The organism is Polynucleobacter sp. P1-05-14, assembly GCF_018881675.1.
Lineage (GTDB): Bacteria > Pseudomonadota > Gammaproteobacteria > Burkholderiales > Burkholderiaceae > Polynucleobacter.
The window spans coordinates 1-97,259 of sequence record NZ_JACVPV010000002.1 but is presented as its reverse complement, the minus strand read 5'-3'; the positions used below and the strand labels follow the sequence as shown (position 1 = coordinate 97,259).

The 97,259-nt window shown below is 45.5% G+C and carries 108 protein-coding genes, 1 other RNA gene and 1 pseudogene; 32 read left to right on the top strand and 78 right to left on the bottom strand.

Annotated features, from left to right (window positions below):
• Positions 1 to 183 precede the first annotated feature (183 nt).
• On the top strand, positions 184 to 1,434 hold the full coding sequence (locus tag ICN37_RS02460; RefSeq protein ID WP_216122654.1) for a lytic transglycosylase domain-containing protein: 1,251 nt from the start codon (positions 184 to 186) through the stop codon (positions 1,432 to 1,434).
• On the opposite strand, the gene cysM is transcribed toward ICN37_RS02460, so the two are convergent.
• The 15 genes and pseudogenes from cysM to gyrA all read right to left on the bottom strand — a co-directional run bounded on the left by cysM (position 1,431) and on the right by gyrA (position 18,682).
• Entirely contained in the window at positions 1,431 to 2,342 is a 912-nt protein-coding gene (gene cysM, locus ICN37_RS02455; protein WP_215320555.1) for a cysteine synthase CysM, read from the bottom strand. The genes ICN37_RS02460 and cysM overlap by 4 nt on opposite strands.
• Positions 2,343 to 2,383: 41 nt before the next feature.
• Complete coding sequence (locus tag ICN37_RS02450; protein WP_251368451.1) at positions 2,384 to 2,812, bottom strand: helix-hairpin-helix domain-containing protein; 429 nt, start codon at positions 2,810 to 2,812, stop codon at positions 2,384 to 2,386.
• Positions 2,813 to 2,901: 89 nt separating this feature from the next.
• Complete coding sequence (gene rfaD, locus ICN37_RS02445; protein ID WP_216154560.1) at positions 2,902 to 3,921, bottom strand: ADP-glyceromanno-heptose 6-epimerase; 1,020 nt, start codon at positions 3,919 to 3,921, stop codon at positions 2,902 to 2,904.
• Positions 3,918 to 4,847, bottom strand: coding sequence for a D-glycero-beta-D-manno-heptose-7-phosphate kinase (rfaE1, locus tag ICN37_RS02440; RefSeq protein ID WP_215320559.1), 930 nt, complete (start codon positions 4,845 to 4,847; stop codon positions 3,918 to 3,920). Before rfaE1 ends, rfaD begins: the two co-directional genes overlap by 4 nt.
• An 11-nt stretch (positions 4,848 to 4,858) precedes the next feature.
• Positions 4,859 to 6,223, bottom strand: a complete 1,365-nt coding sequence (locus tag ICN37_RS02435; RefSeq protein WP_216154559.1) for a UDP-glucose/GDP-mannose dehydrogenase family protein — start codon at positions 6,221 to 6,223, stop codon at positions 4,859 to 4,861.
• Between the two features lie 15 nt (positions 6,224 to 6,238).
• Positions 6,239 to 7,450 carry a lipopolysaccharide assembly protein LapB gene (gene lapB / locus ICN37_RS02430; protein ID WP_216154558.1) on the bottom strand — a complete coding sequence of 404 codons (1,212 nt, stop codon included), beginning with the start codon at positions 7,448 to 7,450 and terminating at the stop codon, positions 6,239 to 6,241.
• Between the two features lie 66 nt (positions 7,451 to 7,516).
• A pseudogene (locus ICN37_RS02425) lies at positions 7,517 to 7,855 on the bottom strand (integration host factor subunit beta); the annotation flags it as partial.
• 52 nt (positions 7,856 to 7,907) lie between these two features.
• Positions 7,908 to 9,581 carry a 30S ribosomal protein S1 gene (gene rpsA / locus ICN37_RS02420; RefSeq protein ID WP_068324328.1) on the bottom strand — a complete coding sequence of 558 codons (1,674 nt, stop codon included), beginning with the start codon at positions 9,579 to 9,581 and terminating at the stop codon, positions 7,908 to 7,910.
• A gap of 135 nt (positions 9,582 to 9,716) precedes the next feature.
• Entirely contained in the window at positions 9,717 to 10,379 is a 663-nt protein-coding gene (gene cmk, locus ICN37_RS02415; protein WP_216154557.1) for a (d)CMP kinase, read from the bottom strand.
• Between the two features lie 4 nt (positions 10,380 to 10,383).
• Positions 10,384 to 11,712, bottom strand: coding sequence for a 3-phosphoshikimate 1-carboxyvinyltransferase (gene aroA / locus ICN37_RS02410; protein WP_216154556.1), 1,329 nt, complete (start codon positions 11,710 to 11,712; stop codon positions 10,384 to 10,386).
• Positions 11,712 to 12,593, bottom strand: a complete 882-nt coding sequence (locus ICN37_RS02405) for a prephenate dehydrogenase/arogenate dehydrogenase family protein (protein ID WP_216154555.1) — start codon at positions 12,591 to 12,593, stop codon at positions 11,712 to 11,714. The genes aroA and ICN37_RS02405 overlap by 1 nt, the downstream gene beginning before the upstream one ends.
• The gene (hisC, locus tag ICN37_RS02400) at positions 12,593 to 13,711 is read right to left on the bottom strand and encodes a histidinol-phosphate transaminase (RefSeq protein WP_216154554.1); all 1,119 of its coding nucleotides are present in this window, start codon (positions 13,709 to 13,711) and stop codon (positions 12,593 to 12,595) included. Before hisC ends, ICN37_RS02405 begins: the two co-directional genes overlap by 1 nt.
• A 54-nt stretch (positions 13,712 to 13,765) precedes the next feature.
• Positions 13,766 to 14,845 (bottom strand): prephenate dehydratase, encoded by a 1,080-nt coding sequence (pheA, locus tag ICN37_RS02395; protein ID WP_216154553.1) that lies wholly within the window; start codon positions 14,843 to 14,845, stop codon positions 13,766 to 13,768.
• Positions 14,845 to 15,942: a 3-phosphoserine/phosphohydroxythreonine transaminase gene (gene serC, locus ICN37_RS02390; RefSeq protein ID WP_216154552.1), complete on the bottom strand. Its 1,098-nt coding sequence runs from the start codon at positions 15,940 to 15,942 to the stop codon at positions 14,845 to 14,847. The genes pheA and serC overlap by 1 nt, the downstream gene beginning before the upstream one ends.
• A gap of 25 nt (positions 15,943 to 15,967) precedes the next feature.
• The gene (gyrA, locus tag ICN37_RS02385; RefSeq protein ID WP_216154551.1) at positions 15,968 to 18,682 is read right to left on the bottom strand and encodes a DNA gyrase subunit A; all 2,715 of its coding nucleotides are present in this window, start codon (positions 18,680 to 18,682) and stop codon (positions 15,968 to 15,970) included.
• Between the two features lie 159 nt (positions 18,683 to 18,841).
• Between gyrA and ompA the strand changes: the two genes are divergently transcribed.
• The 4 genes from ompA to ssrA all read left to right on the top strand — a co-directional run bounded on the left by ompA (position 18,842) and on the right by ssrA (position 21,308).
• Positions 18,842 to 19,414, top strand: coding sequence for an outer membrane protein OmpA (gene ompA / locus ICN37_RS02380; protein ID WP_216154550.1), 573 nt, complete (start codon positions 18,842 to 18,844; stop codon positions 19,412 to 19,414).
• A 96-nt stretch (positions 19,415 to 19,510) separates the two neighbouring features.
• Complete coding sequence (ubiG, locus tag ICN37_RS02375; protein ID WP_215320579.1) at positions 19,511 to 20,200, top strand: bifunctional 2-polyprenyl-6-hydroxyphenol methylase/3-demethylubiquinol 3-O-methyltransferase UbiG; 690 nt, start codon at positions 19,511 to 19,513, stop codon at positions 20,198 to 20,200.
• Positions 20,201 to 20,208: 8 nt separating this feature from the next.
• On the top strand, positions 20,209 to 20,889 hold the full coding sequence (locus ICN37_RS02370; protein WP_216154549.1) for an HAD family hydrolase: 681 nt from the start codon (positions 20,209 to 20,211) through the stop codon (positions 20,887 to 20,889).
• 60 nt (positions 20,890 to 20,949) lie between these two features.
• Positions 20,950 to 21,308: a transfer-messenger RNA gene (ssrA, locus tag ICN37_RS02365) on the top strand.
• Between the two features lie 71 nt (positions 21,309 to 21,379).
• On the opposite strand, the gene ICN37_RS02360 is transcribed toward ssrA, so the two are convergent.
• The 7 genes from ICN37_RS02360 to ICN37_RS02330 form a co-directional block, all read right to left on the bottom strand.
• Entirely contained in the window at positions 21,380 to 23,458 is a 2,079-nt protein-coding gene (locus ICN37_RS02360) for a TonB-dependent receptor domain-containing protein (RefSeq protein ID WP_216154548.1), read from the bottom strand.
• A gap of 84 nt (positions 23,459 to 23,542) precedes the next feature.
• Positions 23,543 to 23,665 (bottom strand): hemin uptake protein HemP, encoded by a 123-nt coding sequence (gene hemP / locus ICN37_RS11655; RefSeq protein ID WP_370623809.1) that lies wholly within the window; start codon positions 23,663 to 23,665, stop codon positions 23,543 to 23,545.
• Between the two features lie 60 nt (positions 23,666 to 23,725).
• Entirely contained in the window at positions 23,726 to 24,163 is a 438-nt protein-coding gene (locus tag ICN37_RS02350) for an energy transducer TonB (RefSeq protein ID WP_216154547.1), read from the bottom strand.
• Between the two features lie 287 nt (positions 24,164 to 24,450).
• Positions 24,451 to 25,623 (bottom strand): methyltransferase, encoded by a 1,173-nt coding sequence (locus ICN37_RS02345; RefSeq protein ID WP_216154546.1) that lies wholly within the window; start codon positions 25,621 to 25,623, stop codon positions 24,451 to 24,453.
• Positions 25,624 to 26,478: a pirin family protein gene (locus ICN37_RS02340; protein WP_216154545.1), complete on the bottom strand. Its 855-nt coding sequence runs from the start codon at positions 26,476 to 26,478 to the stop codon at positions 25,624 to 25,626.
• Between the two features lie 41 nt (positions 26,479 to 26,519).
• A complete protein-coding gene (locus tag ICN37_RS02335; protein ID WP_215320593.1) occupies positions 26,520 to 27,071 on the bottom strand; it encodes a carboxymuconolactone decarboxylase family protein in 552 nt (183 codons plus the stop codon).
• A gap of 35 nt (positions 27,072 to 27,106) precedes the next feature.
• Positions 27,107 to 28,120 (bottom strand): tripartite tricarboxylate transporter substrate binding protein, encoded by a 1,014-nt coding sequence (locus ICN37_RS02330; protein ID WP_216154544.1) that lies wholly within the window; start codon positions 28,118 to 28,120, stop codon positions 27,107 to 27,109.
• An 89-nt stretch (positions 28,121 to 28,209) separates the two neighbouring features.
• On the opposite strand from ICN37_RS02330, the gene ICN37_RS02325 reads away from it, so the two are divergent.
• From ICN37_RS02325 to ICN37_RS02295, 7 genes are all read left to right on the top strand, one after another.
• Positions 28,210 to 28,986: a sulfurtransferase gene (locus ICN37_RS02325; protein ID WP_215320597.1), complete on the top strand. Its 777-nt coding sequence runs from the start codon at positions 28,210 to 28,212 to the stop codon at positions 28,984 to 28,986.
• A 76-nt stretch (positions 28,987 to 29,062) separates the two neighbouring features.
• Positions 29,063 to 30,067 (top strand): tripartite tricarboxylate transporter substrate binding protein, encoded by a 1,005-nt coding sequence (locus ICN37_RS02320; protein WP_255538449.1) that lies wholly within the window; start codon positions 29,063 to 29,065, stop codon positions 30,065 to 30,067.
• Between the two features lie 55 nt (positions 30,068 to 30,122).
• Entirely contained in the window at positions 30,123 to 31,496 is a 1,374-nt protein-coding gene (locus ICN37_RS02315) for an MmgE/PrpD family protein (protein ID WP_216154543.1), read from the top strand.
• Between the two features lie 23 nt (positions 31,497 to 31,519).
• Complete coding sequence (locus ICN37_RS02310; protein ID WP_215320601.1) at positions 31,520 to 32,497, top strand: D-2-hydroxyacid dehydrogenase family protein; 978 nt, start codon at positions 31,520 to 31,522, stop codon at positions 32,495 to 32,497.
• A 23-nt stretch (positions 32,498 to 32,520) separates the two neighbouring features.
• Complete coding sequence (locus tag ICN37_RS02305) at positions 32,521 to 33,060, top strand: chromate transporter (RefSeq protein ID WP_215320603.1); 540 nt, start codon at positions 32,521 to 32,523, stop codon at positions 33,058 to 33,060.
• Positions 33,057 to 33,578 carry a chromate transporter gene (locus ICN37_RS02300; RefSeq protein ID WP_215320605.1) on the top strand — a complete coding sequence of 174 codons (522 nt, stop codon included), beginning with the start codon at positions 33,057 to 33,059 and terminating at the stop codon, positions 33,576 to 33,578. Before ICN37_RS02305 ends, ICN37_RS02300 begins: the two co-directional genes overlap by 4 nt.
• A 21-nt stretch (positions 33,579 to 33,599) precedes the next feature.
• Positions 33,600 to 34,577: a tripartite tricarboxylate transporter substrate binding protein gene (locus ICN37_RS02295; RefSeq protein ID WP_216154542.1), complete on the top strand. Its 978-nt coding sequence runs from the start codon at positions 33,600 to 33,602 to the stop codon at positions 34,575 to 34,577.
• A 44-nt stretch (positions 34,578 to 34,621) separates the two neighbouring features.
• Here the strand turns inward: ICN37_RS02295 and crcB are convergent, their stop codons facing one another.
• From crcB to ICN37_RS02275, 4 genes are read right to left on the bottom strand one after another with little or no spacing between them, the layout of a single operon-like run.
• Entirely contained in the window at positions 34,622 to 34,999 is a 378-nt protein-coding gene (gene crcB / locus ICN37_RS02290; RefSeq protein WP_216154541.1) for a fluoride efflux transporter CrcB, read from the bottom strand.
• Positions 35,000 to 35,011: 12 nt separating this feature from the next.
• The gene (ygiD, locus tag ICN37_RS02285; RefSeq protein ID WP_216154540.1) at positions 35,012 to 35,791 is read right to left on the bottom strand and encodes a 4,5-DOPA dioxygenase extradiol; all 780 of its coding nucleotides are present in this window, start codon (positions 35,789 to 35,791) and stop codon (positions 35,012 to 35,014) included.
• 9 nt (positions 35,792 to 35,800) lie between these two features.
• Entirely contained in the window at positions 35,801 to 35,938 is a 138-nt protein-coding gene (locus ICN37_RS02280; RefSeq protein ID WP_169709848.1) for a hypothetical protein, read from the bottom strand.
• A 44-nt stretch (positions 35,939 to 35,982) separates the two neighbouring features.
• Entirely contained in the window at positions 35,983 to 36,150 is a 168-nt protein-coding gene (locus tag ICN37_RS02275) for a hypothetical protein (protein ID WP_216154539.1), read from the bottom strand.
• A gap of 28 nt (positions 36,151 to 36,178) precedes the next feature.
• Between ICN37_RS02275 and ICN37_RS02270 the strand changes: the two genes are divergently transcribed.
• Entirely contained in the window at positions 36,179 to 36,841 is a 663-nt protein-coding gene (locus tag ICN37_RS02270) for a site-2 protease family protein (RefSeq protein ID WP_216154538.1), read from the top strand.
• A gap of 68 nt (positions 36,842 to 36,909) precedes the next feature.
• Positions 36,910 to 37,362, top strand: coding sequence for a cytochrome c (locus ICN37_RS02265; RefSeq protein ID WP_216154537.1), 453 nt, complete (start codon positions 36,910 to 36,912; stop codon positions 37,360 to 37,362).
• Positions 37,363 to 37,379: 17 nt separating this feature from the next.
• Here ICN37_RS02265 and ICN37_RS02260 read toward each other — a convergent pair whose 3' ends face one another.
• Positions 37,380 to 38,060 (bottom strand): cytochrome b/b6 domain-containing protein, encoded by a 681-nt coding sequence (locus tag ICN37_RS02260; protein ID WP_216154536.1) that lies wholly within the window; start codon positions 38,058 to 38,060, stop codon positions 37,380 to 37,382.
• Positions 38,061 to 38,103: 43 nt separating this feature from the next.
• Here ICN37_RS02260 and ICN37_RS02255 point away from each other — a divergent pair, with 43 nt between their 5' ends.
• Positions 38,104 to 39,309, top strand: coding sequence for an MFS transporter (locus tag ICN37_RS02255; protein WP_216154535.1), 1,206 nt, complete (start codon positions 38,104 to 38,106; stop codon positions 39,307 to 39,309).
• A 22-nt stretch (positions 39,310 to 39,331) separates the two neighbouring features.
• Here ICN37_RS02255 and ICN37_RS02250 read toward each other — a convergent pair whose 3' ends face one another.
• A complete protein-coding gene (locus ICN37_RS02250; RefSeq protein ID WP_216154534.1) occupies positions 39,332 to 40,273 on the bottom strand; it encodes a 3-hydroxyacyl-CoA dehydrogenase family protein in 942 nt (313 codons plus the stop codon).
• Between the two features lie 85 nt (positions 40,274 to 40,358).
• Here ICN37_RS02250 and ICN37_RS02245 point away from each other — a divergent pair, with 85 nt between their 5' ends.
• The 4 genes from ICN37_RS02245 (at position 40,359) to ICN37_RS02230 (ending at position 45,324) form a co-directional block, all read left to right on the top strand.
• The gene (locus tag ICN37_RS02245; protein ID WP_216154533.1) at positions 40,359 to 41,288 is read left to right on the top strand and encodes a 2-hydroxyacid dehydrogenase; all 930 of its coding nucleotides are present in this window, start codon (positions 40,359 to 40,361) and stop codon (positions 41,286 to 41,288) included.
• A 13-nt stretch (positions 41,289 to 41,301) separates the two neighbouring features.
• On the top strand, positions 41,302 to 42,228 hold the full coding sequence (locus ICN37_RS02240) for a dihydrodipicolinate synthase family protein (protein WP_216154532.1): 927 nt from the start codon (positions 41,302 to 41,304) through the stop codon (positions 42,226 to 42,228).
• Between the two features lie 34 nt (positions 42,229 to 42,262).
• Positions 42,263 to 43,213, top strand: coding sequence for a TAXI family TRAP transporter solute-binding subunit (locus ICN37_RS02235; RefSeq protein WP_216154531.1), 951 nt, complete (start codon positions 42,263 to 42,265; stop codon positions 43,211 to 43,213).
• 98 nt (positions 43,214 to 43,311) lie between these two features.
• Positions 43,312 to 45,324, top strand: a complete 2,013-nt coding sequence (locus ICN37_RS02230; protein WP_216154530.1) for a TRAP transporter fused permease subunit — start codon at positions 43,312 to 43,314, stop codon at positions 45,322 to 45,324.
• A gap of 86 nt (positions 45,325 to 45,410) precedes the next feature.
• Here the strand turns inward: ICN37_RS02230 and ICN37_RS02225 are convergent, their stop codons facing one another.
• Positions 45,411 to 46,544: a mandelate racemase/muconate lactonizing enzyme family protein gene (locus ICN37_RS02225; RefSeq protein WP_215320631.1), complete on the bottom strand. Its 1,134-nt coding sequence runs from the start codon at positions 46,542 to 46,544 to the stop codon at positions 45,411 to 45,413.
• Between the two features lie 161 nt (positions 46,545 to 46,705).
• Between ICN37_RS02225 and ICN37_RS02220 the strand changes: the two genes are divergently transcribed.
• The gene (locus tag ICN37_RS02220; RefSeq protein ID WP_216154529.1) at positions 46,706 to 46,903 is read left to right on the top strand and encodes a hypothetical protein; all 198 of its coding nucleotides are present in this window, start codon (positions 46,706 to 46,708) and stop codon (positions 46,901 to 46,903) included.
• A gap of 65 nt (positions 46,904 to 46,968) precedes the next feature.
• Positions 46,969 to 48,420: a M23 family metallopeptidase gene (locus ICN37_RS02215; RefSeq protein WP_370623807.1), complete on the top strand. Its 1,452-nt coding sequence runs from the start codon at positions 46,969 to 46,971 to the stop codon at positions 48,418 to 48,420.
• A 69-nt stretch (positions 48,421 to 48,489) separates the two neighbouring features.
• Here the strand turns inward: ICN37_RS02215 and ICN37_RS02210 are convergent, their stop codons facing one another.
• Entirely contained in the window at positions 48,490 to 48,930 is a 441-nt protein-coding gene (locus tag ICN37_RS02210) for a universal stress protein (protein ID WP_215320635.1), read from the bottom strand.
• 86 nt (positions 48,931 to 49,016) lie between these two features.
• On the opposite strand from ICN37_RS02210, the gene ICN37_RS02205 reads away from it, so the two are divergent.
• Complete coding sequence (locus ICN37_RS02205; RefSeq protein ID WP_215320637.1) at positions 49,017 to 49,418, top strand: DUF2177 family protein; 402 nt, start codon at positions 49,017 to 49,019, stop codon at positions 49,416 to 49,418.
• Positions 49,419 to 49,438: 20 nt separating this feature from the next.
• The gene (locus ICN37_RS02200; RefSeq protein ID WP_216154528.1) at positions 49,439 to 51,064 is read left to right on the top strand and encodes a SulP family inorganic anion transporter; all 1,626 of its coding nucleotides are present in this window, start codon (positions 49,439 to 49,441) and stop codon (positions 51,062 to 51,064) included.
• Between the two features lie 7 nt (positions 51,065 to 51,071).
• Here ICN37_RS02200 and ICN37_RS02195 read toward each other — a convergent pair whose 3' ends face one another.
• Positions 51,072 to 51,791 (bottom strand): sulfite exporter TauE/SafE family protein, encoded by a 720-nt coding sequence (locus ICN37_RS02195; RefSeq protein WP_216154527.1) that lies wholly within the window; start codon positions 51,789 to 51,791, stop codon positions 51,072 to 51,074.
• A 76-nt stretch (positions 51,792 to 51,867) separates the two neighbouring features.
• On the opposite strand from ICN37_RS02195, the gene fnr reads away from it, so the two are divergent.
• Positions 51,868 to 52,638 carry a fumarate/nitrate reduction transcriptional regulator Fnr gene (gene fnr, locus ICN37_RS02190; RefSeq protein ID WP_215320643.1) on the top strand — a complete coding sequence of 257 codons (771 nt, stop codon included), beginning with the start codon at positions 51,868 to 51,870 and terminating at the stop codon, positions 52,636 to 52,638.
• On the opposite strand, the gene ICN37_RS02185 is transcribed toward fnr, so the two are convergent.
• The 10 genes from ICN37_RS02185 to ICN37_RS02140 all read right to left on the bottom strand — a co-directional run bounded on the left by ICN37_RS02185 (position 52,635) and on the right by ICN37_RS02140 (position 61,864).
• Positions 52,635 to 52,895, bottom strand: coding sequence for a hypothetical protein (locus tag ICN37_RS02185; protein ID WP_215320646.1), 261 nt, complete (start codon positions 52,893 to 52,895; stop codon positions 52,635 to 52,637). The two genes, fnr and ICN37_RS02185, sit on opposite strands and share 4 nt — an antisense overlap.
• A complete protein-coding gene (locus ICN37_RS02180) occupies positions 52,892 to 53,095 on the bottom strand; it encodes a FixH family protein (protein ID WP_215320648.1) in 204 nt (67 codons plus the stop codon). The genes ICN37_RS02185 and ICN37_RS02180 overlap by 4 nt, the downstream gene beginning before the upstream one ends.
• Before the next feature lie 26 nt (positions 53,096 to 53,121).
• A complete protein-coding gene (gene ccoG / locus ICN37_RS02175; protein WP_370623806.1) occupies positions 53,122 to 54,579 on the bottom strand; it encodes a cytochrome c oxidase accessory protein CcoG in 1,458 nt (485 codons plus the stop codon).
• Positions 54,580 to 54,591: 12 nt separating this feature from the next.
• Complete coding sequence (ccoP, locus tag ICN37_RS02170; protein ID WP_216154526.1) at positions 54,592 to 55,518, bottom strand: cytochrome-c oxidase, cbb3-type subunit III; 927 nt, start codon at positions 55,516 to 55,518, stop codon at positions 54,592 to 54,594.
• Entirely contained in the window at positions 55,515 to 55,682 is a 168-nt protein-coding gene (locus tag ICN37_RS02165; protein WP_216860878.1) for a cbb3-type cytochrome c oxidase subunit 3, read from the bottom strand. The genes ccoP and ICN37_RS02165 overlap by 4 nt, the downstream gene beginning before the upstream one ends.
• Before the next feature lie 35 nt (positions 55,683 to 55,717).
• On the bottom strand, positions 55,718 to 56,368 hold the full coding sequence (ccoO, locus tag ICN37_RS02160) for a cytochrome-c oxidase, cbb3-type subunit II (protein WP_216154525.1): 651 nt from the start codon (positions 56,366 to 56,368) through the stop codon (positions 55,718 to 55,720).
• 12 nt (positions 56,369 to 56,380) lie between these two features.
• Positions 56,381 to 57,820, bottom strand: coding sequence for a cytochrome-c oxidase, cbb3-type subunit I (gene ccoN, locus ICN37_RS02155; RefSeq protein ID WP_215320654.1), 1,440 nt, complete (start codon positions 57,818 to 57,820; stop codon positions 56,381 to 56,383).
• 190 nt (positions 57,821 to 58,010) lie between these two features.
• A complete protein-coding gene (ccoS, locus tag ICN37_RS02150; protein ID WP_215320656.1) occupies positions 58,011 to 58,166 on the bottom strand; it encodes a cbb3-type cytochrome oxidase assembly protein CcoS in 156 nt (51 codons plus the stop codon).
• Positions 58,167 to 58,175: 9 nt separating this feature from the next.
• The gene (locus ICN37_RS02145; RefSeq protein WP_255538448.1) at positions 58,176 to 60,632 is read right to left on the bottom strand and encodes a heavy metal translocating P-type ATPase; all 2,457 of its coding nucleotides are present in this window, start codon (positions 60,630 to 60,632) and stop codon (positions 58,176 to 58,178) included.
• The gene (locus ICN37_RS02140; protein ID WP_216154524.1) at positions 60,629 to 61,864 is read right to left on the bottom strand and encodes an MFS transporter; all 1,236 of its coding nucleotides are present in this window, start codon (positions 61,862 to 61,864) and stop codon (positions 60,629 to 60,631) included. Before ICN37_RS02140 ends, ICN37_RS02145 begins: the two co-directional genes overlap by 4 nt.
• A gap of 83 nt (positions 61,865 to 61,947) precedes the next feature.
• Here ICN37_RS02140 and ICN37_RS02135 point away from each other — a divergent pair, with 83 nt between their 5' ends.
• Complete coding sequence (locus ICN37_RS02135; RefSeq protein WP_216154523.1) at positions 61,948 to 62,931, top strand: tripartite tricarboxylate transporter substrate binding protein; 984 nt, start codon at positions 61,948 to 61,950, stop codon at positions 62,929 to 62,931.
• Between the two features lie 16 nt (positions 62,932 to 62,947).
• Here the strand turns inward: ICN37_RS02135 and ICN37_RS02130 are convergent, their stop codons facing one another.
• Genes ICN37_RS02130 through ICN37_RS02110 form a run of 5 tightly spaced genes read right to left on the bottom strand, consistent with a single transcriptional unit; the run spans position 62,948 to position 67,720 of the window.
• Positions 62,948 to 63,271: a hypothetical protein gene (locus ICN37_RS02130; RefSeq protein ID WP_216154522.1), complete on the bottom strand. Its 324-nt coding sequence runs from the start codon at positions 63,269 to 63,271 to the stop codon at positions 62,948 to 62,950.
• Entirely contained in the window at positions 63,271 to 64,638 is a 1,368-nt protein-coding gene (locus ICN37_RS02125) for an acyclic terpene utilization AtuA family protein (RefSeq protein WP_216154521.1), read from the bottom strand. The genes ICN37_RS02130 and ICN37_RS02125 overlap by 1 nt, the downstream gene beginning before the upstream one ends.
• 13 nt (positions 64,639 to 64,651) lie before the next feature.
• Entirely contained in the window at positions 64,652 to 65,407 is a 756-nt protein-coding gene (locus ICN37_RS02120; RefSeq protein ID WP_216154520.1) for a 2OG-Fe dioxygenase family protein, read from the bottom strand.
• Positions 65,408 to 65,439: 32 nt separating this feature from the next.
• Positions 65,440 to 66,405: a tripartite tricarboxylate transporter substrate binding protein gene (locus ICN37_RS02115; RefSeq protein ID WP_216154519.1), complete on the bottom strand. Its 966-nt coding sequence runs from the start codon at positions 66,403 to 66,405 to the stop codon at positions 65,440 to 65,442.
• Between the two features lie 13 nt (positions 66,406 to 66,418).
• Positions 66,419 to 67,720 (bottom strand): TAXI family TRAP transporter solute-binding subunit, encoded by a 1,302-nt coding sequence (locus ICN37_RS02110; RefSeq protein WP_216154518.1) that lies wholly within the window; start codon positions 67,718 to 67,720, stop codon positions 66,419 to 66,421.
• 114 nt (positions 67,721 to 67,834) lie between these two features.
• Here ICN37_RS02110 and ICN37_RS02105 point away from each other — a divergent pair, with 114 nt between their 5' ends.
• A complete protein-coding gene (locus ICN37_RS02105; RefSeq protein ID WP_370623808.1) occupies positions 67,835 to 68,596 on the top strand; it encodes an SDR family oxidoreductase in 762 nt (253 codons plus the stop codon).
• Positions 68,597 to 68,600: 4 nt separating this feature from the next.
• On the opposite strand, the gene ccmI is transcribed toward ICN37_RS02105, so the two are convergent.
• From ccmI to ICN37_RS01995, 22 genes are all read right to left on the bottom strand, one after another.
• Positions 68,601 to 69,791: a c-type cytochrome biogenesis protein CcmI gene (gene ccmI, locus ICN37_RS02100; protein WP_216154517.1), complete on the bottom strand. Its 1,191-nt coding sequence runs from the start codon at positions 69,789 to 69,791 to the stop codon at positions 68,601 to 68,603.
• Positions 69,792 to 69,796: 5 nt separating this feature from the next.
• The gene (locus ICN37_RS02095) at positions 69,797 to 70,267 is read right to left on the bottom strand and encodes a cytochrome c-type biogenesis protein (protein WP_216154516.1); all 471 of its coding nucleotides are present in this window, start codon (positions 70,265 to 70,267) and stop codon (positions 69,797 to 69,799) included.
• A complete protein-coding gene (locus ICN37_RS02090) occupies positions 70,264 to 70,794 on the bottom strand; it encodes a DsbE family thiol:disulfide interchange protein (RefSeq protein WP_215320673.1) in 531 nt (176 codons plus the stop codon). The genes ICN37_RS02095 and ICN37_RS02090 overlap by 4 nt, the downstream gene beginning before the upstream one ends.
• Positions 70,791 to 72,710: a heme lyase CcmF/NrfE family subunit gene (locus ICN37_RS02085; protein ID WP_216154515.1), complete on the bottom strand. Its 1,920-nt coding sequence runs from the start codon at positions 72,708 to 72,710 to the stop codon at positions 70,791 to 70,793. The genes ICN37_RS02090 and ICN37_RS02085 overlap by 4 nt, the downstream gene beginning before the upstream one ends.
• A complete protein-coding gene (ccmE, locus tag ICN37_RS02080) occupies positions 72,707 to 73,141 on the bottom strand; it encodes a cytochrome c maturation protein CcmE (protein WP_215320677.1) in 435 nt (144 codons plus the stop codon). Before ccmE ends, ICN37_RS02085 begins: the two co-directional genes overlap by 4 nt.
• Positions 73,138 to 73,326 carry a heme exporter protein CcmD gene (ccmD, locus tag ICN37_RS02075; protein WP_215320680.1) on the bottom strand — a complete coding sequence of 63 codons (189 nt, stop codon included), beginning with the start codon at positions 73,324 to 73,326 and terminating at the stop codon, positions 73,138 to 73,140. The genes ccmE and ccmD overlap by 4 nt, the downstream gene beginning before the upstream one ends.
• The gene (gene ccmC, locus ICN37_RS02070; RefSeq protein ID WP_216154514.1) at positions 73,326 to 74,096 is read right to left on the bottom strand and encodes a heme ABC transporter permease CcmC; all 771 of its coding nucleotides are present in this window, start codon (positions 74,094 to 74,096) and stop codon (positions 73,326 to 73,328) included. The genes ccmD and ccmC overlap by 1 nt, the downstream gene beginning before the upstream one ends.
• Positions 74,093 to 74,758 (bottom strand): heme exporter protein CcmB, encoded by a 666-nt coding sequence (ccmB, locus tag ICN37_RS02065; RefSeq protein ID WP_216154513.1) that lies wholly within the window; start codon positions 74,756 to 74,758, stop codon positions 74,093 to 74,095. The genes ccmC and ccmB overlap by 4 nt, the downstream gene beginning before the upstream one ends.
• Entirely contained in the window at positions 74,755 to 75,402 is a 648-nt protein-coding gene (gene ccmA, locus ICN37_RS02060; RefSeq protein ID WP_237767783.1) for a cytochrome c biogenesis heme-transporting ATPase CcmA, read from the bottom strand. The genes ccmB and ccmA overlap by 4 nt, the downstream gene beginning before the upstream one ends.
• A gap of 193 nt (positions 75,403 to 75,595) precedes the next feature.
• Entirely contained in the window at positions 75,596 to 76,168 is a 573-nt protein-coding gene (locus tag ICN37_RS02055) for a YceI family protein (protein ID WP_216120546.1), read from the bottom strand.
• Positions 76,169 to 76,238: 70 nt separating this feature from the next.
• The gene (locus ICN37_RS02050; RefSeq protein WP_216154512.1) at positions 76,239 to 76,826 is read right to left on the bottom strand and encodes a YceI family protein; all 588 of its coding nucleotides are present in this window, start codon (positions 76,824 to 76,826) and stop codon (positions 76,239 to 76,241) included.
• Positions 76,816 to 77,364: a cytochrome b gene (locus ICN37_RS02045; protein ID WP_216154511.1), complete on the bottom strand. Its 549-nt coding sequence runs from the start codon at positions 77,362 to 77,364 to the stop codon at positions 76,816 to 76,818. Before ICN37_RS02045 ends, ICN37_RS02050 begins: the two co-directional genes overlap by 11 nt.
• Complete coding sequence (locus ICN37_RS02040) at positions 77,364 to 77,918, bottom strand: flavodoxin family protein (RefSeq protein WP_216154510.1); 555 nt, start codon at positions 77,916 to 77,918, stop codon at positions 77,364 to 77,366. Before ICN37_RS02040 ends, ICN37_RS02045 begins: the two co-directional genes overlap by 1 nt.
• A 28-nt stretch (positions 77,919 to 77,946) precedes the next feature.
• Positions 77,947 to 78,360, bottom strand: coding sequence for a MarR family winged helix-turn-helix transcriptional regulator (locus tag ICN37_RS02035; protein WP_215320693.1), 414 nt, complete (start codon positions 78,358 to 78,360; stop codon positions 77,947 to 77,949).
• A gap of 118 nt (positions 78,361 to 78,478) precedes the next feature.
• The gene (locus ICN37_RS02030; RefSeq protein WP_216154509.1) at positions 78,479 to 79,333 is read right to left on the bottom strand and encodes a metal-dependent hydrolase; all 855 of its coding nucleotides are present in this window, start codon (positions 79,331 to 79,333) and stop codon (positions 78,479 to 78,481) included.
• Between the two features lie 91 nt (positions 79,334 to 79,424).
• Positions 79,425 to 79,835 carry a carboxypeptidase regulatory-like domain-containing protein gene (locus ICN37_RS02025; RefSeq protein WP_216154508.1) on the bottom strand — a complete coding sequence of 137 codons (411 nt, stop codon included), beginning with the start codon at positions 79,833 to 79,835 and terminating at the stop codon, positions 79,425 to 79,427.
• Between the two features lie 77 nt (positions 79,836 to 79,912).
• Positions 79,913 to 80,893 (bottom strand): zinc-binding dehydrogenase, encoded by a 981-nt coding sequence (locus tag ICN37_RS02020; RefSeq protein ID WP_216154507.1) that lies wholly within the window; start codon positions 80,891 to 80,893, stop codon positions 79,913 to 79,915.
• 34 nt (positions 80,894 to 80,927) lie between these two features.
• Positions 80,928 to 81,371: a DUF2452 domain-containing protein gene (locus tag ICN37_RS02015; protein WP_072583733.1), complete on the bottom strand. Its 444-nt coding sequence runs from the start codon at positions 81,369 to 81,371 to the stop codon at positions 80,928 to 80,930.
• Positions 81,372 to 81,410: 39 nt separating this feature from the next.
• Complete coding sequence (locus ICN37_RS02010; protein ID WP_255538447.1) at positions 81,411 to 81,944, bottom strand: superoxide dismutase family protein; 534 nt, start codon at positions 81,942 to 81,944, stop codon at positions 81,411 to 81,413.
• Between the two features lie 70 nt (positions 81,945 to 82,014).
• Positions 82,015 to 82,539 (bottom strand): DUF3833 domain-containing protein, encoded by a 525-nt coding sequence (locus ICN37_RS02005; protein ID WP_255538446.1) that lies wholly within the window; start codon positions 82,537 to 82,539, stop codon positions 82,015 to 82,017.
• Between the two features lie 27 nt (positions 82,540 to 82,566).
• Positions 82,567 to 83,115: a chalcone isomerase family protein gene (locus ICN37_RS02000; RefSeq protein ID WP_216154506.1), complete on the bottom strand. Its 549-nt coding sequence runs from the start codon at positions 83,113 to 83,115 to the stop codon at positions 82,567 to 82,569.
• Positions 83,112 to 83,522 (bottom strand): thiol-disulfide oxidoreductase DCC family protein, encoded by a 411-nt coding sequence (locus ICN37_RS01995; RefSeq protein WP_216154505.1) that lies wholly within the window; start codon positions 83,520 to 83,522, stop codon positions 83,112 to 83,114. Before ICN37_RS01995 ends, ICN37_RS02000 begins: the two co-directional genes overlap by 4 nt.
• Before the next feature lie 61 nt (positions 83,523 to 83,583).
• Here ICN37_RS01995 and ICN37_RS01990 point away from each other — a divergent pair, with 61 nt between their 5' ends.
• Entirely contained in the window at positions 83,584 to 83,958 is a 375-nt protein-coding gene (locus ICN37_RS01990) for a DUF2237 family protein (RefSeq protein WP_215322345.1), read from the top strand.
• A 4-nt stretch (positions 83,959 to 83,962) separates the two neighbouring features.
• The gene (locus ICN37_RS01985) at positions 83,963 to 84,862 is read left to right on the top strand and encodes a histone deacetylase (protein WP_216154504.1); all 900 of its coding nucleotides are present in this window, start codon (positions 83,963 to 83,965) and stop codon (positions 84,860 to 84,862) included.
• A gap of 4 nt (positions 84,863 to 84,866) precedes the next feature.
• Here ICN37_RS01985 and ICN37_RS01980 read toward each other — a convergent pair whose 3' ends face one another.
• The 9 genes from ICN37_RS01980 to ICN37_RS01940 all read right to left on the bottom strand — a co-directional run bounded on the left by ICN37_RS01980 (position 84,867) and on the right by ICN37_RS01940 (position 92,999).
• On the bottom strand, positions 84,867 to 85,418 hold the full coding sequence (locus ICN37_RS01980) for a phasin family protein (protein WP_216154503.1): 552 nt from the start codon (positions 85,416 to 85,418) through the stop codon (positions 84,867 to 84,869).
• Positions 85,419 to 85,580: 162 nt separating this feature from the next.
• Positions 85,581 to 86,231, bottom strand: coding sequence for a hypothetical protein (locus ICN37_RS01975; RefSeq protein ID WP_215320711.1), 651 nt, complete (start codon positions 86,229 to 86,231; stop codon positions 85,581 to 85,583).
• A 47-nt stretch (positions 86,232 to 86,278) separates the two neighbouring features.
• Positions 86,279 to 88,072: an amidohydrolase gene (locus ICN37_RS01970; RefSeq protein ID WP_216154502.1), complete on the bottom strand. Its 1,794-nt coding sequence runs from the start codon at positions 88,070 to 88,072 to the stop codon at positions 86,279 to 86,281.
• Positions 88,073 to 88,200: 128 nt separating this feature from the next.
• A complete protein-coding gene (locus tag ICN37_RS01965) occupies positions 88,201 to 89,310 on the bottom strand; it encodes a linear amide C-N hydrolase (RefSeq protein ID WP_216154501.1) in 1,110 nt (369 codons plus the stop codon).
• Between the two features lie 43 nt (positions 89,311 to 89,353).
• Complete coding sequence (locus ICN37_RS01960) at positions 89,354 to 90,235, bottom strand: hypothetical protein (protein WP_216154500.1); 882 nt, start codon at positions 90,233 to 90,235, stop codon at positions 89,354 to 89,356.
• 24 nt (positions 90,236 to 90,259) lie between these two features.
• Complete coding sequence (locus tag ICN37_RS01955) at positions 90,260 to 91,078, bottom strand: hypothetical protein (RefSeq protein ID WP_216154499.1); 819 nt, start codon at positions 91,076 to 91,078, stop codon at positions 90,260 to 90,262.
• A gap of 97 nt (positions 91,079 to 91,175) precedes the next feature.
• Positions 91,176 to 91,979 carry a hypothetical protein gene (locus ICN37_RS01950; protein ID WP_216154498.1) on the bottom strand — a complete coding sequence of 268 codons (804 nt, stop codon included), beginning with the start codon at positions 91,977 to 91,979 and terminating at the stop codon, positions 91,176 to 91,178.
• 59 nt (positions 91,980 to 92,038) lie between these two features.
• The gene (locus ICN37_RS01945) at positions 92,039 to 92,434 is read right to left on the bottom strand and encodes a hypothetical protein (protein ID WP_216154497.1); all 396 of its coding nucleotides are present in this window, start codon (positions 92,432 to 92,434) and stop codon (positions 92,039 to 92,041) included.
• 25 nt (positions 92,435 to 92,459) lie between these two features.
• Entirely contained in the window at positions 92,460 to 92,999 is a 540-nt protein-coding gene (locus ICN37_RS01940) for an OmpA family protein (protein WP_072584056.1), read from the bottom strand.
• A 285-nt stretch (positions 93,000 to 93,284) separates the two neighbouring features.
• Between ICN37_RS01940 and ahpC the strand changes: the two genes are divergently transcribed.
• Positions 93,285 to 93,848, top strand: a complete 564-nt coding sequence (ahpC, locus tag ICN37_RS01935) for an alkyl hydroperoxide reductase subunit C (protein WP_072584055.1) — start codon at positions 93,285 to 93,287, stop codon at positions 93,846 to 93,848.
• Positions 93,849 to 93,948: 100 nt separating this feature from the next.
• The gene (gene ahpF / locus ICN37_RS01930; protein ID WP_216154496.1) at positions 93,949 to 95,526 is read left to right on the top strand and encodes an alkyl hydroperoxide reductase subunit F; all 1,578 of its coding nucleotides are present in this window, start codon (positions 93,949 to 93,951) and stop codon (positions 95,524 to 95,526) included.
• A gap of 70 nt (positions 95,527 to 95,596) precedes the next feature.
• On the opposite strand, the gene ICN37_RS01925 is transcribed toward ahpF, so the two are convergent.
• The gene (locus ICN37_RS01925) at positions 95,597 to 95,953 is read right to left on the bottom strand and encodes a DUF1622 domain-containing protein (RefSeq protein ID WP_215320723.1); all 357 of its coding nucleotides are present in this window, start codon (positions 95,951 to 95,953) and stop codon (positions 95,597 to 95,599) included.
• A gap of 108 nt (positions 95,954 to 96,061) precedes the next feature.
• Here ICN37_RS01925 and ICN37_RS01920 point away from each other — a divergent pair, with 108 nt between their 5' ends.
• Both ICN37_RS01920 and ICN37_RS01915 read left to right on the top strand, forming a co-directional pair.
• Positions 96,062 to 96,697 (top strand): NAD(P)H-dependent oxidoreductase, encoded by a 636-nt coding sequence (locus tag ICN37_RS01920; RefSeq protein WP_216154495.1) that lies wholly within the window; start codon positions 96,062 to 96,064, stop codon positions 96,695 to 96,697.
• 89 nt (positions 96,698 to 96,786) lie between these two features.
• Positions 96,787 to 97,155 (top strand): helix-turn-helix domain-containing protein, encoded by a 369-nt coding sequence (locus ICN37_RS01915; RefSeq protein WP_216154494.1) that lies wholly within the window; start codon positions 96,787 to 96,789, stop codon positions 97,153 to 97,155.
• Positions 97,156 to 97,259 lie beyond the last annotated feature (104 nt).

The following is a 97,259-nucleotide window of genomic DNA, read 5'->3' as shown; positions in this document are numbered from 1 at the left end:
TCAGTTTGGCTAAGGTGTTGATAGGTCATGGCTACTTTGACTTGCAGGTCTAGAAGCTTTGGATACTAAAACATCCTTAGCCTCCTTAACTAGTTGTTCAAAGTTGCACTTCGTAGTTGAATCCACCTCTAATTAAACGTGCTCAACATTCGAAAATCCAATACCAATAAAAATACCTTAAGCATGAACTTTCGCGTCTCCTACCTACTGCTTGCTCTTGCGTTAGCAGGGTGCTCTAGCACCCCCACACAGCCAACCCAATCACAACAGCCCATCGTAAACCAGACTGACGATGCCGCTACCGAGGCGCGTTTTAGCCAGAACCTCAACGAACTCCTTACCCAGGTCTCCCAAAACCAAGAAATCCCACTCCCAGCCCTAGAAATGGGCTTCCTAGATGCTAAAACGGTTCCCTCAATTCGGAAATTGGTATTACCCCCATCGGGTACATTTAAGAAGAACTGGCTGGCTTATCGCAAACGCTTTATTGAGCCCGTACGCCTTAAGGCTGGCAGGGTCTTTTGGGACCAAAATCAAGCCTTTTTGAGCCAAGTTGAGCAAGAATCAGGGGTGCCAGCTGAGATTATTGTGGCCATTATTGGCATCGAAACCATCTATGGACGCCAAACCGGCAATTTCAGGGTGAAAGACGTTCTATCTACCCTCGCCTTTAGTTACCCAGATACCCCTAATAAACCAGCACGTGAGCAACTCTTCAAGGACCAACTCAAAGAACTCATTCTGATGTGCTGGACTGGGGCGGGTGGCAAGCTGCCCTCCAAAAATAGTAGTCAAGGTATCAATAGCGCACGTTTTAGTGCCTGCCTAAATCAGAATAGCTCCTATGCTGGCGCCATTGGTCTGCCACAGTTCATGCCTAGCAGTATTCGCAGCTTTGCGGTCGATGGTGACGGCGATGGTCAAATTGATTTAAAGCAAAGCCCTAAGGACGCTATTGCGAGTGTTGCCAACTTCATGAAAAAACATGGCTGGCAACCCGGTATGCCGATTTCATTTCCAGTTCAAGAAAATGGCATCAGTGCTGCCAAAGCATTGGCTGATGGTGAACCGCAGTTGAAATTTACTGTACAAGAGCTCATTGAAAAGGGAATCTTGACTCAACAACAAGGCGATCTACAAAGTGGTGGTGTAGAGCCGCAAAGCAAAGCTTTCATCGTTGACCTACCGTATCCAGATAAAGATGGCGTAGACCAAGTGCAATATTTTGTTGGCTTAAATAATTTTCTGACGATAGTGCAATACAACCGCAGTTATTTCTATGCGCAAAGTGTTGCTGAGTTTGCCCAAGCCCTAGGATATAAAAACCAAAGTGTTGTGCCAGTAGAAAACCCAAGCAAAGCTGGTGGCTCAAAGGCGACTACTGAAAAGTCTAAACCTAAGAAGTCCAGCGCTAAGAAAAAAGCAAAGTCTTAAGCTGGAAAAACGCCAGTAGATAGGTAGCGGTCACCACGGTCGCAGACAATAAAGACGATCGTGGCATTTTCAACTTGACGGGCAATGCGCAAAGCCACTACCAAGGCACCTCCAGCAGAAATGCCGCAGAAAATACCCTCTTGTGCTGCCAAGCGACGCGCCATCTCCTCTGCATCTGCTTGCGAAACATACTCAATTAAATCAACGCGATCACCTTGATAAATCTTAGGCAGATATGCCGGCGCCCACTTCCGAATGCCGGGAATTTGAGAGCCCTCTTCTGGTTGTGCGCCAATAATCTGAATCGCAGGATTCATGGACTTCAGATAAGTGGAGACTCCCGTGATGGTTCCAGTTGTTCCCATGGCGGATATAAAATGGGTAATCTGCCCATCAGTGTCTCGCCAAATTTCTGGCCCAGTAGTCTCTATATGTGCTCTAGGATTGTCAGGATTGGCAAATTGATCGAGCAATCTACCGCGTCCTTCTCTTTGTAGCTGCAAGGCGTAATCTCTGGCAAATTCCATGCCGCCAGAGGCTGCGGTCAATATTAATTCAGCGCCATAAGCCGCCATACTTTGACGACGTTCAATGCTTTGATTTTCTGGCATGACTAAAATCATTTTGTAACCGAGCATGGCTGCGGTCATTGCTAAAGCAATACCTGTATTACCGCTAGTTGCCTCAATTAATGTATCGCCAGGTTTAATCTCACCGCGTTCTTGTGCGCGTGAAATCATCGACAGCGCAGGTCGGTCCTTCACCGACCCGGCTGGATTATTTCCTTCCAACTTACCCAAGATCACATTATTGCGGTTGTCGTTTTCTAAACCAGGAATACGCTGCAAACGAACTAAGGGAGTATTGCCCACAGTCTGTGAAATAGTAAGGTAGGAAGGTTTGCTCATGAAGCCATTTTAGCCATAAGCCGCCTTACACACGGAAGGGTTTAATTTCTGCGACTTGCTCCCATACGCTCCTGCTGATTACGAGGACTAGCTTGATTACGCGAATGGCGTCGGCTAGAGGCCCCACCCTCTTTCTTGGTTCGACCATTCGGCTCCCGAAAAGAGCTGGGGGCTTCAATCGTTAAGCCGTTATCCACCATTTTTTCTACCGATTTCATGCCAATGCCACGAACCCGCTTCTGTAGGTCATTGGCATCTTGAAAATGGCCGCCATCCAAACGCTCAGCAATAATTGTTTTTGCTTTAGCTGGACCAATTCCCTTGATGCTCTCAAGCTCCGTTTGAGTGGCAGTATTGACATTAATGGGCGAGGCATATACCAACCCAGTATTTGAAGCCAATAAGGTGAAAGTTGCAGCCGCAGCTCGAACTAAGTTCCAAAATTTATCTACATTTAAATTTCTTGTCATCTTCTCTCCGGTAGTGAATAAAAAAATCCACGAACACAAAGTGTGCGTGGATCGTTTACAACGAAGAGAAACTACTTCTGTTGACTGACTTACAAAGGGTTAGCCAAGAAACCAGAATTGACTTCCAACCACTCAATATATCTTCCTACGCCCTGCTCAACATTTAAGAAGGGCTCCGTATAGCCAGCTGCTCTGAGTTTGGTGAGATCAGCTTGAGTAAAGCACTGGTATTTGCCCTTGAGCGCATCCGGGAATGGAATGTACTCAATCGCTTTTTCTTTAACCAATTCTTGTAGGCTTGCAGGGGCTGCTTTATCCAACTTACGCATAGAGTTAGCCACAGCATAAGCTACATCATTAAAGGGTTGCGCACGACCGCTACCTAAATTGAAGATGCCACTGATTTCTGGGTGGTCCAGAAAGAAGAGGTTTACCTTGACTACATCTTCAACTGATACAAAGTCGCGACTTTGCTCACCAGGCGCATAACCACCGTACTCACCAAACAATTTCACATGACCCTTGGCTTTGTATTGGTGGTACTGATGAAAAGCAACCGAAGCCATACGGCCCTTATGTGACTCACGCGGACCATAGACATTGAAGTAACGAAAGCCAACAACCTGTGCTGTATTTGCCTTTTCTGCAAAACGCTTTCGCATCACTTGATCGAATAAAAACTTGGAGTAGCCATAAATATTAAGCGGCTTCTCGTGCTCACGGCTCTCTACAAATACATCTGAGCCACCATAGGTAGCCGCAGAAGAGGCATAAAGCAATTGAACCTTTTGCTCAGTACAAATATCTAACAGGTCCATGGTGTAGCGATAGTTGTTCGCCATCATGAAAATACCATCTGTTTCCATGGTGTCGGAGCAAGCTCCTTCATGAAACACGGCCCTCACCTTACCAAAACGACCACTTCTGAATGCCTCTAGAAACTCGTCTTTATCAAGGTAATCAATAATGTCTAAATCAGCAAGATTGCGATACTTGTCTGCAGGACGAAGGTCATCTACTGCAATGATATTTTTCTCGCCACGCGCATTGAGCGCTTGAACAATATTGGCACCAATAAATCCAGCTGCTCCGGTTACGATAATAGTCACTGTAATTCCTCTGAAGTAACGGTTGCAGTTCCCAGCTTACCAACAACGATTCCACCTGCACGGTTTGCAAGCGCCATGGCTTTTTCTAAAGGCCACTTCGCAGCTAATGCCACAGCCAATGTTGCGATTACAGTATCACCAGCACCAGAAACATCAAACACCTCACGAGCTTGCGCTTTAACGTGACTCACACCGGATTCGGTATACAAGCTCATCCCATCCTCAGAGCGTGTTAGCAGCAAGGCTTGTAAGTCAAGGGACTTTCTAAGGTCCTGGGCTTTCTTAGTCAAGTCTTCTTCGCTCATCCACTGACCAACCACTTGACGCAATTCACTGCGGTTAGGCGTTAAAACAGTAGCGCCACGATACTTCTCATAATCCTCGCCCTTAGGGTCAACCAAGATCATTTTATTTTGTGCTCTAGCCTGTTCAATCATATGAGCCACTTGGCCCAATGCGCCTTTGCCGTAATCCGATAGTATTACTACGTCAGCAGCACCAACGAGTTTTTCAAAACGCTCTAATTTATGTGCAAGTGCTTTTTGACTAGGGGTTTCTTCGAAGTCCAGGCGAATTAACTGCTGCTGACGCGCAATGACGCGTAACTTCACAATCGTTGGAACATTGGTATCAATTTCTAGTTGACTATCGACACCGCCCGCTTTTAACAACTCAACCACACGTTTACCAGGCTCATCGTTACCAACGATACCCAAAATAGTTGCTTTGGCGTCGAGCGCAGCTACATTACGAGCTACGTTGGCAGCACCGCCTAGACGCTCATCAATCTTGCCTACCTGTACCACCGGCACAGGAGCTTCAGGAGAAATACGATTGGTGTCACCAAACCAGTAGCGATCTAACATGACATCGCCCACCACTAATAAGCGGGCTTTAGAGAACTGTTCTCGGTTTGCTTTTTCCATTTGTATCTACTTTAATTATGTCTACCAATACCGTGGTACTCAATACCCAATTCTTGCATAGAAGCGGGCTCATAAAGGTTGCGACCGTCAAAGATCACTGGGCGCTTGAGTTTTTGTATCACTTGCTCAAAATCTGGGCTTCTAAAGGCTTTCCATTCCGTCACAATGACTAGAGCGTCAGCACCATCTAGAGCGCTCATCGGGTCATCGACCATCGACACTTGTTTGAGGCCTGCTGGATTATCTTTAAAGTCTACATCTAAGCAGTGCTTGGCTTCTGCCATCGATACGGGATCATGAGTTACTACTTGTGCGCCACGCTTAACGAGCTCTTGAATAATCACACGACTAGGCGCTTCGCGCATATCGTCAGTATTGGGTTTAAAGGCTAAACCCCAGAGTGCAAACTTCATACCATTGAGGTCACTACCAAAGCGCTTTTCGATCTTTTCGACCAAAATGCACTTTTGCAATTCGTTCACAGCTTCCACGGCATCCAGGATCTTGAGATCTCGCCCATGCTCTTTAGCGGTTTTGGATAAGGCGGACACGTCCTTAGGGAAGCAGGAGCCGCCATAGCCGGTACCCGAATACAAAAAGCCATAACCAATACGAGAGTCCGAACCAATACCTTGGCGCACTGCTTCAATATCAGCGCCTACTAAGTCAGCCAAGTTGGCCAGCTCGTTCATAAAGGAAATGCGGGTAGCCAACATGGCATTAGCCGCGTATTTAGTGAGCTCAGCACTTTTAACATCCATGTAGTAGGTACGCTCATGGTGACGATTAAAGGGGGCGTAGAGCTTACGCATCTGTTCTTTGGCGTGCAATCCAGCTGGGGTATTTTCAGTACCGATCACAATGCGGTCGGGACGCATAAAGTCTTCTACTGCAGCACCTTCTTTGAGGAACTCAGGATTGGAGACTACAGAGCATAACTCAGGAGATAAGTTTCTTTTTTCTAATTCTTCGGTAATCGCTGCACTTACTTTATCGGCAGTACCGACTGGCACAGTCGATTTATCGACAATCACTTTAGGGGTAGTCATGTGACGACCAATATTGCGCGCTGCTGCTACGACATATTGAAGATCAGCTGAGCCATCTTCATCTGGAGGTGTACCTACTGCAATAAATTGAATTTCACCATGAGCAACTGAGGCAGCAATATCAGTAGAGAACTGTAAACGACCTGCAGCGCGATTGCGCTCAATCATCTCTTTAAGACCAGGCTCATAAATAGGAACGCCGCCAGAGTTGAGAATCTCGATCTTTTTGGAATCGACATCGACACAAAAGACGTTATTACCCTGCTCAGCTAGGCATGCGCCAGTAACAAGGCCTACGTAACCACTACCGATGATGGTGACTTTCAATTTCTCTCCAAATCTTTACATGGAAGGGCCGCTAGGTGCCGCACCCTCACTCCGTCTCGGGGAGTATGCCTCCCAATGATTACAGCCAGGACATTGCCAATAAAATCTTCTCGCTCTAAATCCGCAATTACCACAAGTGTAGCGAGCTAGGCTGGTGGTGCGCTGACGCAAAAGATTCAGAATAGACTGTAATTCCAAGAGTCTTTCTGGGCTGGCACTACCCTCCTCCAATGCAAGGCGAGTTTCAGCCATCTTAGACAAAGCAATCAAAGTCGGCGAATGCTGCATGACATCAGATAACATCGCACTTGCTGTCTGTGGACCCCGAATTTTCATGAGGTGCTTATGCACAATATCGAGCAACTCACCAGCGGCTTGAGTTTTTAACAATTCACAGAGGCGATCTAAGCCCTCGCTCTCTTTATTAACCGCTGCGTGAGCAACCATCCAACGATCAGCCAACAAATGCATATAAGCAGGGTGAGAGCTGGCAATCAGACTCCAAGCCTCAATCGCTTGAGCAGGGCGATCCATTGCCATCAAATAATCGCCTTGCAAGATCAAAGCGCGTGCATGATTTGGGACAGCCTGTAGAGCACGGTGGATTGATTGCTCCGCCTCAACCAAGTCTTTGCGACGTAAAGCCTCTTGACCAAGCTCACAGTGAAATTGAGCAATTTCAGTATGATGCGATTTACCTTGCAGTCCTTCAAGTTCACTTGCAGCAATGATGGCTTTTTTCCAATCATGCTCAATTTGATACATCTCCAACAAGCTTTCTTTTGCAGGCTCGGCATACTTGCCATCACCTACGCGATTTAACGAGGCTTCGGCGCGGTCAAGCAAGCCTGCGCGCAAAAAGTCCCTACCTAACTCATAGGCAGCATGATCACGATCACGTGGTTTTAAATCATCGCGATTGGCTAAGTGTTGATGAATGCGAATAGCTCGCTCTGTTTCACCACGACGGCGAAATAAATTACCTAATGAGAAATGCAACTCAATAGTCTCTGGATCTAACTGGGCAATTTTGACCAAGGTTTCAATCGCTTGATCAGGTTGCTCATTGAGCAAAAGACTCAAACCTTTAAAGGTAGATCGCTGCTGACGCATGCGCTCACGCTCATCCATGCGGTTTTCAAGACGCAAGTCCCAGCGGGCCGCTAACCAACCGATGCCAAACATGACTGGCAGCAGCAATAACCAAGGAGTAGCTATCTGAATCATAGCGTGCAGAATTTAAATAAAAAAATGACCCGAATGGACCACTGAGGTTGAGCCTGAATCTTAGGCACCAGAACCCTCTTTGGGGCCCGCCTGCTTCAACGGCTTGTAATCTACTCGCTCACGCAATTCTTTGCCAGGCTTAAAGTGCGGAACGCGTTTTTCTGGGATCAATACTTTCTCACCAGACTTTGGATTGCGGCCAGTGCGTGCAGGACGATGGTGAAGTACAAAACTTCCCACGCCGCGCAACTCGATACGCTTGCCCTCAGCCAAAGCATGAGTCATTGTGTCCAACAAAGTTTTTACCGCTAACTCCACGTCCCTAGGCAAAAGCTGCGGAAACTGTTCCGCGAGGCTCTCCACTAGTTCGGAGCGGGTGATTGCTTGTTGCTCTTGATCTGTCATGATCTATCAATAAAAAATCGCCGCCTTCCTAGTGGAAAGCGGCGATATTGATTTAGCCTTGATTGTCCAATTTTGCTTTTAACAAAGCGCCCAAATTGGTTGTGCCAGACTGCGCATCACCTTGGAGCTTGCTCATTGCATCTTGTTGATCAGAGCTGTCTTTTGCCTTAATTGAAAGATTGATAACACGTGACTTGCGATCAATATTAATGATCATTGCAGTAACGCTGTCGCCTTCTTTCAATACATTGCGTGCATCTTCAACGCGATCGGTTGAGATCTCAGAAGCACGTAAGTAAGCTTCAACTTCATCAGCCAAGTGAATTGTTGCACCCTTAGCATCAACAGCCTTCACAGTACCAGTAACGAGGCTACCCTTGTCGCTGACAGATGTGTAGTTGTTGAATGGGTCGCCAGACAATTGCTTAATACCGAGAGAGATACGCTCTTTCTCAACATCAATTGCCAATACAGTGGCTTCAACTTCATCACCTTTTTTGTATTTCTTAACAGCTTCTTCACCTGGCTCATTCCATGAAAGGTCTGAAAGGTGAACTAAACCGTCGATGCCGCCAGGCAAGCCAATGAACACACCAAAGTCAGTAATAGACTTGATTGCGCCAGTTAACTTATCGCCTTTTTGTTGGGCACGTGAGAACTCTTCCCATGGATTAGCTTTGCACTGCTTGATGCCCAAGCTGATACGACGCTTGTCTTCATCAATGTCCAGAACCATTACTTCAACTTCAGTTCCTAATGCAGTAGCTTTGCTTGGAGCAACGTTCTTGTTAGTCCAGTCCATTTCAGAAACGTGTACCAAACCTTCAATACCAGATTCGATTTCAACGAATGCGCCGTAATCAGTCAAGTTAGTTACTTTGCCGAATAAACGGGTGTTTGGTGGGTAACGACGAGCGATACCAACCCATGGATCATCACCAAGCTGTTTCACGCCGAGTGAAACACGGTTCTTTTCTTGATCAAACTTCAAAATCTTCGCGGTAACTTCTTGACCAACAGTCAACATCTCACTTGGGTGACGCACACGACGCCATGCCAAGTCAGTGATGTGCAAGAGGCCATCGATACCGCCCAGGTCAACGAACGCACCGTAATCGGTGATGTTCTTAACGAGGCCAGTAACTACTGCGCCTTCTTTAAGATTAGACATCAACTTAGCACGCTCTTCACCTTGGCTAGCTTCAACCACTGCACGACGTGACAACACTACGTTGTTACGCTTACGGTCAAGCTTGATAACCTTGAACTCCATCGTCTTACCTTCGTAAGGGCTGGTGTCTTTGATTGGACGTGTATCAACGAGTGATCCAGGCAAGAATGCGCGGATACCGTTAACCATTACAGTCAAGCCGCCTTTAACCTTACCAGTAACAGTACCGGTAACGATCTCCGCTTGCTCAAGCGCTTTTTCCAAGTTCATCCATGATGCCAAGCGTTTCGCTTTATCACGGGAAAGGATGGTGTCGCCATAGCCGTTCTCAAGAGCGTCAATAGCAACAGAAACGAAATCGCCAGGAGCTACTTCAATCTCGCCAGCGTCGTTATGGAATTCTTCAACAGGAATAAACGCTTCAGACTTTAAGCCAGCGTTAACAACGACGAAGTTATGGTCGATGCGAAGAACTTCAGCCGAAATAACTTGGCCGGTCTTCATATTCGATCGGGTTAATGATTCTTCAAATAATTCTGCAAATGATTCAGACATGTGTATTCACTTTGTGCCGCCAGAAGGCCTGACGGGTTAGGTTAAAAAAGTCTTCAAGAAACACGCTAATGAAAAGTCGCGTTGTGGAGTTTCTTAAGACACCAAAACTACTGCTTACAGCCAACTACATACGAACTAGGCGATTGTTGATTGATACCAATCCAAAACCGTCTTAACTGCTTGATCTATAGATAAATCTGATGTTTCAAGCACTTTCGCACCATCTGCAACTAACAAGGGTGCGGTACCTCGACTACTATCTCTGGCATCGCGCTCCTGCAAATCTTGCAGCAAGTCCTCAAGTTTAGCAGAAATTCCCTTAGCTATCAATTGCTTATAGCGACGTTCGGCTCTGGCAGCTGCCGTTGCAGTCAAGAAAACCTTCAAAACAGCGTCTGGGAATATGACACTTGCCATATCCCTGCCATCGGCTACCAGCCCAGGAGATTGGCGAAAACCGCGCTGCAGGCCCACTAAAGCAGATCTCACCTCAGGGTGGACGGCTAAAGCAGAGGCCCTTAATCCTATATTTTCAGTGCGAATAGCATCTGTGACATCCTCGCCATTCAGAAAAATCTGCCCATTTTTGAATGAAATCAATAATTTAGGGACTAAAAGTCCAAGTTCTGAGCCATTTTTAACGTCAATTCTCTGTTTTTCGCTGGCTAAAGCCACTAAGCGGTAGAGCGCGCCACTATCCAAATAATGAAAGCCCAGCTTTTCTGCAACGAGTGAGGCAACAGTACCCTTGCCCGAAGCAGTTGGACCATCAATAGCAATAACTGGGAAAGATCTCATGAACTTAGTTCACTACCTTTGCAAACTCTGCGAAGTAAGTCGGGAAGGTTTTTGCTACGCAATTAGGATCATTGATCTTGAGCGCATTTGGGCCAAATGCAGCAAGTGAGAAACACATGGCCATACGATGGTCATCATAGGTATCAATACCTTCAATCGGAGACTTCCAGTCACTGGGTAATGCAGGAGCTTGCACAACAATGTAGTCAACACCTTCTTCAACGATTGCACCAACTTTTTTCAATTCTTTCGCCATTGCCGCAATGCGATCTGTTTCTTTAACGCGCCAGCTAGCAATATTATTTAAACGTGTTGGGCCTCCTGCAAACAATGCAGCCACAGCCAAGGTCATCGCCGCATCCGGAATTTCAGTGCAATCAATGGTGATGCCATTGAGCTTACCATTGGCATTTTTCACACCTGATACTTCAATCCAATCTTCGCCTGCATTAATTTTTGCACCCATCAGCGCAAGCGCATCGGCAAATGCCACATCGCCTTGAATACTATCTTTGCCAACCCCTAATACCTTAACTGGGCCACCACCTATGGCGCCTAGAGCCAAAAAGTAGGAGGCAGAAGAAGCATCACCCTCTACGGATAACTGACCTGGACTTTTGTAAACCACATCAGAATGTTTTGCAGGAATAATGAATGACTGCTTATCAGGACAAGCAACCGTTACGCCAAAGCGCGCCATCAACTTCAAAGTGATATCGATGTACGGACGAGAAATCAATTCGCCAATCACTTCAATACGCACAGGCTCATTTGCCACCAATGGCAAAGCCATGAGTAACGCTGTTAAGAACTGACTTGATACATCACCGCGCACCTTAACAACATCTTTAATCTGAATATCTGCCGCCAAGATTTTGATTGGCGGATAGCCTGCTTGTAATTCATAGTCGATCTTTGCGCCCACTTGACGTAGACCATCGACCAAATCCCGAATAGGTCTTTCGTGCATGCGAGCAACACCAGATAGACGGTAGTTGCCGCCTTGCATTGCTAAAGCGGCAGTTAACGGACGCATCGCAGTACCGGCATTACCCATAAAGAGGTCTGCATCCTGTACTGGAAACTTGCCACCACAACCCTCAACGACGCATACCTTGTCATCTTTATCTGTTACAGATAAGCCGAGCTGACGCAAGGCACTGCGCATCACCTGAGTGTCATCCGCATCTAATAAATTTTTGAGGGTAGTTGTGCCGGTGGATAAGGCTGCTAATAACAAGGCGCGGTTAGAAATACTTTTCGAGCCTGGCAACACAATCGAGCCTTGCGCTAGCTGAAATGGCCCAATACTAATATCTGGTAAACCGCTCATTAAAGGACGTCCAAGTCTTGACGTGCTTTGCTCGCCTTGTTGAATAATTTTTCCAAACCTGCGCCATCACCTTCAGCAACGAGTTTGCGCATGTGGTTGACGATCAATAGATATTGATCTAATTCCTTTAGGATGGCGGTGCGATTACCCAAGCAAATATCGCGCCACATCTCTGGGCTGGATGAAGCAATGCGTGTGAAATCTTTAAAACCAGCACCAACATGGCTCAACTTTTGCTCAGCATCTTCTGAGTTCACCACGCTAGCCATTAAGGCATATGACAGTAGATGTGGGAGATGAGAAACAGCAGCGTAAATCGCATCGTGCTGCACGACACCAATCTTTTTCACCTCAGAACCAACAGATTCCCAAAAGCCAGCGATCAAGGCGGTATCTTCAGGTGAGTTTTCCTGCAAAGGACAAATAATGGCTTGCTTGCCTTGAAATAAATCCGCTTTAGCAGCCGCAGCGCCATGCTGTGCACCTCCTGCAATCGGATGAGCCGGCACAAATTGACATGCCTTCTTACCCAACACCTCCTTGGCAGCCAAAATCACATCGCCTTTAGTGCTGCCGGCATCGGTAATCATGGTGCGAGGCTCAAGATGTGGCTCCATCATTTCAAATACAGCGCGCATTTGCGCTACGGGCACACAAAGTACGATGACATCAGATTGCTTGGCTGCCTCAACCAAATCCACCACACCATCAATCGCACCCATCTTTTGCGCTTGATCTAAATTTTCTTTGCTACGACCTACGCCCAAAACTTTTGTCACCACACCCGCCTGCTTGAGTGCCAAACCCAATGAGGCACCAATCAAACCAACACCAACGATGGTGACGGTACCGTAATTACTTGCTGGATTAATGATGGTCATTAGGACAGTATTTCTTTTAAAGCGGCAATGAAGGCTGCATTTTCGTCTGGCAAACCAATCGAGATACGCAACCATTGTGGCAAGCCGTAGTTACCCACTGGGCGAACAATAATGCCGCGCTTAAGTAATTCCAAATTAATGCGAGCACCAGCTTGGTCATCATCACCCACCTTAACGAGTACAAAGTTGCCTGCAGACGTCAGATAGCGTAAGCCTAGTTCATCGAAAGCTTTGGTGAGCTGGGCATAGCCAGCACGATTGAGTTCAAAACCTTGCTGCAAAAATTCTTTGTCCTGAAAGGCTGCAATAGCAGCAGCCTGGGCTAGACTATTCACATTAAACGGCTGACGAATACGATTCAGTAGATCAGTTAAGTGCGGTTGTGCAACCCCATAACCAATGCGCAGACCGGCTAAACCATAAGCCTTGGAGAAACTGCGCGACAAAATCATATTAGGGAAGCGCTTTACCCAAGCAATGGCATCGTAGCGTTGCTCAGGCGTGAGGTACTCGTTATAGGCTTCATCAAGTACAACAACTACATTTGATGGAACTGCAACTAAAAAGTCTTCAATCTCTTTAGCTGTCAAATAACTACCAGTAGGATTATTGGGATTAGCCACAAATACCAACTTTGCCTTGTCGCCAGATGCTTTAATTGCCGCCAACATGGCTGGTAGGTCGTGGCCATAAATATCCGTAGCAGCCACTTCAATTGCCTTAGCGCCAACAGCCTGAGTGGCTAAGGGATAAACAGCAAAGGCATGCTTTGAGAAGATCACTTCATCGCCAGCTTGTGCCACTGCACGGGCAGCCAATTCCAGAATATCGTTACTGCCATTACCTAAGGTAATCCAGTCTGTTGGCACACCCAATCGATCGGCTAAAACATTCTTTAACTCAAATCCATTGGAATCTGGGTAGCGGCCTAAGTCACCTGCAGCCTTGAGCATTGCATCTTGTGCGGACTTTGGCATGCCTAATGGATTTTCATTGGAGGCTAGCTTCACAATTTTATTTTCATCAAGGCCATACTCACGCGCAACTTCGCTGATAGGGCGACCACCAACATAAGGGGCGATCGCATGAATATGTTTTAAGCCAATCTTAGAAGTCATTCGAGCTTTACTAATTTATTTACTAATACACAGTTAGTTACAGTTAATCTTGGATTAGGTAGAGTGAGGATACGAGCCAAGGTTCTTATAGAAAGCTGCAACCCCTTTTAACTCTTCAAGCGCCTTCACCACTTTCGCATCATCTGCATGACCAGCAATGTCAATATAGAAGTGATATTCCCAAGTACCTTTGCGTGCAGGACGAGATTCGAAGCGATTCATAGAGACACTATGCGTTGCCAAAGGCGCTAATAAGCGATGAACGGCACCAGGCTGGTTATCAACAGAGAGCACCAAAGAGGTCTGATCTTTACCGGTTGGCTGGCAGGCGTAGTTACCAACCACAACAAAACGGGTGCGATTATGCGGATCATCCTGAATCTGTGCAGCCACTGCTTGCAAGCCATAAGCTTCTTGAGCGGGATCACCAGCAATTGCAGCCAGAGTAGGATCACTTGCCGCCATGCGAGCTGCTTCCGCATTACTACTCACCGCTTGACGCTTGAGTTGTGGAGCGTGCACGCTTAACCATTGCTGGCACTGCGCCAATGCTTGAGCATGAGCGCAAACGGTGGTTACACCATCCAAGTTACCGCTCTTAGTCAACAAGTGATGACGAATTGGCAATACGACTTCGCCGCTAATACGCATAGAAGAGTCGAGCAATAAATCCAATGTGCGAGAAATCGCACCTTCACTAGAATTCTCAACAGGCACTACGCCAAATTGTGCCGCGCCCTTCTCTACTGCTTTAAAAACCTCATCCAAACTGGCACAAGGCAATCCAGCAATGGAATGACCAAAATAAGTTTGCGCAGCTTGCTCAGAGAATGTTCCAACTGGGCCAAGATACGCAATGGTTTGGCGAGCTTCCAAAGCTCTACATGCAGACATCACTTCGCGCCAGATAGCAGCAATACCATCTGAAAGTAATGGGCCATTATTAATCTCTTGAAGGCGTGCTACAACTTGGCGCTCACGCTCAGGACGAAATACTGGTGATGAGAATCCGCCTTTAACATGGCCTACTTCTTGCGCAGCTTGTGCACGCTGGGTGAGTAAATCCAAGATCTGCGCATCGAGCGTGTCAATTTTTTCCCGCAAGGGCGCTAAGCGCTGTTCTTCAGTACTCATTAAGCCCGCCTTTCAAAGTCGCGCATAAATTCAACTAAGGCTTTTACACCCTCAATAGGCATTGCGTTATAGATGCTGGCACGCATACCGCCTGCAGCTTTATGGCCACGCAAGGCAACCAAGCCAGCGGCGTTTGATTGCGCCAAAAACTCTGCATTCAGGTTCTCATCTTTTAAGAAGAAAGTCACGTTCATACGTGAGCGATATTCCTTGGTGACACGATTCTCATACAAGCTGCTTTGATCTAAAAAGTTATAAAGTAAATCCGCTTTTTCTTGGTTACGCTTTGCAATGGCTTTCACTCCGCCTTGCTTAAGCAGCCACTTAAAGCCTAGGCCAGCCATATAGATCGAAAATGTCGGCGGCGTATTGATCATCGACTGTGTGCTGGCCTGCACAGCCCAATCCCAAATCGTGGGAGTAATGCCCATGCTATGACCAATTAAATCCTTACGCACAATCACAATCGTCACGCCAGAAGGGCCAATATTCTTTTGCGCACCACCAAACCAAACGGCGCACTTGCTTACATCCATCTCTTTAGAAAGGATATTGCTAGAGATATCCGCAACTAGCGGAACATCACCAACATCCGGCACGTCTGGGAACTCAACACCACCAATCGTTTCATTGGCACAGTAGAGAACATAAGCAGCATCACCAGATAACTTCCAAGTTGATCTTGCCGGAATGGTATTGAATTTTTCTGCGGCTGAAGAGGCGGCTAAATTTGCAGCGCCATACTTCTGCGCTTCTTTATAGGATTTGTCTGACCACACGCCAGTAACGATGTAATCCGCCCTCGGTCCGTTCTTGGCCAAAGGCATCAGGTTCATGGGGATGGCTGCATTTTGTCCAAGACCACCGCCTTGTAAGAGCAAAATTTCATAATTATCAGGAATATTCATGAGGGTGCGCAAATCTTGCACCACCTCTTCATACACTTCCATGAACTCTTTACTGCGGTGACTGATCTCCATCACGCTCGTACCGAGCCCACGCCAATTGAGCATTTCATCGGCAGCCTGCTTCAGCACCTCTTCAGGCAAAGTAGCGGGCCCCGCAGCGAAATTGAAAATGCGGCGGTCAAAAGTCATGATGTGTCTAGTCTAAAGGTGACGCTTAAGCGTCACCTGCCGTATCGTCATTAGAGTCGGTTGTTGGATCAGCAGATACATCACTTTCTTCTGCGCCATCAGCATCAACCTCTTCGTCCGAATCGCTCTCAGCAATACGCTGTAAGCCTGATAAGCGAGTGCCTTCATCAACGTTGATCAAGGTAACGCCTTGAGTGGCCCGTCCCATTTCGCGGATTTCAGAAACACGAGTACGTACCAAGATGCCGCCAGTAGTGATCAACATAATTTGATCTTCTGGAGATACCAAGGCAGCAGCAACCACCTTACCGTTACGCTCTGAAGTCTGAATGGCAATCATGCCCTTCGTACCGCGACCATGACGCGTATATTCAGCGATTGGCGTACGCTTACCGTAACCATTCTCTGTAGCCGTCAATACGCTACTTGGAATTGCAATGCCGTTTGCATCCACCACAGCCTCTTCAATGCCTTCTGCAGCTTCTGCGGGAGCAACCAACATAGCGATCACTTGATGACCTTCGCCTAAGTTCATGCCACGCACACCGCGTGCGGTACGACCCATTGGGCGAACATCATTCTCATCAAAGCGCACTGCTTTACCGGCGTCAGAGAACAACATGACGTCGTGCTGACCATCAGTAATCGCCGCACCAACTAAGAAGTCGTTTTCATTCAAGTCAACCGCAATAATGCCGGCCTTACGTGGATTTGAGAAATCCGACAAGCGAGTCTTCTTCACAGTGCCCAGGCTAGTAGCCATAAAGACGTAATGATCATCTTGATAGCCCTTAATTGGCAGAATCACAGTGATCTTCTCGCCTTCAATTAACGGGAACATATTGACGATTGGCTTGCCACGAGAGGTGCGACTACCTTGCGGCACTTCCCAAACTTTGAGCCAATACATCCGACCGCGATCGGAGAAGCACAAAATAATGTCATGGGTGTTCGCAACGAAAAGTGTATCAATCCAATCTTCATTCTTAGTGGCTGCAGCTTGCTTGCCGCGACCACCACGTTTTTGTGCGCGGTATTCACTCAGTGGCTGACTCTTCATGTAACCAGTATTTGAAAGCGTCACCACCATGTCTTGCGGTGTAATCAAATCTTCTGTGAAGAGTTCAGTGGCATTCATCTCAATGAATGAGCGACGACCTGTATCGCCACCAGCAATACCAAACTCCGCTTGAACTTCCTTTAACTCGGATTCGATCACTTGAGTGACACGCTCTGGCTTTGCTAACAAATCAAGTAAGTCAGAAATCTCTGACATCACTTCTTTGTATTCGTTAACAATCTTGTCTTGCTCAAGACCAGTCAAACGTTGCAAGCGCATCTGCAAAATTTCTTGCGCCTGACTATCAGAGAGGCGATACAAGCCAGTAGTTTGCATGCCGTACTCAGGCAGCAATCCCTCTGGACGATAAGCGTTGCGGCCGCCTGGCGTATCAGTCTCAGCACGCGCCAACATCTCACGCACCATCGATGAATCCCAAGCTTTGCCCATCAACTCTTGCTTGGCAATCACTGGGTTCGCAGCTGCCTTAATAAGCGCAATGAACTCATCAATGTTTGCCAATGCAACAGCCAAACCTTCCAAAACGTGACCACGATCACGTGCTTTGCGTAATTCAAAAATCGTACGACGTGTCACTACTTCACGACGATGCTGCAAGAAGTACTCAAGCATCTGCTTCAAGTTCAACAAGCGTGGCTGGTTATCTACCAAGGCCACCATGTTCATACCGAAGTTATCTTGTAACTGAGTGCTCTTATACAAATTATTGAGAACGACTTCGGGTACTTCACCGCGCTTCAACTCAATCACAACGCGCATACCGGATTTATCTGACTCATCACGCAAATCAGAAATGCCTTCTACTTTTTTCTCATTCACTAACTCAGCGATACGCTCGAGCAAGTTCTTTTTATTTACTTGGTATGGCAACTCATCAACGATGATGGCTTGACGCGCGCCCTTATCCAAATCTTCAAAGTGAGTTTTGGCACGCATCACGACACGGCCACGGCCAGTGCGATAACCCTCGCGAACACCTTGAACGCCATAAATGATGCCGGCGGTCGGGAAATCCGGGGCTGGAATGATCTCAATCAGCTCATCAATCGTGCATTCTGGGTTGTGCAGTACGTGCAAACAGGCTGAAACCACCTCATCCAAGTTATGGGGAGGGATATTGGTCGCCATACCTACTGCAATGCCAGAACTGCCATTTATGAGCAAATTAGGCACTTTGGCAGGCAGAATCAGGGGTTCCCTCTCGCTACCGTCGTAATTTGGCCCAAAATCGACCGTTTCCTTGTCTAAATCGGCCAAAAGCTCATGAGCTATCTTGCGCAGGCGGATCTCGGTATATCGCATTGCAGCAGCGTTATCGCCGTCTACGGAGCCAAAGTTACCCTGCCCGTCAACCAGCATATAGCGCAGAGAGAAATCCTGGGCCATCCGAACGATCGTGTCATACACCGCAGAATCACCGTGCGGATGGTATTTACCGATTACATCGCCAACTATGCGGGCAGATTTTTTGTAAGCTCGGTTCCAATCGTTGTTTAATTCATACATTGCGAATAAGACCCGGCGGTGAACCGGCTTGAGGCCGTCACGCACGTCTGGCAGGGCTCTGCCGACGATGACGCTCATTGCATAGTCCAAATAGGACCGCCGCATTTCGTCTTCGAGGGATATTGGTAGTGTTTCTTTAGCGGCTTGTTCCATCTAGAAATAATATCATTTTGATGACAGGTAGGCCCTATGCTAAGATTCTGTCAGTTTGTACGAAATTGAGATGTGTCGCTTTGCAGTTTTTGCATCAAGGTAGGGCGAATTACATTTAAGTTTGACTTTAATTAAAAAAGAGATTTTTGAGGACTAAAAATGAACAAAACCCTAAGAGTGTTGCTCGCTTCTGTTATTACTGTTTCTGCTACTGCAGCGATGGCTTCTGATAACTGGCAAAACGGCGATGGCGCCCTAAACTGGAAAAACGGAGATGGCACATTGTGCTGGCGCGATAACAACTGGACACCTGCTACTGCAGCTAAAGGTTGTGACGGTGCGTTGACTGCTGCTGCTGCTGCTGCTGGCGTTAGCCAAAGCAAAATCACTTTGCAAGCTGACACACTTTATGACTTCAACAAGTCTGATTTGAAACCAGAAGGTAAAGCCACTTTGGACAAGATCGCTGCTGATTTGAGCAAGATTAAGTTAGAAGTAATCATTGCTGTTGGTAACACTGACAGCGTTGGTACAGATGCATACAACATGGCCCTCGGTCAGCGTCGTGCGCAATCTGTTAAGACATACCTCGTAAGCAAGGGTGTTGACGGTAGCCGTATCTACACAGAATCAAAAGGCAAGAGCAATCCAGTTGCATCAAATGCAACTGCTGAAGGCCGCGCTAAGAACCGCCGTACTGACATCGAAGTTGTTGGTACAGCAGCTAAGTAATTCACTTTACTTGTAAAAAAGCCCGCTTCTAGCGGGCTTTTTTATTTCCGCTATATTCATAAACTTCTCCTATAGCCTTACAGATAAGCAATTCATATGAACGTCGACCAGTCAGAAATCGCCAAATTTAGCGCTCTAGCCCATCGTTGGTGGGACCCTAATAGTGAATTCAAACCCCTGCATGCCATCAACCCACTGCGCTTGAACTGGATTAAGTCCTTTGTTAGCCTGGAAGGCAAGAAGGTTGTTGATATTGGTTGCGGCGGCGGCATCTTGGCGGAATCCATTTCTCAATCAGGCGCAGACACAACCGGTATTGATTTATCAGAAAAAGCACTTAAGGTTGCTGAATTGCACGCATTAGAAGTGGGCGCAAACCTCACCTATCGCTCTATCTCGGCCGAAGCGTTGGCTGATGAGCAGCCCGAACAATACGATGTAGTGACTTGCATGGAGATGCTTGAACATGTACCGGACCCAGCTTCAGTGGTGCGCGCTTGCGCCAAACTTTGTAAGCCTGGTGGCACGTTATTTTTTAGCACCCTCAACCGCAGCCCTAAGTCCTACTTATTTGCCATTATTGGCGCTGAATACATTCTGAAATTACTACCCAGAGGTACTCACGAATACGCTAAATTCATCAAACCCTCTGAACTCGTTGCTTTTACACGTCATGCAGGCTTAGAAATGCTCGGCATGAAGGGTATGAGCTACAACCCACTCACTCAGGTCTATAGCCTGAATGATGATGTCGATGTGAACTATATGATTGCCGTTCGTAAATAATTCAATACATGAGAAATCTTTTAAGCCCATACGCCGGAATCTTTTTTGATTTAGATGGCACGTTAGCTGATACCGCACCTGATTTAGTAGCGGCAACCAATCAATTGCTGGTTGCACGTAATCTTAAGCCCAAGCCTTATGAATTTCTGCGCCCCTATGCATCGGCTGGTGCTCGCGGATTACTCGAAGGCGCCTTTGGCATTTGCCCCGATCATGCGGATTTCACTCTATTGCGCGATGAATTTTTCAGTAATTATGAAAAAGCATTGCTGGTAGAGAGTAAATTATTCGATGACATGAGCCATTTACTCGATCAAATGGATCAAGCCAAGCTCCCCTGGGGCATTGTTACAAATAAAAGTGAGCGTTTCACCAACCCTCTTACTGAATTAATGGGTTTGCGCCAACGAGCTATTTCTACAGTTTCTGGCGATACAACACCGTATTCAAAACCCCATCCTGAACCTATCTTGCACGCCGCTAGAATAGCTAAAGTAGATCCTACAAAATCGCTTTATGTGGGCGATGACATTAGAGATGTTCTAGCAGGCAAAGCGGCAGGAATGAAGACTGTCGCAGCCGCATATGGCTACTGTGGCTGTAAAGAGCCTCCAGAGGCTTGGGGAGCCGATTACATCGTCAATAAGCCTCTCGAGCTACTGCAAATCATCTTTCCCAATAGGGAATAAAAGATATTCAACAATTTAAAGCTGGCGGCTTTAAAATAGAGCTTCCTAAGCATGCAATCTGGGGCCGACATGGTTTCGACGTGGGTTACAAAGCATCAAGGGCATACCGAGGACCCGTTATCTCGTAAATCAATGGGAATGTTTTAACTGCAAACGACGAACGTTTCGCACTAGCCGCTTAATTGCGGTTGCCCCTGAACTGATTCTCTCTTGGGTCAGCTAGCGCAAGCTAGATCAGGGTCATTTACAAGAGATAAGATCATTTCATGTCACGGGGAATGATTCGAAAATTTAGTGAATCGTCAGCGTGGAACGTGTCAATCCGTGCCTAGCTGGCTAAATTAAATGATATGACTAAGTATGTAGAACTTGTTGTGGAGGATTTGCGGACGCGGGTTCGATTCCCGCCGGTTCCACCATTTTGAAGTAACAGTCAAACGCCACCCATCGAGGTGGCGTTTTTCTTTAATTCAGAAATCGCCTATTCTTATCAATTAAATTGATAACTCATACCAGCTTGGAAATTGAGAGGTGCTCCCGCAAAGATTCCATCTGGACTCCTGCTAGATATATACCGCCTATCAAATACATTATTAATTACCCCAAACACTTTCCAATCTTTGTTAATAGCGTAGTTAGCGCTCCAATTCACTGTTGCAAAGGCTGGGACCTCGCCTAAAGTTCCAATAGCATTTTGCGCAACTGTATTTGCTGAATCCGCATATTGAGCAGAAAGATAATTCAGATTGACTAAAGTATTGAAGCCATTCTTTTCGTAGCTAACACCCAAATTTGAAGTTAATTTAGGCGTGTACGGAATGCGATTACCATCTCGCCCCAAAGAGCTCGTGCCAACAAACTTAGCCACCGGGATGTAAGTAGCATTACCATTAATCCCCCATCCTCCTCCTAGCGCATAAGCCAAGGACATCTCAGCACCTTGATGCAAACTTTTACCGCCATTGGCTTTAGAAATTCCGGCAGCTAAGCTCTGATTCACAATTTGATTGCTGAAGTTCATGCTAAAAATAGCTGAATCATAAGTAAAGGCGCCAGAGCGACCACGCAGACCGAGCTCCGTATTGGTTGAGCGTTCTGGGGCTAACTGCTGATCAACTCCTTTGTCATCAATTGCGGTGGCTAACTGTGCTGGCGCAAAACCTTTATAAACACTACCGTACGCCTGCACTTGGGGAACAAGCTGCCAGGTAGCACCAATTTGTGGAATAGTTTCTACATTCTTGGCGCTACCAGCTTTTCCAGTAGCAGCATTTGAACGGGTCTGGTTATAACTTTCCACTCGTACCCCAGGAATAAGGGCAAAGTCTTTGCTCAGCAAGAAACGGTTTTGCGCATAGACCGCCACTGAATTAGCCTTGTTATCTTCCTGCGAAGTGAGTCGACCAGAATAGGTGAGAGTTTTGGAACTCACTACTTGATTGATTTGAGATTCGGTATGCAAGCGCAATCCAAACTCTGCTTCATTGGAAATCCCCAGAGCCTTATAGGCATGGCTTACCCGAGAATCGATGCCTAACATTTGAAACTCTCGATTTCGCCCAATCAGGCAATCAGCACCAACGTTGCAAGCTCTAAAGACTGTCGATTCCTGCGTGCGTTTAACAATACTTTGCCGCCAATAATCTCTAGATAACCTACTCCAATACATCAAGGTATTGATTTTGGTCTCTGGACTAATTTCGATAGCATGATTGAGATCTACACCATTTCTTTGAGTAATGAAGCGGTCATTTGGCGCTGGATTATCTTTTGATTGATTGCTGTACTGATTTGGGCGTAGACCCACATATGAGGTATTGATATTGTTATCGTAATGTGTGTATTTCACACTTAACCACTGATTCAGCGCAATCTCCATTCCCCCTTTCACCAAGATGTCATACATCTTGAAACCATTACCTTGGTATCCATTGGACTCAGATTGAATCAGATTTATTCCTCCAATGGCGCCATTCGATGATGATTTTCCCCCTGCCTCAAGCTCTGCTAAACGATATCCGTAGTTGCCCACTTTGCCGGTTAACTTAAATCCTGGAGCAGGTATTTTACTAAGGTAATTTACTACGCCACCAATATTGGATGGGCCATATTTCAGGCCCGATGCGCCCTTTAAAACTTCAATCCCGTCGATTTGCCCTACAGGTGGGCTGTAATAGGAGGCATTGGAAATGAAGAGGCTTGGTTGAATTGGAGCTCCATCCTCCAGGAGCAATACTTTTGTGCTCCGACCTGGGCCTAAGCCACGAATACCAATATTCGGAATGGCTCCTAAGCCGCCTTCATCACCACGAATATTGACGCCAGGAATCGTCTTTAAGACGTCCTGCAAGGATTGAGGTTGCAACTCCTCCATCTTCTTTTGGTCAATAACATCAACCGTTCCTGGAATTTTATAAAGGGCCTTCTCCTCTCGCCCAACAATATCAATCCTAGGTAACTCAATATCTTGAGCATTAGCCCAAACTGAAAAAGATCCTCCATATAACAATACAAACGATGAAAACCAGGCCAACCGATTTCGAGGACGAAAAACTTCTTGATGCTTCATATACCATCTCCAGTGATAAAAACAAAAAATCGCTGGCTATATGCATATGAAAATGCTCTTGCTGGCTAGTAAGTTAATTCATATTTACTTCGTCAAAATGAGCTTCCCTAATTTAGTGATGCGCAATTGATATGAATGCCCATCATGCAAGATGAAGATCTGCTTTGTGTGACCCAATAAGGTTTCGCTTAGAATGCATCTAGGCAAAAGTTGGCTTGATCGAATACATTTTGAATCAAGATCTAAGGTATTTTTCTCGTTCAAGCACTAACCTTCCAAGGTAAATTGAATAGGTGTCTGAAAGCATTGCAAAGAAACCTGAGCAGGGGCTATTGCAATTGGCGCAAATCTCCACCGAGTCAAAGCCTTGATGGCTGAGCGATCCAAACCCTGAAAGCCTGAGCTTTGGGTGATACCAACTTCTTGCACAAGGCCTTGCTCACTTACACATAATCTTGCAATGACCAAACCCTGCTCCTTAAGCTGTCTGCTGGCTAAGGGGTAATGGGGTTTGGGGCTGTATATAGCCTGTCTAGCCGTGCCTACTGCCAGACGTCCGGCTTCCTTACTATCACTATGCGCATGTGACTCATTTACAGCACTGGAACCATCGCGCTCACTGCTAGAAGATGTATTGATTTGGGGTGCGGCCAGGGATTTTTTCTGCTGAGATGACAAGGTACTTTTGCCTACTAGATTTACCATCAAAAAATCTGGAGCGGATGATTTTGACCCCGCAAATGGTCCCGATAAAAGTATCAATAGTGCTAATACATGAGAGAAAGTTACCCCCGAAATCAGCAATATGTTTCTAGACAATGCACCAGAAAGCAAATGGCACCCTTAAAAAATGAATGAGAGAAACTATATTTAACTTACCGAAAAATGTGTAGTAAGTTAACTACTACTCTCAATGATTTTAAGGATGATGTAGTGGATTAACAACCATGATCCCAATGGGGGCGGTGCTTGTAGGGCTATTTAATGTGGTACTACTTTTGGGTTAATCGCCACAGTGAAGTGACTTCTTTAGATCTCGCTGCATACAATGCATCCGCTCTATCAAATGCCTTGTTGTGCGTTGGCTTGGTATCTAAATGCGCAATCACCTTCAAGCCCGCTTGATCAATCCAATTCAGAAACTCTTCTCTTGCTCTCAAGCCTAAGTGCTCTGCTAAGTCAGAAAGAATGAGCCAACCCTCACCATTTGGCAGCAAATGATCTTTCAACCCACTCAAGAAAGCCTTCAGCATCTGACTCTCAGGGTCATACACCGCATGCTCTAGCGAGGAGCTTGGTCTGGCTGGAAGCCAGGGTGGATTACAAACAATAAGCGCAGCTTTTGTTTCGGGGAAAAGATTGGTTTGATGAATTTCAATTTGAGAATTCAAGCCTAAGTGGTCAATATTTTCTTTCGCGCAAGCAATCGCTCGATCACTTAGATCGGTCGCAATAATCCTCTGAACATCTCGCAGAGCCAAAATAATCGCCAACACTCCAGTACCCGTCCCAATATCAAAAGCAATGGAGCTATTTTTTATTGCTTCTGGTAAGGGGGCTTTCAGCACCAAGTCAATATATTCACTGCGCACTGGAGAGAAAACACCGTAGTGCGGATGAATGCGAACCTCTTCATCATCCCTAGTCAGAACTTGAACACCTGTCTTGCGCCACTCATGAGCGCTAATGACGCCAAGCAACTCACGCAAAGAAATTACATAGGAAGTTTCTTGTGTTCCATAAGCCTCATGGCAAGCCTGCGCTATATCTGGGGCGCGTCTCAAAGGTATCGTATGGTCAGCATTCACATGGATGAGAACCATACCCAAAATACGTGCGCGCTGAGATTGGGTGAGACGATGCAGATTAAATGCATCTAAAGGGCTTTTGGTTTTCTCTTTGGTAACTCTGTCAGCTCTGGTAGATTTCTTGGAAGGCTTGTCCACCCTTCTTACCAAGGCCTGCAAGAGTTGCCGCGCATTCTGAAAGTCGCCCTTGTAAAGCATCGCAGTGCCTGCACAAGCTAATCGATAAGCAATGTCAGCAGTCAGCGTGTCATCCGCGATCTGAATCTTTTTATGCGGCGCAATGCCATTTTCAGAATGCCAATGAGCGGAACAGATTTTTTCGCCCTCTTCCCATTGAAGGTTTGCTGATTGCGTCACCTAGGAAACCACAAACCGATTGTTTTGATAATCATCGATGGCTTGTTCAATTTCAGCACGAGTATTCATCACAAAAGGGCCGTACTGAACGATGGGTTCATGTATGGGTATAGCTGCCAGAACAATAAATTGCGCGCCTACAGATCCTGTTCTCGCTTTGAAAAGATCTCCGTCACCAAGAACAATAGCCGCCTGCTTTGGGGCAGGCATCATTGGCCCACCTAATTCAAGCTCACCTTCATATACATAAATAAATGCATTGAGTTCTTTTGGAATACGTTGCTCAAACTCTGCGTTGGGTGGTAAATGCACATCTAAAAATAGAGGTGCAGTAGTAATTCCCTGAATCGGACCTTGAACTGCTTTACCACCATCTTCATATGCGCCCGCAATGACCTTTACTGAGCCGCTATTTGCCAAAGCGATCTTCGGAATATCCTCAACCTGAATATCTTTATAGCCAGCCGGCTTCATCTTTTCTTTGGCGGGTAAGTTAATCCATAACTGAAAGCCGCGCATGGCGCCACTCACTTGCTGCGGCATCTCTGAATGAATAATGCCGCGCCCTGCCGTCATCCACTGTACGCCACCAGTTTTCAGGTGTCCCTGATTTCCTAAATGATCTTCATGCAACATGTGGCCCTCTAGCATATAGGTCACCGTCTCAAAACCCCGATGGGGATGGGCTGGAAAGCCTGCCACATAATCATTTGGATCATTGGAGGAAAACTCATCGAGCATCAAGAAAGGGTCTAACCTGACTTGATTTTGACCGCCCAGACTACGGCGCAATTTCACACCCGCACCATCAGAGGTAGCAATGCCAGGAATAATGGTTTGGATGTTGCGGATCATATTGATGAATGCTTCGACTTGGCTTTGGCTAAGTTTTAACTTTAAGCCGGAGGATGATCTTCAGGATTAACGTCGAGCGCTATCAGGAAGCGGGAGACCATGTTGTAAGCGGCGATTACCGTGACTAATTCCACGGTATCCGTACTTCCCAGAGCCCTTTGTAAGCGCTTCATTAATTCAGGATCCACTTTGATATTGCGCGTCATCTGAAAAGTGAGTTCAGCGGCATCGTTTTCCACCGGGGAGTACAGATCTTTTGGGAAATTCGGCTGTCCAATAAGTCGTAAGCCTTGGACCTGCTCCTCTGTCCCGCCCGCCTTCTTAAAAGGTGGCGCATGGTGAAAGAATTCATATTCAGCACCATTCAAGACGGCTACGCCACACATGGCCAACTCACGCAATTTCGGATCCAAAGAGAGGTTATTCCGAATCTCACCAATAAAGTGATTCCAGCCCTCTGCAATTGGAATGCTATGCAAGAGCATGCGATCTAAATTAATAAACTGACCGCCTCGTCTTTTGCGAATTGCAGCAACCAACTCTGCTGGCTCCGCTAAATCCATTGGCTGATACGGAATTAAACGTTCTGACATACTTACCTTTTATTAATACTGCTTATCAACAACTCTTACTGAGCAGTTTCTTTAATATTGTTTTCAATGACAAACTTGCCCCAAATACCCATTTGCTTGCCGATAAAGTCTTGTGCAGCAACAGGGGTGCCCCCAATAATTTGGATGCCTTGCATTTTGAACTTCTCAGCAACTGCAGGCGTCTTTAAGGCTTTATTTAATGCCTTGTTCATTGCATCGATCACTGCCGGAGATGTTTTACCAGGGGCCAATACCGCCCACCAAGCTGGCGCACTAAAGCCTGGGAACCCGCTCTCAGAAATCGTCGGCACATTAGGCAAGGATGGTGAACGCTTGGCAGTTGTAATCACTAGCGGAATAACTCCACCGTTATCAATATGAGGCTTCACTAAAAATTCTGAGCCAACAGCTAACTCTACTTGACCACCCAAAGCATCTTGCATTAAAGGACCACCACCACGATAAGGGATGTGATTCCAATCAAAGCCCGCTTGTTTTGCAAGACGTGCCATTGCTAGATGACCCAAGCTACCAATCCCAATTGAACCGTAACTAAATTGCTTACCTGTCTTGGAAAGATCTACCAATTGTTTAAAGCTAGTGATGCCAGATTTTTTGCTTGCAACTAACACCATGGGAGATGTGCCAACCAAAATCACGGGAGCAATATCTTTAATCGTGTCATAGGGGAGTTTGTCTTTGAGGCTAGGGTTAACGCCGTGGGTATCAAATACCACTGCAAAGGTGTAGCCATCCGGATCGGACCGAGTCATTGCGGAGGTACCAATTACACCAGAGGCGCCACCAACGTTTTCCACAATCACGTTTTGCTTCAACTCTGCTTGCAAAGCAGGTGCCAATATACGTGCAACCTGGTCAACTGAGCCACCTGGCGGAAAGACCGCAATTAAACGAATTGGCTTTTGGGTGGGCCATGTGCCAACACCCGCATTTTGTGCCAAAGCAACACCGCTTACTCCTAAGGCCATCAAAGTGGCTAAGAGGCTGTTTTTAAAGGCTTTTTTAGCCATTTTTGCTAATTTCAGCATGGATTTTGTCTCCTTTGAATAAGACCTCAAGATTAACACCCCCTTAGCCTATTTGCTCGATAATGCTGTTGTAGCCCAGTGAGAGAAAAATGAAGTCGATTCTAAATATTGCCGCCTATTTATTTGTCAGCCTAGACGGCTTGCCAGAGCTGCGCGCCAAAATGCTGGATGAATGCAATGCCCGCCAACTGAAGGGGACCATTCTATTGACTGGTGAAGGCATCAACATGTTCCTTGCCGGCAAAACGGATGAGTTACGTGGTTTTCTGGATTGGCTCCGCACCGACCCCCGCTTTGCCCCACTTCAAGCAAAAGAAAGCTGGTCTGAGGATCAGCCCTTTAAGAAGATGTTGATCAAGCTCAAAAATGAAATTATTCGCATGAATCACCCAGCGATTCGTCCTGAGGAAGGTCGTGCTAATTTCATTAGCCCCAAAAAACTACAGGAGTGGTTAGATCGCGGTACTGACGATCTAGGTCGCCCTGTAGTGATGGTTGATACCCGCAACGCCTTTGAGGTCGACTACGGCACTTTTGAGAATGCACTGCATTTCAATATTGAAAAGTTTACTGAGTTTCCAGCAGCAATTTCTGCACATAAAGATGATTTAGCCAATAAGACGCTGGTCAGCTTTTGTACGGGCGGTATTCGCTGTGAAAAATCTGGCTTATATATGCGGGAAATTGGCATGGAGCACAGCTACCAGCTAGAAGGCGGTATTTTGAAATATTTCGAGGAGGTGGGCTCCGCTCATTACCAAGGCAGCTGCTTTGTCTTTGATGAACGTGAGGCGCTGGAGCCAAACCTAGATTCCATCCCCGTAGAACACTCTATTCGAAAGAAACTCAAAGCCAGCCAAGCCTGAGCAGGGCTAGAGCCGCCAATAGTAAAATGGCTTAGCTGTACAAAACTAACCAATAACAATAATTCGGACTCGAGACATGTCTAATACGTTCAATCGGCAAAAGCCGATTTTTTTGTCACCCCTTCTCATTGCTTTTTTGGGATTGGCATTCCATTTCAATGCGCAGGCGCAAAGTGCAGCAACAGCCTACCCCACTAAACCTATCAAACTGATTGCACCAGTAGCTGCTGGTGGCGGACTAGATAATATTACGCGCGCTGTTGCAGAAAAACTTTCTCGATCCATTGGTCAAACAGTAGTTGTAGAAAATATGGGTGGTGGTGGCGGATCAATTGCCTCGCAAGCAACCGCTAAAGCGCCAGCCGATGGCTATACACTCATGATTGCTTATGTAGGGACACACGGCACCAACCCTGCTGTCCGCAAGTTACCTTACGATGCCATAAAAGACTTCACACCGATTGGCATGATTGGCGCAACACCGAATGTACTCATCATTAACCCTGATCTACCCATCAAGAATTTCAAAGAGTTTGTGGATTACGCCAAAAAGAATCCTGCCAAATTAAGTTATGGATCCGCGGGTCCAGGCACTTTGACGCATCTGGGTATGGAGCAATTAAAGCTAGCAGCTGGAATATTCATGGTGCATGTGCCTTATCGTGGCGTAGGCCCTGCTTACACAGATCTACTGGCCGGACAGACCCAGGCAATGTTTCCAACCTTATTTGCTGCCCTCCCTTATATCAACACCAATCGTGTTCGTGGTCTTGCTGTGACTGGTGCTAAACGCAGTACTGCAGCCCCCAATATCCCAACCTTTAAAGAATTGGGATTTAACGGCTTTGATGGTCAACAGTGGTATGGACTGGTGGGCCCAGCTAATCTACCACCGGCCATTGTTGCCAAGCTCAATGCCGAACTCAATAAAGTATTGGCGCTACCAGACTTCTCAGAAAAAATGACGAGCGAGGCGATGACTTTAATGCCCATGACGCCCCCTCAATTTACTAATTACATCAAAGAAGATATTGCGCGCTGGGCCAAGGTTGCCAAAGACCGCAATATTGAAATCGATTGATTTTTCAACCCTCGCTTCTTTAAAAAATATTCATACTTATTCATAGGAAATTGATATGTCTCACGCTATTGCTGCAGCAGCCGATCTCAACGCGCCACCAGTCACCAAAATTTTGGCGGAGTTTGTTAATACTCACCCAAGCCAAGGGTGGACTCCAGAGGTTGAGCACGAAGCGCATCGTACATTCTTAAACTGGCTAGGCTGTGCGATCGGTGCAGCCAATCATGAGAGCGTTGAATCGTCTCTAGCCGCTATTCGTGAATTTCAGCCAGCCCCGCAAGCCAGCATTCTCGGTCGCAAAGATAAAGTAGATATGGGCGGAGCAGCTTTGATTAATGGCATTAGCTCACACACTTTTGACTTTGACGATACCCATCTCAAAACCGTGATTCATCCAGCTGGCCCAGTGGCTTCTGCAATCCTTGCCTTAGGCGAACACATCGGTGCCAATGGTCGCCAAATGATTGACTCTCTTGTTCTAGGCATTGATGTTGCCTGTCGAGTCGGTAATGCAATGTATCCAGATCACTACCATCGTGGCTGGCATATCACTGGCTCCACAGGGATGCTGGGCTCTGCTGCTGCATGTTCACGCTTAATGAGTCTTGATCTGCAAAAAACAACTATGGCTCTGGGTATTGCTGCCTCACAACCGGTTGGTATGCGCGAGCAATTTGGCACGATGACCAAACCCTTTCATCCGGGTGGCGCTGCACGTGCAGGTCAACTTTCTGCGTTGTTGGCAAAACATGGTTTTACTGCAAGCTCTAAAGCGCTTGAAGCGGGTCGTGGATATATGCAAACCGTTTCTACTAAGTGTGACTGGTCAGAAATTGATCGCGCCCTCGGAAAATCTTTTGAGATTTCCCTAAATACCTACAAACCTTTTGCTTGCGGAATTGTGATTCACCCAGCCATTGATGCTTGCGCCCAATTACGCGCCCAAGGTGTCAAGGCAGAAGAGGTTGAACGCATTGAGTTGCGTGTTCACCCACTGGTACTGGAATTAACTGGCAAGAAAACACCTAAGGATGGACTGGAAGGCAAGTTCAGTGTGTATCACGGCTGTGCTGTAGGCTTGATGTTTGGTCAAGCAGGTGAAGGTGAATATGCAGATGACATCGTTAACCGTCCTGACGTTGTAGCTTTGCGCGCTAAGGTGAATGCGACTACCGATACTTCTATTAGTGAAGCATCTGTGGACGTTAAAGCCTTCCTTAAGGATGGCAAAGAAGTGCATATTTTCGTAAAGAATGCGATTGGTTCAGTAGAAAACCCAATGAGCGATGCAAACTTGGAGCAAAAATTTACAAGCTTGGCCGAGCCAGTGATTGGAAAAGAGAAAACCCGTCAACTGATTTCCGCACTCTGGAAGTTAGGACAAGCGCCAGACCTCAAGCAAATCTTAAGCCTTTGCACTCCAGACTAATTTCAACTGAAAGTTTTTTATCCATGGCTTCATTACCGAACATCGTTATTCTTGGGGATTATGAGCGCGCTCTACGTCGCTTCTCTAACTGGGATAAGTTAGATCAACAAGCTAAGCTCACCATCTACCATGAGCCTTTGCGTGATGAAGCCTTATATGAAGCAGTAAAAGATGCCGACGCAATTGCTATCGTAAGAGATCGCTCGCCCTTCAATGAGGCGATGATCGCGCGCTTACCAAAACTCAAGTTTTTAATGTTTACTGGCGAACGCAATGGCACTCTTGAGGCGCCGGCCTTGGTTTCAAGAAACATTCCCATGGCTTGCACACCCGGTGGACCCTCCAAAGAAACTACCGCTGAGCTTACTTGGGCTTTGATTCTGGGTGCATCTAAGCGTCTGGTTGAAGAAAATAAACTGATTGCCTCTGGTGGCTGGCGCGATGCATTCTCTCTCCTGCCAATGCTTTCTGGCGAACGCTTAGGCATCATGGGTTTAGGCGCTATTGGCAGTCGTGTGGCGCGCGTTGGCGCCGCCTTTGGTATGGAGGTTGTAGCCTGGAGCCCGCGCATGACCCCAGAACGTGCAGCCGCTGAAAATGCAAAAGCCGTTAGCTTGGATGAGTTACTCAAAACCTCCAAAGTGGTATCCATGCATTTAGTAGCAGGTCCCGGAACTAAAGGATTGATTAGCGCCGATCAATTAGCACTCATGCGCGTAGATTCGATTCTGATCAATACCTCACGTGCTGCGCTCATTAATATGCCCGACCTCCAAAAGGCACTTTCCGTGGGTAGACCAGGACAAGCAGCAGTGGATGTATTTGATGTTGAACCCCTTCCTGAAAAAGATGCACTACGCAATACTCCCAATCTTTTGGTGACGCCTCATTTAGGCTTTATTGCTAAACCAATTTTTGAGGCTTTCTCAAAAGGCATTACAGAAACTCTCGAAGCATGGTTAGAAAACAAGCCTGTACCGCACCCCTTTAAGCCTCAATAATTTATTTATAAAAAGCGACCTCGATGAGTAGCCTAACGCCGTCACAGCTATTTATTAGTTTTAGCAAAATTGGTATGTCAGGCTTTGGTGGTGTGCTCCCTTGGGCTAGACGAACCCTAGTGGAGCGGGACAAAATTCTGACTTCCGAGGAATTTAGTGCCATCCTTGGTATTTGCCAGATCGTTCCAGGCCCCAATATTGTTAACCTCGCTGTTTGCGTTGGCTCTCGATTTGCGGGAGCAAGAGGGGCAGCAGCTGCAGTTCTTGGTCTGACCCTCGGACCAATTGCCATTGTGCTGTTACTCGCCATACTCTATCAACACTACAGCTATTTGGATACAGTAAAAGGACTATTGCGGGGCATCTCTGCAGTAGGCGTAGGTCTCATCGCTTCAACTGGTTTCAAGATGCTACGCGATGAGTTTCGCTTTCCTCTGATGCTGCTAGTAGTGGTCATCACCATCTGTGCAGTTACCTACTTTCATGTCGGTCTGGGTTGGGTTGTGCTTGCTGTTTTACCGCTGGCACTGTTCTTGGCACGTAAGAAAGCGCTTAGTTCATGAGTATGCTTTTTAGTGTCTTTCTGAAACTATCCGCCTTCTCGCTTGTTGCGTTTGGCGGCGTGAATGCATTGCTACCAGAGTTGTTGAACTTAGCTGTCTATCAAGAGCATTGGATTGATCTGCAAACTTTTTCAGATTACTTTGCTATAGCGCAAGCAGCACCAGGCCCTAACTTTATGACTGTCACGCTATTAGGCTGGCATATTTATGGTGTACTGGGTGCATTTATTGCCACACTGGCAATTGCATGGCCCTCATCCATCCTGATTTATTTTTTGCAACGCTTTATTATGGGTATTCAAGATCCCATCAAGAAGAAATCTATTCAATACGCAGCGGCAGCACTAGCTATTGGGCTGGTTCTTTCTTCTGCATGGCAAATTGCTATTCAAATTAACCATAGCGCGGCAGCCTACGCCTTGACTCTTGCGACTATCGGCTTTACATTATTCACACGCTGGCACCCACTTTATCTCATTGCAATTGGCGGCGCTTTAGGAATTCTGGGTTTTATTTAAATCACTTTTCTTAGGATAAATATGCGACTCATTCAGAACTTTTCAGTCTGTTTAATAAGTCTAATTACCTTATTTTCTGCCGCTGCTTTTGCGCAAAATAACTACCCCAGCAAACCCATTAATTTCATTGTTCCTTATGGTGCCGGTGGTGGCGCAGACTCACGCAGTCGTCAGATTGCCCAAAAAATGAGTGTCATTCTCAAGCAACCCATCATCGTTGATAACAAACCGGGGGCTGGCGGCAACATTGGTACAGAATTCATTTCTAGAGCCGCTCCAGATGGCTACACCATTGGGATGGGCAACTTCGCGCCCATGGCTGTTAATAAAACGCTCTTTGGCAACTTGCGTTACGACCCAGAAGCAGATCTTACGCCTATCATTTTGATTGAAAAAGGGCCTCTGGTGCTGGTGGTCAATCCAAGCTCACCATATAAAACAGTACAAGAAATTGTTGCGGCCGCTAAAGCTAAGCCGGGTACTCTCACTTTCTCATCGGGCGGCATTGGAGGTAGCCATCAATTATCCGGTGAGCTCTTTAAACAAAGCGCTAGCATCGATATGATTCACGTACCGTATAAGAGTGGATCTGCTGGTTTAACCGATCTAATGGCCGGAAACGTCACCATGATGTTTGATCAAATGTATTCAGCGATGCCAAGCATCAAAGCCGATAAGTTACGCCCCATTGCTATTACTAGCAAGAAGCGCTCCCCTCTTCTACCGAACATACCTACTTTTGCTGAAGCTGGCTATCCCAAGGTTGAGGTTCTCAATTGGCAAGGCTTGATTGCGCCTAAGGGGACGCCAAAGGCTATCATCGATAAATTAAATGCCGCTGCAAATGAAGCGCTTAAAGATCCGCAACTACGCGAACTCATGCTCTCTCAAGGGAATGAGATTGGTGGAGGAAGCCCAGCTGAATTTGCCGGCCTGATTAAAGCTGAAAGTGCCAAATGGAGTGCTGTTGTAAAAACAGCCAATATCAAGCCGGAGTAAAGAATTCAATTTTGAATGACATTGGGGGCTTAGTGCCCCCAATTTTATTTGAAAGCCTGGTAGGTCAAGATCCCCAAAAAGGTGAGCGCAAGTGAGCCAACTAGATTAAGTAGGGCTGTGCCCAAAGCCCAGGTAAATTCCCCGCGTTGCATAAAGCCAACTACTTCAGCAGAAAAGCTTGAGAAGGTGGTTAACCCCCCCAAGAAGCCAGTAACCACTAAGAGTTTCCACTCTGGAGAAAGATTTGGATTGTTGCCAAAGAAAGCAACTGCAATACCAATCAAATATCCACCAACCATATTCGATATAAAAGTACCCAATGGCAGTGAAGAAGCCATCCCTACGGTGGCGTAATTAAAGCCTGCTCTTAATAAAGCGCCGAAGCCCGCTCCAAAAAAGATTGCAAAGATAGGAAGCCACATAATCTGCTCTTGTTATTGAATTGAAAAACCCAGCATGCTAATTGAACTCATCTCAATTCCATTTGTATAGATTTTGGCCTGCTCTCCCGCTTCCTGCAAGGCCAGGGTATACAAGGCTGGCCAATAATGTTCTGCGGTCGGAATAGATAGGTGTGCTGCATCACCAAAATGCTCCCAGTCAATCAATGCCTCATGATGATTGGCGCGCATTTCTGAAGCAAAAAAATCATTGAATTCTTTTGCCCATGGGTAAGGCTCCGCCCTATCTTGCCAATGAATGGTGCGCAAGTTGTGCACCACATTGCCGCTAGACAAAATAAGAATATTTTCATCGCGCAGGGGGCGTAATTCCTTAGCAAGCTCATAGTGCTCACGTGCTGACATCGCACCATCGAGACTCAACTGCACTATAGGCACATCTGCATTGGGGTACATGTATTTCAGAACCGACCAAGCACCATGATCAATACCCCATTCATTCTCTTCAAGTACGACAGGGACGCTCAATAATTCTTGCACACGATCAGCTAATGCAGGGCTACCTGGAGCTGGATATTGAACATCAAACAGTGCTTGTGGAAAGCCACCGAAATCATGAATTGTTTTTGGCTTAGCCATTGCAGTAACCCAAACTCCTCGGGTTACCCAATGCGCTGAAATCACCAATATCGCGTCAGGACGCTTTAATGATTTTCCAAGAGCTGACCATGCCGCTGTATAGTAGTTGGGCTCTATGGCATACATCGGACTGCCATGGCCAGCAAATATTGCAGGTTGGCGATGGCTAATCATTAATACTGATTAACCGAATACGTAACCTGTATGAGCCGCAACCAAGGCAAACAAAATAGCCAAGCTAGTAGCAGCGGCCAACATCACGACCAATGTAATGATCTTTTTGTTGATCTCTTCTTTAGATTCGTTATGCCATTCGTTCATGCTAAATCCTCTATAAACTCATTAATGAATAGGGTAATTATCCACTATCGACCGCGACCAGCCTTGCGCATCATGCCTTTTCCCCCACCAAAGCCTGCCTGAGGCCTTCCAGCTGGGCCAGAGGGTCCTTTGGGTACGGGTGGACGTGCTGGCGGCTTCGACGCTAGCGCTTTTGCTGGGGTTTTTGAATCGGGTTTCTTTTCATCAGTCACTTTGAGCTCCTATGGATATCATATTGCCATGATTACTGACTATTCTATCCAAGCTGTCGCAATTAATGCGATTCCCCTAATTTTTGCCATCACTATCCATGAGGCAGCCCATGGCTACGCAGCCCGCAGGTTCGGCGACAACACCGCCTACATGCTGGGACGGGTGAGCCTCAATCCCGCTAAACACATAGACCCTGTGGGTACCATATTGATTCCACTCGTCTTAATTCTGACGGGGTCTCCTTTTTTGGTGGGGTATGCCAAGCCGGTACCGGTCAATTTTGGGCGACTCAGAAACCCCAGAATTGACTCGATTTGGGTTGCCTTAGCGGGACCGGGATCGAATTTCATACAGGCAATCATTTGGGCGGTCTTTTGGGTCCTGGTTCAGGGCTTTGGAATTGATGAGCCCTTCCTGACTTCAATGGCAAAAGCAGGTGTAATGTGGAATATCGGTTTACTAGTATTTAATCTGTTTCCACTACCACCCCTGGATGGTGGAAGAATTTTGGCTGGCCTTTTGCCAGCACGCCAATCCATCACCCTGGGCAGATTAGAGCCATGGGGATTCTTTATTGTGCTCGGTCTAGTCTTTACTGGAATTATTGGCACCCTGTGGATGGAGCCCCTCAGCAGCTTTTTCCTGGGCATCATTAATCTCCTAATGACTCCCCTCAGAATGATTTTTTAAGTGGGCAAAAACTACTATTCTGGGATATGCTAAAAATAAGCAGTCCAATTGATCAAGGGAGAGCAAACATGAAACTACAGAAATTTGTTTTAGCAGGTACTGCAACTGCTTTAGCGATTAGCGCAGGCGCTGCATTTGCTCAATTTCAAAATGCAGAAAAAGCAATCGAATATCGTCAAAGCGTTATGACGATCATTAACACTCATTTTGGAAGAATTGGTGCTGTTGTTAAAGGTGCGGCACCTTATAACAAAGACGATGTAAGCAAAAATGCAGAGATCGTAGCAATGATGTCTACTTTGCCTTGGCAAGCTTTTGGTCCTGGTACTGAAGGCGGTAAAGCGAAACCCGAGGCGTGGTCAGATAACGCCAAGTTCAAGGCGGCAGCGGACAAAATGCAACTGGCGGTTATTGACCTCAATAAAGCGGCTCAGTCAGGCGACTTAGAAAGCATCAAAAAATCTTTTGGTGCAGCAGGCGCAACCTGCAAAGGCTGCCATGATGACTTCAAAAAGAAATAAGCAATTTTTATTGATCGTTATTTCGTAATCAAGTAACCCACTACTACCGCGATCACACTTAAAAGCAGTAAAGCAAAACCGCGCTGTAGCACTCCATCCTTGGAGGCCCGATCCAAGTCAGCAGGCAAGTATTTAGCCTCTTCACTTGGGTCGATTTCTTTATCGCCACTAATCATAGGCTTAATTAGATTTTCGCCTTTGAATTTCTTGTAATACCAAATCGCTGAGATATGAATTGCGATCAGGGTATAAATCACCACTTGATTACCTTCGTGAATCTCCGATAAAAATGAAGAAATCGAACCAGACACATACTTTGCTAGTGGCCCTTGAAAGGAGACCTCATCATCAACAAATAAGCCAGTCAGCACTTGAACGCATAAAACAAAAATCAGTGAAAATACAGAAATTGCACCAATGGGGTTGTGTCCAAGAACGCGGGGCGAACTTCCACTTAAGTAATCAAAAATCGCTTTTTTAGTCGGCAAGAAAGAGGCGAAGCGCGCATGGGTAGACCCAACAAAACCCCAGACAATCCTGAAGATCAACAAGGTCAAAATGCTGTAACCGAAATAAGCATGCCATTGAATGAATTCATCACCCAGATTGATTGTCACAAAGCTACCGGCTATACAAACCACCAGCAACCAATGAAATAAGCGGATTGGTAGATCCCAGACTCGAATAATTTTCTTCATCCTTTAAGAATAATCCTCTTCTCCTCTAAAATAGAGGGAATTCATGAATCCCGGCAAAGCCTTTAGAACCCTACTGCTGTACCGCGTTGGCGCAACCCTAAGCTACCAAATTACAATGGTAGCGGTAGGTTGGCATCTTTACGAAATCACCAATAGCGTAGTTTCACTCGGGCTGATTGGTCTTGCAGAGCTTGTTCCCTACTTTGCGCTGGCTCTATATTCAGGTCATGCGGTTGATCACCACTCCCGTAAGTGGATTGCTGCAATTGCCTGCCTCATTCATATTGCGGTTGGGTTATTTTTAACCGTCATCGCATTGGGATGGCTTAGCCCACCGATTCCATTGATCTACACCGCAGTGGCATTTATTGGTATTGGGCGCGCTTTATTAAGGCCCTCCTATCAGGCGCTTTTCGGACAAATCATTCCGAGAGATCAACTGCCTCGTTATACAGCGTATGCATCTTCAGCGTTTCAGATCTGCGTAGTAGCAGGCCCAGGATTAGGCGGACTGATGATTGGCTTTGCTGGTCTTGAATGGACGTATCTGCTCGCTGCCTTCTGTGGAGCGGTTGGTTTATACGGAATTACTTTCATTACTGCCGTCCAAGAAAAATCGAGCGGCCTATCTAAACACTTTCTAAAAAGCTTTTTAGAAGGGTTTCATTACGTCAGAAAACATGAACTTATTTTGAGCATCATGGCGCTCGATATGTTTGCCGTTCTCTTCGGTGGTGCAGTCTCTATTCTTCCAGCCTTTGTGAAAGAGGTGCTCAATGCGGGCCCAGAAACTCTAGGAATATTGCGTGCTGCGCCCGCGGCTGGGGCAGTGATTACCGGAATCTACCTTGCTCGGCGTCCCGTGCTAAAGGACTCAGGAAAATATCTTCTGATATCAGTGGCAGGATTTGGTGCAGCGATTATTGCCTTTGGCATCTCCAGCAATTTATGGCTCTGCGCATTCTTTCTATTTATCTCCGGATGCTTTGACTCAATATCAGTGGTGATTCGCGGCAGCATCATGCAGCTCACCACACCAGATCATATGCGCGGCAGAATTAGCGCCATTAATGGCATATTCATTGGCTCATCTAATGAATTGGGTGCGCTTGAGTCTGGCATTGCTGCCAGCATGATCGGTTTAGTGCCATCCATCGTATTTGGTGGGGTCGCGACGATTGCTATCGTCCTCATTACTTATCGGCTCGCCCCACACCTAGGCAAACTACATCTGAAAGATATTTCTTAGTAAGCAACTAAACAACTAGTTGCTATTTAATTTCAGGAAGATCTTTCTGAATAATCTTCAGGCCAGCACGCAACGCTTCTTGATAGCGTTCACGTTCAGCCTTAATCGTTTCAGCAGTCCAGGTGAAGAAACCTTCGCCAGTTTTCATGCCAAACTTGCCGCTAGCAATGCGGTCACTCAAGCACTTCGCTATCGTTGGTGAATTGTTTAAGGTTGGATAGATGGTTGCACCTCCAGCACCGTGCACCTCAAGGCCAGCATGATCTCGCTGCATGGCTGGGCCTGCTGCGATGTAGCGAAAGCCAAAGCCAAAACGAACGGCTTTATCAATATCTTCTGGTGTACAAATGCCTTCATCAACCATTGAAAAAGCCTCACGCGATAAAGCATGCTGCAAACGATTAGCCAAAAATCCCGGAAGATCTTTTTTCACAGTAACAGGCACCATGCCACACGCTGTCATTAAACGTGAGAGGCTTTCACCCACCATTGGCGAAGTCTTTGCACCATATACCACTTCCACACAAGGTACTAAATGGGCAGGCATAAAGAAATGCAAACCAATCATACGAGCAGATGTTTTTAGGCCGCTGGCAATTTGACTAATTGGAAAGCTCGTACTATTGCTCGCCAATACCGCCTCAGGCTTTGCATATTTTTCCAACTTAGTAAATAGCTCTCGCTTGATATCTAAACGCTCAGGCACGCACTCAATCACTAAATCAATATCAGACCAATCAACCTCTTCAAGCGAACCCGCAACAGACAGTAAATCAATACGATGCTCATAACCAAGATCCGACATGGTGCTTGCAAAGTAATCCGGCAGGAGGGCTCGTCGCTCTGTAGTTGGCTCCACCACCTGGACTGCACAGCCACCACGTGCACAAACGGCTGCAACGTCTGCACCCATAGTGCCGCCACCGACAATAACCACCTTGGTTTCAGCTGGGGTCAATAACATGAATACTCTCCTAAAAGGGGAAGGACTTTTTCTGAAAAATCCTCTTACAATGGGGTCATTATTTCAATAAAAAAGTAAGTGAGACATGATCCCTGTCAATTCGGTGCTACAGGTCGGCCATTTCCCTGAAATTATGCAGGCAGAGATAGATCGACGCTTTACCCCTTTCCACCATCCCAACCCTCAAGCCCCTGCTCCTGCCGGAAACTTTCAGGCGATTTTGATTCGTTCCAATACCAAGTTGCCCGAAGCTCTGGTTAAACAGATCCCCAGTATTCGGATGGTTGCCACTTGTGGGGTTGGCTATGACAACCTTCCTTTGGCTTATCTTAAAGAGCAAGGAATTAAAGCAAGCAACACTCCTGGCGTCCTAAACGATGCCGTATGCGAACTGGCCATTGGCATGATGCTCGCCCTACTGCGCCAACTGCCCGAGGCGCAGGAATACGTCAAAAGCACCGCTTGGTCAAAAGAACCCTTCAGACTCACAACTACTATGGCTGGTAAACGAGTGGGTATCGCTGGCATGGGTCGCATTGGGCAAGATCTGGCTAAACGTTTAGAGCCATTCAAAGTTGAGATAGCTTATTCGGGGCCTAATAAAAAATCTTTGCCCTACGCCTACTATCCAGATGCTCAAGAATTAGCCAAGGCCTGTGACATCTTATTTTTAGCTTGCCCAGCAACCCCCGATACAGACAATATGATTAATGCTAGGGTTCTAGAAGCCTTGGGTCCATCGGGATATTTAATCAATATTGCCCGCGGCAGTGTGGTCGATGAGGGGGCACTTTTATATGCGCTGCAACATAAAAAGATTGCAGGTGCGGCCTTGGATGTTTTTGAGAACGAACCTAACCCAAGTCATGAATTTTTAACGCTTGATAATGTATTGTTAACACCGCACATTGGAAGCGCTACCTCGGAAACACGAATAGCCATGACCAACTTAGCCGTAGATAATTTAGAAGCCTTCTTTAACCAACAAACACTTCCATCTGAAGTAAATAACTAAAAACGGAGCCAGCATGACGATTTCTCTGCACCCTTCCACCTTGCCAGCGGTGTTATCCCCTGTCATCACCCCATTTAAGGCGGACGGCAGTCCAGATGCTCCTAAGTTATTAAAACAATGCCAATGGCTAGAAGCTAATGGTGTTGGGCAGGCTATCTTTGGCACGAACTCAGAAGCAAACTCAATGTCTGCCCCGCAGAAGATGAGCACCTTAACAGCATTAGTGGAAGGTGGATTAAAGCCTGAGCACTTAATGCCGGGTACCGGCGCAACCTCTATTGATGCCACAGTGAATATGACACGTCACGCAGTCAACCATAAGTGCGCAGGCGTATTAATGTTGCCGCCCTTCTATTACAAAGACGTAACTGATGATGGTCTGTTCGCTTATTTTTCCGAAGTGATTCAAAAGGTAGGAAGTGCAGCTCTACAGATTTATATCTACAACATTCCACCGGTTACCAAAGTGAACTTAAGCCTCTCTTTGCTTGAGCGGCTAGCGAAAGAATATCCAAAGACTGTTGTAGGCATGAAAGACAGCTCTGGGGATTGGTCTTATACAGAATCAGTCATTAAATTATTAGCTCCTTCAGGCTTCCGCGTCTATGCAGGTAGCGAAGTATTCCTCATGCGTGCCTTGCGCGCTGGCGGTGTTGGCTGCATCTCCGCCACCGCTAACGTCAACCCAAAAGCCATTGCCGATTTAGCAGCACACTGGAGAGAATCAAACGCTGATGCTCTTCAAGCAAACCTGGATCAAGTACGTGGAATTTTTGCCAAGTACCAAATGATTGCTGGTATGAAGACTGCCGTAGCCCATTACACCAAAGATTCTGAGTGGCTCAGAGTGCGCCCACCATTGATGCAGTTAAGCCCTGAGCAACAAGCGCAACTTCTCAGCGAGCTCAAAGCAATTAACTTCAGCATGCCAGGTTTGTAATTTCAAAATATAAAAAATTAATTAGGAGACAACAATGAAGTTACTCAAAATCATTGCCTTATCACTTAGCCTTCTTTGCGCGAGTGTTAGCGCCCAAAACATTTCCATCGCAACTGGCGGTACAGGTGGCGTGTACTACCCCATGGGTGGTGGTCTTGCATCTGTTCTGTCAAGCAAAGTTCCTGGTATGTCTGCTACTGCAGAGGTGACCGGGGGCTCGGTAGATAACCTAAATCTCATTGGCACTGGTAAGCCATACGTTGGTTTCTCCATGGCTGATGCCGCTAAAGATGCTCAGATTGGCGAAGGTAAGTTTGCTGGCAAAAAAGTGGACTTACGCACTCTAGTAGTTCTTTATCCAAACCTCATGCACGTAGTAACAGTGGACTCTACTGGTATCAAGTCCATGAAAGACCTCAAAGGTAAGCGCATTAGCACTGGCGCTCCTGGTAGCGCAACGGAAGTCATGGCATTTCGCCTACTAGAAGCTGCGGGGATTGATAAAGACAAGGATGTTAAGCGTGAGCGATTGAGTGTTGCCGAATCCGTTAACGCCATTAAAGACCGCAAAATTGATGCATTCTTCTGGGTGGGTGGATTACCAACAGCAGCCGTAACCGACTTAGCCAATACGCCAGGAACCAAGATTGTGATGGTCGACACTGGCGAAGAGGTGGCGGCCATGAATAAAAAATATGGCAACCTTTACTTTGTAACTACCATTCCAAAGCCTACTTATAGCGGCATGGCTAGAGACAATAAAGTCGCAGCAGTCGCCAATATTTTGGTAGTCAATGCCAATATGCCTGACGATCAGGCCTATAAAATTGTTAAGGCGATCTTTGATAACAAATTGGAATTAGTGCGCACTCATCAAGAATTTATGAGCGTCAGCCTAGAAAACCAGAAAACAAAATCAACCCCTGTTGATTTTCATCCAGGGGCACTTAAGTACTTTAAAGAAAAGAACGTCAAACTCAATTAAGTTGATGTTTTTATCGGGGGTGAGTCAATCTCACCCCTTTCGTTTTACGGTAGTGAAAAAATAAAGTAGTACATAAAAATAATTACAGAGGTTGAGACATGAATCAAAACGTTATTGACAACGAAACCCAAGAAAAACTAGATGCCTTTATCAAGCAAGAGGAAGGGGACTCCAATGACTACAAGGGACTATTGGCGAAGTTCATCACCCTAGTAGCAGTAGGCATGTCACTCTTTCATTTATATGCCGCGTATTCAATCGTTCCAACACAAGAGTTGCGGGTCATTCACGTTGCTCTGGTTTTATTTCTCGTATTTCTAAGTTTCCCCATTGCGGCTCGCTTTAAAAACAGGCTCATGCCTTGGGATATTGTCTGCGCACTTATCTCGGTAGCCATCGCGTATTACATTCTGAGTGGTGGCGATGACTTTATGGACCGCAATACTGCGCCTAATTCTACCGATGTCATGGTGGGCATTGCATTAATTGCCCTCATCTTAGAAAGTGTTCGAAGAACCAATGGCATGATCTTGGTTACAGTAACTATCCTGTTTCTACTCTATGCATTGTTTGGCAACTACTTGCCAGCCCCTTGGACTCATAAAGGTTATGACCTTGATCGCCTAGTAGGCTACATGTATATGACTCTAGAAGGCATCTATGGCACTGCCGTTGATGTTTCTGCAACCCTCATTATTCTCTTCACCATCTTCGGCGCTTTCTTGCAATTTACTGGCGCAGGAAAGTTCTTTATTGATTTCTCATTCGCAGCAATGGGCGGAAAATCTTCTGGGGTTGGCAGAACTATCGTAATGTCCTCCTTCTTGCTCGGAGGACCCTCTGGATCGGGCGTTGCTACCACTGTTACGGTTGGCTCAGTTGCAGCCCCCATGCTCGACAAAGTGGGTTACGAGAAAAATGCTGCTGGCGGCCTTTTGGCAGCAGGCGGTCTTGGCGCCATTATCTCGCCTCCGGTACTGGGCGCAGCTGCATTCTTGATTGCAGATTTTCTCAAAATCTCCTATTTAGATGTATTGCTGATGGCAACCATTCCAACTATCCTTTTTTATCTTGGCTTATTTGTGATGGTCGAAATTGATGTACGCAAATATGGCATGAAAAATATTCATTTTGAGTCTGCTGAAACAGCCTGGCAACTCACCAAGAAATACTGGTTTCACTTCTTCTCGCTCATCTCGATTGTGGTGTTTATGTTGATGGGCTTCTCTCCCGTGATGTCCGTTTTCTGGGCAACAATAGTTTCGGCTTTATCAAGCATGTTGCGTGAAGATACCGCCATCATTCCATGGGCATGGTTTAAAGGCAAAGAACCCGTTCTCTCTGGCCTGTACAACTCCAATCTGACCAAGGCGCTTGCAACTGGTTCAACTGGTGTCTTAGCTATCGCTGCCACCTGTGCTGGTGCCGGTCTCATTGTGGGTACTGTTACCTTAACCGGTCTTGGCCTGAAATTTAGCTCGATTGTGATTCAGTATGCAGGTGGCTCGCTCTTGCTGACAACTATTTTTACCGCTCTCGTGGTTTGGGTGGTTGGCCTTGCTGTTCCAGTAACAGCCTCTTACATTATTTGTGCGGTAATCGCAGCGCCTGCTTTGATTAATTTAGGCGTGCCTGCTTTTGCAGCCCACATGTTTATCTTCTATTACGCTGTACTTTCGGAAGTATCGCCACCGACTGCACTCTCGCCATTTGCTGCAGCTGCGATTTGCAAAGGTAATCCCTACAAGACCACTTTGCAAACTTGGAAGTATGTTGCTCCAGCCATTCTGGTTCCATTTATGTTTGTATTAGATAAGTCAGGCGTTAGCTTGTTATTAATGGGATCAATCAGCGCTCTAGAGCAGGCGGACTGGATGCAAATTGCTTGGGTCTCTTTCACGGCCGTTGTTGGAATCATCTGCCTAGCCGGTGGACTACAAGGTTGGTTTATTGAGAAAACCAAGATCTTTGAGCGAATCATCATGGTGATCTCTGGGGTTGCTCTTGCCTACCCTTCCACAGAGGCGGACTTAGTTGGCTTTGTTGGATTTGGCTTGGTACTGGTAACTCAAACGATTACCCATTTCAAACTTAATCCTAGATCTTCTTAAGGTACACCTGATAGGCGGACGGATCACATCCTCAAAATAATAAGGCCCGCTTGAGCGGGCCTTATTATTTCCAGTAGTTGCTTATTTTAAGAGATCTTGGTCCAGGCAGCTTTACCTGCATATTTCTTGACAGCAGCTTCATCGAACTCGAAACCCAGGCCAGAGGTTTTATGCAAAATCAAGTCCCCATTCTTAAATGTCAGCTGCTTATTGATCAATCTTCGGAAGTTCAGCACCTGATCATCTAAGAAGAATTCGACAAATCGTGCATTAGGCGTAGATGCCACCAATGGTGCATGCAAATCATGCATCCAGTGCGGGCAAACTATGACACCCTTCAAATCAGCGTATGCAGAAATTCTTCTCCACTCGGTAATACCTCCGCAGACAGCCGCATCAGATTGCAGAATGGCAGCTCCACCAGCATCAATCAACTCTCTAAAACGCCAGCGTCCCGCCTCCATCTCACCGGTAGCAACGTTGATTTTGGTTTGGCGCGCCAAGGCAGCATGTAAATCAATCGCATCTGGAGAAAAAGGTTCTTCAATCCAATACGGGTTGTATGCTTCAAAGCGACGCACATACTCGAGAGCCGTAGGTAGATCGCGCCAGGCATTATTCGCATCAAGAGTGAGCAATACATTGTCACCTACCGCTTGGCGAGCCGCCTTTACACGCGCCTCCTCTTCCGATGGTGATAAACGCCCCACCTTCATCTTGACTGCCTTAAAGCCCTGCTTTACGTAAGACTCCATTTCTTTGCCTAACTTGGCAGGCGTTTTACCTTCAAGATAGTAACCACCACTAGCATAAGCTGGCACCCGATCATCAACCACTGAACCCAAGTATTGATGTAAAGGCAAACCAACTGAGCGTGCATTTAAATCCCACAAAGCCGTATCCAAAATCGAGATGCCGCGCATTACTGCACCTGCACGACCTTGGAGAATAGATTCGTTATACATCTCCATCCAGAGACCTTCACTGCGGTGACTATTTTGGCCAATGAGTTTTGGCGCTAGCAATTGCTCAACGGCAAGTTTGGCAATATCTCCGCCGGCACTACCGACATAACAAAAGCCGATACCCTCATTACCATCCATGCCACGAACTTTTACCAGGCAATAGTGACGCTCGGAAACAGTACGAGTGGAAAATGAAGTAACTTTATCCAAAGGCACTGCAACAGAGGCAACTTGGATGGATTCAATAATCGGCATCTAAACTCCTTAATAAAAATTGATTGTATCGAGAATTTAATTTGCTAGTAGGGGCACGAACAATGATTAATTAGCCCACTCCACTACAAATACACATGGCGAAAATGAGCCGAGTTGTTGATATCCGAACAGGTATCTTGTGAATTAGATTTGCTGCAAAGTTGATATATTCACTCTCCAACATTCTCAAACCGCCAAGTTGTGCAACAAATTTAGTTAAAAGTGGCAAAACTGACATTGCTAAAGGTGCTGGTTTTAGAACTTGGCCAGCCGATGAGGCGGCCCTTGTAAAGAAAAATTATGAGCAAAGACTGAAAGTAGCCCTTGAAGTTCTCAAAATAGCCCCAGATCAAGATTAAATCTGATTTGCTGCAGCACAGCATATTTATTCAGAGATGCTCTCACATTATTAGATAATTGAGGGGTGAATAAAAAAGCATCTCTTGGGTCCCTGTTTACTAAGGGGGTAATCATTTTGTCTGGCTGCGCCTTTCTTAGCTCAACTCCGGGCTTGGCTTATGCAGCTCAAGCCCAAAGTAGCCAAACCCAAAGCACAACCCAAGCGCGCAAGAAAATTATCGTTCAAACCAGTAGGCAGGTTGGCTTCAAAGATAAATCAGCGGGTACCGGCTCAAAAACCAATAGCATGAGCCTAAACCCATCGCTATTTCAGCGAAAAGCCCCAGATGAATTGATGCTCGATAGCGATGCAAACCTTGACTATCGAGTAGCCCAAGGATGTCTAAGACGTAATTTTAATGAAGATAGCCTGCCAGCTAGCGTAGGCATTGATAATCGTCAGTTCGCTGAATTCTTCAAAAATCAGACTAAAACATTTTTTGATCACATGCGTGGAGATTGCATCCCTTACGCGGTTGCCTTTGGAAGTCGTAATCGTTTCGACTCATTGAGCATCATGAATGGCCCAATCCAAGATAGTAAAACTGAAGTATGGACATTTACACCATCAGCTGTTGGTGGGTTTTTAATTCAGCAAGACTATCTTAAAGATGAGTCCAAGCGTTTAACCGAGATTCGCATTCCTTTAAGGGATGTTCTGTATGACACTCGAAAAGTAAGCGATCAATTGCCAGTTGAGCTGGTTTGGGAATTAAATTCCCTGATCAAGCAAATCTATCCTGAGGAAAATAATTCTCTCGAAAATACAAACAGCATTGTGCGCTTGATTGTTGACTTTGGCGATCGAGAAAGATGGGCGCAAATTTGGGCTGCTGAAATTATTGACCCCACCACCAAAGACGTTTATGCGAATGCTTTTTGGATGGAGCGCAATGATATTCCTGGAGGCTTCTTTACCGGAACCGGAGAATCACTAGAGCGCTCCTTCTGGACTAACCCATTAAGCTATCGCCGTATTTCTCGGGGAGTTGGCATGGTAAGAGCATCTTCGAGTAAGCGTAGTAAGAATCCTGCGTCAACAGTCCCAACCCAAGCGTCAGCAACAAAGCAACGCTATCGTGCCCACATGGGGATTGACTATGCTGCCCCAATCGGCACCCCCATTTTTAGTGTTGCCAATGGCAAAGTAGTGCACATAGGCTTTAGCGGTGCATTTGGAAACTTAATTGTTTTAGAGCATCCAGGCAATTACCATACCTACTATGCACACTTGAGTGGTTACAACGTAGAGCTTGAGTTGGGTAACGAAGTGCGGCGCGGCTTGGAAATTGGCTACGTAGGAACAACCGGGAGATCAACGGGGCCACACCTTCATTTTGAATTAAGAAAAAATGGGGTTTATGTAGATCCTTATGGCTCCAAAACACAACTTGATTTATGGTCTATGCGTGATAACGAAAGCGGGCAACTGACTAGAGAGATGCTTCTACTAGGTAGCCCTATTAAGCGCAACTAAATACATTCAAGAATGCTGCTGCAATAAAAAAGGGTCCAATTGGACCCTTTTAACTTGAGGCTAAGCAAATTAACCCAGAACTAATACTGGCAATGTGGAATGCACAATGACTTCATGAGTCTCGCTACCTAACAGGATCCCTTTGATGCCTGTACGCTTATGAGACGCCATCACAATCACATCCACTTTCGCTTTTTTTGCGCCAGCCAAAATACCTTCAGATAGGTTGCTATTTTCAATGTGAAGACTTTTCACCTTAGCGCCAGCTCCCAGTGCGGTTGTCGACCTCTTAAACACATCCTGCGCATAAGCTGCACAAGCTTCTGTGTGCTGTTTCTTCGAAATTCCATAACCCATGGTGCTATCTGAATAAACCATCGGAGGCGTAGGATCAGAAACATATACCAACGTAATTGCAGCGCCATCTGCCTTAGCAAGTGCGGCGACTTTCTTTAAAGATTTTTTGCTGACATCTGAACCGTCTACTGGCACCAATAAATGCTTAAACATGTTGACTCCCTTTAAATTGAACTACTCATTTGCTCTTTCCATCATAATACTTATTATTAGTCCATAAAAGAATAAAGGTAACTTAATTGCTCAAGAATTTTGCCATTTACCTCTCATTTTTAATCGCCCTTATTGCAATCGATTTGGTATGGCTTTTGGGTATCGCAAAGAATCTCTATCGCAATGAGATGGGTGACTTAATGGCCAGCGAACCCAAGCTTATAGCTGGGCTTGCGTTCTACCTGCTTTATGCATTAGGCGTCTGCATTTTTGTAATTGTTCCGGCGCTATCAAAACAGTCCTGGATATATGCACTGCAATATGGCGCTTTGTTTGGTCTATTTTGTTATATGACCTACGACCTCACCAATCTGGCGGTGGTTAGAAACTTTCCAACACAATTGGCTTTCATTGATATTGCATGGGGCAGTTTTGTTACCGCCTTGTGTGCGAGTTTTGCTTACTGGGTTGGCAACCGTATCTCTTAGGCCATTTAAACATTCATCTTATGTTTTTTCGCCCCCGACTTTTTGACTCATTTTCTGGCTATAGCCGCGCCCTTTTCACCAAGGATGTTTTTGCTGGATTAACAGTTGGGATTGTTGCACTCCCATTGGCCATGGCTTTTGCAATTGCCAGCGGACTTAAACCCCAAGCAGGCATTTTCACTGCCATTATTGCTGGCGGGCTCATCTCCTTACTTGGAGGTAGCCGCGTTCAAATTGGCGGACCGGCCGGAGCCTTCATCGTCATTGTTTACGGCATTGTGGAGCGCTATGGCGTTCCCAATTTATTACTAGCAACCGCCATGTCAGGAGTATTTTTATTTTTGATGGGAGTATTTCGTCTTGGAACGCTAGTGCGCTTTATTCCGATTGCAGTCATTGTGGGCTTTACCAATGGCATTGCCTTTTTGATTGGACTATCGCAAGTCAAAGATTTTTTCGGACTTCAAATCGAAAAAATGCCGGCTCAATTTTTTCAATCAGTGCATGCGCTCTACTTAGCAGCGGACACCTTTAACCCCATTGCGCTTGGTTTAGCTTGTGGGAGTCTTGCCTTACTCATTTTATGGAAGATATTTCAGGATCGCTTAGGATGGCTCTCCCACCTTCCTGGCACAGTGGTAGCAATGGTGGTGGCAACGATCGTTACCAGTATTTTTAATTTACCAGTAGATACGATTGGTAGTCGCTTTGGCGGTATCCCTTCAGGGCTCCCTGCTTTTGAATGGATTCCGATAAGCTGGGATAGCGCTCAATACATGGTGGCACCAGCCTTAACACTTGCCCTATTGGGTGCTATTGAATCCTTGCTATGCGCGCGCATTGCCGATGGCCTCATTCATGATCGCCATGAGTCAAATCAAGAGCTAGTAGCTCAGGGCATTGCTAATTTCACTATTCCATTTTTTGGTGGCATGCCAGCGACCGGTACGATTGCCCGCACAGTAACCAACATAGAGAGTGGCGGCTCTACGCCTATCGCCGGAATCGTACATGCGACAACTTTACTAATCATCGTTTTGTTTGCAGCGCCCCTTGCCAAGAACATTCCCCTAGCTAGTCTTGCGGCAATCTTGATGTATGTGGCCTGGAATATGGGGGATTGGCAGAAGTTTATTGGTCTCAAGCAATTCCGCTTACCGTATCGAATCACCATCTTAAGTGTCTTTATTCTCACTGTTGTACTGGATCTCACGATTGCTGTAGAGGTAGGTTTGCTGCTCGCCTTTATAACCTTCATTTACCGAATCTCCAGCCTATCGCGTTGCGAGCCTGCTCTAGCTAGTGATTACCCAGGATTGAATAATCAACAAGGTCGAATCGATGCTTATCGAATTCATGGTGCCATCTTTTTTGGGGCAGTAAAACTCCTCGAAAAGATTGAGGCGAATTTACCCTCACAAACCCTCTTGTTAGATCTAAAGAACGTCATCTACATTGATACTTCAGGCATGGATACGATTATGGAGCTGGCACATCTGTGCAAGATTCGTAATATTCGATTAATTATTTGCGGCTTAGCGCATCAACCATTAGAGATGGCAGAGCGCAGTGAATTTCTATCGACGCTACCGCAAGCTTCTTTCTATCCAGATCTGAGCGCCGGCATAGAAGCAGCAACAGCTTAAGAGCAACTTAAGAAATACAGAAGCCACCTTTTAATAAGGCTTCTGGCAATACCCAGGCACGATACATACCAAAGCCGCCTGCAATCAATAGAAGTGCAGCAGCCAAATACCTCACCCATAGATATTGCCCAAACTGAGTCAGTACCGCTGAAAATTTAGAGATCAGTAATAGGTTAGGCAATGTACCCAAACCAAATGCCAACATCAGTGCGGCACCAGTTGCTACATCACCAGATAAAAAGGCGAGTGGTAAAACGCTATAGACCAATCCACAGGGCACCAAACCCCATAGCATGCCGCTAAACCAACGCGAAGGGCCGCTAGCCATAGCACCCAAGTATTTAGCCCAATAAGCTGCAATTTTTGTACTTAACCATTTGCCGCCAAGTAGACCTTCTGACTTGCTTATTCTGAGTAGACGTATACCCATCAGAATTAAGATCAGGGAGGTTAAAGCAAATAAGGGGCGCTGGATTGGAATGAGGTTTTGCTGCCAAACAACCACCCCTACTGACGCGGCAAGAGCGCCCAATAAGACATAAGTTGTGACGCGCCCCAAATGCATGATTAATTGGAGGTAAAAAAGCTCAGATTTTGGTCTGAGAGGGGTCTCCAGGGCTTTGGGCCGCTCTATGGCAGCTGCTATCCCACCGCACATCAGAGCACAGTGCCAGCCACTCACAAGAGCGCCCAGAAAGACCGCAACGAGTAAGCTAGTTGTCAGCATGAAATCAACAGAAAATAGGTAAAAGCCATAATCTTCATGCTTATAGAATAAACTGATCCCATAGATCAGCCCTAATATGAACTACAAACCTACCGATAGCCCAACCAGCAAATGCTCTGTATGCGTACTGGGTCAGTTTTGCCTTCCGGTTGGATTAAATAGTAACGAAGTTTCCCAGATTGATACCTTAGTTAAAGAGCGTGTTCATCTTCAAAAAGGTGAAAGCCTTTATCGTCACGGCGACCCACTCAGTTCTGTATATAGCGTGCGCTTTGGCACTCTTAAAACAGAGTTCTGCCTGCAAGACGGTCGACAACAAGTGATTGGCTTTCATCTGCCCGGTGAAATTCTAGGTCTTGATGGCATTGGTGAAGGACATTATCAGTCTGATGCGATTGCACTTGAAGAAAGTGAAGTCTGCATTATTCGTTACGATGCTTTTGAAGATTTGGCTCGGCAGATCCCTGTATTGCAAAATCAGTTCCACAAAATAATGAGTCGTGAGCTGACTCAAGATCAGCGTCACCTACTGTCACTTGGCACGATGCGTGCAGAAGAAAGATTGGCAGCCTTTTTATTGAGCCTCTCGCAACGTCTTGCTGCACGCGGCTATTTAAATAATGAATTTGACTTACGTATGAGCCGCAATGATATTGGCAGCTATCTTGGGATTCAGATTGAAACCGTTAGTCGCATGCTTTCACGCTTTGCAGAGTCGGGCCTCATTCAAATTAAACAACGCCACATCAAACTCATCGATATGAATGGGCTTTACGAACTAGCAGGAATTCCAAACCCAGATCGCCACGGCTGCGCAAGCCCTGAAATTCCAATCAAACAGGCTTAAATTAAGCCGCGGTCGATTTCCTTGCTATCGGGAGACTCAATCCCAGGCAGAATATAAGCAGTCAACGCGCTGGACGCCGCACAGAAGGTCCAGATCACAAAAAATCCAATGGTATAGATGCCCTCATCAGAAATATCTGGGTGATAACCAAAAAATAAAAGGTCTTGTGGGTGGATCACAGTAAATAACAAGCCCTCTGCCATACCGGCCACCAAAAATGAGGGCCACAAAATCCAGATTAGTAGGCGGTACTTCATTTTGTTGCCTGCGTATCTTTAATCTGTTCAACTTTTAAGCCCTGTTTCACAACGCCATCACGCAATGGCTTATCTGCATATAGATTTACAGCTAAGTAAATAGTAATAGCGCAGCCAATCATGGCGACAGCTGGTCCGCTAATTAAAAGCCATGGCCATAGTTGCTTGAACCAGGGTTTAGTAGTTTGTTGCTCTGTCATATCCATCCTCTCCATTGCCTTCTAGCTTAACGGGGAATAATAAAAGTAGATTTCTCTTCGCGAGTTCTCGTAATTAACTCGTTACCTGACATCTCATGGGCAACTACATCAAAATGAATTGGGTAGTTACCAGCCTCATTCGCTCCAACATCGGCGCTCACCTTGATCGGCATTAAAAGATTGCTAGCTGGCCCAACCTCAATCTCGGTAACAATCTGCCCTTGTGAATTAAGCACTTTCAACCCATCCAAACCAAGCGCCTTCACCTGCACATTCATATTATTTTCTGATGCATTCATGATTTGAATGCGATAAATATTTTCAATCCTTACACCCTCGACCTCGCGCGCCAACGCTCCACGATCACGCATCACATCAACCCTTAATGGGTTTCGGGTGGCGAGAGAAACTAGAAAAGCGGCTGTAAGCACAGTAATAAAAGCGGTGTAGATCAATACGCGCGGGCGCAAAATATGACGAATCGCACTTTGATTGGACTCTTTATCCTCAATGGCACGCTCAGTCGTATAGCGAATGAGTCCTTTTGGATAATCTACCTTCTCCATCACTTGATCGCATGCATCAATACAGGCACCGCAACCAATACACATATATTGCAAGCCATCACGAATATCAATGCCAGTAGGGCAAACTTGAACACAAATACTGCAGTCAACACAATCACCTAAACCTAGAGAAGCTTGATCTGCAGATTTACTGCGGCTACCCCTGGGTTCACCACGCACTTTGTCGTATGTAACTAAGAATGTATCTTTATCCACCATCACACTTTGGAAGCGTGCATATGGGCACATATATTTACAAACCTGCTCACGCATAAACCCTGCATTACCCCAGGTTGCAAAGCTATAGAAGCACAACCAGAAAGTCTGCCATGGGCCCAAAGACAGGTGAATTAATGCAGAACCTAAGGTGCTAATTGGGGTGAAATACCCAATAAAAGTAAAGCCTGTCCAGAATGCAATCAATAACCAGAGGAAATGCTTCGTAATCTTTAAGCGCCATTTACGGAAACCCCAAGGCCACTCTTCGCCATCTAATCGAATCCGCGCAAAACGGTCTCCCTCAACCTTGCGCTCGATCCACATAAAGATTTCGGTATAGACAGTCTGCGGACAGGCATATCCACAAAAAAGACGCCCGGCAACTGCAGTAAACAGAAATAAAGCGAGCGCGGAAAGAATCAATAACAGGGTAAGATAAATCACGTCTTGTGGCCATAACACGAGGCCAAAGATGTAAAACTTACGCTGAATTAAATCAAAAAGAACTGCTTGACGGCCATTCCAACTAACCCATGGCAAGCCATAAAAGAGCAGCTGAGTAGCAAATACCAGAATGAGGCGCCAGCGGGCAAAGAGCCCAGACACTGAACGCGGATAAATCTTTCGCCGGACCTCGTAAAGAGACTCCTCAATAACTTCTATCGGAACAGGTTTCCCACCCGGCGGAATATATGGCACTAATTACTAATCTTATTTAGCTGTTGCCGGTTGTTTACTGTTAGATAAACCCCAGACATAAGCTGTTAACACCTGGATCTTCTCAGGACTCAATACCTTGTCTTGAGCAGGCATCATTGCCATACGTCCCTTAGTTACCGTTTCAATAATCGTCGCTTCTGAACCGCCATATAACCAAGTTTTATCAGTTAAATTTGGTGCGCCAATAGCAATATTTCCTTTGGCATCAGGACCATGACAGGCTACACAATTTGCAGCGAATACTTGTGCGCCACGAGCTGCTTTAGCATCATCTGCAGACAGACCAGAAAGGCTACGTACATAGTTAGCAACATCCACAATTTGATTGCTATCCAACTGTGGGAATGGAGGCATTACACCGCCACGACCATAGGTAATGGATGCTTTGATATTTTCTGGTGAACCCCCATAGAGCCAGTCACCATCAGTCAAATTAGGGAAGCCTTTTGCACCACCAGCATCAGAGCCATGACACTGTGCACAAGAATTTAAGAAGAGGCGTTGACCCATTTCACGGGCTTTAGGATCGACCGCTACTTGCTCAATGTCCATCTTGACGTATTTCGCATAAACAGGCCTAAGCTCATCATTAGCATTAGTCATAGATTGCATTAGCGATCCATCAGTGCTATAGCCCAACACTCCAGGAAACGATCCAAGACCGGGGAATAAAACCAAATAAACCAATCCGAAGATACAAGAGAGCAAGAACATCCACATCCACCAACGTGGCAATGGATTGTTTAACTCACGCAGATCGCCATCCCATACGTGACCCGTATCAGCAACCGCACCATCGGCCGTATGCACAACCTTAGCTTTCCTTTGGGAGAACAAAAGCCAGATACACCAGAAAATTCCAACTAATGCAACTAAGGCGATGTAAGCACTCCAACCGCTGCTAAAAAAGTCACTCATGATTTGTCCTTACTAAATTCATCCGGAAGATCAAATGGAAGCTCTGCTGATTCCCGATTTGCTTTTTTGCGACCGGGAGACCAAGCCCACAAAACAATTCCTACAAAAAAGACAAGGCCTATTACTGTAGAAAATGCCGAGAGGTAGGGAGTGATCTGTTCCATTTGATTTAAGTAGTTTTAATTAATAACCTTGTTGATTACTTCGCCACAACTTCTTCAACAGTAATATAGCGACGCGTAATGCCTAATCCTTGCAGGTATGCAACTAATGCATCCAACTCCGTCTTACCCTCTAACTCTGCAGGTGCATTTGCAATCATTTCATCAGTGTATGGAACGCCTAAACGACGCATGGCAACCATATGTGACTGAATAGAGCTTGCATCTGCCGCATTTTTTCCGAGCCATGGATAAGCAGGCATATTTGACTCCGGCACCACATCGCGTGGGTTATTTAAGTGGATCTGATGCCAAGCATCTGAATAGCGTCCTCCTACACGAGCTAAATCTGGGCCTGTACGCTTACTGCCCCATAGAAATGGATGGTCATATACAGACTCGCCAGCCAAAGAGTAAGGGCCGTAGCGCTCGACTTCAGAACGCAAAGTCCGTATCTGTTGTGAATGGCAACCAACACAACCTTCACGTTGATAGATATCGCGGCCAGCTAAACGTAAAGCTGTGTATGGAACAACGCCAGGGCTAGGCTCAGTCGTAGTGTGCTGGAAAAAGAGTGGAACAATTTGCACCAACCCTGCAATCGATACCACCACGATCGTTGCAACAATTAACCAACCAACGTTTTTCTCAAGCGTTCCATGGGAAAAGAATTTATTTTCGCTAGACATTTTCTTCTCCTTTTAGTGTTCAGCAACGGCCATTGGAATAGGCGCATTTACAAAAGTTTTACCCTGCACTGTTTTGAAGACGTTATACGCCATCAAGAACATGCCGCTTAGATAGCACAAGCCGCCCATCAAACGAATGACATAGAAAGGGAAAGTCGCTTTAACAGACTCGACAAAGCTGTATGTCAACGTGCCATCTGGTTCAAATGCTCTCCACATCAAACCTTGCATAACACCGGCAATCCACATTGCAGCAATATAAAGAACAACACCAATAGTGGCGATCCAGAAATGCAACTCAATCCACTTGGTGTTGTACATTTCTTTTTGCCCAACCAAGCGTGGAATTAGATAGTAGAGAGAACCAATAGTAATCATGGCTACCCAACCTAAAGCTCCAGAGTGCACGTGTCCAATAGTCCAGTCTGTGTAGTGAGACAAACTGTTCACTGTCTTGATGGACATCATGGAGCCTTCAAAAGTAGACATACCGTAGAAGGACAATGCTACTACCAAGAATTTTAAGATTGGATCACGACGCAATTTATACCAAGCGCCAGACAATGTCATGATGCCGTTGATCATGCCGCCCCAAGAAGGAGCTAGCAAAATTAAAGAGAACACAGTACCGAGCGACTGAGTCCAGTCGGGCAAAGAAGTGTGTTGCAAGTGGTGAGGGCCTGCCCACATATACGTAAAGTTCAAAGCCCAGAAGTGAACAATCGACAAACGATATGAATAGATTGGACGCTCAGCCTGCTTTGGAATGAAGTAATACATCATGCCCAAGAAGCTAGTAGTCAAGAAGAAGCCTACTGCATTGTGACCATACCACCACTGAACCATCGCGTCTTGTACCCCAGCATATGCGGAATAGGACTTCCATAATGTTGCAGGCATCTCTAAGTTATTAAAGATATGCAGAATGGCAATAGTCAGAATATATGCACCGAAGAACCAGTTCGAAACGTAAATATGTTTCGTTTTGCGCTTCATGATGGTGCCAAAGAAAACAACTGCGTAAGCTACCCAAACTACAGTGATCAAAATATCAATCGGCCACTCAAGCTCAGCGTATTCTTTTGAGGTTGATATGCCCAATGGCAATGTCACTGCAGCCAGCACAATAACTGCCTGCCAACCCCAGAAGGTAAAGGCTGCTAGCTTGTCACAAAACAAACGCGCCTGACATGTACGCTGAACGATGTAATAGGATGTTGCGAATAAAGCTGATCCACCAAAAGCAAAAATCACTGCATTAGTGTGCAAAGGACGCAAGCGACCATAGCTCAGCCAAGGAATATTAAAAGTGATTTCAGGCCAGATCAACTGGGCTGCGAGGATAACTCCCACAAGCATGCCAACAATTCCCCAAAGCACAGTAACGATGGCAAATTGGCTGACAACCTTGTAATTGAAGGTATCTTGATTACTCCCCACGGTAAGTCCCATGGTTTCTCCTTTTTTGTGACCAAACAGCGACATAATCCAAATAGACTGGATTGATTATCAAAGTAGAGCTCTAAGGGGGATTTGATCTATATCAAAAAGGGTGGGACAAATTCAGATTGAACCTCTAAGGGAAACCCTAGATTTCTTGAGTTATTTAGATATATAGCTATTTTTGAGAGTGTTTACTAACTTATTTGGATTTTGGGGTGTCATCATCCATCAAAATCGCCTCACCGGGACCGTCTAAATCGTCAAATTGACCATTTTTTATGGACCAGTTCAAAATCCAGACCAAAAGGCCAATTAAAACCAAAGAAACGGGAATGAGAAGAAATAGGCTTTCCATCTCTATAGTCTAAGCCTTTCGTAAACGCCAGGCATTTAAAGTCACGGCTAACGAAGAAAGTGACATTCCGATCCCGGCAACCCAGGGATTTACCAAACCCATCATTGCAGCAGGTATAGCGAGCAAGTTGTAAGCTAAGGCCCACCATAAATTTTCTTTAATGATCATGTGAGTTTTATCAGCTAGCAACAAAGTTTTTGCTAATGACTCCAAAGAGCTGGCCGTCAGAATTGCATCGGCTCCAGCAGCAGCTAATGGTGCGCCAGCACCAACCGCAATAGAGATATCTGCACGGGCAAGCAAAGGCGCATCGTTCACACCATCCCCAATAGCCCATACAAAACAACCTTCTTTTTGTAATCTTTCGATGTAGTCATACTTATCTTCAGGCGTACAGCCGCCTTGATAGTGCTCGATACCAACATGCTGAGCCCACCATGCAACCGTGGCGCGATCATCACCAGACACTAAATGCACTGCAATCTTTCTAGACTTCACTACTTTTAGGAATTGCTCTAACCCTGCTCTAGGCGTGTCCAAAAATACAAAGCTAGCTATCAATCCTTGCGCATCCGCTAAATGAACCTGACCGTATTGCCCTAATTGCGCACTCTGCTCTAACCCCAGCCACAATGGACTTCCCAAGCGATACTCGCCCGAACTTAAACCTTTTCCCAGTTGATTAATCACTGGCTCACTCAATATAGGTAAAGATAGATTTTCAGAGGTGCTAGCACGTATCAAAGAAAGCGCCAACGGATGTCTTTGCCCCGCCTCTAATGCCGTAGCTAAGGCTAACGCATCTTCACGTCGATAGCCCGTACGCAAATTAGTGATCTCTTGCAACTCTGGCTGACCCATCGTTAGCGTGCCGGTTTTATCTAACACTAAGTCAGTTGCTTTTACTAAACCTTCCATTACATGGCCACGCACAATTAGCAAACCCAATTTAGTTACAGCGCCCTGAGCTGCTGCCATAGCAGTTGGCACTGCTAGCGATAAAGCACAGGGACAACTGGCTACTAGAACGGAAACTAAAACCGTCCATGCACGACTAGGGTCGAAGTAAAGCCAGATAGCCGACGAAGCAAACGCACCAAATAGTAGGAAGGCAACAAAATAAGCAGTCCACTTTTCAGCCAGACTCACCATGACTGGTTTAGCTAGCAATGCTTGATCCAGTAAGGAAGCAATACCTGCTATGCGGGTTGATTGCCCCACTGCCTCAATTCGCATGAGCAATGGATTGAGAATATTATGAGTGCCAGCGTACACACGGTCACCAATCTTTTTCTCAACTGGCTTAGATTCGCCCGTGAGCAAAGACTCGTCTAAGGCGCTCACATTTTCAATCAAGACACCGTCAGCAGGCACCACCTCCCCCGGGGAAACTCGTAATACTTCTCCAGGATTGCAATTAACCACGGGAACCACTTCAATTTCTTGTGATGCCGGGTAGCTCAATGCCCGTTCACATGTTGCAGGCAGTTGTTTAGCTAAGGCCTCTGCTCCACCTTGCGCATCTTGTCTTGCTAATAGCTCCACATATCTGGCCGCCAAGATAAATGCTACAAACATGGTGATGGAATCAAAATATGTGTGCCCAACACCGGCAACTAAATTAATGGTGCCCGCAGTAAATGCCAAAGCCAAAGCCAAAGCGATAGGAACATCCATTCCCAACATATGCGTTTGCTTAAAAGACCGAACACTTCGCCAAGCAGACTGGAATATAGGTCCTGCTGAGTAGACCATCACAGGGACAGTCAATAACCAGCTAGTCCAACCTAAAAGAATCTCAAATTCCGGAGTGATATCAGCGCCGACATACGTAGGCCAGGCATACATCATGACTTGCATCATGCCCAGCATTGCTACACCTAGTCGCAAAAGCAGGTGGCGTCTTTCCTTTTTAGCACGATCTAATGATTGGGAGGGCTCAAATGGCCAAGCCTCATAACCAATGCGCTCAATTTCAAAAAGTAATCTTGCTAAGCTCGTTTTATCTGGAGAAAAACGCACCATTACCTTTTGAGTAACATAATTGATTTGCACATCCTTAACGCCTGCATTACGACGCAAATGTTGCTCGCACAGCCAAACACAAGCTGCACATCGAATTTTTTCTAAGCGCAGAGTGGTTTCAAGATCACCCTCCCCTCCAGATGTGCGGGTGAAACGACCTCGTAACGAAGGATCATCATAAGGTTTGAGTTTTTCTGGAATCTCATTGCTTGCAAGATAAGCCGCCGGCTTATCACCCGACTGAGAGCGCCTGGCATAAAAAACCTCTAAGCCTTCTCCATGAATTGTTTGCGCGATTGCCATGCAACCTGGACAACAGAATGGACGCGTCTCACCACCCAGTTCCGCCTCAGTTAATTCCCCTGGGAGAATCTGGCTTGAACAGTGATAGCAAACTAAAGCATTCTTTTTGTTCATCTGCTCATTTATTTGATTACTCATGCGTGCACTGAGCCGCCCCAGCCTCTACGTCGTTCGTAAATCACAAACAGAACGCCCCACATGACTACGGCAACGTATGCCCATATCCAGGCAACTTGTGAAGTACGAGAACCAGAAATATCCAAGACGAAACCAAAAATGGCAGGCCCCAATAGGCCGCCACCAAACCCCATCAATGAGTGCAGGCCCATTGCAGCGCCCTTGATATTTTCTTGTGCACTAATTACCAAGCCCGCAGTGAGCGTTGAGGAATCTGCCATGATGAATATGGCATGCCCAATAGCCAGAGCAACAATCAACCACCACGACTGGCCAGTTGAGCAAGCGAATGCAATCCCTAATACCGCACTAGTCAGCATCACAATGCATACCCATTTCTGACGCCCTACTCTCAAAGCAATTTCATTACCCAATATGGAAGATGGCACGCCAAAGAAATTAATCACTCCAGCTAAAGTCGTAGCCGTTAGGAAAAAATCTTCGCCAGAAGCAACTGCACAAAAAGCAAAGAAGGCAACAATCCAGCTTCTTGAGGCAAAGAGCTCTAGAGTGTGAGCGGTGTAACCGAAAATAAATCCTGCAGCATTTTTGTCCTGCAAAACCAACTTCCATTTATCCACCGGAAAGATATCGTGCAGACGAATATTGATTGGTCCTTGCCATTTCTCATGCTGAAGCGCTGGAATAAGCAATAAGACAATCAGGAATGCGCTGAACGGGCCCAATGCAATTAAACCAAATACATAGCGCCAGCCAAGCCCACTTAGAATCCAGCCAGAACACAAATACGAAAATCCAGTGCCAATGCCAAAGAAAGCGGTATAGAACGCGATGTGCCGCGTTAACTCACCAGACTGGATGCGATCAGACAAAATTTTCAGGCCAGGCATATAGGTACCAGCAAGACCAGCGCCATTTAGAGCCATAAAAAGTAGAGCCGTCCAAAAGTTATAAGCGAACAAACCCATGCCTAAAAGACCACAGCTTGCTGTGAGACCGCCTATTAAATAGACCTTACGCGCGTCCACCCGATCTGTTAAAGCCGTTGCTAAAGGAACGGCAAGCATGTAACCAAAGAAGAAAGCACTCGCAATCAGGCCCGACTGCAAATTACTGAGATGCCACTCCTCTTGCAAAGTCGTTAACACGACAGCGTAGCAAGCAAAACCTAATAAAGCACAGGTTTGCGCTAGAAGCATAAGAGGGGTATAGCCAGCTGAACGAAAGCGCATAGTTAGTCAGTAGAAACGTGAACTCATTCTACTCGCCCAGAACCAAATAGACCCGTTACACTAGTAAAAAAGAAGGAGACGAAATGAAATACAAAACCTTGTCCAGTAAACTGGTCTGGATCGGCGCAAGCCTTTTTATAGGGCTTATAAGTTCTATAGCTATGGCCGATAACTATCCATCCAAACCCATTAAAGCAATTGTTCCTTTTGCCCCAGGAAGTGCAACAGACCAAATTGGTCGAGCATTTGCCGCCAAGATGGCTGAATCCTTAGGACAGCCTGTAGTCATTGAAAATCGACCTGGGGCCAACGGACTAATTGGTGCAGACTTGGTGGCGAAATCACCTGCAGACGGATATACCCTGCTCTTTGGGACTAATAGTACAAATGCCGCTCTTAAAAGCTTGGTAAAGAATCTTCCCTATAACCAAGATACCGCTTTTACACCTATTGGCTACTTTGGATCAGTGCCACTCATTGTTGCCATTAATAATGATGTACCCGCAAAATCACTAAATGGCTTTGTTGCTCTTGCAAAAGTAGACACCGGGAAAATGACATTTGCATATGCGAGCACATCGCAACGTGTTTCTTCAGAAATGTTGGCGAGCGTTGCGGGCATGAAAATGACTGGGGTATCTTACAAGAGCGGCCCCAATGCCATGACCGATTTAATTGGTGGTCAAGTAAATATGTTTACCGCTGACTTTGCAGTAACTTTGCCTCAGGTGCAAGCTGGAAAAATTCGTGGTCTAGCGGTGACCTCTCTCAAACGCTCTCCAGCTATCCCTGAATTACCAACTGTCAATGAGGCGCTTGGAATAAAAGGGTATGAGTTAATTGCGTTCTTTGCGGCCTTTGGCCCCGCAGGCATGCCAAAAGAGGTGGTACTCAAACTTAACAAGGCTATCAATGATGCTGCTAAATCAAAAGAATTGGTAGAGCGCTTCTCCGCTATGGGCTTTGAAACTCAACCTGGCACACCAGAAGCTCTTGGTCAGAAAATTAAACTAGAAACTGTTAAATGGGCCAAAGCTATTAAAGAAGCCGGAATGGAGCCTGAGTAATTGCTGATAATCAATACTATCGGTCAATATTGATTTCCATAGCTAAGAGCCAATATGAAAGGCTCTTGCCATGGGAATCTAAGTTCAATGATAGATTGACTCCACCATCCAAGACGTCATCAATCACAAAATTAAAAGCTTTTAAGTTAGGTAGCTCATAACGCTTTACTGCGCTGGGATTCCGAAATCCAAAATGGGCCTTTACTTTTTCTTCAGTTAACTCTTTTTGAAGCAGAGAAAAGTCTTCTTGACGATACACAATCACACTAATATTAGATCGATTACCTTTATCGCCGGTTCTTGCATGGGCAAGCTTGTAAAGAGAGATAGTTTTAGCCATTACATCTTTACTCCCTCGTAAAATTCATAAGACGCATGAACTAATTCTCGGGGAACATAGCAAACCAAGGTATTTAAGCGGGGTTTAAGACTGGTACGCACCCCTCCCCCGCCTGCAGGACCGCACGTATAAAGAGCGGTAACCTCCCTGCAAACTTTCAGAGCCTGATCTCGCGCAATGTGTGCGGCTGAAACACGCATACGGATATCCTCAAAGCCCTTTTGAGATTTAAATTGCGGGCCCTCACCAGAATCACTGGAAAACACACTAGATGATCCAATGAAATCAATGCGTAAATTTAAACCACTCAACCTCTCTCGCATAATCTGACCGGCTAATTGAGCACGCTCATATGCATTAAAACCAGCATATGAAATTTCTGCTTCAGCTAACCAGCCGCCATCAATGCACAAGTTTGCTTTTAGAGTCTCAGGTTTAGGATGGCCCTGAATTCCGGTGATCGTAACCCTATCCTCACCTAAATCCTGTATCTGAGCTTGAGTAATATCAGCAACAACATCTGGAGTTAAATACTGTGAGGGATCATGAAGTTCATATAACAGTTGTTCAGTGACCGTCATACGATTTACCAGGCCACCAGTTAAGGATGGTTTGGTCACACAAATTCTGCCTTGCGCATCAAACTCCACAATCGGAAAACCAACATTAGCCAAACCAGGAACCTCTTTAATCCCGGGATCTGCAAAATAACCGCCCGTCACTTGAGCGCCGCACTCCAAAAGGTGTCCTGCCATCGTGGCAGACCCCAAAAAAGCCCAATCATTCCAATCTTTTTTAAAGTGCGCCATTAAAGGACCTACCGTTAGAGATGGATCAGAAACTCTACCAGTGACCACCACTTGTGCTCCCGCAACCAGAGAGTTAGCAATTTCTCTCGCCCCCAAGTAGACGTTTGCACTAACTAACTCACTTTGTAAAAAAATCTCATGATCCTCTGGTGAGAGTAATTTTTCTATCTCAGAACGATACTCTGCTCCTGAAATATCATCGCCTTTCACAATCGCAATCCGAAGATTTGGCAGTCCTTGTTGTTTTGCAATAGCTGAGATTAGTTTTGCCGCCCCCTCAGGATTGGCAGCGCCAAAATTACCAATGATAGGAATGCCCGCTTTTACACAATCAGTTAAAACCGGCTCTAGCATTTCAGACAACAAGGGCTCATAGCCCATCTCAGAATTCTGATGTCGCTCTAGCTGTGCAAGCGCCAAAGTCCTTTCGGCGAGACTTTCAAAAATAAGACAGCCAGCACCGCCTTGCTTTAAAAGTTCATCAACCAAGGGTCTGGCAACATCCGTGCGGTCACCAGAAAATCCAGCAGCACAAGCAATACGGTAGATTCCAGTCACGTTTTAAAAAGGCTTATTGCTGACTTCGATTCGGAGAATCTTGGAAGCCATTAGAACGGTAAGTGAGAACCAAGGTATCTCGATAGCCGTATTTTGCTAACGGCTGAATTGGTGTTGATTCATGAATCATGCGCTGATCATTCATTAACAATAAAGACCAAGGTTGTGTCAAGGTAAAACGCAATCCTGCGGAGCCAGAGGTATCAAATATTCTGGTCTCGCCACCCTTAATACCCTCTCGACCCAATAAGAAGACTGCTACATAATCAACTCCATCGCGATGGGCGCCTTCAGGTGTTGGACGTCCGATACCATCAGTAGTATCAATCCGAAATTGATGCGCTTCAACAAACCAAGTATTCACAGACTTTAGGCTATTCAAGATATGTGCAAGCCCGAGCAAGACGGATTGCCAAGCAGCATTACTTAACAAAACACCTTGAATAGGCTCAAACCAGCGTTCAATTCCACCATGCAGTGCGTTATAGTCCAGCGATTGCCAGTGTGCACGATGCGGAACTAGTGTGAGCTCATCGCCCTTAATCTGATAACTAGCATGACGACGGAAGCGATAGCGCCCACCATCTTTTAAATAAGGGTCGCGGGGCAATTTTTCCCAATACTTCGTGAGATCTTGAAGCTTAGATAGATCTACATTACTAAATTCAGCGACCGTCTCAGCAGACACTACCGCAAAGCCGTCATCACGCAAAGCTTGATCGATCTGCTTTAAGGGGGTCAGTGTAGGCGCAACGCCAGTAATTGTCATGGGTCTATTTTAGGTCAAGCAGCAAAAATACGTTAATCCAACTGCGCCCCGGATGCTCTCACAATTTTTGCCCACTTAGCCAACTCATCCTTTAATAAAGCGCTCAACTTATTAGTAGGGACAGGCGCAAGATCCAAGCCTTGTGCAGATAACTTCTCGCGGACCTCTGGTTTAGCCAGGATCTTCTCCATTGCCGCTTGTACTTTCTTTATTACGTCTGCACTGACGCCAACAGGAGCAAAGATTGCTACCCATACCTCACCAACACAATCAGGGTAAGTTTCTGCAATCGTCGGAATTTCTGGTGCAGCACTAGAACGTTTTGCAGAGCTAATCGCGATCGCTTGAAGTTTCCCCGCTTTAATGTAATTAAGTGCAGATGGCAAGCTTGCAAATGCCAGTGGCACTTGCCCTCCCAATACATCATTAATTGCTGGTGCTACCCCCTTATAAGGGATATGTTGCATTTCAATACCGGCGCTCGCATTGAGCATGGCACCCAATAAGTGACTAATCGTGCCATTACCAGCTGAGGCATATGACAAGTCTCCAGGCCTCTTCTTAGCAGCAGCAACAACATCCGCCAATGTTTTATAAGGAGACCCCGGCGGAGAAACCAGTACATAAGGCGTTGCTCCAATGTAATACAAAGGAACAAAATCGTTTATAGGATCAAAACCAGGATTTTTATATAGGGAGGGATTGATGGCTTGAGCGCTATTGATAGTGAGCAGCAAGGTATAGCCATCCTTATTTGAGCGTGCAACACCTTGGGTGCCAATATTGCCGCCGGCACCAGGTCTATTTTCAACAACAATCGATGCGCCAATAGCCTCACCAAATGATGGCGCAATTAGACGCGCCACAATGTCGTTGGTACCACCTGCCGCCTGAGGAACTACCATGGATATAGGCTTGCTTGGGTAGGCTTGCGCCTGCACCCCAATAGAGACAAGCAAGCCTAAAGCTAAAAATAGATGTTGAATTAGCCTGCTCATTTACAGATCCCTTTTAATTAACCAAATTTAGGCGGTGCCGCACTTCACCCACATGCCCTTTGAGGTCATACAACTCCTTGGCATCCAACATGGATACTTTGATATTTCCAACGCGCCTCTCGATATCCTCGAGATCTTTGAAATTCTTTTCTTTTAAAGCGGGATCTTGAGCATTTCTCTCGATCGCCTTAAGCTCTTCATATACCTGCGCTAACTTCAGTCGCAATAAGAAATTTTTGGTAGTTGGAATGTAAGTAAATAATGGAATCAAAATGACTAGCAATGGAATGACAATTTTGACGAAACGTCCAGCCCATACTGCAGTCCAAAATGGCAAGTGACGATGTAAGAATGAAGGACCATCCTTTAAGTAAATCTCAGCATCCGCATGCAATGGGAAATCCAATCCAGCGCCAGAGGGAAACTCGCCTACCTTTTGTAATCGTGAATAGGATTTCAAAATATCGTAAGAAGCACTTAATAAGAGTGAGACCATGGCCGGACTTACATTGTCATGGGCTACCAAGGTAGCAGTAGCTGCCATCACCTGGATATCCTGATGAGGTTGATCATGCTCAATACTCAATAAACCTCTGGGTACGGTGACCTTGGATAAATAGCTAAGATTTCTGGTGTATGCATCTGCCTGGTCAAAATCCATCAAGCGAATGCCAGGGATAGCGTAAAACTTTTTCAGGATGGGCGCCTCTGCAGCTGCCACAATAAATACTGCATCTAATTCGCCATTATTTAACTTAACGATTGCTTCATCAGGGTTTAATTTCTGCGCGCCAATTTCTTTATCTGTAATGCCGCTAGTCTGCAACAAATTCTGAGTGAGTGCTAAAGTACCACTCCCATCATTACCAATAGAGACGCGCTTACCTTTTAGCTGACTTAAAATCTTGAGTTGGCCGCCATCATTTTTAAATGCGCCCTCACGATACCAAACCCAAATTGGCTCGTAAAACATTCCGGCTATCGAAACCAAATTTGGATATTCGGGAACATTAGCAACACCACCCTGCACCATTGCAAAATCAACCCCAGAATTAGGGTCATTCAAAAGAGCTAAGTTACCTAAAGTTCCGCCCGTGGATCGAATATTTAGATCAACACCCTCTTTGGCTATTTCTGTTTTAAGGCGTTCGCCAAAATGGTAATACAGGCCAGTAGGAAAACCTGTAGCCATCTCGATTGACTTTGGTGGTGGCGGGACTAAAACCCACAATACGCCAAAAAGGATGGTTAACAGGACAAAAAAGACTGCTGTTAGGGCCAAGGGGTTATAAATTTGTCTTTTGATGAAATTCATGGAAATCTCTTTGTTTTTTGCATTATGCCCCGAGCAAAGCAATAGGCAAAGGTTTCAAATCAAGCCTAATAAATCACGATAAGATGATACTTTTAAGCAGCCTCAAAGAACATGATGAATTCAGCAAAAACCAAGGTAGCCCTAGTCACCGGTGCAGGAACTGGTATTGGGCGGGCAGCTGCCAAAGCCCTCCTCAAGGGAGGCTATCAAGTGGTCCTTACTGGACGCAATCTAGATAAATTAGAAAAGGCTATTACTGATATTGGTGGTAATCAAAGTAACTGTATAGCGGTTGCTTGCGATGTCGGCAAACCCGATGAAGTCAAAAAGCTATTTACAGCACTTAGCAATAAATTTGGTCGCATTGATGTGCTCTTCAATAACGCTGGTATGGGAGCCCCTGCCATACCAATGGAGGACCTGAGTTATGAGCAATGGATGAATGTAGTGAATGCCAACCTCTGTGGTGCGTTCTTGTGTTCACAGGAAGCGATTCGTATGATGAAAGCGCAATCTCCACAAGGTGGCAGAATTATTAATAACGGTTCGATCTCTGCACATGCACCTCGTCCAATGTCAGCACCCTACACGGCAACTAAACATGCCATCAGCGGCTTAACCAAAACCATTGCATTAGATGGACGCCCTTTTAATATCGCATGCGGTCAAATCGATATCGGCAATGCCGCCACAGAAATGACTGAGCGTATGGCTGCTGGAATCATGCAGGCAGATCAATCCATTAAGGTAGAGCCACGTATGGATGTTAATCATGTTGGCGAGGCAGTGCTGCACATGGCTCAACTGCCACTAGAAAGTAATATTCTATCGATGACGATTATGGCAACCAATATGCCATTTGTGGGTAGAGGCTAAAACGTTACTGGCGAACTTGGTCGACTAGTAGGCGAACATTAGTTGTGCCGACTTTAATTGTCTGCACTGAAGAAATTAAATCCCCCACTTCCGGTTTTGCCATCCCAGTCTTAGAAATGCGCACCTCGACACTCGCCTCAGATAATTGAGAGAGAGGCGCACTGGGATTCATGGCTAATGAATCATTCAATATAAAGCTCATTGGAAAGTCAGTTGCAGGCACCTTCAAGACAGCAACAGGCATGCGCTCACCAGGTTTACGTGCAATTACCATCACAATGTCGCCAGGGTTAATCTTAGATTTCAGGTCAGCAGATAATTCAATCTTGCCGCTAATGCCTTTTCCGGTTGGAGCAACCGGCACTGAAGCAGTCAGACCACCTTTAGAGCGCGCCTCAGCAATCGATCCTTGAATAGCACGCGCCTCATCCGTATTGGGCGGAAGTTGTTGCGCAAGCTTCTCCCAGGACTGCACCGCTGCCTTGTAATTTTTAGCGTTATAAGATGCGGTTCCAGAAAGCCAAAGTGCCATCATGTTATTGGGGTCCAGCTTTAAGGCTTGATTAATCAACTGCGAAGGCTTCCCAACAAAACTCCCATTTGCATTGCTTGCCAATACATCTGCATAGTCGGCTAACAATTGCGGATCAGAATCAATAAAGCTACCAGCACGTGCGTATGCCTTGGCAGCATCCTCATCACGGCCCAAGATTCGATAGGAGCGAGCTAACATCGCCCAGCCTTTTAAGTTGCCAGGATCTTTTTCCATTTTGATGGCAAATTCAGCCACCATTTTTTCGAAACCTTCCTGGGTAACTGGTTTTTCAGAATTGTTATGGGCTACTCGAACAACATCCCCCAAGGAGAAATACAGCGCCGAGGAGAGCAAAACAATAAAGATACACAGCCCAATTGCAGTCTTCTTTGAAGAGCCCGCAACCTCTCGGTCGTCTTCTTCAATGGTGTCTTGAAAAAGTCTCTGACGCATTTCTGCATGCGCAATTTCATAATCAGTAGAAGTAATTACGCCAGCTGTATGTTCGGCCTCTAATTTATCCAACTCTTCTCGGTATATGGTGGCATTCATCTGACGACGCGATGTCGCAGAGCTCTTTGCGGGGAAGATGAAGGGGCGCAGTAATAGCACTAACACCAGAACCAAGAGTAAAAAAGCAGGGATCAAAAAGCTAGTCACTTATTTCATCCCTCTTTCTTATCGCTTGCATTTAAAAGTGCATCAATGTTTTGATTGTCAGTATCAGTCAGCGTGATATCAGGCAGACTACTATTTCTACGTCTTAAATAGATTAATAAACCAGCAATACCCAGACCCAAAATAACAAATGGGCCAATCCATAGCAACCAGGTCACTGGCTTCACTGGCGGGCGATACAGTACAAAATCGCCATAGCGCTCAACCATAAACGAGCGGATTTGATCATCGCTCTTACCTTCTTTGATCAATATCCGAATTTCACGACGCAAATCATTTGCTAAATCAGAACGTGAGCCAGCCAAAGACTCGTTCTGGCAAACTAGGCAGCGCATTTCTTCTGAAATACTAATGAGGCGCTGCTCTGTTACAGGATCATCCGCGAGTGGTGCAGCATCTTTAGCAAACGCGTTGCCTAAACTAAATACGCAAACGGCGATTAATAAAATTCGCCTCATGATTTCTTTAACTCACTCAACATTGGATAAATTTTTTGATTCAATAAATCCACTGTTAATGGGCCAATGTGTTTAAAGCGAATCACTCCTGCCTTATCGATGATGTAAGTCTCAGGCACCCCATAGACACCATAATCAATACCAACACGTCCATTGCCATCAAAGGCGGAGAGTGTGTAAGGGTTACCTTGTTTTGCCAGCATCGCTACAGCATCTTCACGATTATCTTTGTAGTCCAAACCAATCACTGGCGCTATTTGGGACTTGGAAAGCTCAACCAACACCGGATGTTCTTCACGACAAGCTACACACCAGGATGCCCAAACATTCAGAATCCATACCTGACCCTTCATACTTGCCGGTGAAAATGTTTTATTAGCATCGGCTAATTGAGGCACTTCAAACGCAGGAGCGGCCTTATTAATTAAAGGCGATGGGACCTCATGTGGATCACGATTTAAGCCAATAGCCAAAAAGACTACCAAGCCTACAAACAAGATCAGGGGGATTAAAAATTTTGCTTTCATGCGAACTTGCTCTTTAACTTCAGTCGATAGCGCTTATCTGACATAGCCAACACGCCACCTAATGCCATCAACAGGCAACCACCCCAAATCCAATCCACAAAAGGCTTATAGTAAACACGTACTGCCCAGGATTGGTCATTCAGCTCCTCGCCTAGCGATACATAGATATCGCGGGTGAACCCAGCATCAATCGCTGCCTCAGTCATCGGCATCGTCGATGAAAAGTAGCTTCTCTTTTCTGGATAAAGACTGATCTGTTCGCTGCCATTTTTAGATAGCAGGAATGTGCCACGTATTGCCTGGTAATTCGGACCGCGAGCAGCGCTAACGCCCTGAAGCTGGATTTGATACCCGCCAACTCTTACTGTATCGCCAGCGGACATGCGCACATCTTTTTCTTCCTGATAAGCGCCGACCATTGTGACGCCAATAACAAAAACGGCAATACCTAGATGCGCTACTTGCATGCCAATAAAGGAACGGGTTGGTTTTCCTGCTTTAGCTTGGCGAGCGATTTGCATGCAGCCCGAAGCCATGACCCAAAAAGCTAACATGAAGCCCATGCCTGCAAGCCAAGTAAATTGCCCCATGATTAAGGGAATTCCAACGCCTGCAATCAGAGCAACTGCGCCTGCAATCCATAAACGCTTAATGATGCCAATTAAATTACTCTGCTTCCAGCTTGCCCATGGGCCGATACCCATCAATACCAGCAATGGCACCATGATGGGAACGAATACGCTATTGAAATAAGGAGGACCTACAGAAATCTTACCTAGATGCAAAGCATCAATCAGCAATGGATATAGGGTGCCTAGCAAAACAGATCCGGCAGAAACCACTAAAAAGACATTACCAAGCAAAATCAATGTTTCTCTGGAGCTCAAACTAAATTTGCCGCCCATCGAACTCTTAGGCGCACGCCATGCGTACAGCATCAGGGACGAACCAACTACGAGTGATAAGAAGATCAGAATAAAGATGCCGCGCCTTGGATCGGTTGCAAATGCATGAACTGAGGTCAGAACGCCTGAACGTACCAAGAAGGTTCCTAGTAGCGATAAAGAGAAGGCGGTAATCGCCAAGAGCACAGTCCAACTCTTAAAGCCACCGCGCTTTTCAGTAACTGCTAAAGAATGTAATAAGGCAGTACCCACGAGCCAAGGAATAAACGAAGCATTCTCAACAGGGTCCCAAAACCACCACCCGCCCCAACCCAGTTCGTAATAAGCCCACCATGAACCCAAAGCAATACCGAGGGTCAGGAAAACCCAGGCAGCGGTTGTCCAAGGACGTGACCAACGAGCCCAAGCTGCATCCAATCTTCCGGACAATAAGGAGGCAATCGCAAATGCAAAAGCCACTGAAAAACCGACGTAACCCATGTACAACATTGGCGGATGAAATACTAAGCCCGGATCTTGCAAGAGTGGATTTAATGAGCGGCCATCTTGAGCGGCTGGCAATAAACGCTCAAACGGATTTGAGGTTGTTAAAACAAACAGGAGTAAGCCACTAGTGACCAGCCCCAAAACACCAATTACTCGCGCCACCATAAAGTCATCTAATGCTTTAGAAAGCTGAGCAACCAAAATGGTCCAGGTAGCCAGCAAGAAAATCCACAACAAGAGCGATCCTTCATGTCCACCCCATACTGCACCTAATCGATAAATCACCGGTAGCTGTGAATTAGAGTGCTCAGCAACATAAAGCACAGAAAAATCATTGGCGTAAAAACTCCAAGCCAAGATTCCAAAAGCAATCGCCAATAATAAGAAGACCGTTTGCGCAGCAGGTCTTGCCAGCACCAACCAGTCGCGTCGGCCATAGTGCGCGCCCAGCAAGGGCAAAACCCCTTGAATGAGAGCAATGCAAAGCGCCAGAACTAGTGCGTAATGCCCAAACTCAGGAATCATTTATTCGTTCCGTTTTTTTGAGCTTGCTCTAAGGCATGCTTGGCTTCAGGAGGCATGTAGTTCTCATCATGTTTAGCCAGTACTTCGCTAGCAATAAATTCACCATTGGCATTCATGCGACCTTGGATCACGGCACCTTTACCTTCTTTAAACAAATCAGGAAGGATGCCTGTATATGCTACTGGAATATCTTTTACCAGATCAGTAATCACAAAGTGCACGGTTAGACCATCGCGCTTTAAAGAGCCGTCTTTCACCATGCCACCAATTCGAAAAGCCTGGCTTTGAGGCGCTTTGCCTGCTGACACTTCACTTGGAGTGACATATAAAGCAATATTGCTATTAAGTGCATTCAAAATTAAGAGTGCAGCTACACCAATTACGATCAGCGCTGCAATAATCATTAATGCACGTTTATATCTAGGCTTCACTTACTAATCTCTTTATCAAACTGCTTGGCTAATTGCTCTTGCTTCAACCGACGTACGATTGCTCTAAAGCGAGCACGCACCATGAGGGGCTCCAATATCAATATCAGCACACAAACACCAAAACTACTCCACACATACAGTGCGTAGCCGCCCATGGCAAAAAACTCAGAAGGGCTATTCCACATCAGATTTTCACCTCAATTGATTGTCTCACCCAATCAGCATGGGCTTCACGTTCCAAAATGATTGCCCTCACTCGCATTAAGGTGACTGCAACGGTGTACATCCAAAGACATAAAGCCATCAACAACATACCCCAGAGCATAGTTTGTGCCATCGCCGGGGCTTTTGTGAGTGAAACGGAGGCACCTTGATGCAAGGTATTCCACCATTTCACCGAGAAATAAATGATCGGCACGTTTACAACGCCTACCAAAGCCAAAATTGCGCTCGCCTTATCGGCACGGCGAGGGTCATCAATAGAAGCTCGCAATGCAATAAAGCCCAAATACAGAAAGAGAAGAATTAATTCTGAAGTAAGCCGAGCATCCCAAACCCACCAGGCACCCCACATGGGCTTACCCCAAAATGCCCCGGTCCACAAAGATAAAAATGCCATCCAAGCACCTATAGGGGCAAGAGCCTGCGCCATCATGGCAGACAAACGCGTATTAAAGACCAGTCCTAGTCCTGCCCATGTGGCCATGACTAAATAAATAAACATCGACATCCAGGATGCGGGTACATGAATAAAGATAATGCGATAGCCCTGCCCCTGCACAGCGTCCACCGGCGCAACAAAGAAACTAACCCACAAACCAGCGGCGCCAAATAAAAAAGCCAAGGCCCAGAAGAATGGGGTGAGCTTACCCGCCACCGGATAAAAAGTGCTGGGGCTAGATAACTTAAACCAGTTAACTAAGCGGTGATTAGAAAAAGTATTTATCGGATTCATTCAATTGCAATCTTTACAGCAGCACTACTTACCCAAGGAACAAATGCTAAAGCCAAAATCAATAACGCGCCCAGCAATGAAAAATGGCCTGAGGCATCCAAGCCCACACTATTGGCATATACGGCGCCAGCACCAAAAATAAGAACTGGGATATATAACGGCAGTATCAATAAACTTAATAACACGCTGCCACCTCTGACACCCAAGGTCAACGCTGCACCTATGGAGCCTAGTAAGGATAGCACCGGGGTACCTAATAATAGGGTTCCCATCAGTACATACAAAGAACTAGCATCCAGATCAAACTGAATACCAATGATCGGGGCCAAGAGCACGAGCGGTAGTCCACTCACAATCCAATGGGCAACAATTTTTCCAGTTACGAACAAGACCATAGGCTGCGGCGACAAGGCAAGCTGCTCTAAAGCGCCATCTTGATAATCGGCAGCAAACATCCGATGCAAGCCTAATAAGGTAGACAGTAAGGCTGCAACCCAGAGAACCCCAGGAGCAATCTTGCGAAGTAAAGCAGCATCCGCACCAATACCCAATGGAAACAAACTAGTCACTACGACAAAAAAGAAGAGGGCTGTGAGCACCTCGCTCTTGCGGCGCATAACCAAGAGCAAATCACGGCGAATGATGGCTAGTAAAGCATTCATAGATCTAGCACCCTCACATGCGGAAGATCCACCGCTTGATGGCTAGTCAGTACCACTAGACCACCTTGCTCTACATGCTCTGCTATTAGTCCTTGTAAATCTTGAACAGCATGAATATCAAGTGCGTTGAACGGCTCATCCAAGATCCACAACTTGGCTTGACGTGTCAACATGCGAGCCATTAAGACTCGACGCTTTTGTCCAGCCGATAAACAACTGACCGGTAGGTTCTCGCGCCCACGCAAACCAAAACGCCAGAGCGCTGCTAAAGCCTTATCACCTGGCAAATGAATGTCGTCCAGGACTGCATACAGCTGCAGATTTTCCAAGGCAGTCAGATCTTCCTTCAGAGCATCACGATGCCCCAGGAATAAAAGTTCCCGATGATATATAGAAGGATCTTTAGCGATTGATTGATGATTCCAAAGAACCTCCCCCGCCTCTGGTTTAGAAAGTCCCGTCAGGAGTCTTAAGAGGCTAGTTTTTCCGACCCCGTTCTCACCGCGCACATGCAGGCACTCTCCAGCCGCCACTGTCAGATTCAGATTCAGAAATAATTGTCGCTCCCCACGAATACAAGTCAGCGCACGAGCTTCAAGCATCAAATGCGGTGTATTGGAGGAGGAATGAGTATCAACTGTCATGAGGGCTTGGGGCTTGAATCAACCACCCATGGCATTGTCCAAGAGCCTCTAAGAGCTGTCAAACCAGCAAAAGTGGAATTAAAGGAATAATCCCTTTTAATTCAATTACTTATGTAATTATAAACCGAGTCGGCCGAGAATGAAAAACCACCCGTAGGTGGTTTTTCAGATGACATCAGCCCAACAAAAGGAATTAATCCTTTTTTGAACCCTCAATAGCAATCATGATGGTTACATCGTCACCTACGTTCGGCGCGTATTTACCCATATTAAATTCTGTGCGCTTAACTTTTGTTTCAGCATTGGCACCGCAATAATCAGCGCCAGACATTGGATGTTTTTTGCACTCAAAATTAGTGATATTCAATGTAACTGGCTTACTTACACCCTTCAATGTCAACACACCTTTTAAAGCAACTGGTTTGTCGCCTTTAAAAATCATATCGTTTGATTGAAAGCTAGCAGTCGGAAATTGGGTTGTAGATAAAAAATCTTCACCTTGGATGTGATTGTTAAATAAAGCAGATCCTGTATCGACAGATTTCGTATCAATAGTGATATCTGCACTGCCTTTTTTAGCTGCTTGATCAATCGTTACAGTTCCAGTAACCGCATTAAAGCGGCTGGTCTGCTTAGAGAATCCTAAATGGTTATATTCAAACTGAGCAAAGGTGTGGTTAGCATCAGTAGCATAAGTTACTGGCGCAGCAAAAGCAGAGCTAAGGCCAATGGTTGCAAATAAAGCGATAAGTAATTTTGATTTCATGTAATTCTCCTGATTAAAAATTGAATAACTAAGTTAGTAAAAATGAGTTTAGATAAGTTAATTTGTAAAACTATTTTTGATTTAAGACTAAGTGAACATTGACTGGCACCTCATTGGCAACCGCGGAAGTATCTGCCCAATTTCCAGCACCTAAGCCAAAATCTAACCTCAGTACCTGAAAGCTGGCATCAAAGACCATCTGCTTGCCTTGCGGCTGATACTTGACAGAAATCAACAGTGGTATTGCTTTACCCTTAATGGTTAGGGTTCCATGGGCATCCAAACTATTAGGGCCTGTGGACTTAACAGAGTCAGTAACATAGCTTGCAGTTGGGAAGAGCTTTGTACTAAACCAGTCTTTTCCTTTTGCTTCTTCTTGTAACTCTTCTCCACCAGCGTTAAAGCTAGAGATCTCAATGATGAGATTGGCCTTCGCTTTTTCTGGCTCGTCCGGGTTAAATACAACCTTCCCTGAAAATTTTCCAAAACTTCCAGAGATCTTTGAGCCCATCAATTTACTTGTAAAAGTAATTTTGCTTTTCGCGGCATCAATAGATGAATACTCCACCGCATAAGCTGAGCTTGCAGCGCCAATAAATAGCATAGCTAATAAAGCTTGTGCCAATATCTCAAAACGTAATGAGAATTTACTTTTCATGGGTAGAGCCTCCAAAGGTCATGCGACTTATTAAGCCATCTTTATCGATAAATTGATGCTTTAGTGCAGCCAAAATATGAAGCCCAACCAAAGCCATTAAGCCGTTAGCCAGAACCTCATGGATCTCTTTCAGCTGATGGCCAAGTGCCTTATCTTTATCTACCAAATCCGGCAATTCAAATAAGCCAAAGTAGTTGACGGTATAGCCCTTAGCGGAACTCATTAACCAGCCCACAATCGGAATCAGAAGCATTAGTAAGTACAGTGCAAGATGGGTTATCTTCATTGCACGCTCTTGCCATGCTGGCATTGCGATGTTTAATGCAGGAGCAGGTTGAATTGCACGCCACAACAAACGTAGCACCACCAAAAAGAATATGGTGACACCAAGCCATTTGTGCCAGCTGATTCCTGTAATTCTGACTGGGCTTAATGGCATATCAGCCACAGCAATTGCAATTGACCATGTTGCAAATATCAAAAGCGCCATCACCCAATGTAAGATGATGGCAATTGAGGTGTATCTGACTTTATTCATTAGCCGCGCAACTGCTTGGTAATTTTTGCAATGCGCTCACCGTACAGCCTTGCAGTCTCTAAATCACCCGCATTCACTTCATCAGCACTTGCATCCGATGGTGTTTGCATCATTGCACCTGCAGATGAGCCTACGTAGTTAATGTCATCACGCTTAGCCGCTTTCGAATTCGAAGGCATCAATCCAGTACCAACCCAAAGGCCAGAATGCTGCATAGCCAAAGTAAAGAAATAATGCAAGGTTGAATGCTTATCCCCATTCATCGTTGCTGAATTCGTAAAGCCACCGAAGACTTTGTCTTTCCACTGCTGTGAAAACCATGGCTTAGAACTAGCATCAGCAAACTTCTTAAATTGCCAGCTAACCGAACCCATATAGGTTGGAGAGCCAAACACAATCGCGTCAGCATCATTAATTGTTTCCCATTGTTCATCAGTAATATTGCCCTCAGCGTCAATGGCAATCAATGTTCCATTAGCGCCTTTAGCAATAGCCTCAGCCTGCTTTACGGTGTGTCCATATCCACTATGAAATACGACAGCTACTTTAGTCATTACATTCTCCTTCAAATTTTCAACTTGATTAAAAGATGTCTTTCAACAACTTGAGTGATTCTTCGAGCTGCTTTAATTCATCTGACGATAATTTTTTAAATGCTTTACTTAGATACTCTAAATGCTCCGGAAATACTTTTTCAAATACAGACTGACCTTCTAGTGTTAATCCAATGAGTTGACTACGGGCATCTTCAGAATTTGTCTCTCGAAGAATAAGACCTTTGGCCCCCAATCGCTCTAAGACACCAGTTAGAGTGCCCTTAGTAACTAATGTTTTTTCTCCCAACTCTTTACAGGTCATTGGCAATTGATTTCCCAATGTGGCAATCACATCAAACTGGGTCATTGTTAAACCCATTGCCGCTATATGCGGAGCTGAATAACGCTCAAATGCTTGATATGAAGAAACGAGGTTTCTCAGGGCGGGTAAAAAGTTCATAAATCCTATTTAAAGTACTAGTTAGAACTAGTTTAGTACTAATACGAACTAAATACAAGTAAATCCAATAAAAAACCCCACAAATTCTGTGGGGTTTAGGCTCATTCTTCGATATTCCTCAGAATTGAACTGTTTCACCCTCAGTCATCGGAATAATTTTGATATTGCTACCCTTCATAGCCTCCTGAAACTCGGCTAACGTACCTTTAGTCATTGGGTTAGAGTTGTAGTGCATTGGGATCACCATCTTTGGCTTAATCCATGTGCGTAATGCAAAGGCAGCATCATCAGGAGCCATTGTGAAATTTCCTCCAATCGGAACCATCACTAGATCAGGCTTGTAGTGTTCACCAATAAATTTCATGTCACTAAACAAGCCGGTATCGCCCATGTGCCAAATCTTAAAACCGTTCTCAAGCTCAATAATGAAGCCCATAGGCTCGCCGGCGGGATGTGACTCCATTTTGTCTGTAGCCGGATTCTTCCAAACCAATAAAGAAGAGTGCTCTGCTTGAACTGCGGTTACCTTGATTCCAGGCGCAGGTGTTACGCGACCCGTTTTATTAAAACGATAACCCAAGTCTGCTGGCAGAATTCCCAAAGTAGTTAGTGGCGTCACCATATCGGCTGGACCATATAACTTGATGTTATTCATCTTAGCCACAGCTGGCGCATCGCCAAGATGGTCAACGTGTGCATGCGTCACTAGCAACACATCAATCGGACCAATCGCCGCCAAATCATTCTTGTAAATCGATGGTGTCTTCGGTCCGCCAGTAATCCAGGGATCAATCAGAATCATTTTTCCCTGAGGGGATTTAATCCGGAACCCTGCCTGTCCAAACCATAGTGCCTCAGTCTTACCCTGAGCACCTACAGCTGGAGAATTCTGCGCAATACTGAGCGAGGCTGTTGAAACTAATATTGCCGAAAGCAATACGCCCAAACCGCTTTTAGCTGAAAGGCATTTCATTGATACATCTCCTGATGATTGTAGTAATCAGGGAACTATAGACCAAATTGAAAGTTGAGACTTATGACGCAATGCGTCAATTTTTTAGGCACTATTTCCAGAAAAGGGAGATCTTTTGCGGTGAGTTGGCTTTAATAGAAAGCACTCTCTTTTGAGTCACCTCTTGGTAAGCTGCCTCAATCACATAGTCGCCAGACTCGAGATTAATCAGCATATAGGGTCCATCTGCCTGGGCATCAAAAATCATCTGTTTTTTTGAGTTCATGATTTTGATAATTGCCCCGAAGATCCAGACTCCCCTGCCATTTTCTATTTGAGACATTTCTAATAGCAATGGCCATTGCTTTGCATCAGCTAAAATCGCAACCGTCTCACTCTCACCTACCCCACCAGTGATGTAAGAAATTCCCTGTGAATGCTGTGTCTCAGGAATTTGTGCCGAGGACAAAGAACTCAATAAAATTAGTTGAGTAGCGATCAGTATTTTGAGAAGTGTTTTCATACTTCTATCTTACGTCTGATTGATATATAAAAAAAGCCCCGCATACACGGGGCTTATGTGCGCTAGAACACTTAAGCTTATGGAGTCATCACAATGGCGCCTGAAACTTTTCGTCCTTCAGCAGCACGATGCGCATCAGCAGCTTGTTCTAAAGAAAACTTAGCGCCGATTTGTACTTTGACATGCCCTTTGGCAATGGCATCAAATACTGCTTTAGCGTTTTCTTTTAACAAAGCTGCAGTAGCGTTGTGTGGAAATACAGAAGGTCTAGTTAAAAACAGACAGCCCTTCTTATTTAAGATCTCTGGCTGAATTTCTGGAGCTGGGCCTGAAGCAGCGCCAAACAAAGCGACTGTTCCAAAAGGAGCAGCACAATCTAAAGAGCCTAAGAAAGTAGTTTTAGCAACAGAGTCATAAACTACATTGGCTTTTTTTCCACCAGTGGCTTTAAGCACTTCTTCAACCCAATTTGCTTGAGAGTAATCAACAACAGCATCACAACCCGCTTTCTTAGCAGCAGAAAACTTTGCTGGCGAACCCACAGTGCCAACAACAAATGCACCCAATGCTTTTGCCCAACCAGCCAAAATTTGACCAACGCCGCCAGCAGCTGCGTGCACGAGCACTACATCACCCGCTTTTACTTTATAGGTTTTTTGCACAAGATATTGTGCAGTCATTGCTTTAAAGAAAACAGCTGCGGCAACTTCATCAGAAATATTGCTGGGCAGAACAACCAATTTGTCAGCCGCTACATTACGTGCACTTGCATAAGCGCCAATCCCGGCATTCATATAAACGACGCGATCACCCACTTTTAAATCAGTGACGCCTTCGCCCAAAGCCTCAACCACACCTGTAGCCTCATGTCCAAGGCCCGTAGGCATTTCTAATGGATAAACGCCTGAGCGCTGATATACGTCAATGAAATTAAATCCAATGGCAGTTTGACGGAGCTGCACTTCACCTTTTGCAGGTGGTGGCAATTCTTTATCAATCACTTTGATTACATCCGCACTACCCAGTTCAGTAAGACTAACGACTCGAGCTTTTGTCACAGGTCACCTAATTATTTTTTTATAGAGAAAAACATCATACAGTAAGGGCGCCAACAGAGTCCTCTTCAATTACCGCCCAAGTACTGTCACCTAACTTCTTTACTGCCATCGAATAAGTCCAACCGTCTGGAATTCCACAACTCCATTCTTTCGGACCGTTTTGAATCAATACATTAGTGTTATTTCTACCGTCATAGTACAGATGGTAAATTTTTCCATGAATAGGATTAAAGCCAAATTTAGCGCTATGCACCATCTCTGTAGCATCTAGTCTTGCTTGTAATGCTTTAGCCTGCTTCATTAAGACTTCAGCCTGCTCCATAATGCGATCGTACTCAAGCTTGGCATTTTGGCGAGCTACGTTAACAGCCTTATCTTTTTCCTCAGTCACTTTGATGGGTGCAAACACAGGAGCACCCACCTCCATTGGATATTCAATCCCTGCATGTCGCGCTGGATCGGTATCTTCGATTCTCATGAAATGCCCTGTATGTACTAATTTAATAAATAGATGTGATTACTTAATCAAGCCACATGCAATACGTGGGCCAGAATTTCCTGCAGGCTGAGATTTGTAATCATCCGGGTCTCTGTGCACAACCACAGAGCGACCAACAATTCCAGTTGGACCTGTATTTACAGCAAATCCATGTAACTTAGCAGTGTAAGTTGCGTTGCCATTGGCATCGGACTTAATGTTGGGCAGATCTCCTGCATGATTCATGCCGCTATTTGGCATGCCATGAGATTTTGTTTCAGGATTGAAGTGACCACCTGCGCTGGTTGCATCCGGAGCAGAGCAATCGCCTTTTTCATGAACATGAAAACCTTGTTCTGAGTTTGGCTTTAATCCAGAAAACTTACCATTGATGAGAACATCATCTCCTTGCCAGGTAAACATAACCTCACCCTTAGCCTGAGAGCCTGATCTTGAATCTAAATTTGCGCTGGCTTTTTGCCCAGTACCTTGCTCCATCGATTGGCATGCCACTAATGACAACATTCCCACAGCGGATAAAGCAATTGAAATTTGCTTGATTTTATGATTCATCTGGATCTCCTTGGATGAGGCGCCCAAAGGCGACTTCCAAGAAAGTGTGACACAAATCCGGTGCTTTTGCTTAGCGCTTGTAGAAGCTCAAAGTCACCTCACCCAAATCAATCCCAAACTTACTCATCTTGGCCTTATTGAGCATTACCTTGGGGGTAATTAAGTACATCCAATCATTAAATTGCACGTTATATATAGCGCCATCCACCGGCAAAGCAAGGGTATAGGTCCAGTTAAGCGCATTTCCGGCAAGCTGACCTTGCGCATCACCCACCACATCATCAGCCCTACCAATGTAATTACCCGGAGATTGCTCAGTTAGCGTCCAGATGCGCGTTTGCTTTGTGCCATCAGAGTATTCAAAACGTTCGTCCAAAGTTCCGACTTTTTTACCTTCAACTATCGTCCAATTTGCTTTGATCAGCACAGTAAAGCGCTTTTTAACTTCGCCACTTCGATCAGTAAAGATGCCATAGGCATCAATCGCTCCAGAAAAGTATTCACTCAGGTCTAAAGCCGGTTTCTCAGCCGCATATTGAGAAACCTGAGGCGAAGAGCATGATACTAAAAGCGCTCCACAAAATATTATAAACATCAAGCGTGTAAAAAGGGATTTCATGACTTAACAAGCCTCATTAAAAAGTGGTGGCGGACAGGTCTGTCCTAATAGTTCTGTTCTAAGTTTAGGAGCGCTAGTTTTAGGATCTAACCAAATTCCAAAAAATGCTTTTGAAAACTCTGCCCCAGGTATTTGCGCAATTTGCTTATCGTCATGATAAAAAATGGTTCCTTGCCTAGGAGAATAGATAGCAGTCAAAGTTTGCCCTGACTCCACATTGGGTAAGAATGATGCTAACTCCTTACCCCAAAGGGCGGCTTGTTCATCAGGTACGCCAGTGCGCTTCATTTCCTCTGCGCTCCGATTGGCAATCGATTTACCGGAGAAGGATTTTTGATAGCGCATATCCAATGCAAACTCAGATGAGGATAGTGAGCCCACCCTATAAAAAGAAGCATCGTATATATGTAGGCCCCACCAAGTCAGTCGACCGCTTCCTTGTAGTTTTGCAGTGCTTAAATATGGTGGCACTTCCAATGGATCGCGAGCAAAGCTGAGCGATGCCAAGCAACTCAGTAGAGCAGCGATGAGAAGAGGATAGGCTTTCTTCATTTCCGTGACACCCTCGAACGAGTCTTCACTAAACGTAACGCTACTGGCCCAAAGAGATTAGATATCACATGCCGATTCTTAGCAAAAAAGAGATATGCCAATTTCAAGAATGGTTGAAGTGGCTTTCTTGAAAAGAGCCAGGCCATACGAGGTAAGTTTGCACGACGATAGGCCTCAGGAAAAACTGAGACGCCTTGGATCAATTTGCCGCTAGCAAACTGGCCATACATCGCTGCCAATGCAGCCTCACAGGATACCCCCACCTTTTGAGGTTCATACTGTTCTGAGTTAATGTCGACAAAGCCCAATAGATTGTGCTGATTGCGTCCCGATAAAAAGAGAATCTCCGCCTGGCACAACGGGCAAGCGCCATCGTAAAACAAGGTGAGCTTTTCTAATTGGGTCATTGTTCAGCAAGTTTACGGCTTATTCAATAAACTGGCTGACACGGATATTTTTAAGGTTGCTATGCAAAAAGAAGTTGCGCTGAATGTTTTCGGTGAACCCCTCATTCCTTGCTCTTTCGATCCCCTAACAGGGTTTTTTAGGGATGGATGCTGCAAAACTAATGAAGAGGATGTGGGTAGTCACTTAGTTTGTGCCATTGTGACAAATGAATTTTTACAATTTAGCCTGCAAAAAGGAAATGACCTCATCACCCCAAGACCAGAGTATCAATTTTCAGGGTTAGTGGCTGGTGACCAATGGTGCCTATGTATCAATCGCTGGGTAGAGGCATTCAATGCCCAATGCGCGCCATCCATCAAACTGGAAAGCACTCACATCAAAGCCCTAGAGACTGTACCCTTGAATATCCTGAAAGAATATTCAAGGGAAATGTAAAAGCGTGAAGGCATTTTATACCGACCATTTTGTATTGCCACTTCCAGAGGGGCATCGCTTTCCGATGGAAAAGTATTCTCGATTACGTGATTTGGTGAGTGGAGAAAAAAATATTGAGCTTGTAGAAGCACCACCCGCAACAGATACCCAAATCCTATTCGCTCACGATCCAAGCTATCTCATTAAAGTCATTGAAGGAAGACTTTCTCCGCAAGAGCAAAGAGAGATTGGATTTCCATGGAGTGAGCAGATGGTGGAACGTTCACGTCGTTCAGCAGGCGCCACGGTTGCTGCAGCCAAAACTGCTTTACGAGAAGGTATTGCCGCCAATCTTGCGGGCGGCACCCATCATGCATATCGAGATTCTGGTAGTGGGTTTTGTGTTTTTAATGATTCCGCTATTGCAGCCCGCACTTTACAAAAAGAGATTAGCTCATCCCTGAAGATTGCAGTGATTGATTTAGATGTGCACCAAGGAAATGGCACTGCATCGATACTGCAAAATGATGATTCTATTTTCACCCTCTCTATTCATGGGGAAAATAACTTTCCTTTTAAAAAAGAAGAGAGCGATCTTGATTTGGGTCTAGAGGATGGCTGCGAAGATGACACCTATTTACATGCCCTGCGCCAATCCCTAGATCAACTGGATTCACGCTTCAAGCCAGACTGCCTCATTTTCTTAGCTGGTGCAGACCCCCATGAAAGTGATCGCCTAGGAAGGCTGAATGTCAGTACAGCAGGAATGCGCTTACGGGATGAGGCGGTATTTCAGTATGCCTTGGATAGACAACTACCCATCGCGTTTTCAATGGCGGGCGGCTACGGAAAGGAAATGACATCTACAGTAGATATTCACTTTCAGACCATTAAGACCGCCCTGCAATTTCAGAAGCAATATTAAATCTCTAGCCCTTCTTTTTTGAGGTGCTTTTTGGGCTGGCGAGATTGCCAACATTCTCGACGCTCTTCTCAAAATTTGTAAATGAGTCCGCCATTGCAGCGCGAATCAGTTCAAAATTTTGCAATGCGTTGTTAAATGAGGTTTTGAATACAGAGACATAAGCCTCGCTACCAAGCGGCGCATTATCCGTTGCATCATTTACAAAGTGAATTAAATCTGCCTTAGATTCTTGAATCATGGTTTCAGCAATATCAGCGAGCTCTTGATTACCGCTTTTAAGCACCTGAAGTAATTGGTTGTGATATTGAGAGATCTCTTTAGCAGCATCCTGCAGCACTTCGGCATGAACAAATTCAAATGCAGATCGAAGGTTCTGAGTTTTCATTAGCTCAGCTACCCTCTTCTGAATCATGCCGGCTAATTCCTGTGTCGCCTGCTGATTAATCTGTGCGATTGCCTGAGCACTTTCAATCGCCACGCGCCCAGCTGCCTTAGTCGCATCAATAGCTCTTTGCTGTCCTGGCATTGCATTCATATCAAGTGATTTCTTGCTCATATCAACCTTTCAGATGGGTAATCCCAGATACCAATCTACTCTGGTTCAGGCGGGTTTCTATAGAGAAAAACCAGTAGATCTACCAGATACAGGCAAAAGAAAAGCCCCGGCTATTACTAGCTGGGGCTCCATCAGCATTTAGAGATCAATACACTCTATTTCTTACTTTGAGTCGGGCTTCTTCTTTGGAAGACTGTCTAGAGTAGCCGCACTATTAATCTGTTGATCTACTAAATAGAGCGTGCCGCCATAGTTAGCTTGTAAATCGTATCCTGAGAGTCCCACTGTATAGAAGGTAATTTCGGGATTAAAGGAGCGAATCGTACCACCAGAACCAGCAGAAAAATTTGCATCTACATCGATGCCACCACGACGACCATCAATCGAAGTCAACAAAAACTGATCGATAGCACCCGGGGTCTTAAAGATCGCCACTTGGTACTGATCTTGATAGCCAGCCCCCAAACCTTCACCTGTTTTGAGCGCTTGCATAAAAATAGGTTCTTTGCGACGCTTATCAAACAGGACACCCTCGCCACGGGCTACTACCAGCAAGACAATATTGACATTGGTAGTCGTAAAGACTGCATATCCAGCCGCCTGATCAATTTCTTTTTGAACATCCGGTTTTTGCTTGATCAATGCATCAAGACCCGTCTTTGACATCTTTAATGTAGCGTCACGCTTTTGAATAATCTCTGCAGTTGTGAGTGGCTTGCCATTTTGACCGGTCGATTGGCAGCCAGCTAGAAAGCATGCCGCTAGCAAAGTTAAGGCAAAGCATTTCAAAAAAGAATGATGTGTATTGGTCATATTTAGGTGATTGATAAGGTTTAAATAGTCAGTCTCAATTGAGGGTATTAATCTAAGGGTCTGGGCTTCTTGGTTTCTGATACGGGGATGACTTTACCGCCTAAGACTGTCGCATACACTCCAACATCCTTAATTTTAATTGCGGGAATAGCTTGCGGATCGGCATCCAAAATTGCAAAGTCCGCGAACTTACCGGCCTCAATACTTCCGACCTTATCTTCTACACCCAATGTGTAAGCAGCATTAATGGTAATCATCTTCATCGCATCAGAGACGGTTACCGCCTCCGCTGGAGCCCACACCTTGCCATCGCTATACACATCCTTACGAGTTACTGCAGTCCATGCCTCTTTTAATGGCACAGGGGCAGATACAGGCGCGTCCGAATGAATGGAAGTAACAATACCATTACGAACTAAGGTACCTAGTCGAGTCGCATAAGACACACGATCCATACCTAAGGCTGGATACTCCAATTTAGCGCGCTCGGAAATATAAGAAATATTGGCACTGACTACTGCGCCAAGAGCCTTAATCTTCATTACCATTGCAGTCGATGGAATGCCAAAGTGGTTAATTGTGTAACGATGATCAAATCTCGGCTTGGCATCGATCATTAACTGCAAAGCATTAATCGAATTTTGATTACCAATATCGCCATTACTGTGAATGTGAATGTGATAGCCAGCATCCCACCAAGGCCTCATTGCAGCAGCAAAGTCTTGAGCTGACTTGTAGTTTGATGATCCTAGGCTGCCATCGGTATAACCTGGATGTTGCATGCGCATGGTCTCTGGCAAATAACCGCCATCACTATAAAACTTCACGCCTTGGAATATCAAACGGTCGTTATCTTGCTGTTGTAGGGCCTGTGCTTCTGCAATCGCCTTATCACCATACTTCTGAATAAAAGGCTCCGCGTAAACGACCGGAACAATTCGTAAAGCACCTGCCGAGGATTGACTAAAAGCCTTAGCAATCTTGAGCTCCATATCAATATTCAATGTTCCAAAAGCTAAGTCGCCAGAAGTGGTGATTCCGCCTTGCTGCATGAGATCGCTCATATACAAATAGTCAGTCGGAATCTCACTCGGATTGAGAATATCTTTTCCAGCAATACCCAAAATATAAGTTACTGCAGGAATTTCCAAAAACTGACCGTTCAATTGACCATCTTTATCAATACCTATGCCTTTCACATTCTTGACTTTGTCAGGTGTGATGCCATAGAACTTGATGAAAGCGCTATTGACGTACATATCGTGACCAGAAGCGTCCCAAACAACAATTGGCCTGGTACTAGAAGCCTGATCTAAAAGTTGGCGGTCAGGCATCTTTCCCATAGCAACCACATCAAAGCCCCATGCCAACAGAGTCTTGTTCGGATCCTTGATGTCATCAGAGTATTTTTTGAGCTGTGTCATTGCTGACTGTAAATTAGCAACCCCAGGAAATGCTGCCCCCCATGGATTTGGCATTGGCGATGGTGTCAGCAATGGTTTGTTGAACAAAATACCGCCCAACAAAGGATGTGCATGTGGCTCAATGAATCCCGGGTACATCACTTTATTAGCAAAATCCCGATTAATTTGCGTAGGGTACTTGCTTGTCCAAGGCTTCATATCTTCCAAAGAGCCTACGGACAAAATACGCCCATCCGCAACAGCAACAGCGGTTGCATTCGGAATCGCCGGATCCATCGTGACAATTTTTTTAGCCACAAACACAGTGATATCAGTGGCCTTAGGTGTTGATGGTGGATCAAGCAACTGAACCGCTGAAGCTAGACTTGAGAAAAGACCTAATACACCGGCATAAATAATTTTAGACTTTAGGTTCACTGGGGGCCTCTATCAAACCTTCATTTATAGAATACTAACCATACTTCAATTGCAATCATCAATCTAATTAAAAAAGAAGCTCGACAAGCGAGCCTCTTATTAATATCAGATAGCCGAATTTAAATCCATTAATTAACCGGGACTACAATTTTTGGCTGAGCTAATTTAACGTACTTCATTTCCTTAGCATTCACATCCATTTTTTTCAAATCAAATGCATACGTATTATTGTTTTCAAACATCTTGACGTTGTAAACCATGGTTTTATTGTTGGCCACAATGCTCCATTCAGTTACCTCATAACCGCCAGTGCCGCCACCATAAGGATTACTAGCTGGCAAGGTCACTGATCCAGGAGGAATATCAAAGCTTCCTAGAATGTGCCAAGCAGCACCGTCCATTTGGGCGTTGGTAAAGTTTGTTGGCACTGAGTTTGATAAAAATAGTGCGCGAATAAAACGGCTTGGGCTCAAGAAATCTCCAGGAAGGCCATGCAATCCATTACCAGAACTCGGTGCTGCGTAAGTGGCTCCATTAATGACTAGTGGTGGCTTCTCTACCTTAGAGAGATTGGCATAGCTTCCAATGCTATTGAGGTGATCTTGAAACGGAGGGTCATTTGTCAATACAGTCGTTGGGTTGTCAATGATAGATAGTCCATTTTTGGAGTACTCAACTACGATACTTTTACCATTGGCATCGTGCAATGTATAGTGCACTGGTGGTGTCTGATTCCCATAAACAGCCAACTTCGCGCCATTGACTTTAATCTTTGGTAGACCAGCCTTCACCTCATCAACAGTAGCAAAATTTGTCAGCACGTAAGTGAGCACCTGAACTGAATTGATGCTTGTTGCTGAGTCAGCTTGGGTAACTGCCTGGTAAGCAGCACTATTTGGGTAGTTAAGTACGCCTCCGATGAGACCCTTTTCATTCATGCCATCTACCAACTCAGGCAAGCCAAGTGCATTCATGCCGGCTACTGCATATTTAGAATTCCAATTCAAGCCTGAGCCGTACTTACCATCAACACCAATTCCTTGATGGGCATAAGCTCTTGGAATGGTAGTTAACTGAGAATTCAAAGGCAAACCGAATTCCATTGTGCGGCCATAAACATAGCCACCATCACTACCTTTGAGCAAGAAGCTAGTACAGGCTTCACTCACCAATGGAGCAAATGCCAAGGTAACTGAAACCGAAGTGGCTAGTAATTTATTAAACATCCGTTTTTTCATGATTAACTTCCTATCTTTTATAAGTGGGAAACTCTGCAGCAAATTACTTAAGAACAACTAGTGTGGCCGTAGCACGCGCACCCCAACCAGATGGCCCACCGGGTGTATTGCTGACGTAATACATAGGACCAGCACCAAAGGAGAAAGGCACGCCATCAATCACCACCAATTTGGAAACGCCTACATATAGAGGGTTTGATGTGCGATGCGTATCGTAGTTATATTGCGCTTCCATATTGGCTGTATATGTCCAAGCCTGTTTATCGGTGTAAGCAACAAAAGGCTGTCCATACAAATTATTTTGTGTGCCAAAAGTTGGATTGCCGCCTACGTTCCAGGATTGGTAACCAAGCAAGCCATAAGTCCATGGACCTTCGCGATTCAAGACAACAGCAGTCACGCCGGCACCAGTTTGTTGTGAGCCAAACTTACCGCTATTACCGGATGGTGATTGCGCATACGGGCCAATACCCCAAATCCAAGAGGAGTTGGTATTGGGTGCATAAAAAGACTCAAGAGTTACGCTAGCAATACCGTATCCAGAAAATGATTGGCCAGGCGCAGTTTGCACACTAGTTTCTCTAACACCCGCAACAATAGGGCGAACGATGAATGTGTCACCGCCGCCTAAATTGAATGGCATGACTGGCTGAAATAATAAAGTTTGCTCGGAGCCGCCCTGATTTAGGCCTACACCGCGGCTAAATTGGTATTGCAGCGGCACTGAAATCATATTGGCGATTGGATTTGCTAATTTCTTAGCAATGTCAACGCTGTCCACGGCCGACTTGGCAGAAACAGTTACAGCACCTGATTTCTCAGCAGCAACCATACCCGCACGGGCAGGAATTTCTTGGGCAAAAGTTGGGGATGCAAAAACACCTACTGCCGCTAAGGTAGCTGTTATTTTTAGAGTGAGGTTCATGTTTTATTTCTAATGAATTGAGGATTAGAAGTGAAATGTTGCTGATAATTGTGGGCCTTGAAAGGTCGTCTTTTGTAGTAAACCTGCACCGTTTGTCTTTGAGCTGCTCATGTCATAGTAGAGGCCGCGATAAACCAAGGAGACATCAACCCATTTTTCAATAGTCTTGCCGACGCCTGCCATTGCCTGCCAAGTAACATTAGTAGTTCCACCTCCGCTACCGATATCAGCATAAAAAGGAATGTACCAAGTGGAATCTGCGATGCGATAGCGCCCTTTAAAGCCAATAATCGGATCAACGGTACTTACAGTCTTTGAGTCGCTCAATGAATAATTTGTTCCGTCAAGCGCGAGGTTCAACGTGGCGGTCATACTAATCCAACGTACTCCCAATAAACCATCAACATTAGCGTCTTTATTGTTTACAAGGTTATATGTAGCCGCGCCAGTCAACATGGTTTGCTGAAGGGTAGGTTTCATCGCCACCCTAAAGTTGTAACCAGGCGCCGGAGTAACTGATGTAGTACCGCTCTTTTGCAAGGTAGCGCTGACTACATCAGCCATCATTCCCCAACTACCATAATGCGCCTCTCCAGAAATCATTGCCCCAGACTTCAGATTGCTAATAATGTTATTCATGTTCGCATCAGCAGTATTTAGGTATTGACCTTTGTAGTTGAGTGTAGAACTAACATTAGGGAGCCAGACATAAGGCGTTACATCAACAGTCCACTGATTAGAAATCTTAGGAATTGGCGTAAGCTCCTCATCCGCATAAGCCAAACCCATCGAAGTAAATAATGTAGACACTGATAAGAATGCTAGGAGAATTTTCTTATTCATAAAAGGACCGATGTAATATAAGATTGGTGAGGAAATAGTTAATACAAATTTTGGAACTAATTATAGTCTGTAGGCCTAACACTTAAAGGCTTGCGCTCTAGAAGTTATAGGAGACCTTCGCGTAGGTAGACCAGTCGTACTGGTGATAACTTTGAACCACTTGCTTGCTAGCCCCCACTGCAAATACCCAGCTCCTTGCGAAACGATGTGTCACCATGGCATCCATTGGCACAAACCAGCCTCCACCAGCAGAGTTATAGACTGCGCCGTTTTCATCCCAAAAACGCAACATCGTGTTTGGGGATAGCTGGAAGCCAATAGTTGGGAACACCTGGAGATTCCTTACCAACGCTGGTTGGCTAGGATTAATGACTTGGCTATTATTTTTGGTGTCAAAACCATACATATAGCGCAATAAGGGCGAGAAATCAGTCACATGTAAAAGGCTGTCCACCTCAGGCAAAAAAGACCACCCTAACTGAGGCCCCACTGCCCACTGACCGTTATTGCCAAATGGAAATACAACGCGACCACCAACTAAAGCCCCCAAGGGCTTCAGAAAAGTTTGATCTTGACCCCATACCGTCACCATGGTGTTGCCCGCACTGTACTGCCCTGAATTATTAGCCGATGAAATAGAGTTGTAATTTGAGGCGTAAGAAGTATCCAGACGTATACGTCCACGCCACTCGCCGGCTGCTAAAGGGTTGTAATAGCGAAGCTTAAGAATATTTTGATAATTATCATTGCCGTCGTAATTGTGATAACCCCAAAATTCCAACACCTTGCTATTGGTTAGCCGCTGAGAGTCGTTGTCAAATTTTGAAACGGGGACCAATAAGTCCTCAGCATAGCTTGCTGACACAAAAAAGCTAATAAGAAGTGATAAAAGTATTTTCATGAAAGGCAATGCCACCCTAGGGTGGCATTTATTACATATATCTATTTAAAAACGAAAGACTATGGCGTTACAACATGCCATACATTATTGACGTTATCACCAGTCTTATCGCCAGGATTTTTGTCCTTAACAAAGAAGTACAGTGGCTTACCTTTGTAAGTTAGCTGCTTTTGACCATCGTTACGGGCGATAGAAGAAAAATCTCCTGAGAGCATGATGCCTGGCTCTACATAAACTGGGGGCCAATTATTCGCACAAGTTGACACACATTCGGATTTTCCTGAACCAGCCTGGTCTTTATCAAAGGTGTAAATGGTCTTGCCATAACTGCTTGTCAAAATACCGTTGTTCACCTTTATAAAATCTGCTGAGGATGTTTTGATATCGGGCGTACCGCATGCTGTCAACGCCATAGCAACAATTGCTGCTGAGCTAAGCTTTAATAAATGTTTCATTCTCTATCCTTATATGGGCTATGAATTAATTACCTGGTCCAACCAAGGTAATTTCAATACGACGATTCTGTGCACGACCTTCTGGAGTTGCATTAGAAGCAACTGGATTAGATTCACCCATGCCTTGCGCAGAAATCAAACTTTGGCTAACGCCCTTACGAATAAGATAGTCAACTACATTATCCGCACGCTTTGAAGAGAGGTCCAAGTTTGTAGCAATTCCTTGATTACGTAGCTCGGCTCCGATCGATACATTATCTGTATAGCCACGAACAACCACTTTTGTATTTTTAAATCCAGAAAGTGTTGGCGCCATTTTTGCTAAAACCTGCTCAGCTTTTGCATTTAGGCGATAGCCACCCTCTGGAAACAAAATTTTGTCGCGAATAGTAATGCGCAATTCGCCCTGTAATTGACGAATTTCCACCTCATCACCTTGGTAGGCCTGTTGAAGCTGGCTATACGCCTGGTCCAATTGATTGTATTTGCCATCAGTAACGCAGGCACTTAAGAGCGCAAGTGCTGTAATAGATAAGGCTATTAATCCATGTTTCGTCAAACTCATGTCATTTCTCCAAAATCAGTAAAAAATATGCTTTTAATGGCATTAAGGCCACTATAGCCCAAAGGCTCACCCGAGCCTTTCAAATACCCATAAAAAATGGTCATTTTCTTCAAGAGTCTTGAAATAACTTGTTTTAAGCAGGCTGGAGACCCTAGAATCAATTATCTATAAATTCGATCATAAATATCAAATTTATTCATTAGACAAATAAACAACTGAGGTTCAAAATTGCTCTAGTTGTAGTAGTTACTAAAGAAATTGATTAACCAACACTAGGAGCACAGTATGTCCATTATTAATACCGCAGTTCAACCATTCAAAACCGAAGCTTTCCATAATGGTAAGTTTGTAACGGTTACTGACGAATCCCTCAAGGGCCACTGGTCAGTTCTGATTTTTATGCCAGCAGCATTTACTTTTAACTGCCCAACAGAAATTGAAGATGCAGCTGAGAACTATGCTGAATTCCAAAAAATGGGTGCTGAGGTTTATATCGTAACAACCGATACTCATTTCTCACACAAAGTTTGGCACGAGACTTCTCCTGCTGTTGGTAAAGCAAAGTTTCCGCTCGTTGGCGACCCAACACACACCTTGACAAACGCGTTCGGTGTTCATATTCCTGAAGCCGGTTTGGCATTGCGTGGCACATTCATCATCAATCCAGAAGGCATCATCAAGACAGCAGAGATTCATTCAAATGAAATCGCTCGTGACGTTTCTGAAACTTTACGTAAGTTGAAAGCCGCTCAGTACACAGCAGCACACCCAGGCGAAGTATGCCCAGCTAAGTGGAAAGAAGGCGCAGCAACATTGACTCCATCTTTGGATCTCGTAGGCAAGATCTAAGTTAAATCAGTAATCAATAGACTCTCTTTAAGAGAGTCTATTGGAGAGGACCAGATCCTGCCCAATAGACTCACCTAAAAAAATACCCAAGGAAATCATCATGCTCGATACCAATATCAAATCTCAGTTAAAGGTATATTTTGAAAAGATTGTTAGCCCGATCGTTCTAGTAGCCAGCCTAGATGACAGCGACAGCTCTAAGCAGATGCTTGAGCTCTTAAATGAAGTAGCCGAGCAGTCTGACAAGATCAGCTTAAAAACTGACGGTAAGAGTGAGCATATTCCTAGCTTTACCGTTAGCAAGACTGATCAAGAAGCACGCATTACCTTTGCCGGCCTACCAATGGGTCACGAGATGACCTCTTTCATTTTGGCTATTTTGCAGGCCAGTGGCTATCCCGCCAAAGTAGAGCAAGAGGTGATTGATCGCATTACTAGATTGGATGACAAGCTTAGCTTTCAGACCTTCATCTCCTTGTCATGCCACAACTGTCCTGACGTTGTCCAGGCCCTGAACTTAATGGCAGCCCTCAATCCAAACGTTACCCATGAAATGGTTGACGGCGCCCTTTATCAAGGCTTGGTAGATCAATACCAAATCATGGCTGTACCAACTGTGATTCTCAATGGTGAAGTATTTGGTCAAGGCCGTATGAGCGTTGAAGAGATTGTTGCCAAGCTAGATACTTCAACACCCAAAGAAGAGGCTGCAAAGCTTTCTGCCAAAGAATCCTTTGATGTTTTAGTCATTGGCGGTGGGCCTGCCGGTGCTGCTGCTGCTATCTACGCGGCACGCAAAGGTATTCGCACCGGCATTGTGGCTGAACGTTTTGGCGGACAGGTCATGGACACTATGGGTATTGAAAACTTCATTTCTGTAAAAGAAACGGAAGGACCTAAATTAGTGCAAGCGCTCGAGCAACACGTGAAGAGCTATGAAGTCGACATCATGAACTTACAGCGCGCCAATGCTTTGCGCAAAACGAATCATGGTCTTGAAGTGGAATTAGCCAACGGTGCAGTTCTGAATAGCAAATCTGTGATCATCAGTACTGGTGCCCGCTGGAGAGAAATGAATGTTCCTGGCGAACAAGAATACCGCGGCAAAGGGGTTGCTTACTGCCCTCACTGTGATGGCCCTTTATTTAAAGGTAAGCGTGTAGCGGTGATTGGCGGCGGTAATTCCGGTGTTGAGGCTGCCATTGATTTAGCGGGTATCGTTAGTCACGTGACCTTAATTGAATTCGATAGTAAGTTGCGGGCTGATGCAGTATTGCAAAAGAAGATGGCTAGCATGCCAAACGTTACTGTCGTTATGAGCGCACTCACCAAAGAAGTATTGGGTGCCAATGGCAAGGTCAATGGCTTGCGCTACCAAGATCGCACCAACAGCACTGAGCACAATATTGAACTGGAAGGTATCTTTGTACAAATCGGCTTGTTACCAAACACTGATTGGCTCAAAGGCGCTATTGATCTTTCTAAGCACGGGGAAGTTATCGTCGACGCAAAAGGTGAAACTTCTTTGCCGGGAGTATTTGCAGCTGGAGACTGCACCACTGTTCCATATAAGCAAATCATTATTGCAATGGGCGAAGGTGCTAAAGCTTCTCTAGGAGCATTTGATTACCTCATTCGCTCATCAGTTACCGAGCCAGAAGAAGCGGTTGCTGCATAACTAATAATCAATTTGCAGCAAAACAAAGGGAGTCTTTCGACTCCCTTTCTCTTATTGAAGTAAATACTACTTACTCTGATTGACCTGGTCTAGGCGTTTGCCATGGCCAGCGACCATCGATTTCTAATGTGAGTGACCAACTCAAAAAGCAACGAATTAAAACAATGGCGCCCAATACTGCCACACTTGTCAAGGTTGGACTGATGGCTACAGTACGGATCACATCCCCCGCAACCAAGACTTCAAGACCAAGGATCAAAGAGCGAACGATCTGAATACGAAAAGTTTTATAGGCGATATCGGCCGTCTGCGTAATCAGGCCTTTTGCAAAACAGAAGAGGCCCCATAAAACACCGATGGATACTACGGCGACTCCAAGGGCATCCATCACATCACTGACATCGCGAATAATTTCAATTTGATTCATATTGCAGTCTTTTGAGATTGAATGCCTACATATTAGCTCGTTTAGCACTAGCACTCGTTATAAATTACACTGTCTCACTATTGCTAGATTAAATCCAAGGAAATCAGAATGAGCTTGATTGACAAATTACAGTGGCGCTATGCCACCAAGAAAATGGACTCCACAAAATCCGTCCCCCAGGAAAAAGTTGAGTTAATACTGGAGGCCATTCGTTTAACTGCCAGCTCTAGTGGATTGCAGCCGTATGAAGTATTTGTAATCACCAATAAAGCCATTCGCGAGAAGATTAAAGCCATTTCATGGGACCAATCCCAAGTAGTGGATTCTTCTCACTTACTCGTTTTTGCCGCTTGGGATACCTATACGGCAGATCGAATCAATCAATCATTTGATATGACTGAGAAGCTGCGCAATTTCAAAAGCGAGGCTGGTGACATCTACCGCCAGAAGCTGCTTAGTGGTTACACCGCAAGAGATGCTGAAACTAATTACACCCACGCTGCAAAGCAAGCTTATATTGGACTCGGTACCGCCCTCATTGCGGCAGCGTACGAGCAGGTAGATTCGACACCAATGGAAGGCTTTGATGCTGCAGCCCTCGATGAAATTCTCAATCTCAAAGCAAAAGGTTTGCGCAGTGTTGTCATGCTGCCGCTAGGCTATAGAAAGGCTGATGAGGACTGGTTACTTAACTTGAAAAAAGTCAGAAAGCCTAAGGAAGACTTTGTTACTTGGATTGAGTAATAAGTAGAAGGATAGAAAAAGTAAAAACCACCTTCGTGAACTGACCCTCAAAAGTTGGACATCAAGTCCAACCAAGGGGGTTTTGTTTTATGAGCAAATACAGTAAGCAGTTCAAACTAAAGGTAGTTAAGGAGTTTTTAAAGTCTGGTGGCCTCAAGCGGGTTGCCCATCTATTTAAGATTAGTCATGCTCAGGTCCGTAATTGGGTTTTAGCCCATCGGCTCCATGGCATTGCTGGGCTTAACCCAAAGCCTGTGCGCCATACTGCGTCGTTCAAAATGCAAGTCCTGCAATACATCGACTTGTACCAAGTCTCCCTTCATTACGCAGCTGCCCACTTCAATATCCCTTCTCCAAGCACGGTTTGGATGTGGCAAAAACTCTACAATGAAGGTGGTATTGCAGCCTTGCAATCCAAACCCAAGGGACGACCGACCGCCCATGCCAAAACAAAGTGAGATTGCAGCGCTACTAGCTAGGCCATCTTCTGAGCTGACACATGACGAGTTACTGCGCAAAGCGCAGTATTTAGAAGTGGAGAACGCTTATCTAAAAAAGTTAG

Bases quoted from the DNA above. Each gene is read 5' to 3' on its own strand.
- ICN37_RS02270 (WP_216154538.1), top strand. From the start codon at position 36,179: ATGATTACTGACTATTCTATCCAAGCTGTCGCAATTAATGCGATTCCC.
- ICN37_RS02050 (WP_216154512.1), bottom strand. From the start codon at position 76,826: ATGAAAAGTAAATTCTCATTACGTTTTGAGATATTGGCACAAGCTTTA.
- cysM (WP_215320555.1), bottom strand. From the start codon at position 2,342: ATGAGCAAACCTTCCTACCTTACTATTTCACAGACTGTGGGCAATACT.
- ICN37_RS02105 (WP_370623808.1), top strand. From the start codon at position 67,835: ATGAATTCAGCAAAAACCAAGGTAGCCCTAGTCACCGGTGCAGGAACT.
- ICN37_RS02110 (WP_216154518.1), bottom strand. From the start codon at position 67,720: ATGAATTTCATCAAAAGACAAATTTATAACCCCTTGGCCCTAACAGCA.
- ccmD (WP_215320680.1), bottom strand. From the start codon at position 73,326: ATGTGGAATAGCCCTTCTGAGTTTTTTGCCATGGGCGGCTACGCACTG.
- ICN37_RS02350 (WP_216154547.1), bottom strand. From the start codon at position 24,163: ATGGTAAATCTAGTAGGCAAAAGTACCTTGTCATCTCAGCAGAAAAAA.
- ICN37_RS02250 (WP_216154534.1), bottom strand. From the start codon at position 40,273: ATGTTATTGACCCCAGCTGAAACCAAGGTGGTTATTGTCGGTGGCGGC.
- ICN37_RS02135 (WP_216154523.1), top strand. From the start codon at position 61,948: ATGAAATACAAAACCTTGTCCAGTAAACTGGTCTGGATCGGCGCAAGC.
- ICN37_RS02140 (WP_216154524.1), bottom strand. From the start codon at position 61,864: ATGCGCTTTCGTTCAGCTGGCTATACCCCTCTTATGCTTCTAGCGCAA.
- ICN37_RS01950 (WP_216154498.1), bottom strand. From the start codon at position 91,979: ATGAAAATACTTTTATCACTTCTTATTAGCTTTTTTGTGTCAGCAAGC.
- ICN37_RS02460 (WP_216122654.1), top strand. From the start codon at position 184: ATGAACTTTCGCGTCTCCTACCTACTGCTTGCTCTTGCGTTAGCAGGG.
- ICN37_RS02055 (WP_216120546.1), bottom strand. From the start codon at position 76,168: ATGAAATCAAAATTACTTATCGCTTTATTTGCAACCATTGGCCTTAGC.
- ccmB (WP_216154513.1), bottom strand. From the start codon at position 74,758: ATGAATGCTTTACTAGCCATCATTCGCCGTGATTTGCTCTTGGTTATG.
- ICN37_RS01980 (WP_216154503.1), bottom strand. From the start codon at position 85,418: ATGAGCAAGAAATCACTTGATATGAATGCAATGCCAGGACAGCAAAGA.
- rfaE1 (WP_215320559.1), bottom strand. From the start codon at position 4,847: ATGGAAAAAGCAAACCGAGAACAGTTCTCTAAAGCCCGCTTATTAGTG.
- ICN37_RS01915 (WP_216154494.1), top strand. From the start codon at position 96,787: ATGAGCAAATACAGTAAGCAGTTCAAACTAAAGGTAGTTAAGGAGTTT.
- gyrA (WP_216154551.1), bottom strand. From the start codon at position 18,682: ATGGAACAAGCCGCTAAAGAAACACTACCAATATCCCTCGAAGACGAA.
- ICN37_RS02130 (WP_216154522.1), bottom strand. From the start codon at position 63,271: ATGGCTAAAACTATCTCTCTTTACAAGCTTGCCCATGCAAGAACCGGC.
- ICN37_RS02300 (WP_215320605.1), top strand. From the start codon at position 33,057: ATGAGTATGCTTTTTAGTGTCTTTCTGAAACTATCCGCCTTCTCGCTT.
- ICN37_RS02330 (WP_216154544.1), bottom strand. From the start codon at position 28,120: ATGCTGAAATTAGCAAAAATGGCTAAAAAAGCCTTTAAAAACAGCCTC.
- ICN37_RS02360 (WP_216154548.1), bottom strand. From the start codon at position 23,458: ATGAAGCATCAAGAAGTTTTTCGTCCTCGAAATCGGTTGGCCTGGTTT.
- ICN37_RS02145 (WP_255538448.1), bottom strand. From the start codon at position 60,632: ATGAGTAATCAAATAAATGAGCAGATGAACAAAAAGAATGCTTTAGTT.
- ICN37_RS02320 (WP_255538449.1), top strand. From the start codon at position 29,063: ATGTCTAATACGTTCAATCGGCAAAAGCCGATTTTTTTGTCACCCCTT.
- ICN37_RS01960 (WP_216154500.1), bottom strand. From the start codon at position 90,235: ATGAACCTCACTCTAAAAATAACAGCTACCTTAGCGGCAGTAGGTGTT.
- ahpC (WP_072584055.1), top strand. From the start codon at position 93,285: ATGTCCATTATTAATACCGCAGTTCAACCATTCAAAACCGAAGCTTTC.
- ICN37_RS02000 (WP_216154506.1), bottom strand. From the start codon at position 83,115: ATGAAGAAAGCCTATCCTCTTCTCATCGCTGCTCTACTGAGTTGCTTG.
- ompA (WP_216154550.1), top strand. From the start codon at position 18,842: ATGAACAAAACCCTAAGAGTGTTGCTCGCTTCTGTTATTACTGTTTCT.
- ICN37_RS02405 (WP_216154555.1), bottom strand. From the start codon at position 12,593: ATGACCATCATTAATCCAGCAAGTAATTACGGTACCGTCACCATCGTT.
- ICN37_RS02340 (WP_216154545.1), bottom strand. From the start codon at position 26,478: ATGATCCGCAACATCCAAACCATTATTCCTGGCATTGCTACCTCTGAT.
- ICN37_RS02210 (WP_215320635.1), bottom strand. From the start codon at position 48,930: ATGTTTAAGCATTTATTGGTGCCAGTAGACGGTTCAGATGTCAGCAAA.
- ICN37_RS02255 (WP_216154535.1), top strand. From the start codon at position 38,104: ATGAATCCCGGCAAAGCCTTTAGAACCCTACTGCTGTACCGCGTTGGC.
- ICN37_RS02245 (WP_216154533.1), top strand. From the start codon at position 40,359: ATGATCCCTGTCAATTCGGTGCTACAGGTCGGCCATTTCCCTGAAATT.
- ICN37_RS02090 (WP_215320673.1), bottom strand. From the start codon at position 70,794: ATGAAAGCAAAATTTTTAATCCCCCTGATCTTGTTTGTAGGCTTGGTA.
- ICN37_RS01920 (WP_216154495.1), top strand. From the start codon at position 96,062: ATGAGCTTGATTGACAAATTACAGTGGCGCTATGCCACCAAGAAAATG.
- ICN37_RS02295 (WP_216154542.1), top strand. From the start codon at position 33,600: ATGCGACTCATTCAGAACTTTTCAGTCTGTTTAATAAGTCTAATTACC.
- ygiD (WP_216154540.1), bottom strand. From the start codon at position 35,791: ATGATTAGCCATCGCCAACCTGCAATATTTGCTGGCCATGGCAGTCCG.
- ICN37_RS01940 (WP_072584056.1), bottom strand. From the start codon at position 92,999: ATGAGTTTGACGAAACATGGATTAATAGCCTTATCTATTACAGCACTT.
- rpsA (WP_068324328.1), bottom strand. From the start codon at position 9,581: ATGTCTGAATCATTTGCAGAATTATTTGAAGAATCATTAACCCGATCG.
- ICN37_RS02030 (WP_216154509.1), bottom strand. From the start codon at position 79,333: ATGAAATGCCTTTCAGCTAAAAGCGGTTTGGGCGTATTGCTTTCGGCA.
- ICN37_RS02115 (WP_216154519.1), bottom strand. From the start codon at position 66,405: ATGAGCAGGCTAATTCAACATCTATTTTTAGCTTTAGGCTTGCTTGTC.
- ICN37_RS02450 (WP_251368451.1), bottom strand. From the start codon at position 2,812: ATGACAAGAAATTTAAATGTAGATAAATTTTGGAACTTAGTTCGAGCT.
- ICN37_RS02280 (WP_169709848.1), bottom strand. From the start codon at position 35,938: ATGAACGAATGGCATAACGAATCTAAAGAAGAGATCAACAAAAAGATC.
- ICN37_RS02025 (WP_216154508.1), bottom strand. From the start codon at position 79,835: ATGAAAACACTTCTCAAAATACTGATCGCTACTCAACTAATTTTATTG.
- ICN37_RS02315 (WP_216154543.1), top strand. From the start codon at position 30,123: ATGTCTCACGCTATTGCTGCAGCAGCCGATCTCAACGCGCCACCAGTC.
- ICN37_RS02310 (WP_215320601.1), top strand. From the start codon at position 31,520: ATGGCTTCATTACCGAACATCGTTATTCTTGGGGATTATGAGCGCGCT.
- ICN37_RS02035 (WP_215320693.1), bottom strand. From the start codon at position 78,360: ATGAACTTTTTACCCGCCCTGAGAAACCTCGTTTCTTCATATCAAGCA.
- lapB (WP_216154558.1), bottom strand. From the start codon at position 7,450: ATGATTCAGATAGCTACTCCTTGGTTATTGCTGCTGCCAGTCATGTTT.
- ICN37_RS02040 (WP_216154510.1), bottom strand. From the start codon at position 77,918: ATGACTAAAGTAGCTGTCGTATTTCATAGTGGATATGGACACACCGTA.
- ICN37_RS01990 (WP_215322345.1), top strand. From the start codon at position 83,584: ATGCAAAAAGAAGTTGCGCTGAATGTTTTCGGTGAACCCCTCATTCCT.
- ICN37_RS02325 (WP_215320597.1), top strand. From the start codon at position 28,210: ATGAAGTCGATTCTAAATATTGCCGCCTATTTATTTGTCAGCCTAGAC.
- ICN37_RS02240 (WP_216154532.1), top strand. From the start codon at position 41,302: ATGACGATTTCTCTGCACCCTTCCACCTTGCCAGCGGTGTTATCCCCT.
- serC (WP_216154552.1), bottom strand. From the start codon at position 15,942: ATGACTTTTGACCGCCGCATTTTCAATTTCGCTGCGGGGCCCGCTACT.
- ICN37_RS02195 (WP_216154527.1), bottom strand. From the start codon at position 51,791: ATGCTGACAACTAGCTTACTCGTTGCGGTCTTTCTGGGCGCTCTTGTG.
- ccoO (WP_216154525.1), bottom strand. From the start codon at position 56,368: ATGTCTAGCGAAAATAAATTCTTTTCCCATGGAACGCTTGAGAAAAAC.
- cmk (WP_216154557.1), bottom strand. From the start codon at position 10,379: ATGAGATCTTTCCCAGTTATTGCTATTGATGGTCCAACTGCTTCGGGC.
- ccoS (WP_215320656.1), bottom strand. From the start codon at position 58,166: ATGGAAAGCCTATTTCTTCTCATTCCCGTTTCTTTGGTTTTAATTGGC.
- ahpF (WP_216154496.1), top strand. From the start codon at position 93,949: ATGCTCGATACCAATATCAAATCTCAGTTAAAGGTATATTTTGAAAAG.
- ICN37_RS02235 (WP_216154531.1), top strand. From the start codon at position 42,263: ATGAAGTTACTCAAAATCATTGCCTTATCACTTAGCCTTCTTTGCGCG.
- ICN37_RS02305 (WP_215320603.1), top strand. From the start codon at position 32,521: ATGAGTAGCCTAACGCCGTCACAGCTATTTATTAGTTTTAGCAAAATT.
- ccoN (WP_215320654.1), bottom strand. From the start codon at position 57,820: ATGGGACTTACCGTGGGGAGTAATCAAGATACCTTCAATTACAAGGTT.
- ICN37_RS02005 (WP_255538446.1), bottom strand. From the start codon at position 82,539: ATGTTTATAATATTTTGTGGAGCGCTTTTAGTATCATGCTCTTCGCCT.
- ICN37_RS02335 (WP_215320593.1), bottom strand. From the start codon at position 27,071: ATGTCAGAACGTTTAATTCCGTATCAGCCAATGGATTTAGCGGAGCCA.
- pheA (WP_216154553.1), bottom strand. From the start codon at position 14,845: ATGAGTACTGAAGAACAGCGCTTAGCGCCCTTGCGGGAAAAAATTGAC.
- ICN37_RS02120 (WP_216154520.1), bottom strand. From the start codon at position 65,407: ATGACAATTACTGGCGTTGCGCCTACACTGACCCCCTTAAAGCAGATC.
- fnr (WP_215320643.1), top strand. From the start codon at position 51,868: ATGAACTACAAACCTACCGATAGCCCAACCAGCAAATGCTCTGTATGC.
- ICN37_RS02085 (WP_216154515.1), bottom strand. From the start codon at position 72,710: ATGATTCCTGAGTTTGGGCATTACGCACTAGTTCTGGCGCTTTGCATT.
- ICN37_RS02370 (WP_216154549.1), top strand. From the start codon at position 20,209: ATGAGAAATCTTTTAAGCCCATACGCCGGAATCTTTTTTGATTTAGAT.
- ICN37_RS02265 (WP_216154537.1), top strand. From the start codon at position 36,910: ATGAAACTACAGAAATTTGTTTTAGCAGGTACTGCAACTGCTTTAGCG.
- ICN37_RS01925 (WP_215320723.1), bottom strand. From the start codon at position 95,953: ATGAATCAAATTGAAATTATTCGCGATGTCAGTGATGTGATGGATGCC.
- ICN37_RS02180 (WP_215320648.1), bottom strand. From the start codon at position 53,095: ATGACAGAGCAACAAACTACTAAACCCTGGTTCAAGCAACTATGGCCA.
- crcB (WP_216154541.1), bottom strand. From the start codon at position 34,999: ATGTGGCTTCCTATCTTTGCAATCTTTTTTGGAGCGGGCTTCGGCGCT.
- ICN37_RS02010 (WP_255538447.1), bottom strand. From the start codon at position 81,944: ATGAATCATAAAATCAAGCAAATTTCAATTGCTTTATCCGCTGTGGGA.
- hisC (WP_216154554.1), bottom strand. From the start codon at position 13,711: ATGACTTCTAAGATTGGCTTAAAACATATTCATGCGATCGCCCCTTAT.
- ICN37_RS02230 (WP_216154530.1), top strand. From the start codon at position 43,312: ATGAATCAAAACGTTATTGACAACGAAACCCAAGAAAAACTAGATGCC.
- ccmA (WP_237767783.1), bottom strand. From the start codon at position 75,402: ATGACAGTTGATACTCATTCCTCCTCCAATACACCGCATTTGATGCTT.
- ICN37_RS01945 (WP_216154497.1), bottom strand. From the start codon at position 92,434: ATGAAACATTTATTAAAGCTTAGCTCAGCAGCAATTGTTGCTATGGCG.
- ICN37_RS01965 (WP_216154501.1), bottom strand. From the start codon at position 89,310: ATGAAAAAACGGATGTTTAATAAATTACTAGCCACTTCGGTTTCAGTT.
- ccoP (WP_216154526.1), bottom strand. From the start codon at position 55,518: ATGAGTGACTTTTTTAGCAGCGGTTGGAGTGCTTACATCGCCTTAGTT.
- ubiG (WP_215320579.1), top strand. From the start codon at position 19,511: ATGAACGTCGACCAGTCAGAAATCGCCAAATTTAGCGCTCTAGCCCAT.
- ICN37_RS02095 (WP_216154516.1), bottom strand. From the start codon at position 70,267: ATGAGGCGAATTTTATTAATCGCCGTTTGCGTATTTAGTTTAGGCAAC.
- ICN37_RS02200 (WP_216154528.1), top strand. From the start codon at position 49,439: ATGTTTTTTCGCCCCCGACTTTTTGACTCATTTTCTGGCTATAGCCGC.
- ICN37_RS02165 (WP_216860878.1), bottom strand. From the start codon at position 55,682: ATGGAACAGATCACTCCCTACCTCTCGGCATTTTCTACAGTAATAGGC.
- ICN37_RS01955 (WP_216154499.1), bottom strand. From the start codon at position 91,078: ATGAATAAGAAAATTCTCCTAGCATTCTTATCAGTGTCTACATTATTT.
- ICN37_RS02225 (WP_215320631.1), bottom strand. From the start codon at position 46,544: ATGCCGATTATTGAATCCATCCAAGTTGCCTCTGTTGCAGTGCCTTTG.
- ICN37_RS01975 (WP_215320711.1), bottom strand. From the start codon at position 86,231: ATGACCAATACACATCATTCTTTTTTGAAATGCTTTGCCTTAACTTTG.
- ICN37_RS02045 (WP_216154511.1), bottom strand. From the start codon at position 77,364: ATGAATAAAGTCAGATACACCTCAATTGCCATCATCTTACATTGGGTG.
- aroA (WP_216154556.1), bottom strand. From the start codon at position 11,712: ATGAGCGGTTTACCAGATATTAGTATTGGGCCATTTCAGCTAGCGCAA.
- ICN37_RS02015 (WP_072583733.1), bottom strand. From the start codon at position 81,371: ATGAGAATCGAAGATACCGATCCAGCGCGACATGCAGGGATTGAATAT.
- ICN37_RS02185 (WP_215320646.1), bottom strand. From the start codon at position 52,895: ATGAAGTACCGCCTACTAATCTGGATTTTGTGGCCCTCATTTTTGGTG.
- ICN37_RS01995 (WP_216154505.1), bottom strand. From the start codon at position 83,522: ATGACCCAATTAGAAAAGCTCACCTTGTTTTACGATGGCGCTTGCCCG.
- ICN37_RS02260 (WP_216154536.1), bottom strand. From the start codon at position 38,060: ATGAAGAAAATTATTCGAGTCTGGGATCTACCAATCCGCTTATTTCAT.
- ccmC (WP_216154514.1), bottom strand. From the start codon at position 74,096: ATGAATCCGATAAATACTTTTTCTAATCACCGCTTAGTTAACTGGTTT.